The organism is Cystobacter fuscus DSM 2262 (assembly GCF_000335475.2).
Taxonomy (GTDB): Bacteria; Myxococcota; Myxococcia; order Myxococcales; family Myxococcaceae; genus Cystobacter; species Cystobacter fuscus.
Genome location: NZ_ANAH02000013.1, coordinates 230,686 through 317,348 on the forward strand (window position 1 = coordinate 230,686; position 86,663 = coordinate 317,348).

Sequence of the window (86,663 nt, forward strand, 5' to 3'; positions counted from 1 at the left end):
GGGGTCGGACCGCTTGCGTCGGCTGCTGACCGGACAGTGAGGGGGACTCCCCCTTCCCTCGGAGCGTCGGTCAGCGTAAGAGCGGGAGCAGACCTTTTGCCCGCCAAGGACGCGCATGCACATCTCCATCATTGGTTCAGGCTACGTGGGACTCGTCGCGGGGACGTGCTTCGCCGACTCGGGTAACGACGTCATCTGCGTGGACATCAACGCGGAGAAGATCGCCCAGTTGCAGCGAGGCGAGATTCCCATCTACGAGCCGGGCCTGGAGGAGCTCATCCGCAAGAACACGCGGGAGCGACGCCTGTCCTTCACCACGGAGCTGTCCACGGCGGTGGCGCGCTCGCAGGTGGTGTTCATCGCCGTGGGCACGCCCGAGGGCGAGAGCGGCGAGGCGGACCTCCAGTACGTCCTGTCCGCGGCGGAGCAGATCGGCCGGGCCATACAGCAGTACACGGTGGTGGTGGACAAGAGCACCGTGCCGGTGGGCACCGCGGACAAGGTGCGCGAGACCATCGCCCGGGTGACCCAGGTGGAGTTCGACGTCGTCTCCAACCCCGAGTTCCTCAAGGAGGGCGCCGCGCTGGACGACTTCCTCAAGCCGGACCGGGTGGTCATCGGCACCGAGTCCGAGCGGGCGCGCAAGGTGATGGGCCAGCTCTACGCGCCGTTCGTGCGCACGGAAAACCCCGTCCTCTACATGGACACGCGCTCGGCGGAGCTCACCAAGTACGCCGCCAACGCCATGCTCGCCACGCGCATCTCCTTCATGAACGACATGGCCGCGCTCTGCGAGAAGGTGGGCGCGGACGTGGACTTCGTGCGCAAGGGCATGGGCGCCGACAAGCGCATCGGCTATCCGTTCCTCTTTCCCGGCGTGGGCTACGGCGGCAGCTGCTTTCCCAAGGACGTGAAGGCGCTGGTGGCCAAGGGGCGCGAGCTGGGGCTGGAGCTGGATCTGCTCCGCGCGGTGGAGCGCACCAACGAGCGGCAGAAGCGCACGCTCGTGCAGAAGGCGCTCAAGCACTTCGGCTCGCTCGATGGGCGCACCTTCGCGGTGTGGGGCCTGGCCTTCAAGCCCAAGACGGACGACATGCGCGAGGCGCCCTCCATCGAGGTCATCGAGGGGCTGCTCGCCAAGGGCGCCCGGGTGGCGGCGCATGATCCGGTGGCCGAGCGCACCGCGCGCCGCGTCTTCGGCGATCGCATCCGCTACACCCAGCTGCCCTACGAGGCCCTGGAGGGCGTGGACGGGCTCTTCGTCGTCACCGAGTGGAACGAGTTCCGCCACCCGGACTTCGAGCGCATGAAGAAGCTGATGAAGACGCCCGTCATCCTCGACGGCCGCAACATCTACGACCCGGAGCGCATGCGCGAGCTGGGCTTCACGTACATGGGCCTCGGCCGCCGCTAGCCCTCACTCGAGCGGTCAGTCGGGGAAGGCGCACTCCACGGCGCCTCCCCGCCAGACTAGCGGGACAGTCCACAGGCCTGCTTGCCTTCGTCCGTCTGGAGGATGTCGCAGCTGGCGCGATCGTCCGCCTTGATGGTGCAGGTCTCCAGCCGCTGCTCGCACGCCGCGAGCTCCGCGTCGGTCGGCTCGACGTTGCGCTCGCGATTGGCCACCTCGATGACGCAGTCGGCGCGCTGATACTCATCGAGGCAGTCGCAGTAGCGCTCCGACAGCTCCCGGCACGGATTCTTGCAACCGGCGAGGGCGAGCAGAACGGAGAAGCTCAGACAGAGGACGGCGGATCGGCGCATGAGGGGGCCGAAGATGCCAGATGGGGCTCCGGATGCAAGCGGAGGCCACCCGGGCGCGGGGCGGGCTACTTCTGGAAGTCGTAGACGGGGCCCAGGTGCAACAGCCGCGTCAGCTCGTCGAGCGCCGTCATCGTCTCGCGCGCGAGCCGGGGATCCCTCAAGTCCTCCGCGCGCAGCTCCTCGCGGTAGTGCCGCGTCACCCAGTCGGCGAGCGAGGCGTGCAGCTCTGGCGTGTAGAAGACGTGGGCCTTCACCGCGGCGCGCTCGGCGTCGGTGAGCCACACGCGCTGGCGCAGACACGCCGGGCCGCCCCCGTTGTTCATCGACTGGCGCACGTCCAGGTAGTGCACCGCCTTCACCGGGTTGTCCCCGGCCACCACGCGCTCGAGGAAGCGCCGCGTGGTGGGCGTCTCCCGGCTCTCCTCCGGGGCCACGATGGCGAGCGAGCCGTCCGGCAGCGCGAGCACCTGGGAGTTGAACGGGTAGGCCTTCACCGCGTCGCGCACGGGCAGCTCGTCCTCGGTGGCGAGCGCGTAGGTGAAGCCCTCGCCGAGCCGCTCGCTCAGCGTACGCAGCAGCCCCGGCGCGTCCACGAAGGCCAGCTCGTGCAGCATGAGGAAGCCCCCGCTGCCCACCGCCAGCACGTCCGTGTGGAAGGCGCCCGCGTCGATGCCCTCGGGGGCTTGCTGGGGCAGGAGCACCTGGGCGGGGTCGAGCTGGTGCAACCGCGCCAGCGCCTCGCTGGCCTCCAGCGTCTGCCGGGCGGGAAAGCGGGTGGGGTGGCGCACGTCGCTCCGCCACGCGCTGCGGCCCCATGCGAGCAGGTGCACGGCGCGGTGGCCGGGCGTGACGAGCCGGGTGTGATTGGCCGCGCCCTCGTCCGCGAAGTGCCCGCCTCCGGGCAGCGGCGCGTGGACGGCGAAGTGGCGCTCGTCCGCGAAGATGGCGCGCAGCACCGCGTGCGTCGTCTCCGCCTCCAGGGCCCGGTGGAACATCTGCTGGAGGTTGGCCACCGTGAGGTGCATGCGCCCATCCGCGGTGTCCTCGCTCGGCGCCCCCGTGGCCGCGTTCGCCGTCCACATGGCGGCGCTGCTGGAGGTGAGCCGCAACAGGTGCTCCGCCTCGCGGGCCGCCCGGGTGATGAGCTCCTCGTCCGTGCCGGTGAAGCCCAGCGCGCGCAGCGTCTTGAGCGAGGGCCGGGGGTGGGGGGGCAATACCGCCTGGCCCACGCCCAGGCCCGCCACGAAGCGCATCTTCTCCAACCCCTGCAGCGCCGCCGCGCGGGGATGGCTCACCGTGCCGCCATGCTGGGCCGAGGCGAGGTTGCCGGGCGAGAGACCGCCGTAATTGTGGGTGGGACCGACGAGGCCGTCGAAGTTGTATTCGCGCATGAGGTATGGACACGCTCGTGGAGCGTCCTCCCCTAACAAAGCGCCTCAAGCGCTTCCTCCGCTACCTCCTCGTGCGCGCCGCCCTCGCCCTGGTGGGAGCCCTGCCGCTCGGTTTCGCCCGGTGGCTCGGCGCGGGCTTCGGCCGCCTCGCCTTCGCCCTGGCCGGGGGGGAGCGGCGCAAGGCCTTGAAGTCCCTCGCCCGCGCCTTCCCGGAGAAGTCCGACGCGGAGCGTCATTCGCTCGCCCGCGCCTCCTTCCGCCACCTGGGCATGGCCGCCTTCGAGGTGGGGGCCACTTCGTCCATGGATCGACAGTTGGATCGGCTGGTGCGCTGGGAGGACGCGGATCGGCGCGTGCTCGACGCGGCGCTCGCCCGGGGCAAGGGAGTGGTTTTCGTCTCGGGGCACGTGGGCAACTGGGAGCTGTTGGCGCGGCGGGTGTCGCGCGCGGGCTACCCGAGTCAGAGCATCGCCAAGGAGACGACGGACCCGCGTCTCACCGCGCTCGTCGGACGCTTCCGGGAACTGGGCGGGGTGCGCAGCATCTGGCGCGGCCAGGAGGGCGCGGCGCGCGCCATGCTGCGCGCGCTCAAGGCGGGGGAGATTCTCGGGCTGCTCATCGACCAGGACACGCGGGTGCAGTCGCTCTTCGTGCCCTTCTTCGGGGAGCTGGCGGCCACGCCCCGGGCGGCGGCGGACCTGGCGCTGCGCACGGGCGCGGCGGTGGTGGTGGGCTTCTGCCAGCGCGAGCGCGAGGGCTACCGCTTGTGGATGGAGGAGGTGGCGTGGCGGGCGGGGACGGACCGCGAGGCGGACGCCCTGGCGCTCACCGCGGCGCTCTCCGAGCGCATCGAGGCCGCCATCCGCCGTGCTCCCGAGCAATGGGTGTGGATGCACCAGCGCTGGAAGACCCGGCCTCCCCCGGCCTCCTGACTCACGCGCGCGCGAGCACCACCAGCACCAGCGCGATGGCCGCGGGCACCGTCTGCACGAAGAGGATGCGCCGGCTCACCGTGGCCGCGCCGTACAGGCCCGCCACCATCACGCACGCCAGGAAGAAGACCTTGGCCTGGAAGGCCACCGGCTCCGCGGCCACCAGGCCCCAGACGAGGCCCGCGGCGAGGAAGCCGTTGTACAGCCCCTGGTTGGCGGCGAGCGTCGCCGTCTGCGCGGCGTAGGCCGGCTCCGTCCTGAACACCTTCATCCCCCGGGGCTTCGTCCAGAGAAACATCTCCAGCACCACGATGTAGACATGGATGGCGGCGACCAGTCCCACGAACAGCACGGCGAGCAGACTCATTCGGCTTTCCTCGAGCGGCCCCGGTGCGTTCTCGGACGTCTCCCGGGGTCGGTTTGATTTTCCAACTGGGTGCACCCTAGCACGTGGGTTGGGATTTCCAACTGATTCGTTAGGATGGGGGCATGCCGAAGAAGGAGGCCGGTCCTCGGGTGTGCTCGATGGCCGATGCGCTGGAAGTGGTGGGAGAGAAGTGGTCGCTGCTGGTGGTGCGCGAGGTGTTCTACGGCGTGCGGCGCTTCGAGGGCATCGCCCAGAACACCGGGGCGCCGCGGGACGTGCTCACCGCGCGGCTGCGCAAGCTGTCGGAGGCGGGCGTGCTGCGCCGGGTGCAGTACTCGGAGCGGCCCGCGAGGAGCGAGTACCACCTCACCGAGGCCGGGTTGGATCTGGCGCCCACGCTGCTCAGCCTGCTGCAGTGGGGGCGGCGGTGGACGTCGGACGTGCCCGCCACGCCGGGTGCGCTCGTGCATGACTGCGGGGAGCCGCTGCACACGGTGTTGACGTGCCGCGCATGCGGGCGCCGCGTCACCGGGACGGACCTGAGCATCCATCAGATACCCATCCGTCCCGTGGAGCCGCGGTGATTCAGCAAGGCATTGGCGTCCACCCGGAGCATTCACTGGCCTCGATGATGTCTAGCAGTCCTTGAGCAGTCTTTGGGCGGAGCAGTCTTTGGGCGAGGGCCACGCACACCACGGCTTCTCCCATTATCGCAACGGGACCGGGTGGAGTTGCGGCCCCTGGCGTGAAGGGGTGGAGAAGCCGTTAGGATACGGGTGATCCGCCATGTCCCATCGCGACGAAGCCATGCCCCCACCCGTGCCGCACGGAGAGGAGAAGACCGAGACGGAGCCGATGCTGGCCTCCACCGGGGTTGCGCCCGTGGAGCAGGCTCCGCGAGAGCCGCTCCCCGCGAGGCCGCCGCGGCAGGTGGGCCGCTTCCTGCTGCTCAAGCAGTTGGGACAGGGCGGCATGGGCGTGGTGTACGCGGCGTATGATCCAGACCTGGATCGCAAGGTGGCCCTCAAGCTGTGGCTCGTGAAGGACGAGGGCACGGACCTGGAGGAGGGCAGGGCGCGGTTGGTGCACGAGGCCCAGGCCATGGCCCGTGTCTCCCATCCCCACGTCATCCCCGTCTTCGAGGTGGGCTCCTGGGAGGATCAGGTCTTCGTGGCCATGGAGCTGGTGGAGGGGGGCACGCTGCGCGAGTGGCTGCGCGAGCGGCCGCGCTCCTGGCGCGAGGTGTTGGAGAAGTACGTCGCGGCGGGCAAGGGCCTGGCGGCCGCGCACGCGGCGGGACTGGTCCACCGCGACTTCAAGCCCGCCAACGTCCTGGTGGGCCACAACGGCCGCGTCTACGTCACCGACTTCGGCCTGGCCCGGCGCGATGCCCGCTTCACTCCCTCGCGGGGACTGACCCAGGAGGCGCTGCCGCTGCCCAGGCCGGTGTCGGTGCTGCGGCGGTCGCTCACCCAGGAGGGCATGGTGCATGGGACGCCGCACTACATGTCACCGGAGCAGACGCGGGGGGACGCGGTGGACGCGCGCTCGGACCAGTTCAGCTTCTGCGCCGCGCTGTACCTGGCGCTGTACAACACACGCCCCTTCGATCCCGAGGAGATGGCCCGGGCCGCGGCGCACCGGGGGGCCTCGCCGTCCATCATCCAGGAGCCGCCGCGCGGGGTGAAGGTGCCCGTCTGGGTGCGGCGCGCGGTGATGCGAGGATTGTCGCTCGAGCCCGGTGCGCGCTTCGCCTCCATGGATGCGCTGCTGGGGGCGCTCTCCCAGGAGCGGCGGCTGACGCGGTGGCGCTGGCTGGGCGTGGGGGCCCTGATGGGACTGGCGCTCGTGGCGGTGGGGAGCGCGGCCGTCTGGCGCTCCCGGCTGTGCACGGGCGCCGAGCGGCAGATGGCGGAGGTGTGGGGCGCGCCGGAGCGTCAACGGGTGGAGGCCGCCTTCGAGAAGGCCGGGGGCCCCGCGGCGGGGCAGATGTTCCGCCGGGCCTCGGCGGTGCTCGATACGTACGCCGTGGCGTGGTCCCGGCAGAGCACCGAGGCCTGTGAGGCCACGCGCCTGCGCGATGAGCGCACGGAGCTCCTGTTGTCCCAGCAGGTGGTGTGCCTGGAGCTGCGGCGCGAGAGCCTGCGCGCGCTCGTGAAGGTGCTGGGAGAGGTGGACGCCCGGGGCGTGGAGAAGTCGCTGGACGCGGTGTACGCGCTGCCCGCTCCCTCGGATTGCGCGAACGTGGGGACGCTGTCCGAGCAGCAGCCCCGGCCCGTGGATCCCTCCCGGCGCGCGGATCTCGAGCGGTTGGAAACGCGGGTGGCCGAGCTCAAGGCCCTGCTCGACGTGAGCCGTTACCCGGCGGCGCTCGAGGAGGCCGAGGCGCTCGCACCGCGCGTGGTGGCCAGCGGCCATCTGCCCCTGCTGGCGGAGATGCGCTTGCATCAGGGTTGGCTCCTGGCGCTCATGGGCAGGACGCAGGAGGGCGCCTCGCTGCTGGAGCAGGCCGTGTATGACGCCGCGGCGGGAAGGGCGGACCGCCTGCAGGTGTCCATCCTCAACAAGCTGCTCTTCGTGACGGGGCAGTTGGAGCACTACGCGGACGCGGAGCGCTGGGGCCGGCTGGGCGAGGCGATGGTGCGACGGCTCGGCGGAGACACGCTCCTGGAGAGCGACTTGCTGATGAACCGCGCCCACCTGGCCCTCTGGCAGGAGAAGCCCCAGCAGGCGCGTGTCTTGTTGGAGCGGTCGCTGGCGCTGCTGGGAGGGCTGCCGCCCGGGCATCCGAAGCGGGCGCGCGTGACGTACACGCTCGGGCGGGCGCTGTTGGACCTGGGCGAGACGCGGCGGGCGGTGGACATGTTGGAGGAAGCGCTGCGGCAGATGGAAGCGGCGGTGGGCCCGCGGCACCTGGAGCTGGCGTGGTTTCACGGAGAGCTGTCGCGCGCGCTGCGCGAGAACGCGGAGCCGGCACGCGCCCTGGAGCACGCGCGTTTCGCGGCGGACCTCTACCGCTCCTCCTCGGTGGATCCGCTGTCGCTGGCCGATGCCCTGGATTCGCAGGGCATGTGCCTGCTGGCCCTGGAGCGCAACGAGGACGCCCTGCATGTCTTCCGCGAGGCGCTCGGACTCAAGCTCCAGAACCTGCCGCCCGAGGACGGCGAGTTGCAGTCCTCCTATGACGGAGTCGGCCAGGCGCTGCTGGCCCTGGGCCGCACGCGCGAGGCCATCGCCATCCTGCGGCGCGCCGGCACCTTCGAGAACGTGCCCGAGAAGGTCCTCGGTGGCACGGGGTTCGTCCTGGCCCAGGCGTTGTGGCGCGACGGCCGCGTCAAGGAGGCCCAGCTCGAGGCGGCCCGGGCCCTCGAGCGCTTCACCCGGGCGGGCAGTTCCCAGCGCGCGGCCGAGGTGAAGTCATGGATGGGGATGCTCGCGCGCTGAACCGCCGGGCCCGTCGCTCCAGCCCGTCTCCTTCTCGAAGCGACGTACCAGGAAGTCCACCCACGCGCGGACCTTCGGCGTGACGGTGCGTCCCGAGGCGTGAACGGCCCAGATGGTCAGACGCGGGAGCGTGTAGTCCTCGAGCACGGCAACCAGCCGGCCGCTGCTCAGCTCCTCGAAGACCACGAACAGGGGGAACTGGCCAATCCCGATGTTCGCGAGCACCGCGGCCTTGAGGGCCAGACTGCTGTTGGCCTGCAGCGGTCCTCCCACCGGGACGAGGAAGTCCTCCCCGTGGCCGCTCAGCCGCCATGTCGTTCCCGAGGCGAGATAGGTGTATTGCAGACACCGGTGCTGGCGCAATTCCTCGGGCTTGCGCGGCGTGCCGTGGCGCTTGAGGTACTCGGGCGTCGCGCACACCACGCGGCGGCTGCTGGCGATCTTCCTGGCGGTGAGGGACGAGTCCGGCAGCTCGGCGATCCGCACCGACATGTCGAAGCCCTGCTCGACGAGATCCACCACGCGGTCATCGAGCTGGAGATCGAACTCGATCTCCGGATGGCGGTTGAGGAACTCCGGTACGGCCGGGACGATATGCACCAGACCGAACGTCATGGGCACGCTCACGCGCAGCCGGCCCCGGGGCTTGCTGCGCAGGTTCATGGCCTCGGCCTCCGCCGCCTCCAGCTCCTCGGCCATGCGCCGGCAGCGCGCGTACAACGCCTCGCCCTCGGCCGTGGGGGACAGCTTGCGCGTCGTGCGGTGCAGCAGCCGCATGCCCAGCATGTTCTCCAGGTGCATCACCTGCTTGCTGACCGTTGCCTTGGTGACCCCAAGCACTCGGGCGGCGGCTGTGAAACTTCCGGTTCGCACGACCTCCGCGAAGGTGAAGTAACACCCCACGTCCTTCATTGGTCTTCTCCTGGAAACAATCCTTTTCCATTCCCCTCATTGTTTCTACCCCGGGGAAACAAATAAACGCTGTGGGAAAGGTGACCTCCCAGACACGCGCGCAGCCCGGCGGAGATGAAGATATGACCTCAAAGAGGTGGGTGTTCGCCGTCGTCGCGGCTCTGCTGCTTCCGCTGGCGGCCTGCACCTCGGCCACGCGCGAGCCCTCCGTCGAGCAGGAGTTCCCCTCCGCTCCCGCCACGCGGGGGGTCCTCCTGGAGACGGCCTTCCGCCTGGGCAGACGGCCGGGGCCGGCACCCGAGGTCAGTGACGCGCCGCCCGGAACCCCGCTCGCGCACCGGCAGCTCAGCCAGCAGTCCCCCAGGGACATGCAGGAGGCGCTCTTCGCCCGGGCCGCGGCCCTGGCGGATGTCGTGGTGGCACCCAGCGGAATCTCGGTCCCGGGCGCTCGTGCCTTCTGGCTCCGGCCCGAGGCGGTCCTCGGGCCCCGTGCGGCCTTCCAGGTGGGAACCGAGTTCGCTCACATCCACCCGGCGCACGATGGAAGCCTTCACATGAAGTTTCCTCCCGGCGTGGCGGAGAAGGTGTACCAGCAGGGCTGGGGCGCGCCTCATCCCCGCTCCGGGACTCCCATGGTCTTCGGGCCACGGGACGCGGCCGAGCTCGAGGTGGTGTGGCAACTGCTGTTGCGCTCCTACGTCTGGGCCCGTGAGGGTCAGGCCGTGGACGTCCAGGTCGATTGATTCAACAGACGTGAAAGAGGATGGACATGAAGATTCTGGTCACTGGAGCAACGGGTTACATCGGCTCGGCCGTCGCCGGAGCGCTCGCCAAGGCCGGCCATCAGGTCAAGGGACTCGCCCGCTCCGACGACGCGAAGCGCAAGCTCGAGTCGCTGGCCATCCAGCCCGTGCGGGGTGACCTCACGGATGCGGCGGGCCTGTCCGCCCTCGTGCAGGACTTCGACGCGATCGTCTGGACCGCCACCGCGAACAGCGAGGCCGTGGACGCGCCCGCGGTCGCGGCGGTGCTCGACAAGCTGGCGGGCACGGGCAAGACCTTCCTCTACACGAGCGGCGTCTGGGTGCATGGTGGCACGCGCGGCGGCGTGGCGGATGAGGACAGCCCGCTCAACGCGGCCGAGCTCGTCGCCTGGCGTCCGGCCGTGGAGAAGCGGGTGCTCGCCACGCAGGGCATCCGGGGCATCGTCATCCGCCCGGGCATCGTCTACGGACGCGGGGGCGGCATCCCCGGGATGCTCGGCTCGTCCGCGCGTGAGGGGGGCGCCGCGCGCTTCGTGGGCACCGGGGAGAACCACTGGCCGGTGGTCTTCATCGATGATCTCGCGGACCTGTACGTGCGCGCCGTCGAGCGGGCGTCCGCGGGCACCACCCTCCTGGCCGTCCAGGGCCCCTCCTTCAAGGTGAAGGAGATCGCCGCCGCGGCGAGCGAGGGCGCCGGGGCGGGAGGCAAGACGGTTGCCTGGCCCCTGGAGGAGGCCCGGACGCAGTTCGGCGCGTTCGCCGATGCGCTGGCGCTCGACCAGAAGTTCTCCGCCCGCCGGGCGGAGCAGTCCCTGGGCTGGGCGCCCCGTGGACCCAGCATCATCGAGGAGCTGCGCAGCGGCTCCTACGCCCAGCGCTGAAACGCTTTCCATTCCCGTCGTTCCCACTTGGAGCAAAACCCCATGAAGCAGTCCCTGAAGTCCGCCGTCGCCGCCCTGGTGCTCGCCTCCCCGTCGTTCGCCTTCGCCACCGAGTACGACATCGACGCGGCCCACTCGAGCGCCCAGTTCGCCGTGAAGCACATGATGGTGTCCAACGTGCGCGGCTCCTTCTCGAAGGTGACGGGCAGCGCCAACATCGACGAGAAGGACATCACCAAGTCCACCATCGAGGCGAGCATCGACGCCACGACCTTCAACACCAACGACACCGCCCGGGATGAGCACATGCGCGGCCCGGAGTTCTTCGACACCGCGAAGTATCCCGCCCTCACCTTCAAGTCGACGAAGGTGGAGAAGGCGGGCAAGAACCTGAAGGTGTCCGGCCAGCTCACCATGCACGGCGTGACCAAGCCGGTGGTGCTGGACGTGGAGGGCTTCACCACCGAGTCGAAGGATCCCTGGGGGAACTTCAAGCGCGGCGGCACGGCCACCACGAAGATCAACCGCAAGGACTTCGGCCTGAGCTGGAACAAGGTGCTGGAGACGGGCGGCGTGGCGGTGGGCGAGGAGGTCTCCATCACCATCGACCTGCAGCTCACGAAGAAGCAGGCGCCGGCCAAGGCGGCCACCGACACCAAGTAGTCCGCCGCGAGCGCCGTGGGTTGTCCGAAGGGGCCCGGTGACGGGCCCCTTTTTTTCCATGCGCGGCTCCCGTCCCGGGAACACCAGGACGGAGAGGGCCGTGCGGAAGACCCCCCCTTGCAGGCGCCTCCCTTGCAAGAGGGGATTGTTTCTTCTTGGAAATTGACTGTTTTCGTTTTCAGCCGAATTTTGGGTTGCGAAAGCCGGTACAGTGAATTCCGCTCGATAGGGGAGTTCGTTGAAATCCGGATTTCGTCCAGACCCGAGGCTGCGTCAGCTCGGCGATTCGCCGCTGTCGTTGCTGCTCGTCACGGGGGCGGTGCTCGGCAGCATGTTGCCGATGTCTCGCCTGGCCCGTGCCGCGGGCTGGTCGCCGTTGGCCTTCGCGTTCTGGCCCGCGCTCGGGAGTGGACTGCTCCTGGCCCTCGCGGGGCCGCGGGCCGGCGCCAGGGACAATGTGGGCACGCGCCTGACCTCATGGGTGTACACGTCGCCTCCGTTGTTCACCCCTGCGTTCGCCTGGGTCGAACGCTACCGGTCGTTGCGCCTGGCCGGAATCCTGCTCGGGACGGGCGTGATTTCCGGACTGCTGTTCTTCAACGAGCACCTGACGGTCCCGACGTGGGTGGCGATGGCCATCCTCCTGGCGGGGAGCTGGCTGGTCAATCCGCGACCCCAAGAGGCACGCACATGAGCGCCACCGCTGTTTCCCTTCCTCCTGAGTCGCGGCGGGTGATGCTGCGGCGCGCGCAGGACCGTGGACACGCCAATTTCGGCTGGCTCGACGCGCGCTTCAGCTTCTCGTTCGCCTCGTACCAGGATCCGGCGCATGAGAATTTTGGCCCACTGCGCGCGCTGAATGAGGATGTGATTCTTCCGGGCACCGGCTTTGGCCCTCATGGCCATAGCGACATGGAAATCGTGCTGTATCCGCTGTCCGGCGTCATCGAGCACCGTGACAGCCTGGGCACTCACGCCCTCGTACGCCCCGGCGACGTGCAGCGCATGAGTGCCGGCCATGGCATCATGCACAGCCAGATGAACGCATCACAGAGCAAGCTGGATCACCACCTGCAGATCTGGCTCCTTCCCTCCGTGAGCGGTCTGCCGCCCAGCGTCGAGCAGGCGCACTTCGACGACGCCGCCAAACACAATCGCTTCTGTCTGATCGCGTCGCCAGACCGTCAGGACGGCTCGGTCAAGCTGCATCAGGATGCGCGCATTTCCGCCGCGATCATGGAGCCCGGCATCCGTCTTTCCCGCGAACTGGCGGCGGGACGTGGTGGCTATCTGCACGTGGCCCGGGGTCGGCTGGAGGCTCGTCCCGAGGGAGAGCAGCCGGTGCTCTTGCGCGCGGGCGATGCGCTGAAGCTGGTGGAGACTCCCTCCGTGGAGCTCGTGGCGGAAGAGGTGACCGAGGTGCTGTTCTTCGATCTCCCCCTGTCGCCCCAGGGATGAGTCCGTATCCTCCCCCGGGGGAAGCACCTGCCACGAATTCCTGACGGAATCCACGGGACGCCGGCTTCGGGATGGCGCGGTCATGCTCGGGAGTCGCTGTCTGACTCCTGGAATGGCGTCACCACGAGTTCTGGCCATGGTGTCGTCGGTGAGAGGGGTTGCTCGTCGCCCGGCGTATGACGGCAGGGTCCCCATGGATTGGCGTCCTGGTGGAAGCGGTTGGCGGTTGTAGGAAAGCAGACATCCCCCGAATCAGGGCAATCAGTGGATTCCACGATGCCGCTCGTTGATGGGAGACCGCCATGAACACCATTGCCCTGACTCATGCCAGACAACCGGGGACGCGATTCCACGAATCACGGACCTCGATGCCGCGAGCTGGTTCGAGGCGTGTGGCTTTTCCATGTTCAAGGCACGTGCTCTCCGCCGTGACACGCCCCTTCATTCGCGGGACAGGTGCGTGTTCCGGCCGTACCACCGTTTCTTGTGTGTCAATTTCAAGAAATCCTCCTGGATGGGTCTGTTACAGTTTTTTAGGCTTTCAAGTTCTCTTAAAGAATGATATGTACGCCGCGAATCATCTAGGGACGACACGTCGCCGTATGTGTCACTCGGGCCGAGTTTCACGAGGGTTGTAAGAGGCACCTTTGCGAGTCTGGGGGTCCACGATGTCCCGCCTTGAGAACAGCTGCTGTGGAATGAGTGTCTGAGCGCGTGTCCGCGCCAGGGGCTGATCCGGTCATCCAATCATTTCAATAGAGTGCTTGCTGGATGGGGTGTCCCGTCCTGTCTTGTTGTGTCTGATCTGTCAACCATGGTCGCGCCGTGGCGCTGAGTGCTCACCAGCCTCGCGTCCCTGGCGCCGATGGAACATCTGCATTCGCGAGGAAGAGACATCTTATGTGTGGCTTCATTGGCGTCTATCAACGCAATCCCGCTGTCATTGATGAACACTCCCTGCTCAAGGCCTTGAGCAGCATCAACCACCGGGGTCCCGACGAGCGCAGTGTGTGGCATGACCCGTCGGGCCGCGCGGCGCTCGGACACGTCCGCTTGAGCATCATCGGGTTGAACAATGGTAGTCAGCCCATTGTCGCGGAGCAGGGAGATCTGACCCTGGTGGTCAATGGGGAGTTCTATGACCATGAGCGGATCCGCCGCGAGCTGGAGGCCGAGGGGTGTATCTTCAAGACCGCCTCGGACAGCGAGATCGCGCTGCATCTCTATCGCCGCTCCGGCGTGGCGGGGCTCAAGCAGTTGCGTGGCGAGTTCGCCATCGTGCTGTTCGACCGGAGGCGCCGGCTGATGATGGCGGTGCGCGACCGGATGGGCATCAAGCCGTTGTTCTATGCCCAGCACGGGGGCGCCTGGTATTTCGCGTCGGAAATCAAGGCGTTGCTGGCCGCCGGCATCCCCGCGGAGTGGGATGAGGATGCGTACGCGAGCCGTGCCTTCTATCTGCGCGATCACACCCTGTTCAAGGGCGTGCGCAGCGTGCAGCCGGGCTGCTGGGTGATGGTCGACAACGGCGGCCTGCACAATGGCCGCTACTGGGACATGGAGTTCGCCCGTCAGGACGCCGTCTATCCGGCCGACGAGAAGGGAATGATCGAGGCCGTGCGCGCGGCGGTGGAGGAGTCGGTGCGCCTGCGCCTGCGGGCGGATGTGCCCATGGGCGTCTATCTCAGCGGTGGCATCGACTCCTCGGCCATGCTGGGCATGGCCACGCACCTGTCCAGCCAGCCGCTGAACGCCTTCAACCTGTCCTTCACGGACATGGATGACTACGACGAGAACCGGTTCGCCCGGCTCGCCGCGGAGCACAACGGTGCGCGCTTCCACACCATCGCCGTCTCCCAGGACAACCTCGCCGATTTCTTCGAGCAGGCCCTGTGGCACAACGAGACGCCGTTCTTCAACGCGCACGGCGTGGCCAAGTACATCCTGAGCCAGCAGGTGCGTGAGGCCGGGATGAAGGTGGTGCTCACCGGCGAGGGCGCCGACGAGGTGTTCGCCGGCTACCCGCACTTCCGCCGGGACATGCTGCTGTACAACTCCGAGCAGCAGGATCCGGAGGTGGTCAACAAGCTGCGCCAGCGCATCCAGGAGAGCGAGCAGGGCTATGTGCAGCCGGACATGCCCCAGGACATCCACTGGATGATTCAGCAGCTGCGCCATGGCGTCTCCTGGCTGGACAACCAGGCCGGCTGGTTCAAGGCCCTGGAGTCGCTCTACCGCGCGGACTTCCACGACCGTTTCCAGGGCGTGGACCCCTACCGCCAGTTCTTCGATCGGCTGGATCACCGCAACCTCGAGGGCCGGGATCCGGTGCACAAGTCCATGTACTTGTGGGCCAAGTCCTACCTGCCCAACTTCGTGCTGACCACGCTGGGCGACCGCATGGAGATGGCCAACAGCATCGAGGGACGCGTGCCGTTGCTGGACCACCACGTGGTGGAGCTGGCCTGCCGGCTGCCGGTGTGGATGAAGGTGCGGGGCTCCACGGAGAAGTACGTGTTCCGTGAGGCGATGCGGCCGTACCTGCCGGACGCCTTGTACAAGCGCAAGAAGCACTACTTCCGCGCTCCGCCCGCGACCCTGCAGCAGCAGGGACGGCTGTACCAGCTGGTCCAGGACGTGCTCCGCGGTGGGGAACTGGACGCGCTGCCGTTCTTCGAGCCGGCGAAGGTCCGCTCGCTGCTGGAGAAGCTGCCGCGACTGTCGGCCCAGGAGCAGGGTCTGCTCGATCCGATGTTGATGGAGCTGACGAGTCTCTGCCTGTTGCAGCGCCGCTTCGCCATGGGGTCTTCCGGAGCTTCCGCTCACTGGAATTCGCGAGTCGCGGCATGAGAATCGCCATCATTGGCGCGGGCCTCAATGGCCTGGCCTGCGCCATCATGTTGAAGCGCTTCGGTCTGGAGTGCACCGTCTTCGAGCGCGGTCAGGGGCCCCGCGACTCGGGGACGGGGATCTATGTCTGGCCGCAAGCCATGCAGGTCCTGCGCTTCGTGTTGAAGAACCGGGACTTCCTCGGCCGCGGCCAGGCCATCGAGTTCCTGGACACCCATGACAAGCAGGGCCGGCTGATCCACAGCCAGCCGGTGCGTCCGGAGGGGCTCGGCATTCCGGCGCCGGCGATGATGTTCCTGCGCACGGAGCTGTTCCGTCTGCTGGCGGCCAGCCTGGAGGAGCGGGACATCCGCTACGGCATGGGCTGCGAGCGGCTGGAGGACCTGGGGGACCAGGTCCAGGTCACCTTCAGCAATGGGCAGGTGGAGGGCTTCGATCTGGTCATCGGTGCCGACGGCGTCTCCTCCACCGTGCGGAGCTTCGTCGACCCGGGCATGATCCCCTACGACACCGGGCTGGTGGCGAGCCGGGGCGTGGTGGCCTTCCGCTCGCCGCTGCTGCATTCCGACCGGTGCCAGATCTTCACCTCCACGCACTCCCGGGTGGTCACCTATCCGCTCAACGAGGCCACCTCGCTGCGCTACTGGTTCGCCGCCTACCAGCATCGCAATCAGCCGCTGCTCGACCGCGCGGGCCTGCTGGAGCTGTTCGCCGCCCTGCCGGAGGAGCTGCTGCGGATGATCGGGGCGACCGAGGAGAAGGAGATCCTCACCCACAAGCTCAAGGCCTTGACGGGTGAGGGCCACTGGTTCCGGGGACGGGTCGTGATGCTCGGCGACAGCATCCACGCGATGCTGCCGACGCTGGGCTATGGATTGACGCTCGGACTGGAGAACGGCTTCATGCTGGCCCAGGCGTTGGTCGGCCACTGCGACAAAAGCCTGGAGTCCGCCCTGAAACGCTACGAGCTGCGCGCGGCCCAGCGCTCGCGTGACATGCTGAAGGTGATGCGGGACATGACGGACCTGTATTACTTCGAGCGCGAAGGCGAGGTCAGCAAGGCGCGGCTCACCCCCATCGTCCAGCGCTTCCACCACCTCGCGCAGAGCACGGTGTTCTAGGCAAGGGCCATGACTGAACATCTTCGAGACGCGGTCCGCTCCTTCGTCAATGATTTCGTGAGGCCCCACGTGGCGGAGTGGGAGCGCGACGGGGCCTATCCGATGGAGTTGCACCGGCGGGCCGGCGAGGCCGGTCTGCTGGCATTGGGGCACTCGCCAGAGCGGCTTCCGGAGGATCCCGCGGCGCTGGCGGTGCTGGTGGAGCAACTGACCCTGGGAGGCTCGCAGGGCATCACCATGGGGCTGGCCTCGCATTTCGTCAGCCTGAAGGCGGTGCAGGGCGGCGATCCCCAGGTGGCGGCCCGTGTGGTTCCCGCCGTGCTCAAGGGGGAGCGGAGCATCGTCCTGGCGCTCACCGAGCCCCAGGCGGGCTCGGATCTCCGGGCGCTCCAGTGCCGGGCGGACTTCATCGACGGCGAGTACCGGCTCACGGGCGACAAGGCCTTCATCTGCAATGGCTCCCGCGCGGATTGGCTCCTGGTGGGCGCGCTCCTCGAGGGCAAGCTGGAGTTGTTCCTGGTGGACGGCGACGCGGCGGGGTCTCGCGGTACGCGTCAGGCCTGCCTCGGCTGGCGCTGCCTGCCCCTGGCGGATTTTCGCTTCGAGCGGACGGTCGCGCGTCGTCTGACCCAGGGCAATGGGGTGGGGCGGCTCTTGCAGCAATGCCTGCAACAGGAGCGGTTGAACCTGGCGGTGATGGCGATGGCCTCGGCGGAGCTGGCCCTGCGCGCGGCCATCGAGCACTGCCGCGGGCGCCAGGTGGGTGGAGAGGCGTTGCTGGACAAGTCCGTCATCCGTCAGCGGCTCGCGGAGCGGCACTCGGAGCTGAGTCTGGTGCGCGTGTATGTCGAGCAGGCGGTGCGCTGGCAGGCCGCCGGCGAGCTGAGCGCGACCCAGGCCGCCATCGCGAAGAACACGGCCGTGGACGTGCTCGAGCGCATTGCCCACGACGCCGTGCAGGTGCATGGCGCGCACGGCTGCGTGGAGCCCTCGGTGGTCGAGCGCATCTACCGCGATGCGCGGCTGCTCGGCATCGGTGGGGGCGCCCGGGAAGTCATGTTGGAAATCATTGGAAGGTCTTTGTGACGGGTCACACCATGACAATCATCAGTGAGCACGCCCAGGCACACTCGCGGGCGCTGCTGGAGCATGCGTACCAACGCTACTGCGGCCTGCGTCTGATCGAGCAGCGTCCCGGCTTCTGTCAGTGCCAGCTGCGGGTGACGGAGGCGATCGACAACCTCAGCCATACCCTGCATGGCGGGGTGCTGTATTCCATGCTCGACGTGGTGAGCATGCTGGCCACCTTGCCGATGCTCGGGCCGGACGAGTACGCGCTGACCAACAGCTTCAACAGCATGATGATGTCGGCCACGCCGCTGGGCACCGAGGTGCTGTTCGAAGCCGAGGTCGTGCGCTCCGGGCGCAACCTCATCTTCACGCACAGCCAGGCCTGGAAGCTCGTCGAGGACGGCAAGCGGGTCCAGGTCGCGTCCGCCCAGTTGAGCAAGTTCCGCATGCGCTACGACTGGAAGGCCGACGCGGCCAAGACGGGCTGACTCGTTGATGGCCTCGGGAGTCCGTGCCGGGCTCGTCCCTCAGGCGTCCTGGTTGCTGTTGACCGCCGCGAGGACGTAGGTGATGCCCGCGGTGATGGTCCTGTGGACGGCCCCAGACAGGATCCAGGGAGCAAGGCCTCCTGTGCTCCTTTGCTATCGTGACGGGGAGGAGAACACCCCATGTCACGCCTGATCTGCGTCTCGCGCGAGCCTGAAGGACTCATGGGGCTCGTGCTTCCCGAGGAGGAGGGCGCGAGCCGTCTGCTCCGGGTCCCGCTGGAGCAGCTCTCCGGACCCGGTGCCGCGGAGCGTGCGTCCCTGCGGGCGTCCTGGGAGCACCTGGGCCGGGCGCGTGGCGCGACCGTGGACACGCTCACCCATGTGCTCCGCGTGCTGCTGCACACCGTGGCCGGTGAGCCGGGCCCCGCGCCATCGCTGGCCCACCCCTGGTTGGAGTCTCCTCCCGCGCCGCACCGGAGGACCGCCGCCCACCCCCGGGGCTATCGGGGCACCATCCATCAGCCGCCCAAGCGCGCCTCTCCAGAGGTGCTCGACGTCCGTCCCTACCTGCTCCATCGCGCGACGGTCCGGGCCCTGCTCGAGTCCTTGCGCCCCCATGTGGACGAGGCGCTCCAACGCCTCGGGGACGAGGGTTTGTCGCTTGAGCGCCTGGCACTCGTGCGTCAGGCGTTGCTGGCTGCCGGGCGCGCCGAGGTGGCCCTGGCCTGGCGCCACGGAGTCCTCGAGGAGCGCGGCGCCGAGCTGCCCGCGTCCCTCGTCCGGCTGGGTTGTCTCCTGACTCCAGGCGTGCCGGCCGACTTCGGCCGACTGCTCGCGCTCCGGGGACGGCTGGCGCTCGACACGCATCCGGAGGTGATGATCCTCGCGGCGCGGTTGTTGGCCGAATGGGGACCGGAGAAGGGTTTGGGCTGGCTGGAAGTCGCGGCGTCGCTCGTGCCCGAGTCCCAGACGGCCCTGCTCGCGGCCCTCTTCCAGGCGAAGACGTCCCCGTTCGATGCCAGCCTTTATGACCCGCGCATCGAGGCGTTCGCGTCCCTCCGGGCCGATTGGCGGGTGGACTACCTGCGTGGGCTCGCGTCGGGTCTCTCCAGTGACTTCCTGCTGAGTGGCCTGCGTCTCTTGGATGCCCTCGGCATGTCCAGGGAGGGATTGCCCCGCGTGCTTCCCAGGTCGAGTGGTCCCGTCCCGGAAGAGTGCCTCCTGGACCTCTTCGACTTCGTGGCGTCGAAGCTGTCCGGCGCCTACCTCCCGGTTTGTTTGTGGGAGCTGTGTGGAGCGCTTCCGGGTTTCGCCGAGCTCCTCGTCGCCACACCGTGGAGGGCCCTGAGCGCGGAGGCCGCCTGGCATCTGGCGTATGAGCTCTCTTGTCTCTGGGACCCGGGTGAGGAGCGCCCTCGGGAGTGGGCGGCCATCCGTCGGTTGCATCCGCGGCTGTTGCGGTTGTTGGAGCGGATTCCGGCGAGTCACCAGCAGCGCGCCGTCGAGATGGTGTTCAAGGTGCTGGGAAGACGGGGCGCGAAGTGGTCGGGTCCCGACTGGCTGGAGTCCACCACGTTCCGCCTGGTCGAACGTCTCTGTGGGCCCTCGTTCGCGACAGTCGACCGCTTCGTCTCGGTGCTCGAGCCCCTGTTGCACCACTCCCTGCCCGAGGTGCGTGAGCGGCTCTCGCGTGTCTCTGACCGGAGCCTGCTGCGCTTCGAGGAGGGCTGTTCGCGCGGAGACCTCGTGGGCCTGGTGGGCGAGGGGATGCGGCTGCTGGTCGCCCGCCACGCGTCGCTGGTGCTCGATGCCTTGGAGTCCTGCACCGAGACCCTGGTGCGCACGGCGCAGCTGCTGGGCACGCCGCACAAGGAGGCCCAGGCCGCGCTGCTGGAAGACTTCGCCCGGCATCCATGGGTCCGAGAGGATCCCTTCCAGTGGCCACCCGGAGTGCTCGCCGCCAGCCTGCGTGAGCACTGCGTGGACGGGGTGGAGAGCCCCCTGCCCAGGAAGGCCCGGCTCGCGTGGGAGGCGGGTGAGGCGCTGACGCCGGTACAGACGGAGCGGGCCTTGCGCCTCGCCGCGACGCAACTGCCCCGGCTGCGGCTCCAGGTGCTGGCGCGCGGCGTGCTCGAGTTCCTGCGAGGCAACCTGGAGGCCGACGTGGGCGACACGCGCGTGCGGCATGCCCTGCAGATGGCGCGCCTCGTGGAGGGCGGCAACCGGCGGGGGCTGCGCAGGCTGTTGAACCACTACTTCGCGGGCGAGCGCGACTTCATCGTCCACCACCCCGAGTCCCGGTCCTGGTTCGCGCGCCATCCCCGGGTGAAGCCGGAGACCTGGCTCACCGGTCCGGTGCTGTGCCGGGAGGTGCCGGGCTTCGGGCGCGTCACCCTGGCCCTGGAGCGCGATGCGTTGGAGGTGCTCCGCATGGGCACCTACGTGGGGAGCTGCTTCGGCCTCAATGGCCTCTACGCGGAGTCCGCGGCCGCCGTGGCGCTCGACGTCAACAAGCGTGTCCTCTACGCCCGGGACTCGCGGGGAAGCGTCCTCGCGCGGCAACTCCTCGCCATCTCCAAGGACGACCTCCTGGTGCCGTTCTTCGTCTACCCGAAGAGCGCGGCCCCCGCGCTCCAGGCCCTCTTCCTCGACTATGATCTGGCCTTCGCCGAGGCGCTGGGGCTGCCCTTGAACGACGGGGACGGGGATCCAGAGGTGGAGTTCGTGCTGTCCTCGTCCTTCTGGCACGACGGCGCGTGGGACTTCACGACTCCCGACGACGAAATGGCTCCCCCGTCGAGCCCGGAGCCCGTTTCACATCCGTGACCCGCGTGGATCACTGCTAGGGTCGGGCGCGTGATGTCGTTCTTCTCGCGCTTCTTCCGCTTCCTGCGTTCCAGCTTCGTCGGCATCCTGGCCACGGTGGCCGACTTCGCCGTGCTGGAGATCTGCGTGCGGCTGCTGCACGTCGAGCCCTCCACCGCGAAGATCTTCTCCTTCCTGGTGGGGCTCTCGGTCCAGTTCTTCGGCAACCGCACGTTCGCCTTCCACGCCACCGGCGGCAGCCTGCGCCGCCAGGCCCTGTTGTTCTGCGCCGTCGAGTCGATCACCCTCACGCTCAACTGGCTGCTCTTCCGCTTCCTGATCAGGTCGCTGCACCTGCCCCTCGAGCTGGCCAACCTCATCGTGACGTTCGTCATCTACGTGGGCTTCAGCTACCCCGCGTGGCGGATCGTCTTCCGCGTGTCCAAGACCCATGGGCAGGAGCCGGGCGGGCCCGGGGCACCTTCCGGCGCCGCGTGAGGCCCGCCGGGCCGCCGCGTTCAGGACGCGCTGTCGGCCTGTGCGCGTCGTCGGGCGCGTGCCGGCTCGAGCATCAGGGACGTCTGGGGCTCGCGCCCCGTCAGCCGCTCCAGGAACGTGCCCAGTTGCGAGGCGCGCTCCATGTGGGTGGAGCGCAGGGTGCGCATGCGCTCGGGGCACACGCGCAGCAGCCGGGCCATGGCGGGCCCCGCTGGGCTGATGCCCGTGGCCTGCGCCAGCAGGTTGAGCATGGCGTCCGGGTCCGTCTCGTACACGCCGATCTCCTGCTCCTGGATGTAGGCGGGATGGGCGTCCTCGCTGCCCGGGATGATGTGGAAGAGCATGAACGGGCCGCAGCGCGTCTCCATCAGCTCGTGCATGGACGCGGGCGCCAGGCTGCCGAGCACGGGCACGTCCGCCAGCGCCATCAGCCGCGCCATCAGCGAGGCGTTGACGAAGCCGAAGAGCGCGACGCGCGGCTGGCCCTGGACCCGGGCCTTCAAGGCGTCATGGAAGCGCTCGTTGCGCCCACACACCACCATCACGTTGAGGCGCTCCATCAGCGCGGGCGTGCGCAGCAGCCGCTCCAGCACGGGCATCGTCTTGCTCGTCCAGGCGGAGCCCCCGAGGAACAGCAGCGTCGGGCGCGAGGGATCCACGCCCTCGAGCTGGGGGTGCTCGGCGCGCAGCGCTTCCAGCAGGGCGCGGCGGCGCGTCTCCGACAGCCGGCCCCGCGTGCCCATCTCCCGGCCCATCTCCAGGAAGGGGGCCTTGGGGATGAACCCGGACAGGTGCACGCGCGAGAGCGGATAGTGACCGCGCACCCGGAGCCGCTCGCGCACCTGGGGCACCATCACGATGAGGGCATCGAGCCGGTAGGCCTCCTGCGACGGGGCGAAGATCTCCGTCGGCTCGCCATAGTCCGGGATGGCGCTGACGATGGGCATGTCCAACCCCAGCTGGCGCCGGGCACGCACGAACATCGCCGACTGGAGGAAGTGCGTGGAGATCACGAGATCCGGCCGGTGCTGCTCCAGGGCCTGCCGGGCCTCGGCCTCCAACTGCGGATTGAGCAACACGGTCGGGGTCAGGGCGCCCCGGGCGTGGCCCAGGCTGAACAGGAGCGCCTGTATCCAGGGCGCCCGGTGGATGCAGAAGTCATAGAAGCCGCTGACCCGGGTGTCCTGGCTGTCGAAGCTGAGGAGTTCGTAGTCGCGGTTTCCGGGATCCAGGGAGGCCAGCGCCGTCCGCAGTGAGTCGCGTAGTGCGGTGTGGCCTCCTCCAACGGGCATGGTGGCGAGCAGGATGCGTTTCATAAGATCCAGAAGGAAGACCGGCCCTGGGGCTTCCGACCCGAGGTGCGGACGGGGGGCCGGCCGCGGTCGGAAAGCGCGCCGAGATGTGATGGACGGGGCAGCCAAATGTCCAGGGAGTTCGTGCACCCTCACCTGGATCATTCCTGAAGCGGACCTCCAGGCGAGCGCTCGGATGCCACAACCTTTTCTCATGGGGTGATAGAGAGGGAGTCGTGACACGTGCCGTCATTTTCCTAGGTTGCGTCTTCTCCCTTGGGTCGGCTTGTACTCCCCCCCAGGGGCAGGCGGATGCCTCCTCGCCGCCCGCGGTGGTGATGCATGGGGTTCGCCTGCGCTCGTTCGAGGGGAACACCCCCTCGCTGGAGGGCCAGGCGCGCAGCGCCACCTACGAGCGCAGCGGTGATCTCACCGCCTCCGAGGCCACGATCCGGGTGCCCGGCAAGACGCCCGGGGACGTCACGGTGGTGACCGCGCGGGAGCTGGAGGGCCACCTGGGCACCCGGCAGCTCGTGGCCACCGGGGACGTGGTCGTGCGCAACCCCTCCGGCATGGTGGCGCGCACCCCCCGGGTCGCCTATGACGCCGTCCAACAAACGGCGCGCGGCGCCGAGGGGGTCCAGGTCCAGGGCCCCGACTACCGCCTGAGCGCCGAGACGTTCCTGATTTCCCTGCCCGATGGGCAATTCACCTTCGAGGGCTCGGTGCACACCGTGCTGGAGGCCGCGGATGATTGAGTACCTCCTGACGGCTTTCTTCGTGGCCCAGCCCGTGCCGGTGGCCAGCGCCGCCCCGGGGGCCGCCCCCGCGCCCCGCAAGGAGGAGCCGCGGCTGAGGAATCCGGTGGAGATCACCTCCAAGCGGGTGAGGGGCTCGCGCGATCAGGCCGTCTTCTCCGGCGACGTGGTGGTCAAGCAGCGCACCATGGACCTGCGCTGTGACGAGATGACCGCCTCCTACACGGGCCCGCGCGAGGTGACGCGCGTGGAGTGCGCGGGGAACATGCGCCTGGTGGACGGGGAGCGCACCGCCCAGGGCGAGCGCGCCGTGCTCGACGTGCCCAGCGGCAGGCTCGTGGTGACGGGCAACCCCGAGGCGAGGGATCCCACCACGGCCCTGCGCGGCTCCGAGGTGCGCCTGCTCATGGGCGCGCGGGGCATGGAGTACGAGGTGGACGAGGCCGTCGTCACCCTCGAGGCGGCTCCGCTGCGCACGCCGCGCAAGGGCGGGGGCAAGGAGGGCGGCGCGCAGCGGTTCCCCGCGGAGATCACCGCCCGCCGGGTCGTCGGCTCGTCCACCCAGGCCGTCTTCACGGGAGACGTGGTGGTGAAGCACCGGACGTTGGATCTGCGGTGCGACAAGATGATCACCTACTTCAGCGCGACGCGGGAGGTGAGCCGGGCCGAGTGCGTGGGGCACGTGCGCGCCCAGGACGGGGCGCGGCAGGCGCGGGGCGAGCGGGCCGAGCTCAACGTCCCCACCGGGGTGCTGTGGCTGACGGGCAACCCCGAGGCGCGCGACGCCACCACCCACCTGCGTGGCTCGGAAGTGCGGATGACGATCGGCGACGCGAATTTCGAGGTGAAGGACGCCGTTGTGACCGTCGAGTCCGCGCCGTCCGCGCCTCGGGGCAAGGGGGCGGGCAAGGGGCCTCCAGGCAAGTCGCCTGACAACTCGCAGTCGGGGAGTACCAGGCAACCATGAGCGGCCGGTTGTTCGCGGAGGGTCTCCAGAAGACCTTCAACAAGCGTCAGGTGGTGCGGGGCGTGTCCTTCCAGGTCGCGCAGGGCGAGGTGGTGGGGTTGTTGGGCCCCAACGGCGCCGGCAAGACGACGAGCTTCAACATGGTGGTGGGCCTGGTGCGGCCCGATGCCGGCCGCGTGCGCATGGAGGGCGCGGATCTCACCGGGCTGCCCATGCACCGGCGCACCCTCCACGGCCTGGGCTACCTGCCCCAGGAGTCCTCCATCTTCCGCAAGCTCACCGTGCGGCAGAACTTCCTGTCCGTGCTCGAGCTGCAGAAGGGCCTGGACCGCGCCGCCCGCGAGCGCCGGGCCGAGCAACTGCTGGAGGAGTTCGACCTGCGCCACGTGGCCGAGGCCCCCGGCGAGGTGCTCTCCGGAGGCGAGCGCCGCCGCACGGAGATCGCCCGCTCGCTCATTCCCGAGCCGCGCTTCATCCTCTTCGACGAGCCCTTCGCCGGCGTGGACCCCATCAACGTGGGCGACATCCAGGCGCAGATCTCCCTGCTCAAGTCCCGCGGCCTGGGCGTGCTCATCACCGATCACAACGTCCAGGAGACCCTGGGCATCTGTGATCGGGCGTACATCATCGCACAGGGGCAGATCCTCGAAGAGGGGACGCCCGAACAGCTCGTCGCTTCACCCCGGGCGCGAGCGGTGTATCTCGGCGAGCGTTTCCGCCTGCAGTCCGGGTGAGGGCCCACCGTCCGCCCCCCCGAGGCCGTCGCTCCGCCCGTGCCCGCCTCGTCGCCTGGTGTCCACCCGTCCATTCCTGAACGTCTCCCGCGATTCGCGAGGTTGGCTAAACTCGCGGAATAAAAGGAGAAATTCACTCACTGCAAGGGATGCGCCGGACCCGGGGGCACTGGACGAAGTCAGGGGGCCTTGTTAGCTTGGCACGGTCCTTGATGGCGGGTCGCCGTCAAGTCGAGCATTGAAAAGGGCGGGAGACCCCAGAAATGGCGATGGAACTCAAGCAGAGCCTGAAGCTTTCGCAGCAGCTGGTGATGACGCCCCAGCTGCAGCAGGCCATCAAGCTGCTGCAACTCTCGCGCATGGAGTTGTTGGAGCAGGTCCGGGAGGAGATGGATCAGAATCCACTCCTGGAACAGCCGGACGAGACGCCCTTCGGCGACCTGTCCGACAAGGAGCCGGGCGAGGCTTCCCTGGAAGCCGCGAATACCGAGATTCCCAGGGACATGGAGGCACGCACCCCGGACACGGCGACGGAGTTCAAGGCCGACAAGGACGGCCCGCCGGAGATCGACTGGGAGGCGTACCTCAACAGCTACCAGTTCAACGAGCCGACCACGGCGTCCAACAAGGGCAACGTGGCCACGGACGACATGCCCTCCTTCGAAGCCAACATGGTGGAGAAGGAGGACCTGGTCGACCACCTGCAGGAGCAGCTGGGCACGCTGCGGCTCAACGAGGCCGAGCGCCGCGTGGGTATGCTCATCCTCGGCAACCTGGACCACGACGGCTACCTCAAGCTGGAGGAGGTGGAGGGAGACCCCCTCATCCGCCTGGCCAACGAGGCGGACGTGCCCATGAGCGTGGCCGAGCGCACCCTGCGCCGCATCCAGAACCTGGAGCCCAAGGGCTGCGCCGCGCGCGACTTGCAGGAGTGCCTGCTCATCCAGGTGGCCGCGCTCAAGGAGAAGCACGCACCGCTGCTCGGCCTCATCATCAAGCGCCACATGAAGTACCTGGAGAGCAAGAACCTCCCGGCGATCGCCAAGGACTTGAAGGTGTCGCTCGAGGAGGTGGTGGAGGCCTCCAAGCTCCTGCCGCGGTTGGATCCCAAGCCGGGCCGCAACTTCAGCGGCGACGACGCGCAGTTCATCACCCCGGACGTGTTCGTCTACAAGATGGAGGACGACTACACGGTGGTGCTCAACGACGACGGCCTGTCCAAGCTGCGCATCTCCGGCATGTACCGTAACGCGCTCAAGGCGGGCGGGGTGGGCCCCGGGCAGACCAAGGAGTTCATCCAGGAGAAGCTCCGGAGCGCCCAGTGGCTCATCCGCTCCATCCACCAGCGCCAGCGCACCATCTACAAGGTCACCGAGAGCATCGTGAAGTTCCAGCGCGAGTTCCTCGACCAGGGCATCGCGCACCTCAAGCCGCTCATCCTCCGGGACGTGGCCGAGGACATCGGCATGCACGAGTCCACCGTGTCGCGCGTGACGACGAACAAGTACGTGCACACGCCCCAGGGCATCTTCGAGCTGAAGTACTTCTTCAACTCGTCCATCGCCCGCGTGTCCGGCGACGACACCGCGAGCGAGGCCGTCAAGCACCACATCAAGCAGCTCGTCAGCCAGGAAGATCCGCGCAACCCCTACTCGGATCAGAAGATCGTCGAGCTGCTCAAGGCCCAGGGCACGGAGATCGCCCGGCGCACCGTGGCCAAGTACCGCGAGGTGCTCAACATCCTGCCGAGCAGCAAGCGCAAGCGCTACTTCTAGCCCCGCGCGCCCCCTCCCGGACAGGGCTTGTCCGGAAGGCCCGGAGGGGGCTCATGATGCGGCCCATGTCCGCCATGAGCCCCGAGTCCGGCCCCGTCCCCACGCGTGAACCCACGCCGCTCGTCGTCCCTCCGGTGACCCTGGAGGGCGAGCACGTGCGCCTCGAGCCGCTCGCCCTCTCGCATGTCCCCGGGCTCGCGGCGCTGCTCGAGCCAGAGATCTTCGAGCACTTCAACCTGGTGCTGCGCACGCCCGCGGACGTGGAGGCCTACGTCGCCGCCGCGCTGAAGGCCGCGGAGGCGGGGGTGGAGCGGCCCTTCGTCATCCTCGAGCGGGAGACGGGCACGCCGGTGGGCACCACGCGCTACCTGGACATCCAACGCACGCACCGCACGCTGGAGATTGGCAGCACGTGGCTGGCCCGGCGCGTCTGGCGCTCCCGGGTGAACACCGAGTGCAAGTTCCTCCTGCTGCGCCATGCCTTCGAGACGCTCGGGGTGATGCGCGTGCAGCTCAAGACCGACCGGCGCAACACCCGCTCGCGCACGGCCATCGAGCGGCTGGGCGCGCGCTTCGAGGGAGTCCTCCGCCACCACATGCTGGTGCGCGGCGGTCAGGTGCGCGACTCGGCCTACTACGGCATCGTCGATACCGAGTGGCCCGAGGTGAAGGCGGGCCTCGCGCGCAAGCTGGAGATCACTGGTCGCTGAGCCCGCCCGCTTCCCGGGCGTGGGGTCCTCGCGCGGTGGTTGCCAGTCACACCCGGCCTCCCCACCGTGGGCTGGGTACACCCAACCCGAGGATTTCCCACATGGCTCAGAAAGATCCGCGTTCCGCCGGCAACCCGCCCCCGCAGCCTCCGCAGGAGCAGTCGGCCCCGGCGCTCGAGTCCAAGATGACGCCCGAGCCCGATTACGGGCTGACCTCGTACAAGGGGCTTGGCCGGTTGAAGGGCCGCGTGGCGCTCGTCACTGGCGGCGACAGTGGCATCGGCCGCGCGGTGTGCCTGGCGTTCGCCCGCGAGGGCGCCGACGTGGCCTTCGGCTACCTCAACGAGGACCAGGACGCCGAGGTGACCCGGCGCGCCGTCGAGGAGTCCGGCCACCAGGTGGTGTCCTTCCGGGGAGATCTCACGGACGAGGCCGTGTGCCGCCGCCTCATCGAGGACACGGTGAAGCGCTTCGGCCGCATCGACATCCTCGTCAACAACGCCGCCTACCAGGGCAAGGCGGTGGAGAAGTTCGAGGAGATCTCCGCCGAGCGGCTCGAGCGCACCTTCCGCACCAACATCCTCGCGATGTTCCACCTGGTGCGCTACGCGCTGCCGCACATGAAGAAGGGCTCCACCATCATCAACACGGCCTCCATCCAGGCCTACCAGCCCACGCCCAGCATCCTCGACTACGCGTGCACCAAGGGCGCCATCGTCACCTTCACCAAGGGCCTGGCCCAGGAACTCATCGAGCGCGGCATCCGCGTCAACTGCGTGGCGCCCGGCCCCGTGTGGACGCCCATCATCCCCGCCTCCTTCGACGCGGAGAAGGTGAAGTCCTTCGGCGAGGACAACCCCACCGGCCGCGCCGGTCAGCCCGTCGAGCTGGCGCCCTCCTACGTGTTCCTCGCCTCCGACGAGTCCACCTACGTCAACGGCGAGGTGCTCGGCGTCACCGGCGGCAAGCTGCTCGCCTGAGTCGCCTCCGCCGCGCTGTCCTCCCCCGTCTCCGGGTCCGCGTAAGTCTTACCGGCTCGGAGACGGGTCATTCCTCGCTCGTAACCCAACCGCTTGAAATCCCAGGTCTTTCTGGCCGTGGACCCCTTGGCACGCGCGATGCTTTATCTCCGCTCACGCAGTGACGGGGATGGGTGGGCAGGTGGGGGGCGGGCAGGTCGGGTCGAGGGGCGTGGGGCAGGTGGGGGGCGGGGGGTCGAAGGGTCGTTGGAGGGGAGTGCCCTGTCAGGGGCGGTAGTGGGGGTTGTTCGTTGTTCATTGGGGAGGAGCCGCTGGGGGGCGGCTCCTCCCCAAACCTTTTGCGGGCTGGAGCGAGAGGTCCGGGGCAGGCTGCGCTTGCCTGAAGGACTTCCCCTCCACGCCACGAGGAGCCCCGCCATGAGCCCATCCGTCGAGAAGGGTGCCGCCATCGATGCCGACCGGCACAAGCGCGAGGCCGCCGAGCGCGCGGTGGAGTCCATCCAGCCGGGCATGGTGGTGGGGCTGGGCACGGGAAGCACCGCGGCCCACGTGGTGCACCGGCTGGCCGCCTTGCGGAGCGAGGGGAAGCTGCTGGACGTGAAGGGCGTGCCGACGTCGCGGCGGACGGAGGCCCTGGCGGAGTCGCTCGGCGTGCCCCTCACCACGCTGGAGGCGCACCCCGTGTTGGATCTCTGCATCGACGGCGCGGACGAGGTGGACCCGGCACTGCGGCTCATCAAGGGCGGGGGCGGCGCGCTGTTGCGCGAGAAGATCGTCGCCCAGGCGAGCCGCCGGCTGATCATCGTGGTGGACGAGGGCAAGTTGTCCCCCCGGTTGGGCACGCGCTGGGCGGTGCCGGTGGAGGTGGTGCCGTTTGGCTGGCGCTCGCAGGCGCTCTACCTGGAAGGACTGGGGGCACGCGTCACCCAGCGCCTGGGCCCCGAGGGCTCTCCCTTCGTGACGGATCAGGGCCACTTCATCCTCGACTGTGCCTGGGGTGCCCTGGAGGACCCGGAAGCGCTGGCCGCGCGGCTTCAGGCCCGGGCCGGGCTCGTGGAGCATGGCCTGTTCCTCGGGATGACGTCGGAGCTCATCGTGGCCGGTTCCCGGGGCGTGGAAGTTCGCCATCCCGGATGAAAGGTTCGTTGGAGGGCTCGCCCGCCCGGCCGCCCCTCCCATTGGGCCCCAGGGTGCTTACCTCTTCAGTCGTCACCAACTGGAGCTGGAGGGGTTCTCACATGGGTCTCGAAACACTGGTGCTCTGGCTGTTCATCGGTCTCATCGCGGGTTGGCTGGCCTCGGCGGTCGTGGGTGGGGGCTATGGCCTCGTGGGCGACATCGTCGTGGGCATCGTGGGCGCGTTCCTGGGCGGATGGCTCTTCCGCGCCATGGGGGTGGGCGCTCCGGGTAGCGGCATCGTCTCGACCATCATCGTGGCCTTCGTCGGCGCCGTCGTCCTGCTATTGATTCTGCGGGCCATCCATCGGACGACGTACAGGCGGGTGTGAGGCACCGGGTGCCTCGTGCACCCAACCCCCGGGGCGGGCCGGGTGCCATGCCCCGGGCCGGCCGCACCGTCCGTTGATTCCGGGCGGTGGGGCTCACCCGCGGCGTCTTCTTTCCTACCCGACCTGTCGCGGTGCTTGACGACAACAGGCGCTCCAGCGAGCGTGGCGAGGTGAGCGCGCCCCTTGCTTCACGCGTGCCCGGTTCTCATCCGGCGCCTGACTCCACTTCCGACACCCCGCGTCCTCCGTCGGACGAGCGCTTCGAGCTGTTGCTCGAGCACATGGCCGAGGCCTTCCTGTCCCTGGACGAGCGGGGCCGGGTGCTGCGGTGCAACACGCGCGCGGCGGCGCTCCTGGGCGTGGAGGCCGAGCGGCTTCGAGGCCAGGCGCCGTGGACGGCGGCGCCCGGGCTGATGGGCCGCACGTTGCACGAGCGGCTCGTGGCCGCCCTGGAGTCGCGCCAGCCCGCGCGCTTTCTCGCCTCGCTGCCCCCGCGCACCTGGTTGGAGGTGTCGGTGGTGCCGGTGGGCGAGGAGTTGTGGGTGCTCGCCACCGACATCACCCAGCGCGAGGAGGCCCAGGCGCTGGTGGAGCAGACGGAGAAGAGCTTCCGGCTGTTGGGCGAGCGCTTCCAGGTGGCGCTCGACTCCGCGCAGATGGCCGTCTGGGAGACGAACCTCGCCACCGGCCAGGTCTTCCGCTCCGAGGGGCATGATCGGCTCTACGGCTACCCCGAGCCCCTGGCCACGTGGACGCACGAGCGCTTCCTGGCGGCGCTGCATCCGGAGGACCGGCCCGAGGTGGAGGCGCAGGTCGCCACCGTCTTTTCCTCCCAGGAGGTGAAGGCCTATACCTCCACCTTCCGCGTCCGGGGCGTGGAGGGCTCGTGGCGCTGGCTCACCAGCCGGGCCCGGGTGCTGCGCGATGGGGACGGCCGGCCCGTGGTGGTTCGCGGCGCCATCCTCGACATCACCCAGTTGAAGGAGACGGAGCTGGCGCTGCAGGAGTCGGTGCGCGTGCGCGAGGACTTCCTGTCGCTCGCGGGCCATGAGCTCAAGACGCCCCTGACGGGCCTGAATCTGCAAGTGCAGATGTTGCGGCGGCTGGGCGAGGAGGACGTCTCCACCCTCCTGAGGGCGCCCCGCGTCCAGGCGCGTCTGGATGCCATCGACCGGGGCCTGCGGCGCCTGGGGACGCTGGGCGACAACCTGCTGGACGTCAGCCGCATCCGCCACGGCCAGCTCGACTTCATCTTCACCACCGGAGACCTGTCGGCGCTGGTGTCCGAGGTGGTGGCGCGCACCGAGGACGAGGCGCGCACGGCCGGCGTGTCCCTCATGAGCTTCATCGAGCCGCGCGTGGTGGGACGCTTCGATCGGCTGCGGGTGGAGCAGGTGCTCGTCAACCTGCTGTTCAATGCCCTGCGCCACGGTGGGGGACATCCGGTGGAGGTCCTGCTGGAGCGCTTCGCGGGGGGCGCGCGGCTGGTGGTGCGCGACGAGGGGCCCGGTGTGCCGGAGGCGGATCGCGAGCGCATCTTCGCGCGCTTCGAGCAGGTGCAGGGCGAGGCGCGCGCGGGAGGACTCGGCCTGGGACTCTTCGTCGTGCGCCAGTGCGTCGAGGGCCACCAGGGCCGTGTGTACGTGGAGCCCGGACCCGGCGGACGGGGCGCGGCCTTCTTCGTCGAGTTGCCCCTCTAGTCGCTCATCGCTCGCTTCTCCCTCGCTCCGACGCACGGTGGCCTCGCCCACACATCGCGTGTTGGAAATCCAGCCCAATTGGAAAGTCAGGACGACACTGCCTGTCGGGTGGTGTACGAGCAGCCATCCTGTGGAGTGGGTGGGTTGCATTCGATGCGGTGGAGCGTTTCTGATCGGGGCGCGGTCCCGGTTGTCTCTCTTGGGCCCCAACAAGGAGGCAGAAACGCATGCAGCTCAACATCACCTTCCGCCAGTTCGGTTCGTCCGATTCCCTCAAGGAGTACGCGAAGGAGAAGGTCGAGCGGGTGAACAAGTACCTGGATCGCGCCGGAGAGGCCCACGTGGTGTTGTCGCTCGAGCGGCACCTGCACCACGCGGACATCACCATCCACTCGGGCGCCTGGGTGCTGCGCGGCAGGGAGAAGAGCGAGGACATGTACGCGTCCATCGACAGCGCGATGGACAAGATCGAAGCGCAGCTGCGCAAGTACAAGGAGAAGATCAAGAACCACCACGGGCGCGAGCGCGTGCACCACCGGCACGAGCTGGTGAACAACTTCAAGGTGCGCCACAAGGTGTTCGAGCTGCCCGAGGAGGAGGCGTTCGCGGACGCCTCGGACACCGCCGAGGCCCTGCGCTCGGCCTCGCCCGCGGCCGCTCCGGCCCCCCAGTCCCCCGCGCAGCGCATCGTGCGCACCTCGGAAATCACCGTGAAGCCCATGTCGGTGGATGAGGCGGTGATGCAGATGAACCTGCTCAACCAGGACTTCTACGTCTTCCAGCACGCGACCACGCACGAGGTCTGCGTGGTGTACCGGCGCAAGGACGATGGGCAGTTCGGCCTCATCGGCGTGCACGCGCCGCCCAACGCCGGCTAACGCGGGCGGCCGCCTCCCGCCTCTCCCCGAGGGGCGGGTGGAGCGGCGGCCTGTTGACGGCGTGGCACCTCCAGGCCGTAGCCGAAGGTGAGCCGGCCCAGGTCCACGGGCAGCCGGCCCGGCGTGCCAATCTCCCCGAAGAGCGCGGCCGCGGCGGCCTCGGTGGCGGTGGGTTGGTACGAGTAGACGGCGAGCACCGCGCGGGCCGCGGTGGCTCGCTCGGCCAGGTAGGGCAGGCCCATGGACACGAGCACCACGGGGCGCCCGAGCGAGGCGGCCAGGGTGACGAGCTCCAGCTGGCGCGAGTTGATCATCCCCACCACCACCACGTCCGACTGGAGCGCGAGGGCGCGGGCCCGCTGCCGCATGCGCGCGCGCTGGGCCCGCGAGGGCCAGGCGGGCACGTCCAACACCCGGGCGCCCGGCATCCGCTCCCGGATGGCCTGCCCGAGCGAGTCCTCGGCGGTGAGGACGCCCAGGCGCACGCCGGAGGGCAGGGGGAAGTGCTCGCCGTCGGTGCGCAGCAGGGTGACGGCGGCGCGGGCGATGCGGTGGGCCACCTCCTCGTGCTCGGCCGAGCGCGGGGTAGCCAGACGCTCCTCCACGGGGAGGGGCGGGGTGAACAGCCCCCGGCGCACCTTGGTGGCGAGGATGTGACGCACCGCTTCATCCAGGCGGGCGGCGGACAGCTCGCCACTGCGCACCGCGGACAGGAGCGCCGCGTGCACCTCTCGCTTCTTCTCCGCGTGCCAGGGCACGAGCACCATGTCCGCGCCGGCGTTCACCGCCAGCACCGCCGCCTGACCCACGCCGTAGCGTCGGGCGATGGGCTCCATCTCCAATTCGTCGGTGAGGACCAGACCCTGGAAGTCGAGCCGCTCGCGCAAGAGGCCGCGCAGCACCTGGGGGTGGACGGTGGCGGGCGCGTCGTCTCCGGTGAGGGCGGGCACGGCGACGTGCGCGGTCATCAACCCGTCCAGCCCCTCGCGGATGACGGCCCGGAAGGGCTCCATCTGGGCGAGCACCTCCTCGCGCGACTCGAGCATGACGGGCAGCGCGTGGTGGCTGTCGGCGTCCGTGGCGCCATGGCCGGGGAAGTGCTTGGCCACGGTGACGAGCCCCGCGTCCTGCTGGCCGCGCACGAAGGCGCGCCCCAGCTCGGACACGAGGGGAATCGAGTCTCCATAGGAGCGGCTGCCGATGACGGGGTTGCGCGGGTTGAGGTTGACGTCCAGCACGGGGGCCAGGTTCATGTTGAAGCCCAGCCGCCGCAGGTCCTCCGCCTGGGCATGCCCCGCCGCGTAGGCGAGCCGCGCCGAGCGCGTGGCTCCCAGCGCCATGTTGCCCGGCAACACCACCACGTCGTCCTTCACCCGCACGACGTTGCCCCCCTCCTGGTCCAGCGCGAGGAAGGGGGGGATGCCATCGGAGAGCAGCTCGCGCAGGTCCTGGTTGAGCCGGGCCACCTGCTGGCCGTCCGAGATGTTGTGCTTGAAGAGGCAGACGCCCCCCACCCGGTGGCCGCGCACCAGCGCCTCCACGGCGCCATCCACCTCGCGCCCCCCGATGCCCACCATCATCACTTGTCCCACCTTGTCCTCGACGGAGAGGCGGGCGAGCAGCCGTTCCACCTCGTCGGCGAGCGCGTCCACCGGGACGGGGACGACGAGGGGGAGCGCGGGCGGCGGGGGAGGGGGGGCGGGGGCCCGGCGCGGGGCTGGCGCCACGGTACACGCCCCCAGCAGCAGGGCGAGGGGGAGCGCGAGGGCGTGCGGGGGCCGGAGGGACACGTTCCCATGGAGACTAGACGAGCCCTTCCACCCCCTCCATCTTCCGGCCGCCGAAGCACGGGAACACACGAAGACGGACAAGGAGTTGCGAAGGAGGGCATGCGACCCTTGCGCGAATGAAGGGCCAGGAGTAATTGCCCGCGCAGGGAGCGCCACCGCCGGGAGCGCCAGCTTGCGAATCTCCGAGTTCCTCAGCCCACCAGCCGTCGTCTCGGACCTCAAGGCCCGCGACAAGCAAGAGGTGTTGCGCGAATTGAGCGCGGCACTCTCCCATGCCCATCCGACCCTGAAGGCCGAGCGGCTGGTGGAGGTGCTGCGCGAGCGCGAGAAGCTCGGCTCCACCGGCATCGGCGAGGGCGTGGCCATTCCCCACGGCAAGCTGCCGGGGCTCGGCCAGCTCGTGGCCGCCTTCGGCGTGTCCCGTCAGGGCGTCGACTTCGAGGCCATCGACGGCAAGTCCACGCACCTCTTCTTCGCCCTGGTGGCCCCGGAGAACAGCGCGGGCGTGCACCTCAAGGCCCTCGCGCGGATCTCGCGTCTCTTCAAAAATCCGCGCTTCCGCGCCTCCATCCTCGAAGCGTCCAGCGTCGAGGCCATTCACGCCCTCATCGTGCAGGAAGACGCTCGGCCCTGAGGGGCCGTGGTAGGCTGGCGGGGATGGATCTGGTCCTTCGGCCGGTCAACGACCGCTTCTTCCATGAGCACGTGCTGTCCTTCTTGTCCCTCGCGATGAGTGACTCGGCCAGCGCATTGCAAACCCTGCTGGGGCAGCTCGACGACGGCGAATCGAGCCTCCTGGCGGGCAAGCTGCTCGCCTCGCACATCGGCGGCGGGCTCGGGGGCGTGGAGCAGACGTCCTGGGTGGCGCTGGTGGACAGGCTCACGCGGATGCAGTGGGCGCCTGGTTCCTCGGGCTGGCGGGTGCTCGGCGAGCACGCGGGCTATGTGGGGGACTGGGACGAGGCCCTGCACCTGGCGCTGATGTTGGAGGATCCCTCCTATCCCTACGCCCAGGCGCGCGCCTCGCATGGCCGGCGCGAGGGCTTCCGGCGCTACCCGGTGGCGGACCTGGGACTCGCGTCGTTGATTGGCGGCCAGTGGGAGCCCTTCCCCTCCTTCCCACCGGATCGCGTCTTCTCCACCCTGGGGCGGGGCGAGTACGCGTCGCGCCAGCAGTATGCCTTCGCGGACTGGGCGTGGCGGCCGGCGAGCACGGTGGCGCAATGGAGCGCGCAGCTGGAGTCCAAGCTGGAGCGACTGCTGGAGCGCGAGCACGAGCGGCTCGAGTCGGCGCGGCCTCCGGAGTGGGAGGCGGTGCGGGCCTGGTTGTTGGGCCACTCCACCGAGTGTCCGGCGCTGTCGGAGCCGCTGGCGGGGCCTCAGGGCGGCGCGTGGGTGGAGCGCATCGGCCTCTTGGCGGCGCTCGTGCGCGAGGCGGCCCGGGAGGAAGCGGGCCTGGTGGCGCACGTGATTCGCCCGCTCAACGAGGCGCCGGAAGGGGAGCCTTCGGAGGAGTCTCCAGCAGGATCGTGACGGGGCCGTCGTTGACGAGCGCCACCTTCATGTCCGCGGCGAAGACGCCGGTGCCCACGGTGAGGCCGCGGGCGCGCAGCACCTCGCACACGCGCTCGTAGAGCGCCTTGGCCCCCACCGGCTCCATGGCCTCGATGAAGCTGGGCCGGCGGCCCTTGCGCGCATCGCCATAGAGGGTGAACTGGCTGACGACGATGAGCTGGCGCGAGGTGTCCTCCAGCGACAGGTTCATCTTGCCCGCGGCGTCCTCGAAGATGCGCAGGGTGGCGAGCTTGTCCGCCATCCATGCCACCTCCGCCTCGCTGTCGCCCTGGCCCACGCCGAGCAGCACCAGCAGCCCCGGTCCCATCTGACTCACGCGCTCGCCCGCCACCGTGACGGAGGCCTCGAGCACCCGCTGCACCACTGCCTTCATCGTGCCTCTCCTTCCCTCGCGCGGCGCGGCTCAGCGCACCATGTCGACATGGGGGATGCCGTCCTCGTCGTAGACGTCGCTCATCACCCGGAAGCCGAAGTCCTCGTAGAAGGCGCGCAGGTGGTTCTGGGCGCCGATGCGGATGGGCACGCGCGGGTAGCGCGCCTCGATGAAGTCGATCCCCTTCTGCACCAGCACCCGGCCATGACCATGACTCCGCGCCTCGGGGGCGACCACCACCCGGCCCAGGCTCGCCTGCGGGTACTTCGTCTTGGGGGGCAGCACGCGCAGGTAGGCCGCGAGCCAGGGCGCCTCCGGCTGGTCCTCCATCCCGAGCAGGTGGTAGGCGCTCCGGTCATAGCCATCCGCGTCCAGATAGATGGAGCGCTGCTCCACCACGAACACCTGCTGGCGCAGCTCGAGCGCCAGGTACAGCTCGTCGGGCGTCAGCTCCGCGAAGTTCTTCCACTTCCACGTCAGCATGGCTCTCCTGTCATCGGCGTTCCGCATGCCGGGGATCTAACCTATCGCGCACCGCGTCGCCGAGCAGGTGAAAGCCGAGCACCGCGAGCGCCAGGGCGAGTCCGGGAAAGAGCGCGACATGGGGCGCCACGAGGAGGTACTGGGTGCCCTGATCCACCAGCGCTCCCCAGGAAGGTGTCCCCGGCGGCGCGCCGAGTCCGAGGAAGCTGAGCGAGGACTCGGCGAGGAGGGTGCCCGGCAGGGCGGAGGTGGCCTGGATGAGCAGTGGTCCCGCGGCATTGGGCAGCAGGTGGTACCAGAGGATGCGCGCGTCGCTGGCCCCGAGCGCACGCGCGGCCTGCACGTAGTCGCGCTCGCGCAGGGTGAGCACCTGGGCGCGCGCCAGCCGGGCGTAACCGGTCCACCCGGTGAGGCTCAAGGCGAGCACGACATGCGCGAGCGAGGGCCCGAGCACGGCGGTGAGGAAGAGCGCGAGCAGCAGGCCGGGAAAGGCGAGCAGCACGTCGGTCAGGCGCATGAGCACCTCGTCCACGAGCCCACCCACCCAGCCGGCGATCCCTCCGAGCACGGTGCCCACCGCGGCCGAGAGCGCCACGGTGAAGACGGCGACGGTGAGCGACAGGCGGGCGCCGTGGAGCACGTGGGTGAGCAGATCAATCCCATTCTCCCCCGCGCCCAGGGGGTGGCCAGGGCCGGGCGGGGACAGCTCGGCGGCCAGGTCGAGGGCCTCGGGCGACGAGGGACTGAGCACGGGGGCCAGCAGCGCGGCGAGCACGAGCGTGCCCGTGACGGCGAGGCCCAGGCGTCCTCCGGGGGACAGCCGCCTCATGCGCGCCTCCGCAGCCGGGGGTCGGCGAGCGTGTAGGCCATGTCGGTGAGCGCGTTGACGAGCAGGAAGCAGCCGGTGAAGACGAGCACGGTGGCGCGCACGGTGTTGTAGTCGCGCCGCTCGATGGCGGACAGCAGCAGGGTGCCCATGCCGGGCCAGGCGAACACCTTCTCGGTGACGATGGCCCCGCCCAGCAGGGCGCCGAGCTCGAGCCCCAGCACGGTGAGCAGCGGCAGGAGGGCATTGCGCAGGGCGTGGCGCCAGAGCACGCGCCGGGCGCTGAGTCCCTGGGCCCGGGCGACGGTGACGTAGTCCTCGCGCAGTGCTTCCAGGAGGCTCGCGCGCGTCATGCGCGCGAGGAAGGCGGCGAGCGCGGTGCCCAGCGTGAAGGCGGGCAGCACGAGGTGGCGCCAGGAGCCCGCGCCGGACACGGGCAGCCAGTCGAGTCTCAGGGAGAAGACGAGCAGCAGCACGGGCCCGAGCCAGAAGCGTGGGAGCGCCACGCCCGCCACCGCCGCGCTCATGGCCGCGGCATCCACCCACGTGCCCTGGCGCGACGCGGCGAGCACCCCGAGCGGAAGCGCCAGCACGACCGCCACGCCCAGCGCCGCGAGCGCGAGCACCAGGGTGAAGGGCAGGGCCGCGCCAATGGCGGGCATCACCTTCTTCTGGAAGGGGGGCAGCGAGGTGCGCAGCTCGCCGGTGAACAAGTCTCGCGTGAAGTGCCAGAGCTGCACGGGGATGGGCTCGTCGAGGCCCACCGCGCGGCGCAGCGCCTCGCGGTCCACCTGCGTGGCCTGCTCGCCGAGCATCACGTCGATGGGGTCTCCCGGCACGAGGTGGAGGAAGAGCGAGACGAGCAGCAGCGCGCCCACGCCCGAGAGCAGCGTGGAGAAGAGCCTCCTCATGGCCCCACCTGGCGGGCACGCGCGAGCGGGGTGAAGAAGCCATGGGGGCTCGGCTCGAAGTCCTGGAGGCGCCGGGAGACGACGGCCACCGAGTCCTCGTGCCACAAGGGCACCACGGGGACGAGTGTGTCCAGGCGCTCCTGGGCCCGGGCGTAGAGGCGCAGGCGCTCGGGGGTGGTGACGCGGCTGGCCTCGTCGAGCAGGGCGTCGAGCGCCGCGTCCTCCAGCGCGCCTCGGTTGAGCCCGCCGAAGTGGTTCTTCTCCGAGGGCACGTTGGCCGAGTGGTACGCGCCGCGCATCAGGTCCGGCTCGACGACGGAGGCCCACTTGAGGGTGAAGAGCTCGAAGTTGCCCCGGCGCACGTCGTTGAAGAAGGTGGCGAACTCGAGCGAGCGCACCTCCACGGCCACGCCGCCGAGGCCCAGTTGCTCGCGCAGCACGAGCGCGATGGAGCGGCGCAGCCGGTCGGTGCTCGTCTTGAGCTGGAGCGTGAGCCGGGGAGCGCCTCCGGGGCCGTCCGGATCCGGGTAGCCCGCCTCGTCGAGCAGCCGGGCCGCCTCCTCGGGGGCATGACGGCAGCCGGCGACGGGCGCCCAGGCCCAGTTGGTGCGCGGCAGCAGACCCTGGGCGGGTTGGGCGAGGCCGTGCAGCTTGTAGGTGACGAGCGGCTCCACGTCGATGAGCTGGCAGAGGGCGCGGCGCACGCGCGCGTCGGCGAGGGCCCCCTCGCGCAGGTTCATGCCCAGGTAGGCGAGGCCCGTGCCCGGCCGGGTGAGCACGCGCAGGGAAGGCTCGCGCTCCAGGGTGGGCAGGGTGGCGGGGGAGAGCGCGTTGAGCACGAGGTCCGCGCGGCCCTTGAGCAGCTCCAGCACGCGTGTCGTCTCGTCGCGCACCACGCGGAAGTGCAGCCGGGGGATGGCGGGCGCGCCCCGGAAGTAGCCCGCGAAGGGCACGAGCGTCAGGTGTTCCTCGTCCGGCTGGGACTCGAAGCGGAAGGGGCCGGCGCCCACCGGGGAAGCGTCCTGGGCCTGCTTGAAGGCGGCCGACGCGCGCCGGGCCGGGAGGATGCCCAGGGACAGGTCCGCCAGCAGGGGCGCGAAGGGCTGGCGCAGGTGGAAGCGCACCGTGCGCGCGTTCTTCACCTCCACCCACGCGAGCGCCGAGTAGCGCTCGGCCCGGGGGCTCGCGAGCGCGGGCTCCCTCACGCTGTCATAGGTGGCCTTCACGTCCCAGGCGGTGAGGGGGCCGCCGTCGTGGAAGGTGAGTCCCGGTCGCAGGGTGAACTCCACGAGCGTGGGGCTCAGCTCCTGGAAGGACTCGGCGAGGTCGGGCACGGGCCTGCCGCGGTCATCCACGGTGACGAGGCCAGGGGTGAGCAACTGGGACAGTCGCTGCCCCATCGCCGTGAGCGCGAGCCGGCTGTCGAGGCTGTCGGGTGGCGCCTCGATGAGCACGGTGATGCCCTCGGGGGCGGGCTCGGCGCGGCAGCCGCTCCCGAGCGCCATGACGAGTGCCATGACGAGCCCCAGGTGGGCGGATCGGAGTGGCGGGGGCATGCAAGGCGTGTTGTGACACAGAACACGTCGTGCGCGTGCCCCTACCCGTGCTTGCGTCCGTCATTACTTTTCCCTTCTCACCAGAGGAGTGGGTCCATGGACAAGGCAACGGGAGTGGCGCTCGTGACGGGCGGCAACCGGGGACTGGGGTTCGAGGTCTGCCGGCAGCTCGGTCAGCGGGGCATGCGGGTGTTGCTCTCGGCTCGGGACATCGCCGAGGGGGCCAAGGCCACCGCCGCGTTGCGTGAGGAGGGCCTCGAGGTGAGCTTCGAGCCCCTGGACGTCACCTCCGAGGAGAGCGTCGCCCAGCTCACGGATCGGCTCGCACGTCAGGAGCTGCGGCTCGCGGCGCTCGTCAACAACGCGGGCATCGCCCTGGAGGGCTTCAACGCGGATGTCGTCGAGCGCACGCTCGCGGTGAACTTCACGGGCGCGTTGCGCGTCACCGAACACCTGCTGCCGCTCATGCGCGAACACGGCCGCATCGTCATGGTGTCCAGTGGGATGGGCGCGCTGGAGGGCCTGCCACCCGCCCTGCGCCAGCGCATCGATCCTCCCCCCTCCAAGGACGCGCTGGTCGCCTGGGTGGACGAGTTCGCCGCCGAGGTGCGCGCCGGTCAGTTCGAGCAGAAGGGTTGGCCGGGCTCGGCCTACCGCGTCTCGAAGCTGGGCCTCAACGCGCTTACCCGGCTACTGGCCGAGGAGTTGAAACCCCGGCGCGTGCTCGTCAACGCCGTCTGTCCGGGCTGGGTGCGCACGCGCATGGGTGGAGCCCGGGCCACGCGGGATGTGGAGCAGGGGGCCGACACCCTCGTGTGGGCGGCGCTCCTCCCTCCCGAGGGCCCCACCGGACGGTTCTTCCGGGATCGCCAGCCCATCGCCTGGTAGCCGATTCCTTCTGCCCGGCGGTGGGCTCCTCACGTTGGGCAGCGATCAATTCCCGGCCCCGCGCGGGCATGCTTTGCCGCCTGGTGGAAGACCGGGCACCCCGGAGCTGGGGTGCTCGGGAGTGTCTCTCTTGCCGCCCCAGACTCCCCCTTTCATAATGCCCATCACCTTCCCCGGAGAGTGTGTGCAGGTCCCCCGAGCCAGAACCCTCTTGGCCGTGACGATTGCCTTTTTCGTCGCCCATCCGCGCGTGAGTGCCGCCGCGGATGACAAGAAGCGCGCCGAGCGCGAGGCCCTCAAGGCGTCGTTGTTGCAGGTGCTGCAGCGCGACCCCCTCAACGCCAGCCGTGTGGGCGTCCACATGATGAGCCTCGACGACGGCGGGGTGGTGTTCAGCCACAACGCGGACGAGCTGCTCAACCCCGCCTCCAACGTGAAGCTCGTCACCTCGGCGGCGGCGCTCTCCACGCTCGGGCCCGAGTTCCGTTTCGAGACCGAGTTCCTCGTGGAGACGGAGTCCGATGGCCTCAAGGCCAAGACGCTCTACGTGCGCGGCAAGGGCGACCCCTCCATCACCACCGAGCGGCTGTACGGCATGGTGGGCGACCTGTTCCACACGGGCCTGCGCGAGGTGCAGGACATCGTCGTGGACGAGGCGTGGTTCGACGACGAGCGCACCCCGCCGGGGTATGACCAGGAGGACTCGGACCGGGCCTACATGGCGCCCACGGGAGCGCTGAGCCTGAACTGGAACGCGGTGGGCGTCTTCCTGCGTCCCGGTGAGCGCCTGGGCGCCAAGGGCGTGGTGGAGGTCGAGCCGCCCAGCGACTACTTCGTGGTGGAGAACACGCTCACCACGGGCGACCGGAAGGCGCGTCGCTTCTCGGTGTCGTCGGACGCGGCGGGCGCGCAGCAGAAGATCATCGTGCGCGGCCAGGTGCCCGAGGCCGGCGGCGCCATGAGCGTGTACAAGAAGATCGACAACCCGCCGCTCTACTTCGGCCAGACGCTCAAGCAGATGCTGGTGGCGCGGGGCGTCAAGGTGAAGGGCAAGGTGAAGGCGGGGCTGACGCCGCAGCGCGCGAAGCTCGTGTTCGTGGCGCACTCGGACACCTTCGACGTCGTGCTCAAGCGGCTCAACAAGCTGTCGAGCAACTTCATCGCCGAGACGCTCCTCAAGACGATGGGCGCGGAGGCGCGGGGTGCTCCGGGCTCGTTCGCCAAGGGGCTGGACGTGGTGGAGGACTTCCTCGCGCGCGAGGTGGGCATCCCCCGCGGCACCTACGTGATGAAGAACGGCAGCGGGCTCAACGACGCCAACCGCTTCTCCGCCACGCAGCTCGACCGCATCCTCCGCTACATGTACGAGCGCTTCCCGCTCGCGCCCGAGTACCTGTCCTCGCTGGGCATCGCCGGCAAGGACGGCACGCTCCGCTACCGTTTCGACGGCACCGAGGCGGTGGGCCGGCTGCGCGCCAAGACGGGCACGCTGGAGAACGTGTCGGCGCTCAGCGGCTACGTGCAGGCGGCGGGCGGCGAGAAGTTCATCTTCTCCATGATGGTGAACGACTACCCGGGCCGCTCGGGCCCGGTGGTGCGGGGCCTGGACGCGCTGGGCTCGGCGGTGGCCTCGGTGGGCTCGACGATGGGCCCCGGGCGCGCGGTGGCCGAGCTCGCCAGCGGCGAGAAGTCCAGCAGCCCCATGGGCGAGATGAGCAGCCGGGTGAAGACGTACCTCGCGCTGAGCAGCCAGCATGACCCGCGCAACATCGGCTTCCTGCGCACGGCGTGGCGCAGCGAGCGAGACCCCGCGGTGCGCGCGGTGGTGGCCGAGGGCCTCTACCAGTCCAACCCCCAGGACTACCTCGGGGTGCGCACACTCCTGGACAGCTACTCGGCGGGCGCGGAGGTGTACGGCCGGCTGCGCACCGTGGCGCGGGAGCTGTCGGTGGAGGTGCCGGGCCTGGGCAGCCTCGTGGAGCTCGCCGCGAGCGGCAACGTCGAGGCGCTCTCGCGCGTCGCCGAGCTGGCCGGGGCCTCCGCGGGCGACAACCTCGCCGAGGGGGAGATGGCCGAGGGCCTGGGCGCCATCGCCCGCTCGGCGCCCGAGGATCTCGTGCTGGCGCTGCGCGCCGCGAGCGACAAGGATCGTGAGGCGGCCACCACGCTGCTCGCGCGGGGCCTCGTGCAGACGGGCGAGGCGGAGCACCCCTTCTGGAAGGCGCTGCGCAAGAGCCTGGGCGCGTCGGATCCGAAGGTGGCGGAGTTCTCCCGCTCGCTCGAGGGCCTGATGTCGCGCAAGGTCGCCGAGGCCAAGGCGCCCCGGGCCGAGCCGCCGCTGGGCACGCCCGTCCTGGCCTCTCCGCCCGTCATCGGTACGGGCCTCTCGGAGACCCGTCCCGGCGGGTGAGGGCCCGCCCGCTCGCCCTCCCTCCTTCCCTTCTTCCGACCGTCCGGGAAGGGTGGGGGCTGAAGCCCTGTTCAGGTGCTTGTCAGCCCCTTATGGTAGGGAAAGTAGCGTGAGCGGCATTCTCGCTCTTGGATGTAGGTAACTGGCCCGTGGTGGGCCGGTGCTCGAGAAAGGACGGCATCATGGCTGGAGGCGTCAACAAGGTCATCCTCATTGGCAACCTGGGGGCGGACCCGGAAGTGCGCTTCACCCCGGGCGGACAGGCGGTGGCCAACTTCCGCATCGCGACCAGCGACAACTGGACCGACAAGAGCGGCCAGAAGCAGGAGCGCACCGAGTGGCACCGCATCGTGGTGTGGGGAAAGCTCGCGGAGCTGTGCGGTGAGTATTTGAAGAAGGGCCGCCAGTGCTACATCGAGGGCCGTCTGCAGACGCGCGAGTGGACGGACAAGGAGAACCGCAAGAACTACACCACCGAGGTGGTGGCCAACGCGGTGACCTTCCTCGGCGGCCGTGACGGCGCGGGCATGAGCGGTGGGGGCGGCGGCGGTGGTGGCGGGGGCCGCGGTGGGGGCTACTCGCAGCAGCGCGGCGGTGGCGGCGGCCAGTCCCAGGGCGGCGGCTACGACGACTACGGCGCTCCTCCCATGGACGAGGGCGGTGGCCCCATGGGTGGCGGCCACGGCGGGGACGACGACATCCCGTTCTAGGGCCTGCCCCTGAAACACCAACGGCCGCTCCCGGGAGACCGGGGCGGCCGTTGTCGTTGCGGGCGCTCGGCGGGGAGCGCCCCGGGGCTTCAGTGCATGTCGCCCTGCGACTGGACGATGGCGTTGCGCGCGTCGATGACGGCCTGGGTGCCACCGGCCTGGTACATGGCGAAGAGCACGCCCCAGCCCATGGCGAGCAGCACGAGGAAGATGACGATGGACCACGGCTCGAAGCGGCGCATGGAGCGCTCACTGGCCAGCAGGCCCCAGCCCATGGCGAAGCCCTGGAGGCCGTTGGCCAGGTGGTACGCGGTGCCGAGGATGCCGAGCACGTAGACGACGATGGTGGGCGTGTGCCAGTGCATCTCGTAGGCGATGGCGGCGAAGGGCTCGGCCGCGCCGTGCACCAGCCGCGGCTGGAGGAAGGCCAGCCACATGTGGGCCCCGATGAAGCCAAGCACGCCCACGGCCGCGGCGCGCTGGAGGATGTACTTGAGGTTGCCGTAGTTGGGGTAGGCGCCCAGGTTGGGCCGGAAGCTGAACAGCCGCGCCACGCCCCACACGGTGTGGATGAGCAGGGGCAGCAGCACGATGATGAAGGTGAAGATCATCGAGTACGGGTGCTTGTACTCGGTCACTGCGGACTGCCAGGCCTGGGCGCCTTGGAAGGCGGCGAGGTTGTCCCACAGGTGGTTCACCACCCAGATGCTCAGCGGCACCACGGCGAGGAACGAGCCCAGACGGGACTGGATGAAGGGCGTCTTCTGGGGGAGGGCGTCGGCGGCAGCGGCTTGGGTGCTCATCGGAACTCCGGACGTCGCGCGGCCTGGGGGGTCGCGCCAGGAAGTCAGTCGGACGGGGCGTTATAGCCCGTCCTGGGGCCGGGGTAGGATTTTCCGCCATGGGAAGACACCTCCGGGGCACAGGGCGGTAACCGGGAGGTATCAGCGGGGGTGATGACTGGGTCCGGCTCCACTGTCCGGGTCCCTGGCGGGGGGGCCACCGGGGGAGCGCCCGGGTGCGCATTGTCATTGGCGAGCGCTTCCGGGGGAGGCAGGCTATTGCCCCCTCATGGCCGATGAACTCGTCAGTGGCTTGTTGAAGGAGACCGACCTGCGCGTGGTGCTCGTCACCACGAGCGACCTGGCCCGCCGGGCGCGCGAGCTGCACCGCTCGGCGTCGGCGTCGGCCTCGCTGATGGCGCAGGCCCTCACCGCCGGGGCCCTGCTCGGCTCGTTGCAGAAGAATGACTCACGCATCAACCTCCAGGTGGAGTGTGATGGCCCCTTGCGCGGCCTCTTCGTGGATGGGGATGGGGCGGGGGTGGTGCGGGGCTACGCCAAGAATCCCCTCGTGTCGCACGTGGGCGCCGAGGGCGAGTACCACTGGCGTCCGGCGCTCGGGAACAAGGGCTTCCTGTCCGTGCTGCGCGACCTGGGGGGCGGCGAGCAGTACCGCTCGGCGGTGGAGCTGGAGAGCTTCGACCTGGGGAGGGATCTGGAGCGCTACTTCCGCATCTCGGATCAGCTCCCCACACGTGTCTACCTCTCCGTGCAGCCGCTGTCCCAGGGCGAGCAGCCCGAGCCGCTGGGACTGGTGGCCGGCATGCTCTTGCAGCCGCTGCCGCAGGGGGACATGGAGGCCTTCCGGGAGCTGGGGGACCGGCTCGCCCGGGACTTCGAGTCCGCGGTGCGGGCGCACGCCGCCCTGGGCACGAGCGTGCTGCTCAAGGCGCTGGTGTCCCAGCCGGACCTGGAGGTGATGTCGCGCTACCCGGTGTCCTTCACGTGCAGTTGCAGCAAGGACCGGGTCAAGCGCGCGCTGACGACCCTGGGCCGGGCGGAGCTGGAGGACATCCTCGCCACGGAGGGCAAGGCCGAGGCGGACTGCCACTTCTGTACGATGCACTACGTCATCACCGGGGAGGAGATTCGCGGCCTGCTCGGGGAGATGGAGGCGTCCACGAGCTGAGCGAGGAGGCAGGCGGGGTTGCTACAGGGAGTGGCGGCAGCGCACGGCCCGGGGTATGACGCGGGCCCCGCCTCTCACACTGGAGTCCGCGCCGTGGCCACCAAGCGGGCAACACCCAAGGTCACCAAGGGCAAGCCCTCCCAGAAACAGGTGGAGAAACTCGTCTCCATTCCACCCGACGTGGTGCTCGCGCCCCAGGTGGAAGCCCCCCGTCATGCCACCGGACGCGACCAGTCGCGTGCCCGCACCCAGGTGCAGGAGCTGACGTGGGCGCAGTTCGATCGCGCCGTGCAGACGCTCGCGCTCGCCATCCGCCAGTCGTACTCGCCCGCGGCCGTGGTGGGCGTGGCGCATGGGGGCGTGTTCGTGGGCGGAGCACTGTCGAGCGCCCTGGGCGCCGAGTTCTTCCCGGTACGCATCAGCCGCCGCAGCCGGGACAAGGGCCAGGCCAAGCCGAAGCTGAGCGGGGAGATGCCTCGCGAACTCAAGGGCAAGCGGGTGCTCATCGTGGACGACGTGGCGTCCAGTGGTGACACGCTGGCGCTGGCCGTGGCGCTGGCGCGCAAGGTGGGCGCCCGGGAGGTGAACACCGCGGCGCTGGTGTCCCGGCCGGATGGCTTCGAGCCGGACTTCTGCGCGCTGTCCACCGACGCCCTGGTCGTCTTCCCGTGGGACTACGAGGACGTCGCCGAGGACGGGCGCTTCGACGTGGATCCGGACAAGGCGGGGGCGTGAAGGCCGCGGGGGGGCGCGGAGCGCGATGATCATCGGCACCGCGGGGCACATCGATCACGGCAAGACGTCCCTGGTCAAGGCGCTCACCGGGATCGACACGGATCGGCTGAAGGAGGAGAAGCGCCGGGGCATCACCCTGGAGCTGGGCTTCGCGCACCTGGCGCTCGGCGAGGGGCAGGTGGCGGGCGTGGTGGACGTGCCCGGCCATGAGCGCTTCGTGAAGGCGATGGCGGCGGGGGCCGGCGGGGTGGATCTGGCGGTGCTGGTGGTGGCGGCGGACGAGGGGGTGATGCCCCAGACGCGCGAGCACCTGGACATCTGCCGGCTGCTGGGCGTGAAGGCCGGCGTGGTGGCGCTCACCAAGGCGGACCTGCTTCCGGGGCTGGGCGCGGAGTGGCGCGCGCTGGTGGACGCGGACGTGGCCACGCTGGTGGCGGGCACCTTCCTCGAGGGCCGTCCCGTGGTGCCCGTCTCCTCGCGCACGGGCGAGGGGCTCGAGGCACTGCGGGCCGCGCTCGTCGAGGTCGCCCGGGACGTGCCCGCGCGCGGCGTGGACGGCCCCGCCTTCCTGCCGGTGGATCGGGCCTTCAGTCTGAAGGGCTTTGGCACGGTGGTGACGGGCACGCTCTTGTCGGGGGCCTTCGCGGCGGAGGACGCGGTTTCCCTGCTGCCGGGCCTCGCCGGACCCTGGCGCGTGCGCGGGGTGCAGCGGCATGGCGAGGGCGTGCCGCGGGTGGTGGCCGGGCAGCGGGCGGCGGTGAACCTGGTGGGCGTGGAGGCCGAGGCCATCGCGCGCGGCGCGGTGTTGGTGCACGCGGGCGAGGTGTCCGAGACGTCCATGTTGGACGTGGAGCTGAGCCTGTTGGCCGCGGCGCCCGAGGCGCTGCCCCGGCGCCGCAAGCTCCTCGTGCACCTGGGCACGACGCAGACGGAGGCCACGGTGGCGCTGTTGGACCTGGAGCGGTTGGAGCCGGGGGAGACGGGGCTCGCGCAGCTGCGGCTGGCGGCACCCGTGGCGGCGCTGCCCGGTCAGCGCTTCATCCTCCGGGGCTCGCGCGCGCTGCCGGGCCGGGGCGCCACGCTGGCCGGGGGGCGGGTGCTGTCCATCTCGCCTCCGCGTCGGCGCAAGGGCGGGGCCGGGGTGGTGGCTCCCCTGCTGGAGGCGGATCCGGGCACCCAGGTGGCATGGCTCTTGAGACAGGCGGGCTACCGGGGCCTCACCTGGAAGGAACTCTTCGCCCGCTCCGCCCTGGCGTCCCGGGTGCTGTCGCGGGCGCTGGAGACGCTCGGCGCGCGGGGCACGGCGCTGCTGGTGGACAAGGAGCGGCGGCTCTACCTTTCGGGCGAGGTGTTCGAGGGGATGCGGGCGCGGGCCCTGGCGCTGCTCGACGCCTTCCATGAGCGCGAGCCCTTGCGCGAGGGGCTGTCGAGGGAAGAGCTGCGCCAGCGCCTGTCGGGCGAGCTCGAGGCCCGGGTGTTCTCCCGGTTGGTGCAGACGTTGGTGGAGGCGGGCAATGTGGAGGTGGAGCGCGAGACGGTGAGGCGGGTGGGGCGGGGCCGCACGTTGTCCTTGGATGAGGACGCGGCGCGCACGCGACTGGTGGCGGACCTGGGGGCGGCGGGGCTCGCTCCGCCCACGCTCAACGAGCTGGCCGAGCGGCTGCGCCTGCCCGTGCCCCGGGTGAGGGAGTTGCTGCGGGTGGCGGTGGCGGAGGGCCGGGTGGTGGGGGTGAGCGAGGAGCTCTATTTCGACGTGGGCGCGCTGGCCGGTCTCAAGGAGAGGCTCGTTGCCTACCTGCGCGACAAGAGCGAGATTTCCACCCAGGCGTTCAAGGAGTTGGTGGGGCAGAGCCGGAAGTTCGTCATTCCCCTCTCGGAGTACTTCGACCGCGAGAAGGTCACGCTCCGTGTCGGAGAGAAACGGGTGCTGCGGCGCGCATGACGAGGAATCTCTACAACGAGGCGAGCCTGCGCAGCCTCATCGACAACTTCACCAATCCCATCTCCGTGGTCCAGGAGGGGCGGATCCGGATGGCCAACGACGCCTACCTGTCGATGCACGGGTTGTCGCGCGAGCAGGTCGAGGGCCGCTCCTTCTTCGACTTCCTCCACCCGGAGGACCTGGCGAGGCTGCGCACGCGCTACCGCCTGCGGGAGCAGGGGATGCTGGCGGAGAGCGATCCCCGACGCTACGTGCTCCCGGCGCGTCCGGGCGTGGGGCCGCGGGAGCTGGCGGTGCACGTGCAGGAGGTGGAGCTGGAGGGCAGTGGCTTCGCGCTGCTGTGCAACCACCTGGTGCTGGGCGACCGCCCGAACGAGCTGGAGATGGCCGAGCGCCTGGTGGAGACGTCCGCGAAGCTCGTCGCGGCGCGCTCCGAGGAGGCGGTGCGGCGCATCGCCCTGGAGGGCTTCCAGGGGGTGGGGCTCTCCGCGCGCTTCCTGGTGCGGGAGGGGGAGCGCTTCAGTCCCTTCGAGGGCCTCGAGGAGGCACTGGCCCAGCGGGCCTTGTCCGAGGGACGCCCCGTCTTCGGCCACTTCGAGACCGAGTCCACGGCCGTCTACCTCGCGCTGGGCACCCCGTCGTCGGAGGTGCTGTGGGTGGTGGGCTCGCAGGTGCGGCCCTCGTACGGTCCGGTGCTGGAGCTCTTCGCCAAGGTGGTGGGGGCGGCGCTCCTCGACGCGCGGCTGTTGGCGGACGTGGAGCGCAGCCGCTGGGAGCTGTCGTCCGTGGCCGAGGTGGCGCGCTTCGTCGCGCTGCCCGAGCCTCCCTCACCCGAGGACTTCCTCGCGCGGCTGTCGCTGCTGGTGGGCGCGGAGGCCGTGGTGTTGTACGGGGCGGACTCGCCGGAGGGGCCCTTCGGGCTCGTGGCGCAGGTGGGGCTGGAGCCGGCCCTGGTGGAGGCGCTCCCCATGCCGCGGGGGGAGTGGCTGTCGACGGAGATGTCGGCTCGGGACGTGGTGCTCTCCAGCGAGGCGGAGGAGCGCGAGTGGAGCGCGCGGTCCGCGGGCCGTCTGGTCCGCAGCGCGGCGGTGCCGCTGTTGCTGGGAGGTCAGCCCGGGGGGCTCTTGCAGGTGCTGCGCGGCGCGAACCCTCCCTTCAGCGCGGAGGAGCAGCGGCTGCTGGGCACGCTGGCCGAGCTGTTGATGATGTTGCTGGAGCAGCGCCGGCTGCGGGCCGAGTCCGCGCGCCAGCTGACCGACTCGCGCCTGCTGTTGGATCTGGCGCGCACCACCGCCGCCACGCTGGAGGTGGCGAGCATCCTGGACGTGGCCTCGGACTTCCTCGTCAAGCTGCTGGACGTCTCCAACTGCTTCATCCTGCTGCATGACGAGCAGGCGGGGGTGCTGCGGGGGGCCGCGGCCTCCGTCACCCATCGCGACTTCTTCCGGGGCCTGGTGGTGCCGGTGGATGACCCCGAGAGCCTCGCGGCGCGCGTGGCGCGTGAGCGCCGGTCCATCTCCGTGCCGGACCTGTCGAAGGTCGGGGCCATCGGGCGGCGCTCGCTCGTGCAGCAGCTCGGGCAGAAGGCGATGCTGGCGCTGCCGCTCACCTCGCGCGAGCAGCTCATCGGCGTGGTGTTGCTGGACGACATCCGCCGGCCCCGGCTCTTCCCCACGGCGTTCATCGAACTGGCCGAGGCCACGTGCGGGCAGATCGCCCTGGCGATCACCAACGCGCGTCTGTACGAGTCGCTGTGGGCGTCCTACGCGGAGCTGGCCGCCGCGCGCGCGGAGATGGTCAAGCGCGAGCGCCTGGCGGCCCTGGGCGAGCTGTCGGCCATCGTGGCCCACGAGGTGCGCAATCCCCTGGGCGCCATCTTCAACGCCGTGGCCTCGTTGCGCCACCTGCTCAAGCCGGATGGCGACACGGCCATGCTCCTGGACATCCTCGCGGAGGAGAGTGACCGGTTGGACCGGATGGTGAGCGATCTGCTCGACTACACGCGGCCGCGCGAGCCCATGCGCCAGCTCGAGGACGTGTCGCGCATGCTGCAGGACGCGGTGGAGGCGGCGTGGAAGCAGCAGGGCAGCCCGAGCCACATCACGCCCACCATCGAAGTGGAGCCGCAGCTGCCCCGGGTGCCGTTGGATCGGCGCCACATCCGCCAGGTGCTCATCAACATGCTGGTCAACGCCATGCAGGCGATGCCCCAGGGCGGCGGGGTGCGGGTGCTCGCCCGCCGCGAGCTGCATGAGGACCGGGAGCTCTTGCGCATCGACGTGGTGGACCAGGGGTGCGGCATTCCCACCGAGCTCATCCACCGCGTCTTCGAGCCCTTCTTCACCACCAAGGCCCAAGGCACCGGATTGGGGCTCGCGGTGGTCAAACGCATCATCGAGGAGCACCACGGGGAGCTCTCCCTGGAGAGCACTCTGGGCCGTGGCACGACCTTCTCCATCCGTCTCCCCCTCAACCAGCCGACGAGTCCGCCGTGACAGACCCATCGACGACTACCCTTCCCCGTGGCCGCATCCTGGTGGTGGATGACCAGCGCAACATGCGCGCCACCACCGCGCTGCTCCTGCGCTCCGAGGGCTACTTCGTGCTCGAGGCCGCCACGGGCGAGGAGGCACTGCAGATCCTGTCGGGCGGCCGCGTGGAGCTGATGCTGACCGACCTGAAGATGGAGCCCATGGATGGGCTCACCCTGCTCAAGAAGGCGCTGGAGGTGTCGCCTCGCCTGCAGGTCATCATGATGACGGCGTTCGGCTCCATCGAGAGCGCCGTGGAGGCCATGCGCCAGGGGGCGTTCGACTACGTCACCAAGCCCTTCAAGGAAGGGGAGCTGCGCTACCGGGTGGAGCGGGCGCAGGAGCGGGCGCGGTTGCAGGCCACGGTGGACATGCTGGCCGGCGAGTTCAACGAGCGTCACGGCTTGAGCGCGCTGGTGGGCCGCAGTCCGGCGATGCTCGAGCTGACGTCGAGGCTGATGCGCGTGGCGCAGAGTGACGCCACGGTGCTGGTGCAGGGCGAGAGCGGCACGGGCAAGGAGCTCGTCGCGCGCGCGGTGCACGCGCACAGCCGGCGCAAGGCCCTGCCCTTCGTGCCCGTCAACTGCGCCGCCATTTCCGAGTCGCTGTTGGAGAGCGAGCTGTTCGGCCACGCCAAGGGCGCCTTCACGGGCGCGGTGCGGGCCCGCCGGGGTCTGGTGGAGGAGGCGGACGGGGGCACGCTCTTCATCGACGAGGTGACGGAGACGACGCCCGCCTTCCAGTCCAAGCTGCTGCGCACGCTGCAGGACGGCGAGGTGCGGCGCGTGGGCGAGTCCACCGCGGTGAAGGTGGACGTGCGCATCGTCGCCGCCACCAACCGGGACATCGAGTTGGAGGTGCAGGAGAAGCGCTTCCGGCAGGATCTCTACTACCGGCTCAACGTGGTGACCCTGCGGGTGCCTCCGCTGCGCGAGCGGCTGGAGGACGTGCCCGCGCTGGCCGAGCACTTCCTCAAGCGCGCCAATGCGCGCAGCCCCAACCCCAAGCGCCTGTCGGCGACGGCGGTGGAGCACCTGATGGGCCACAGCTTCCCGGGCAACGTCCGGGAGCTGGAGAACCTGGTGGAGCAGGCGGCGGCGCTGTCCGAGGGCGAGGAGCTGCTCCCGGAGGACTTTCCCCTGCGCCCCAATGCCCGAGTGGGTGGGGCCCTGGGGGCGCCGCCCGCGCCGCTCACCACGGACGCGAGTTCCCGCGTGCCCACGCTGGCCGAGGCGGTGGAGGAGGCCGAGCGGCGGGCGATCGCCCAGGCCTTGGAGCGCTACGCGATGGATCTGGGCCGCGTGGCCGAGGAGCTGGCCGTCTCCTCCACCACGCTGTGGCGGAAGATGAAGCGCCTCAACCTCCGTCCACCTGGAGGAGAACATCGGGAGTGACAGCGGAGCTGCAAGGGCCGTTCAATGATGAAAACTGGAACCCCCCGGGATGACAGCGGATTTGCAGCGCTGAAAACGGATTGCAGCCGTGCAATGCCGGAAGGAGCCCCTCGGGGAGGCGAGTGCCGCTCAAGTCCTTGAAATGACGGGGCTTTGAGGCGGCGGGGAGGGCTGGCATGCAGCGTGCTAGAGGTTGGAGTCAGAACGCGCTGATGTGGCGCTGAAGAGGTTCCCCCCCACCGCTTCAGTGTCTCCGGTGTGCTTCCTTTAGAAGAACCCGCGGCCCGGTACCCTCTTCGAGGGTTCCGGGCCGTCTTCTTTTTGGGCCTCGGGCGCTGATCCAACCCCGCCTCCCGGGAGGGAAGGACTGGGGGCTTTTCACATGTGAAAGGCGATTGCAGGGCTGCAATGCAGAGCTGAAAGCGGCCCGGCTCCCATGCCTCCGCCCTGGAGGCCAAGTCCTCGGAATCCCTTGGGTTTTATGTGGAAGGGAGGGGTGGCATGGGGCGTGCTAAAGCATAGACCCGGAGCACGTCGGAGCTGGTCGAAGGAGGTTCCCCCCCACCGCCTTCAGCCCTCCAGATGGCTTCTGAGAAGAACCCGCGGCCCGGTAGCCCTTTCTGAGGGCTCCGGGCCGTCTTCTTTTCATCGCTCCTGGGTCTGCCGTGGAGGGCTCCTTCACCCACACGCTGCTCCGGCCCTTCCTGGTGCTCGAGGCGAGGCCGCTGGCGGGTCTGCCCGCGGTGGACACCTTTCGTCGGATTGGCGCCAAGCTGGATCGATTCCCCTCGCGTCCGTTCACGCCCTCACTGTGGCGTCTGCCGGCTCCGAGAGGTCCGGGCGGTGCGGAACGGGGAGTGCGTCCGGCGGGGCGCTCGAGTGCCGGAACGAAAACGCCCGGGCGTGAGCCGCCCGGGCGTGGGTGAAACGAAGGCCGCGCGACTTCAGCGGTTGAGCAGGCTGCCGGCCTGGGCGATCCACTCGGTGAGGGGCCCGGGCAGGATGCCCAGCAGCACCACGGCGGCGGTGGAGATGATGAGCGCCAGCTCCGTCATCCAGGCCCGCTCCAGCGGGTGGGCGCCTTCGGGGACCGGGCGCATGTACATGTAGACGACCACGCGCAGGTAGTAATAGGCGCCGGCCGCGCTGGAGAGCACCGCGACGATGGTGAGCCCGACGAGGCCCACGTCCACCGCGGCGCGGAAGAGCAGGAGCTTGCCGAGGAAGCCGACGGTGGGCGGAATGCCGGCGAGCGACAGCATGAAGGCGGCCATGGCGAAGGCCCAACCCGGCCGGCGCTGGGCCAGTCCGCTCAGGCGCTCCAGGTCCCACGCGGTGCCCCGCTCCTCGTCCTCGCGGCGCTCCAGGAGGGAGACGATGCCGAAGGCCCCGATCGCCGTGACGGCGTAGGCGAGCAGGTAGAAGAGGATGCCGCGCAGGGCCTCCACGCGTGCGGTGGCCTCGACACTGGCGCCGGTGAGCGACGTGGGTCCGAGCAGCTGGAACTGCTGGCCGGGCTGCACGACGAAGAGGGCGGCCACGCCCAGCAGCAGATAGCCGGCGTGGGCGATGGAGGAGTAGGCCAGCATGCGCTTGACGTTGCGCTGCGGGATGGCGAGCAGGTTGCCGCCCACCATGGTGAGCAACGCCAGGGTGGAGAACAGGGCGAAGGGCAGCTTGCCGTTGATGCCGCTGCCCACGGTGACGAACACGCGCACGAGCGCCACGAAGGCGGCGGCCTTCACGCCCGCGCTCATGAGCGCGGTGACGGGAGTGGGCGCGCCCTCGTAGACGTCCGGCGTCCACATGTGGAAGGGCACCGCGGCCACCTTGAAGGCGAAGCCCGCGGCCACCAGCACCGCGCCCGTGTAGACGAGCGCCGCGTGGCTCTCCATCGCGTCGCGCAGCGGCTGCGCCATGTTCGACAGCAGCGTGGTGCCCGTGGCGCCGTACAAGAGCGCCGCGCCGTAGAGCAGCACCGCTGAGGAGAAGGCGCCGAGGATGAAGTACTTGAAGCCCGCCTCGCTCGGCCGCGTGCCACGCCGCAGGAAGCTCGTGAGCGCGTACGTGGAGATGGACAGCACCTCGATGTTGATGAAGACGGTGATGAGCTCGTTGGACATACCCAACAGGCTCATGCCCGCGCCCGCGAAGAGCATCAGCGCGTAGAACTCACCGCGCTCGGCGCCCCGGCGGCGCAGGAAGCCCGCCGAGGTGAGCGTGGCCAGCGCCAGCGACACACAGACGATGAAGGTCAGGAAGCTGGAGAAGGGATCCAACGCGCCGAAGCCGAGGAACACCTCGCGCGCGGGCTCGACCAGCAACTGCAGCGACACGCCGCCGGCGATGACGGCCGTGAGGCTGGCCAGCACCGCCTGGTAGCCGCGGGTGGAGCCCGCGGAGAGGAACACCTCCGAGAGCAGCAGGATGCACGCGCCCAGCACCAGGATGAACGCGGGAATCAGGGGAAGGAAGTCTGCCGAGGTGAGGGTGGGCAGGTTCATGATGGAAGGCTTTCGGCTAACGCCGGTCGGCGAGCGGACCCGCCGGCTGGGCATGAGGGGCGGCGGCCTCGCCGGAGGGGGGCAGGCCCATCACGTTGATGCGCACGTCGGCGGGCTGGACCTGGCTGCCGGGCGCGCCCAGGCTGGCGCGGCTGACGAAGCGCTCGGTGGCGGGGTTGATGCGATCGAGGAAGGGCTGGGGCTTGAGGCCCATGACGACCACGAGCACCACGAAGGGCAGCACCGTGACGAGCTCGCGCGCGTTGAGGTCCGTCAGGTTCTGGTTGTCGCGGTGGGTGAGGGGCCCGAAGAAGACCTTCTGCACCATCCACAGCATGTACGCCGCGCCCAGGATGACGCCCAGCGTGGCGAAGACGCCGAAGCCCAGGCTCAGGTTGCTCTTGAAGGTCCCCAGCAGCACGAGGAACTCGCCCACGAAGCTGTTGGTGCCCGGCACCGCCACGGACGAGAACGTCATGATGAGGAAGGCCGTCGTGTACACCGGCACCACCTTGGCGATGCCACCGTAGTCGGACATCAGCCGCGTCTGCCGCCGCTCGTGCAGCAGGCCGAACAGGAGGAAGAGCGCGCCGGTGGCCACTCCGTGGTTGAGCATCTGGTAGGCGCTTCCACTGGCGCCCTCGCTGGTGAGCGCCACGAGGCCCAGCATGCAGTAGCCCAGGTGGCTCACCGACGAGTAGGCGATGAGCTTCTTGATATCGCGCTGCGCCAGGCACATGAGCGCGCCGTAGACGATTCCCACCACCGCGAGCGCCGCCAGCACGGGCCGCACCTGGTGCATCGCCGCGGGGAAGAAGGGGATGGCGTAGCGCCAGAAGCCATAGACGCCGATCTTCGCCATGACGGCGGACAGGAGGATGGTGCCTCCGGTGGGCGCCTGCACGTAGGCATCCGGCAGCCAGGTGTGCAGCGGCCACATGGGCACCTTGATGGCGAACGCCAGCGCGAAGGCCGCGAACATCCAGGGGCCCCAGCGGTACAGCGCGCCCGCCATGCCGGTGAGCCGCCCACAGTCCTCGCCGCACGTGGCGAGCTGCCGGTTGGCCTCCACCAGGCTGTTGTAGATCGCGGCGTAGTCGAAGGAGCGCGTGCCGGCCGTGCCGCTGATGAAGTACAGGGCGACGATGGCCACCAGCATCAGCAGCGAGCCCGCCAGCGTGTAGAGGAAGAACTTCACCGCCGCCGCCTGGCGATCCTCGCCCCCCCACACCCCCACCAGCAGGTACATGGGGATGAGCATGGCCTCCCAGAAGACGTAGAAGAGCAGCACGTCCAGCGACACCAGCGCGCCCATCATCGCCACCTGCAAGAGCAGCAGGGCGATGTGGAACTCCTTCACACGCTCGGTGATGGCCGTGCGCGACGCCAGCACCACCAGGGGCCCGATGAACACGGTGAGCAGCACGAGGCTGATGGACAGTCCGTCCACGCCGACGTGGTAGCTCACGCCCAGTTGCTCCAGCCACCGCACGCGGTACTCGAGCTGGAACTCGGGGCCGGCGGGCTCGAAGCGCAGGTAGGCCCAGGCGCCGAGCGCCAGGTCCACCAACATGCCGATGAGAGTGATCGCGCGCACCTGTCCGCGCTCGCCCGCGGGCAGCAGGCACAGGAGCGCCACGAAGAGCAGCGGCAGGTAGACGACGATGTTGAGCAGATGGGTGTCGAAGAGGCTCACTGCAGCACCTGGATGATCGCGTAAACCGCACCGCCGAGCAGGGCCAGGGCCATCACCGCGGCATAGGCCTGGGCATCTCCCGTCTGCGCGTAGCGCAGCGCGCCGCCCACGCGGGCCGTGACCCACGCCGTGCCGCGCACCAACACTGTGTCGATGAGCATGGTGTCCACCAGCTTGAACAGCAGGACACCGAGGTTCTTCACCGGCCGGATGATCAGGAAGGTGTAGACCTCATCCACATAGAACTTGTTCTGCGTGAAGCGGCGCACCTCGCGGGCGAACGCCGGCGCCGGCTGACCCACCCGGCTCGGGTAGTACTTCAGGTAGGCGAACGCCGCCGCTCCGCCGCCCACCAGCGCCACGACCCAGGCGATGAGGTAGTCGGCCATGGTGGGCAGGCTGTGGTCCAGCGTCACCAGCGCGCCGCGCGAGGCGATGCGCTCGGCGCTGGCGAACACCGGGCCGAGGAAGTTCTCCATCACCGGCTGCGGGCCGTTGCGGCTGGGCATGAGGGGCAGCGCGTACGCGAGCGACACCACGCTCAGGATGGCCAGGATGACCAGGGGCACCGTCATGTACCCGGAGCTCTCGTGGGCGTGCTCGGTCTTCGCCTCGGCCGAGCGCTTGCCCTCGAAGGTGAGCACGTACAGGCGGGTCATGTAGAAGGCCGTGCACGCCGCGATGACGAGCCCCACCGCGTAGAGCAGCGTGGAGGCCGACTCGAAGCCGTGCAGGTGGTTGTGGTGCACGCCGTGCAGCAGGGCGTCCTTGGAGAAGAAGCCGGAGAAGGGCGCGATGCCGGTGATGGCCAGGGTGGCGATGAGGAAGGTGGACCACGTCCACGTCATCTCGTGGCGCAGCCCGCCCAGCTTCTTGATGTCCGTCTCGTCGCCGTTGCCGTGCATCACGCTGCCGGCGCCCAGGAAGAGGCAGGCCTTGAAGAAGGCGTGGGTGACCAGGTGCAGCACCGCCGCCCAGAAGATGCCCATGCCCACGCCCATGAACATCAGGCCCAGCTGCGACACCGTGGAGTAGGCGAGCACCTTCTTGATGTCGTCCTGCGCGAACGCGATGAGCGCCGCGAGGAGGGCGGTGAAGGCGCCGATGATGGCCACCACCAGCATGGCCGTGGGGCTGAGCACCAGCAGGTAGCTCATGCGGCAGAACAGGTAGACGCCCGCGGTCACCATCGTCGCCGCGTGGATGAGGGCGGAGACGGGCGTGGGGCCGGCCATGGCGTCCGGCAGCCACACGTACAGCGGGAACTGGGCGCTCTTGCCCGCCGCGCCCAGGAGGAACAAGAGCAGCGCCGCCGTCAGCACGCCGCCAAAGGTGCGGCCCGCCAGCGGACCCGCCTGGATGGACGTCTGCAGGGTGAGCGCGTTGGGCGCCTTGTCGCTCGAGGCGGGCACCGAGTTGGCCATCACCTCCAGCCCCTGGAAGGCCAGGGGGCCCTTCATCGCCAGGCCCTCGCGGAAGCGCGTCTGGGCGGCCTCGGGGTTGATGCCCACCGGGGCGAAGTTGCTCGTGCCCGCCTGGTTGTTGAACGCCCCCACCAGCAACACGATGAGGAAGGAGCCGATGAGGAAGGCGAAGTCGCCGATGCGGTTGGCGATGAACGCCTTGCGGCCCGCCCACGCCTTGGCCGCGTCGGTGTACCAGAAGCCGATGAGCAGGTAGCTGGCGAGGCCCACGCCCTCCCAGCCCACGAACAGCAGGACGAGGTTGTCGGCGAGCACCAGCGTGAGCATCGCCGCGATGAAGAGGTTGAGGTAGGCGAAGTAGCGCCAGGGGCTCTCGTCGTGCTCCATGTAGCTCGTGGAGTACACGTGGATGAGGAAGCCCACGCCGGTGATGACCAGCAGCATGATGCCCGACAGGTGGTCCACCACCAGGCCGAGGTTCACCCGGAAGTCACCGGCGGCGAACCAGATGCCATAGTCGTACCCGAGCGCGTAGCGGATGGCGCTGGCGGAGAAGGCGCTCTCCATGGCCACCGGCGTGCCGCCCGACGGCGCGTGGTTGACGCACCAGAAGGCCAGCACGGACAGCGCGAAGGAGCCGGCCACCATCGCGCACGCGATGAGGTTCACGTTGGCGCGGCCCAGCTTCTTGCCGAACACGCCGCACACGAACGCGCCCAGCAGCGGCAGTGCGATGATGAGCCACAACGACTGCGCGAAGACGGCGGGCTCCACCGGCGCGGTCATGAAGAATGACTTGAGGGCATCCATTGCTCTGAGGGCTCTCGTAGGGCGGAAAAGAGGGGAGGGGGACCGTCAGTGCTTCATGGTCCGGATTTCTTCGATGTTGACGGTGCCGCGGCTGCGGAACACGGCGATGACGATGGCCAGTCCGATGGAGGCCTCCGCCGCCGCGACGGCGATCACGAAGAAGGCGGACACGTGGCCCGTGGCGTCCCCGTTCTGCCGCGCGAAGGCGAGGAACGTCAGGTTCGCCGCGTTGAGCATCAGCTCCACGCACATGAACACCACCAGGGCGTTGCGGCGCACCAGCACGCCGAACATGCCCAGGCAGAACAGGACGGCGGCGAGGACGAGGTAGTACTTGATGTCGACGGAGTGGACCATGACGCCGGGGGAAGGAGGGCGGACGCGGGCCCGCCTTCTAGCAGAGGGTTGAAGGGGACGCGCTCAAATCCGCGACTTGGCCACCACCACCGCGCCCACCATGCCCACCAGCAGCAGCAGGCTGACGGCCTCGAAGGGCAGCAGCCACCGGGTGTAGATGGTCTGGCCGATGACCGCCAGCGTGCCGAAGCCCTGGCTCATCGCCTGGCTGCCCGTGAACGTGCTGGCCGACGGGATGCGCCAGATGGCCGTCACCAGCACCGCCAGCAGTCCCGCCGCCGCCACGCCTCCGGCCACGCGCGCCAGCGTCACCCGGGGGCCCGTCGTGGTCGCCTCGCCCAGGTTGAGCAGCATGATGACGAAGAGGAAGAGCACCATGATGGCGCCCGTGTAGACGAGCACCTGCAGCACCGCCACGGTGTGCGCCCACAAGAGCACGTAGATGCCGGCCAGGAAGAAGAAGGTGGCCACCAGCGACATGGCGGAGCTGATGGGGCTCTTGGCGACGATGACCATCACCGCCGACACCACCGTCAGCAGGGCGAAGACTCCGAAGAGGACGTGCTCGATGCTCAAGACCAGTCTCCGAACGCGCCCCAGGGCTTGTCGCCGAACGGGCAGCGGTGCTCGCGGATGTGCGCCTCGAACTCGTCGCGGAAGCGCATGAGGAAGGAATGCGTCGGCAGCGCCGCGGCATCGCCCAGCGCGCAGATGGTGTTGCCCAGGCCGATGGGCGGGTAGGGTGCGATGGACGAGGCCACGTTGCTCAGCTGCTCCACGTCGCCCGGCTCGCCCCGGCCCTCCTCGATCTTGCGCAGGATGCGCGCCTGCCACGGCGTGCCCTCGCGGCACGGCGTGCACTGGCCGCACGACTCCTCGGCGTAGAAGCGCGCCACGCGCCACAGGCTGCGCACCATGCAGGTGGTGTCGTCCATGACGATGACGCCGCCGGAGCCCGCCATGCTCTGCTTCACCTTGAGCGCCTCGAACTCCATGGCGATGTCCAGCTCGTCCGGGCTGAGGATGGGCGCCGAGGAGCCTCCGGGAATCACCGCCTTCACCTTGCGCCCCGCGGGCAGGCCCTGGCCGTACTTGTCGTCGAAGATGAGCTGGTTGAAGGTCGTCTCCAGCGGCACCTCGTACACGCCCGGCCGGTTCACCGTGCCCGACAGGCACATGATGCGCGTGCCGCCCGACTTGTCCGTGCCCAGGCCCGCGTACCAGGCCGAGCCCCGGGTGAAGATGTGCGGCACGCTCGCGAGCGTCTCCACGTTGTTGACCACCGTGGGGCTGCCGAACAGGCCCACCACCGCGGGGAAGGGCGGCTTGAGCCGCGGCCAGCCCTTCTTTCCCTCGAGGCTCTCCAGGAGCGCCGTCTCCTCGCCGCAGATGTAGGCGCCCGCGCCGCGCACCAGATAGCAGTCCAGCGCGTAGTCCTTGCCCATCAGGCTCTTGCCGAAGATGCCCGCGGCGTACGCCTCCTTGATGGCCTGGCTGAGCCGCTGCGCCGGGAACTTGAACTCGCCGCGCAGGTACACGTAGCAGGTGTGCACGTTGAGCGCGTAGGCCGCGATGGCAATGCCCTCGAGCAGCATGTGCGGATCATGCGAGAGGATGTTGCGGTCCTTGAACGTCCCCGGCTCGGACTCGTCGCCGTTGACCGCGAGGTACTTCGGCTTGGGGTTGTCCTTGGGGACGAAGCTCCACTTGAGTCCGGTGGGAAAGCCCGCCCCGCCGCGCCCGCGCAGGTTGGACTTCTTCACCTCGTCGATGATCTGCGCGGGCGTCAGCTCCAGCGCCTTGGTCAGACCCTGGTAGCCCCCGCGCTTCTTGTACGCGTCCATCGTCCAGGACTGGGGCGTGCCCCAGGCGGTCGAGATGACGGGTTCGAATGCCGTTGTCGCCATGAAATCAGGTTCCTTGATGGAGCGGGTCAGGAGAGCTTGTCGATCAACTCGTCGAGCTTGGCCCTCGAGAGGCTCTCGTGGTGGTCCTCATTGATTTGCAGGCACGGCGCGGTTCCGCACGAGGCCAGGCACTCCGTCTCGCGGAGGGTGAAGCGCTCGTTCGTCTCTCCGGCCTTCAGCCCGAGCTTGTTCTCCAGGTGGGCGAGCATCTTCTCGGCTCCCCGGAGCGCGCAGGGCAGGTTGGTGCACACGTCGATGACGTACTTGCCGGGCTTCTTCAGGTGGTACATCACGTAGAAGCTGGCGACCTCGTAGGCGCGCTCCGGCGTGACACCGAGGACCTGCGCGACGAGCTTGATGCCCTCGGGCGGCAGCCACCCCTTGATGTCTTGCATCAACCGCAGCGCGGGAAGCATCGCGGCGCTCTTCCGGTCCGCGGGATAGTGCGACAGGATCTCCGCGATCTCCGTGTCGAACTTCTTCTGCTCTTCGGGGGTGAACAGGGACTCCGCCATGGCGGGGGGTTCGTAAGTCTCTGACGCCCGCGTTGTCAACATAAACCCTCGGCGCTACACTGCGTCGGCACCAGCAAATTTCCGAGCGATTTCAACCCCTTGTTATGAATCGGGGATCAGACGACCAGCGTGATGGGCCCCGAGTGCCGCTCGTGTTACGCGTGCGCTTTCCGGACCAGGCACGGATGACGGAGGTGACGGAGAACCTGTCACGAGGAGGAATCTTCGTGCAGACCGACCGTTCCTTCACCGTGGGTGAGTCCGTGGGGTTGGCACTTTCTTTCCCGGGGCTTCTGGATCCGGTAGAAGTCGTGGGAACGGTGGCGTGGGTCCGGCCCGTGTCGCCCGAAGCACCCGGGGGTGTCGGCATCCGGGTGCTCCAAGCGGAGGACCGGCAGCGATTGGGTGACATCTTGAGTGCGCCAGGACAGACCCGCGCGTCGGACCGGACGGCCGCCCCCGCGGAGGGCTATCGTGTCCTCATCGTCGAGGACAACCCCCACATCATCGAGATGTACAGCTACGTGCTCAAGAAGCTGGCGAGCGGCGAGCTGGCGGGACGGGTGCCCCTGGAGGTGCACTTCTCTCCCGACGGGCATCACGCGTTGCAGGCGCTGCGCTCCAGCCGCTTCAGCCTGGTGATGACGGACCTGTACATGCCGGTGATGGACGGCTTCGCGCTCATCGAGCGCATCCGCGCCGAGGAGGCGCTCAAGTCCATTCCCGTGGTGGCCATCTCCGCGGGAGGCCCGGAGGCGCGCGAGCGCGCCATGCAGCTCGGGGTGGACATCTACCTGCGCAAGCCCGTGCGCTTCCAGGAAGTGTTGGAGACGGTGAAGCAGCTGCTCCACATCCCTTGAAGTCCTCTTCGCTCGTTGGTCCCGGTGGCGCGAGCGCGTAGAGTCGCGCCCACATGCCCACGCCCGTCATCCACCGCGACACCATCTGCGGCGAGGCGCTGTTCATCCTCCAGAGCCTGAGGGAGAACGGCCGTCTGGGACGCTCGAACAAGCTGGCCGATGTGAAGGCCTCGCTCGAGCCGTCCGTCTCGCTGGAGTTCGACAGCTACTACCTCTTCCTGCGCAAGTACCACTACATCGCCCTGGATCCGCGTGAGGCGCAGCTGCGCCTGAGCGACATGGGCGAGCGCGTGGTGGACACCGGGATGCAGGACCAGTTCATCGCCGAGGTGGGGGAGTTCTTCGCCGAGCAACTGGGACTGGAGTCGCTCACCACCGAGGACACGGTCGCCCAGGCCCAGGCGCTCAAGCCGCCACCCCCTCCCGAGGAGGAGTCGGAACTCGCCTCCTCCGAGGCGCGGCCGTCCGCGGAGCCGCCCGCCCTGCCTCGCGCGCGTCCCGCCCAGGTCTCCACCGCGAGTGCATCCCCCGCGGGGGAGCCTCCGGTTCCGGCCTCGCCTCCCGCGGCCAGCCCACGCAACGACGCCGTGCCGCTGCCTCCTCCCGCCTCGGCGCCTGCCTCCAAGGCCGTGGAGGTGCTGGACCAGCGCTACCAGAAGCAGGAGGCCCTGGGCTCCGGTCCGCTGGGCATCGCGAGCAAGGGCCGCTTCAACGCGCTCGGGCTGGACGTCTGCATCAAGGAGCTCAAGGACATCTTCGGCTACTTCTCCTTCCTGCAGCGGGGCGAGGTGCTCAAGCGGCTCAAGCGCGAGCTGTGTGCCCAGGCCCAGGTGCGCCATCCGGGCATCGTCCAGGTGCTCGACCAGAACGTGGAGGCGGCGCGCCCCTACTACGTGCTCGAGCTCTTGCAGGGCAACCTCAAGTCCATGCTGGAGGAGAGTGGGGGCAAGGGCGTGCCGGTGTCCTTCGCGCTGCGCTGCTTCCTGCAACTGGCCTACGCGCTGCGCGCCGCGCACGCCGTGGGCCTCTCCCACCACAACCTCAAGCCGGAGAATGTCCTCTTCGACATCCATGGCAACGCGAAGCTCGGCGACTTCGGGCTGAGCCGCGTGGTGGAGCAGGATGCCTCCAAGGGTCTGCCCCAGGTCTTCGTGGGCGCCGGCGGAATGGTGTACCTGGCGCCGGAGCTCCTCCAGCCGCAGCGCGCGAAGGACGCGGGCCCCGCCTCCGATGTCTACGGGCTGGGCATCCTCCTCTACGAGATGCTCACCGGGCAGATTCCCGGCCGCCGCTCGCCCCTGCCCTCCGAGGTCAATCCCGAGGCGCCCTCCGGGCTGGATGCGCTCTTCGACAAGATGACCCAGGACCGCGTGGACCAGCGCTACCCGGACCTCGACGCCATGCTGGAGGACTTCTACAAGTCCTTCCCCGAGGCGCCGTTCCTCGCCAAGGGCGATCTCATCCTCTCCTCGGAGCCGCGGTAGCACTCCCCGGCCGTGACACCATGACCTCCTCCTCCGCTTCGCACCAGTCCCTTCTCCTCACCCTCACTGGCAGGGACCATCCCGGGATCGCCTCCCGGCTGACGGGCCTGCTCGCCGACGCGGGCGCGGTGCTGCTCGACATCGAGCAGGTGGTGGTGCAGGGGCAGCTCACCCTGTGCCTGCTCGTGCGCGTGCCCGAGGGGCGGGACGTTCTCCAGGAACTGCGCTCCGCGGTCCAGGCGCTGGGCGTGTCCCTGGAATCCCGAGCGGTGGGCGACTCAGGAGCCCAGGCCGCCGCGTCTCCCAGTCGTCATGTCGTCACCGTGGTGGGCCGTTCCCTCGGCGCGCGCGAACTGCACGCGGTGACGGAGTGCCTGGCCCGGCACGAGGCCAACATCGAGCGCATCCACCGCCTGTCCGACGTGGAGCCCGGTTCGTTCGAGCTCCACCTCGCCTTGCCGGCGAGCAAGGAGCCCGGGGAACTCCAGCGCTCGTTGCTGGAGCTGGCCATGGCCACGAGCGCCTTCGACGTGGCCTTGCAGCGCGAGAGTCTCTACCGGCGCGCCAAGCGCCTGGTGGTGATGGACATGGACTCCACGCTCATCCGCATCGAGGTCATCGACGAGCTGGCGCGGGCCCATGGTGTGGGCGAGCAGGTGTCGCGCATCACCGAGCGCGCCATGCACGGCGAGATGGACTACGACGAGTCGCTGCGTCAGCGCGTGGCGCTGCTCAAGGGGCTGGACGCGCGGGTGTTGCACGAACTCGCCGCCCGTCTTCCCCTCACCGAGGGCGCGGAGACCCTCATCCGCGTGCTCAAGCGCCTGGGCTACCGCACCGCCATCATCAGCGGAGGCTTCTCCGTGGCGGCCGAGGCGCTCAAGGCCCGTCTGGGCATCGACTACGCCCACTCCAACCTGTTGGAGGAGGCGGACGGCAAGCTCACCGGCCGCACCCTGGGCGCCATCGTCAACGCGCGCCGCAAGGCGGAGCTGTTGGAGGACATCGCCCGGGCGGAGGGCATCCTGCTCGACCAGGTCATCGCCGTGGGCGATGGCGCCAATGACTTGTTGATGCTGGAGCGCGCGGGGCTGGGCATCGCCTTTCGCGCCAAGCCCAAGCTGCGCCAGGCGGCCGACACCTCCATCTCCGCGGGCGGCCTGGACACCATCCTCTACTTCCTGGGGCTCACGGCCCGCGAGCTGCGGGAAGTGGGGGAGTAGGGCGGTTCAGGGCGCGCGCATGCGGGCCGCCAGCTCCCGCTGCTGGATGTGTCCCTTCTCCAGCAGCAGCTCGAGCAGGGCGCGCAGGATCTTCGAGCTCTTCTCCTGGTTCACCTGCACGGCCTGCAACCGCTGCATCTCCTCGGCGGAGAACGTCTCGGCGGGAGAGGCGTTGAGGATTTCATCGAGCAGATCCGCGGCGCTCGAGCCGATGCTCGGACGCGGCGGCATGGGGGCGGCGTTCTGCCGGGCCGCGTTCTCGCGCGCCAGGTTCGGCGCGATGTCGGCGATGGACTTCCTCACCGTCTTGCCCGTCATGTCGACGATCTTGAACTCGTCCTCGTCCCCGGGCGTGCCCGGGCGCCCGGTGGGCGCGGTGCGGGCGGTGGGGGCGACGGTGGGTTCCTGGTTGCGGTAGTGCCGCTGGATGGCGTTCTGGATTTCCTGGTCGCCCGCTACCATCGGGATGACGCGGGTGCGGCTCAGTGCGGCCACCTGATCAATGGTCGCCAGGTCCGAGGGGTCCGCCATGGCCAGCACGAGCGTCTTGCCGTTGTCGCGCAGGGACACGGGGAAGATGCCCTTCTGCTCGGCCAGGTGGACGTCCAGCCGGGCGAGCGCGCCGGCATCCCTGGCGGTGCCCAACTGGACGCGCTGCATGCCGAAGCCCTCGGCGATCGCCTGGGTGAGGGTTTCCTCCGAGGCAATCCCCATGTCGCTGATGATGCGCGAGAGGCGCCCACCCCATTGATCATGCTGGGCGAGTGCGCTGCGCAGCTGCATCTCGTCGAGGACACGGGCCTTGACGAGGATTTCTCCAATCCGGTTGCGAGGTGCGGCCATGATTTCCAGTCTACGAAGGAAGGAGCCTGGAGTCGCGTTTCGATGCCTCGTGCGTTCGCTACCTGTCTGGGGGAGGGGATGACGCTCTTCAACGAGGGCGCCTTCCACGCGGCCCATGAGGCGTGGGAGGAAGCCTGGCGGCACGAGCACGGCCCGCGTCGGCTGTTGCTTCAGGGACTCATCCTCGCCGCGGCGGGCTGGCTCAAGCGTGACGTGGGCAACACTCGGGGCGCGTGGACACTCTTCTCGCGGGCCCTCGAGCGGCTGGAGTCCTTGGCTCCCCTGTGTGAGGGCGTGGATGTGGACCAGTTGAGGCGGGACATCACCCGGTGGCGAGCGGGCGAGGGAGCCGACAGACCCCTGCTCGTCTGGCCGCTGGACGCCTCGGGAGGAGAGCGCTGATGCAGCCCTTCGCCGATGACTCGTTGCAGCTCTGCCCCTACTGCGGGGAGCAGGTAGAGGTGGCCGCCGATGCACTGGGGGCCTCCTCGGAGACGTACGTGGAAGACTGCCCGGTGTGCTGCCGGCCGTGGGTCGTGCGCGTCACCCGTGAGGACGACGAGGTCTTCGTTTCCCTCGGGCGCGAGGACGACTGAGGCGGCGGTCCGGGGGCGCGCGGCGCGCTTCCTTGACACGCTCCAAAGCATGGTTCTCTTGGAGTTGTGAGAGGCGCGGCGCCCCCGAGAGCGGGGGCGCCGCGCACGAGCAAACCAACCCTTTTTGTTTCACCACAACCACGCGCCGTGGCTCCGCGAGGAGTCTGGCGCGCACAGGAGACGTCCATGCAAAGCCGTTGGAACCCGTTGATGAGCAATGGTGCCGTGGCGCTGGGCCCCCTGGTCATGAGGGAGTTCGACCAGCTCTTCCGCGACCTGCCCGTGCGTCCGTCCGGCTCGCGTGAGTTCGCCCCCGCAGCGGACATCTACGAGACCGCCGAGGGAATCACCCTGCAGGTGGACCTGCCGGGCCATGATGCGAAGTCCATCGAGGTGAAGGTGGAGAACGACACGCTCACCCTGAAGTCCGAGCGCAAGCGTCCGGAGTCGCAGAAGGACGAGGGCACCCGGCGTCTGGAGCGCAACTTCGGTGTGTTCACCCGCTCCTTCGTGCTGCCGCGCACGGTGGACGCGTCCCGGGTGGAGGCGCGCTACGAGAATGGCGTGCTGACGCTGTCGCTGCCCCGGCGTGAGGAGACCAAGCCGCGCGTCATCGAAGTGAAGGTGAATGGCTGAAGCACGAGCGACGCACCCGGTGGGCGCGGGCCCCGAGAGCGGGGGTCCGATTCATCCACCCGGGCGCGCCGGGAGTGACATGGGGGGCGGGGCGCGTACGGGCTCCGCCCTTCGTGGCGTCTAGCGCTTGACGGCGGCGGGGGTGGTGCCCCCGAGCGCCAGCGGCACGCGGAACAAGTCGAGCACCTGCTGCACGTCCAGCGGCTTGGGCAGGCACGCCACGGCGCCCGCCTGCTTGGACTGCTCCACCACCTCGGGCGAGTGGGCGGACGTCATGGTGATGAGCCGCACGCCCTCCATCTGCTTGCGAGCGCGGATGCGGCGGCACACCTCGATACCGTCGATGTCCGGCATGTTCAGGTCGATGAGCATGCCGTGGGGCTTCTGCTCGGACACCAGCAGCAGCGCCTCGACGCCGCTGGTGGTCGTCTGCAGCTCCACCTGGTTGGCGTAGGGCTTGAACGCGCGCTTGATGGCGTCGAGCACCTGACGCTCGTCGTCCACCACGAGCAGGCGCACGGTGCTGCTGCCCAACTCCTCGGGCACCGGCATCTGGTGCGTGATGAGGAACGTGCGCAGGTCCGCCGAGCGCACCCGCCGGTGGCCGCCTGGCGTCCGGAACGCCATGAGGATGCCGCGGTCGATCCACTTGCTCACCGTGGACGGGTCCACCTGGAGCAACCGGCTGATGTCGTGGGTCGTGTAGAGCTGATCCGTCATCGAACTTTCCTCATCTCTGCCCTGCTTCATTCCGGCACTCATAGGATAGGACACCTAACCGGGAAGCGAAAATTCTTTGCTTTCACAACTTGACAGCCTGTAGGGCCTCGGCGGCTTTCATCTGTCGGACGGTGGCTTCCCAATGCCCCGCCGCCCGCAAGCACAGTTCCACCAGTTCGCGCGCCGCGCCGTGACCTCCCCGGTTGCGTGCGATGTAATGCACTTCCTGCCGAACTTCGAGCGCCGCGTCGGCCGGACAGGCCGACAGGCCCACCCGGCTCAGGGGACCCAGGTCGTTGAGGTCATCCCCCATATAGGCGCACTCCTCGGGGGTCGCCCCCAGTTGGGAGAGCAGCTCGTCGAGGCCCGCGGACTTGTCCTTGCGTCCCTGGAAGATGGCGGAGAGGCCCAGTTCGCGGCCCCGCACCTCCACGATGGAGGAGGAGCGCGCGGTGAGGATGGCGGTGCGCAGGCCGGCGAGCCGGGCCATCACCAGGCCGTGGCCGTCCTTCACGTCGAAGCGCTTCATCACCTCGCCGCCATCGCCGTAATACAGGCCGCCGTCCGTGAGGACCCCATCCACGTCGAAGACGAGCAGGCGCACCCGCGCGGCGCGCTCCGTCAGCTCGTCCCGGCTGGGCTTTGGCGGCAGGTCCGTCATGTCGTGTCCCTCGGATTCCCTCCCCGCGACTTCGATTCTCTCATGACGGCTCGTGCCCCAGCGCACGTCGGATGGCGAGCACCTGACGTATCACGTCCTCGAACATCTGGGGGGAGAGCGAACACGGACCGTCGCACAGGGCACGGTCCGGGTCTTCATGCACTTCCGTGAAAAGCGCGTCTATCCCGGCGGCGGCGGCCGAGCGCGCCAGGAGGGAGACGAACTTGCGCTCCCCGCCCGTCTGCCCATCCCCAGAGGAGGGCAGTTGCACGGAGTGGGTGGCGTCGAAGCACACGACGAGCCCCGCCTCGCGCATCTGGGCGAAGCCGCGCATGTCCACCACCAGGTTGTTGTAGCCGAAGGTGGCGCCGCGCTCGGTGACGAGCACGTTGGGGTTGCCCGTCTCCACGGCCTTGCGCGCCGAGTGGACGATGTCCTTGGGCGCCACGAACTGGCCCTTCTTGAGGTTGACGCCCTTGCCGGTACGCGCCACGGCCTCCACCAGGTCCGTCTGGCGGCAGAGGAAGGCGGGAATCTGGATGATGTCCACCACCTCGGCGGCGGGGCCCACGTGGCTCGTCTCGTGGACGTCGGTGAGGATGGGCACGCCCACCTCGCGCTTGACGCGCTCGAGGATGCGCAGGCCCTCCTTCAGGCCCGGGCCCCGGAAGGACTTGCCGCTCGTGCGGTTGGCCTTGTCGTAGGAGCACTTGAAGGCATAGGGCACGCCCAGCCGCGACGTCATCTCCTTGAGCATCCGCGCGTGGCGCAGCGCCATGTCCTCGGACTCGATGCTGTCCGGGCCGGCGATGACGAAGAGCTTGTGGCCCTCACCCACGGTATGACCGCACAGTTGGATGGTGCTCACGCCTGGGTCCTCCCCGCCTCGCGCTGCGCGAGCGCCGCCCGGATGAAGCCCGAGAAGAGCGGATGGGGCGCGAAGGGCTTGCTCTTGAACTCGGGGTGGAACTGGCAGCCGATGAAGTGCGGGTGGTCCGGCAGCTCGATCATCTCCACGAGGTTGAGTTCCGGATTGTGTCCGGACACCACGAGCCCCGCCTCCTGCATGCGCGCGCGGTAGGTGTTGTTCACCTCGTAGCGGTGGCGGTGGCGCTCCTGGATGGAGTCCTCGCCATACAGCTTGTGGGCGAGCGAGCCCGGCTTGAGCGCGCAGGCATAGGTGCCCAGACGCATGGTGCCTCCCTTGTCCTGGACCTTCACCTGACTCTCCATGAGCGTCACCACCGGGTGGGGCGTGTGCTCATTGAACTCCAGGGAGTTGGCTCCACTCAAGCCCAGCACGTTGCGGCTGAACTCCACCACCGCCATCTGCAGGCCCAGGCAGATGCCGAAGAAGGGCACCCGCTTCTCCCGGGCATAACGCACCGCGGAGATCTTCCCCTCGGTGCCCCGCACCCCGAAGCCGCCCGGCACGAGGATGGCGTCCGCTCCAGAGAGGATGGCCTCCGCGCCCTTGTCCTCCACCTCCTGCGAGTCCACGAAGCGCAGGTTCACCCGCACGTCGTTGGCGATGCCGCCGTGCATCAAGGCCTCGTTGAGGCTCTTGTAGCTCTCCTTCAGGTCCACGTACTTGCCGACCATGGCCACCGTCACCTCGCCCCGGCTCGGCGAGTACACCTTGCGGACGATGTCCTCCCAGCGCTCCAGCCGCGGCGCCCGGCTCCAGATGTTGAGCGCCTCGGTCAGCCGCTCGTCCAGGCCCTGGCGGTGCAGCTCCAGGGGCAGCTCGTAGATGCTCCCCACGTCCGGCGAGGTGAACACGTTGCCCGTGTCCACGTTGCAGAACATGGCGATCTTGTCCTTGAGCTCGCGGCTGATCTCCCGGTCCGTGCGGCACAGCAGGAAGTCCGGCTGGATGCCGATCTCCCGCAGCTTCATCACCGAGTGCTGGGTGGGCTTGGTCTTCACCTCGCCCGCCGCGCCGATGTAGGGCAGCAGCGTGAGGTGCACGTAGGTCGTGTTGCCCGCCCCCACGTCGTAGCGCATCTGGCGGATGGCCTCGAGGAAGGGCAGGGACTCGATGTCACCCACGGTGCCGCCCACTTCCACGATGACCACGTCCACGCCTTGCGCCGCCTGGCGGATGCAGGACTTGATTTCATCGGTGATGTGCGGAATCACCTGCACCGTCTTGCCCAGGTACTCGCCCCGCCGCTCCTTCTGGATGACGGAGTGGTAGATGCGACCGGTGGTGAAGTTGTTGAGCCGCGACATCCGAGCGTTCGTGAAGCGCTCGTAGTGACCCAGGTCCATGTCGGTCTCGCCCCCGTCGTCGGTGACGAAGACCTCGCCATGTTGGAACGGGCTCATCGTGCCCGGGTCGATGTTGATGTAGGGGTCCAGCTTGAGCAGCGTGATTTCCAGCCCGCGATTCTCGAGCAGGGTACCGATGGAAGCCGAAGCAAGCCCCTTGCCCAGCGAGCTCACCACGCCGCCGGTCACGAAGATGTACTTGGTCTTCTTGGAGCGCATGGCCCTTCCTGCCAAGAGAGGCCGGGTGCGTCAATGTTTCTGTCGGTTCCCCGGCCCCCGTCGAGGCCCTGACTCACGGTGAGTCCGGGACTGTCAGTCCTGGCCCTGACTGCGGGGACGGCTCTCGGCGTAGTCGCGCGCCTGGGGAACGCTCCCCCGGTGCTCGCGCAGCGGACAGTGCCGACACGTCCACCCGTCCCAGCCCCGCTTCACCGCGAGGTGCAGACAGGCGTCGTAGTTGGCGCAGAACAGGTTGCGTTGAACCTCCACCACCGACTCGTCTCGCAGGGCGCAAGGGAGCGGACTCGGGCAGGGTGTGATGGACAAGGTCGGGCCTCCAGCGAATCAAACGAGCCTTCCCCCCTCGGCGGGCTGCAACAGGGTCCGCCCGCTCGCATTCCCGGAGGGAAGATAAAAAAAGGCCCGCCCGGTCCACGGCCCCGTCGAATGGTGGGGTGCGTGAGCCCGGGCGGGCCAGTCTACCTTCGGCGTCAACATCTCCGCCGGACGGTGGCTTTATCAGCGCGCCGTGCCGACGGAGGTGGACGCCTGACTCTTGCTATCAGTCAAGGCATCACCTCCTTTCGTCTGCGGAGCCTTTTCTAATCACCCTTCTTTCCCCGCGCCACTCGTCGGGAGGTGTGGGGCGAGGCCGTACCCTGGGCAGACGAGAGGGCGGGAGCGGCTCAGGCGGCGACGAATTGGCGTTCCACCAGGCGACGGTAGAGGCCCTCCTGGCCCATGAGGGTGGAGTGGTCGCCGCTCTGCACCACCTGGCCCCCCTCCATCACCACCACGCGGTCGGCCCCCATCACCGTGGACAGGCGGTGGGCGATGATGAGCGTGGTGCGCCCGCGCATCAGCCGCTCGAGGGCCTCCTTCACCAGGTGCTCGCTCTCGGCGTCCAGGGCGCTGGTGGCCTCGTCGAGCACCAGCAGGCGCGGATCCTTGAGCACCGCGCGGGCAATGGCGATGCGCTGCTTCTGCCCGCCGGACAGCTGCACGCCGCGCTCGCCCACCATCGTCTGGTAGCCCTCGGGGAAGCGGGAGATGAACTCGTGGGCGTTGGCGGTGCGCGCGGCGGCTTCCACCTCGGCGTCCGTGGCGTCCTTGCGGCCATAGCGGATGTTGTCCGCGATGGAGGTGGCGAACAGCATGGGCTCCTGCGCCACCGTGCCCACCTGCTGGCGCAGCCACTCGGTGTCCAGCGTGCTCAGCTCCCGCCCGTCCAGCAGCACCCGGCCCTCCTGCGGGTCATACATGCGCGCGAGCAGCGCGGCGAGCGTGGACTTGCCCGCGCCCGAGGGGCCGACGATGGCCACCACCTCGCCCGGCGCGAGTGCCAGGTGGATGCCCTTGAGCACCGGCACGTCCCGCCGCGTGGGATAGGCGAAGCGCACGTCCTGGAACTCGACCCGGCCCTGCACCGCCGCCAGGCGCTCGCCCCCCGAGGACGGAATGGCGGGCACGCGGTCGATGAGTTCGAAGACGCGCTCGGCGGCACCCGAGGCGCGCATGAAGTCCGCCCACAGGTCCGCGAGCGCTCCCAGCGCGAAGGCCACCATGAGCGAGTAGATGAGGAAGGAGGTGAGGTTGCCCACCGTCATCCTCCCGTCGAGCACCATCCGCCCGCCGTACCAGAGCACCACCGCCGAGGAGAGGTAGCCCGCGGACGAGGCGCCCGCGAGGAAGAACGAGGACTGTTTGGCCCGGCGGCGCGCGACGTCGTAGGCGTGCTCGGTGGCGCTCTGGTAGCGCTCCACCTCGTGGCGCTCGGCGGCGAAGGAGCGCACGGTGCGGATGCCCGACAGGCTCTCCTCGGCCACCTCGTTGGCTACCGCGAGCGCGTCCTGCGACTCCTTGGAGAGGCCGCGCACCTTGCGCCCATACGACACCGCCCCCACCGCCACCGCGGGCACGATGGTGAGCATCAGCGCGGTGAGCACCGGCGAGGTGTAGAAGAGCAGGCCAATTCCGCCGAACGCCTGGGCCGCGTTGCGCAGCGCCATGGAGATGTTCACGCTCACCGCGTTCTGCAGCACCGTGGTGTCCGAGGACAGCCGGTTGGTGAGCTCTCCCGTCTTGCGCTCGTCGAAGAAGCCCACCTCCTGGGACATGAGGCTCGCGAACAGGTTCTGCCGCAGCCGCGTCACCACGCGCTCGCCCGCGGTGGTGAAGAGGTAGTAGCGCAGCGCCATCGCCACGCCCTGGAAGAGGAAGACGACCACCATGGCCAGGGCCACCCGGTCGATGTGCTCCCGGTTCCCCGACTTGAGGCTCTGGTCGATGATGTCCCCGATGATCTTCGGGTACACCAGACCCAGGGCGCTCGCGAGCACGAGGAAGAAGGTTCCGGCGATGATCCGGCGGGCCTGCGGGCGCGCCAGCCCCATCAGGCGGCTGAACGTCGCCCGGGAGAACCGGGGCTTCTTGGAGGCGTCGGGTTTGTTCTTGGCGTCGGACACGCGCCCAGCCTACCTCGCGACGGGGCGCCCGGCCCGTACTCTCTCGCCCCGCTTCCGTCCGCCCGCCCGGCAGGCGGGTTCAGCCGCCGCGCAACACCGCCTCCACCCGCGCCACGTCCCCGGGCACGTCCACCGCCACCGTGTGTCCCGCCACCTGGCCACAGCGGATGCGCACCCCATGCTCCAGGGCTCGTAGCTGCTCCAATTTCTCCGCCCCTTCCAGCGGGGTGGGGCTCAGCCCGGCGAGGCGCAGCAGCGTCGCGCGCCGGTAGCCATACAGGCCCAGGTGCGCCCAGTGCCGCACCGCGCCGGCCTCGCCCGGCTCGCGCACGAAGGGCAGCAGGGCGCGGCTGAAGTACAGCGCGTCCCCATTGAGCGCCAGCACCGCCTTCACCACGTGGGGACTGGCCTGCTCGGCCGCCTCCAGGGGCCGCACCAGGGTGCCCATCTCCACCGCCGGGTCGGCGAACAGGCCCGCGAGCACCCTCAGGGTGTCCGGATCCACCAGCGGCTCGTCCCCCTGCACGTTCACCCAGACGTCCACGTCCGCACGCGTCCGGGCCACCTCCGCCACCCGGTCCGTTCCCGTGGCGCACTCGGGCGAGGTCATCACCGCCGTGCCCCCAAAGCCCTCCACCGCCTCCTGGATGCGCACATCGTCGGTGGCCACCAGCACCTCGCCGAAGACGAGCGCCTCCTGGCAGCGGCGCCAGACGTGTTCGATCATCGGCCGGCCGGCGATGGACGCCAGGGGTTTGCCAGGAAAGCGCGTGCTCGCGTAGCGCGCGGGGATGACGGCGACGGGACGGGGGGCGGACATGGCGGCGCTGTCTATCAGATTCACGACGCTGCGAGGCCCCCCGGGCCAGGGACCCCCTGGCCGATGCGGGGCGGGTGCCTAGCTTCGACCCCCATATGAAGAAGGTTCTCCATATCGTCGGGGCGCGTCCCAACTTCATGAAGGTCGCGCCCATCCACCGGGCCATCCGCGAGCGCGGCGTGCTCGCCCAGACCCTCGTCCACACCGGGCAGCACTACGACGTGAAGATGAGCGATGTCTTCTTCACCGACCTGGGCATGCCCGCCCCCGACGTCCACCTCGGCATCGGCTCGGGCAGCCACACCGAGCAGACCGCCCGGGTGATGATCGAGCTGGAGAAGGTCTTCACCCAGGAGAAGCCCGACCTCGTGTCCGTGGTGGGCGACGTCAACAGCACCCTGGCCGGGGCGCTCGTGGCGGTGAAGATGGGCATCAAGCTCGCCCACGTGGAGGCGGGGTTGCGCAGCGGCGACCGCACCATGCCCGAGGAGATCAACCGGCTGCTCGTGGACCGCATCTCGGACCTGCTGCTCACGCCCTCGGCCGACGCGGACGCCAACCTGCTGCGCGAGGGCATCGAGCCCGAGCGCATCCGCATGGTGGGCAACGTGATGATCGACTCGCTCCTGTCGGCGCGCGAGCAGGCCCTGCGCCTGCCCACCCTCAAGGACATGGGCTTCACCCCGCGCGGCTACGCGGTGTGCACCCTGCACCGCGCCTCCAACGTGGATGACGAGGGCACGCTGCGCGGACTGCTCTCCGCGCTCGGCCACGTGGCCAGCCGCCTGCCCGTCGTCTTCCCCGTCCACCCGCGCACCCGCAAGCGCATCGCGGACCTGGGCCTCGGGCCCACCCTGGAGCGCACCCCGGGCCTGCGCCTCGTGGATCCGCTCGGCTACCTGGAGTTCCTCGCGCTCACCTCCCAGGCCCGGCTCGTCTTCACCGACTCGGGCGGCCTCCAGGAGGAGACCACCGTGCTCGGCATTCCCTGCCTCACCGTGCGCGAGAACACCGAGCGGCCCATCACCGTGGACGTGGGCACCAACCTCGTCGTGGGCACCGACCCCGCCCACATCCAGAGGGAAGCGGACCGCATCCTCGACGGGCACGAGAAGAAGGGCCGGGTGCCCGATGGCTGGGACGGCCACAGTGGCGAGCGCATCGCCCAGCTCTACGAGGAGACGCTCGGCGCCGTCGCCGCCCCCCGACGCGCGGCCGTCTAGCCGCCTCGCGCGCCGTGTTATGCCAGGGGCCTCATGAGTGAGACCCCCGAGGGCTTCGTCGACATCTCCTTCGTCGTCGAGCCGAACTACGCCGGCTGGAGGCTCGAGCGCTACCTCGCCCAGAAGCTCCGCCGGCTGCCTCGCGAGCGGCTGCTCGGCGTCATCCAGCGCGGAGTCCTCTGCGAGGAGCGCCGGCTCAAGCCCTCCACGCCCGTCTACCCGGGCCTGTCCTTCCGCATCCGCCGGCCCGCGAGCGCCGAGCCCGACACGCCCACCGAAGTGCCCGTCGTCTTCGAGGACGACTGGCTGCTCGTGCTCGACAAGCCCGCCGGGCTGCCGCTGCACCCCACCGCCCGCTACCACAAGGGCACGCTCGTCTCCTTGCTGCGCGAGCGCTTGGGCCATGCCTCCGCCGAGCCCGCGCACCGCTTGGACCGGGAGACCAGTGGCCTGGTCGTCTGCGGACGCACCACCGAGGCCTGCCGGGTGCTCGGCCGGCTTTTCATCTCGCGCGAGGTGCACAAGGAGTACCTCGCCATCTGCGAGGGCCATCCTCCCGAGGACTCCTTCCGCGTGGATGCCCCCATCGCCGAGGGGACCGAGCTCATCCGCATCGCGGTACGCATCGACCCCATCCTGGGCAAGGAAAGCCACACGCGCTTCGAGGTGCTCAGCCGCTTCACCCTCGAGGGCGAGCCCTTCGCCCTCTTGCGCTGCCACCCCGAGACCGGACGCCAGCATCAGATCCGCGTCCACTTGCGCGAGGCGGGCTTTCCGCTCGTGGGCGACAAGATGTACGGGCCGGACCCCGGCTACTTCGATCGGTTCAGCAAACGCTGCCTCGAGCCCGAGGCGTGGGTGCGCTTGCGCCTTCCCCGCCACGCCCTCCACGCCGCGCGCCTGTCCTTCCCCCACCCGGCCACCGGCCAGCGCGTCACGTTCGAGTCCCCGCTCCCCGGAGACCTCCAGGACTTCATCGCCAACCGGACTCCGGCCGGGCTGATCTTCCCTGGCGCGGACGGTGCATAACTTTCGCGCATGAGTGAAGCCCCCTCCTCTCCCGAGGATGCCCTCGGACAGGCACCGTCGCGCGAACGGATGGAACTCGAGGAGGAACTGCCCTTCGACATCCCGCTCCAGTTGTTTCCCGACGGGGCGTTCGTGCTCGACGAGCAGTGGCGCATCGTGGCGCTCAACCCAGTGGCGGCGCGCTTGCTCGGTCACTCGCGCGAGGAGCTGCTCGGCGAGGTGCTGTGGACGCTCTTCCCCACGCTGCTCGACACCGCTTTCGGCACGGCCTACCTGCGCGCCCGGGCGGAGGGGGTGACCACCACCGCGGAGTGGATTGCCCCCCTGGGGGAGACCTCCTACGAGGCGTGCGCCGTCCCATATGGCTCCCAGTTGATCATCTTCCTGCGCGACGTGACGTCGCGCCGGGAAGCGGAAGTGGCCAGGGAGAAGAGCGTCGGGCGGCTCGCCCTGTTGCAGGAGATGACGACGAAGTTGTGCGCGGTGGCTTCCGCCGCCGAGGTCGTGGAGGTCATCGCGCGCGGCGCCCTGGAGGCGATGGATGCCCGGCGGCTGTCCGTGGCACTGCCCGAGATGGATGGCCGCTCGCTCCGGGTGCTCAGCCGCGAGAGCATGTCCGGCGGTCCCGGCTACCGGCTGTCCCAGGTGCCCATGGAGTCGAACCTGCCCATCACCCGGGTCTTCCGCTCGGGCCGGCCCGAGTGGTCCGGCGCCCTGGCCTGTCTGCCCATGCTCGCCAAGGGCTCGCCCATGGCGGTGCTGTCCCTCACCTTCGCGCCCCTGCACGTCTTCGACTCGGCGGACCGGGACTTCCTGCTGTCGCTCGCCCACCAGGGCGCACTCGCGCTCGAGCGTGCCCGGCTCTTCGACAAGGAGCAGGCCGCGCGCGCCGAGGCCGAGTTCCAACGCACCCGTCTGCAAGCCGTGGTGATGCAGGCGCCCCTGGCGGTCTGCCTCATGCGCGGCCCCGAGCACGTCATCGAGCTGGACAACCCCCTGCACCAGGCCCACCAGGGCGACAGTGGCCTCGTGGGCCAGAAGATGCGTGACGCCCTGCCCCACCACATGCGCCAGGGCATGCTCGACGTGCTCGACCGTGTCTACATGTGGGGGGAGCGCTTCGTCGCGCGCGAATACCGGGTGGCGGAGGATCCGCGCACGGGGGCGCCCCGCGACGAGCGCTTCTTCAACTTCTCCTACGAGCCGCTGCGCGACACCGCGGGCCACGTGGATGGGGTGGCCTTCTTCTCCTACGACGTGACGGACCACGTGCGCGCGCGGCGCGAGGTGGAGGCGCTCGCCGAGCGGCAGCACTTCCTGTACGAGGCCAGCACGCTCCTGGGCAGCTCGCTCGACTCCGTGTCCACGATGGAGCGCTTGATGGAGCTGGTGGTGCCCCGCTTCGCCGACTGCTGCGCGGTGCACGTGCTCACCGAGGAGGGACGGGTGGAGCAGCTCGCGGGGCTGCACCGGGATCCGGAACGGGCCCGGGTGGCGCTCCAGGTGCTTCGGCTCCAGCCCGTCGAGTTGTCCGCCGACCATGGCGTCGGCAAGGTGCTGCGCACGGGCGAGTCGGAGTGGATCCCCGAGTTCTCCGAGGGCCAGCTCGCCCAGATGGCGCGCAGCTCCGAGGCCGAGGCGCCGCTGAACGCGCTCCAGCTCTGTTCCTATATCTGCGTGCCCCTGGTGGCGCGGGGTCGGACGCTCGGCACGCTCATGCTGGCGCAGGGCGACAGCGGCCGTCATTACTCGCGCGCGGACCTGACGCTGGCCGAGGAGCTGGCGCGCCGGGCCGCCCTGTGTCTGGACAACGCGCGGCTGTACCGTGATGCCCAGGACGCCATCCGGCTGCGCGACGAGTTCCTCTCCATCGCGAGCCATGAGCTCAAGACACCGCTCACCGTGCTGCGGCTCCAGTTGTCCTCCCTGGAGCGTCACCTGCCTCCGGAGGCGAGCGAGCGGATGCGCACGAAGCTGGACGAGGCCCAACGCCAGGCGCGGCGGCTCTCGCAGCTCATCACGTTGCTGCTCGACGTGGGCCGCATCGTCACCGGCCGCGTGTCCCTGGATCGCGCCGAGATGGATCTCACCCGGCTCATCCAGGAGGTGATGGAGCGGCTGCGCGACGTGTTCACCCGCGCGGGCTGCGAGGTGACGCTCCATGCGCCCGCGCCCGTGGTGGGTTGCTGGGACGCGCTCCGCCTGGAGCAGGTCATCGTCAACCTGCTCACCAACGCGGCCCGCTACGGCGCGGGCAAGCCCATCACCCTCCGGCTGGAGTCGGACGGCGTGCACGCCCGGTTCATCGTGCGCGATGAGGGGGTGGGCATCTCCCCCGAGGACCTGCCGCGCATCTTCAGCCGCTTCGAGCGCGCCGTCACGGTGCGGCACTACGGGGGCCTGGGCCTGGGGCTCTACATCAGCCGGGAAATCGTCGAGTCCCACGGCGGACACCTGACCGTGGACAGCCAGCCGGGGCAGGGCGCCACCTTCACGCTGGAGCTGCCCTACCAAATCCCCGGGGAGTGAGGGCCGCCGGCGGTGCCTCGGTTCTTCAAGTCCCCTCGCCCAGCCGCTTGAGGAAGGTGGGGTAGGAGAGGCCGAGCACCTTGGCCGCCTCCATGCGCCGCCCACCCATCTGCTCCAGCACCCAGCGGGTATAGGCGCGCTCCACCTCCTCCAGGGCGCGTGGCGGTCCGGAGAGCACGAAGGCGTTGGGCTCGGGGGGGCTCGCCGCCGGGGCTCCGGCCGGCACGGGCCTGGTGCCCGCGAGCACGTCCAGCTCCAGCTCGGGCCCGGGCTCCATCACCAGGGCGCGCTCGAGGACGTTGCGCAGCTCGCGCACGTTGCCGGGGAAGGCGTAGGCGGTGAGCCGGGTGCGGGCGTGGGGCCCGAGCGAGACGTCCCGACGCCCCAGCTCCCGGCGCAGCTCGGCGAGGATGCCCTCGGCGAGCGGGAGGATGTCCTCGGGGCGCTCGCGCAGGGGCGGGATGTCGATGCGGAAGACGCCCAGGCGGAACCACAGGTCCTCCCGGAACTCGCCGCGCGCCATGAGGCCCGGCAGGTCGCGGTGCGTGGCGGCCACGATGCGCGCGCTGCTGGAGTGCTCCGTGGTGCCGCCCAGGCGCCGGAAGCGGCCCGAGTCGAGGAAGGTGAGCAGCTTGGCCTGCAGGCCCAGGGGCAGCTCGCCCACCTCGTCGAGGAAGAGCGTGCCCCCGTGCGCCACCTCCACCAGCCCCCGGCGCGCGGTGCGCGCGTCGGTGAAGGCGCCCTTCTCGTGGCCGAACAGCTCGCTCTCCACCGTCTGCTCGGGCAGGGCCGCGCAGTTGACGTGGACGAAGGGCGCGTCGTCGCCCCGGGAGGACAAGGCGTGCAGGTGGCGCGCGAGCATCTCCTTGCCCGTGCCCGTCTCCCCCAACAGCATCACCGCGCCGCGGGGCGAGGTGGCGATGCGCTCGAGCGCCGCGAACACCCGCTGCATGGCCGCCGACGCGGGGGGCACGAGCCGGCGCCGCCCGGACAGCTCGGCCTCGGCCGCGGCCAGCCGGTCCTTCAACCGGCCCGTGTCCAGGGCCCGGCGCGCGCGCAGCACCAGGTCCGCCAGCTCCACCGGCTTGGCCACGTAGTCCGCCGCGCCCGCGCGCACCGCGTCCACCGCGCTGGCGATGTCGCCGTGCGCCGTCACCATCACCACGGCCGCGCCGGGCGCCTGGGCCTTGAGCTCGGGCAGGAAGGTGAGTCCGTCTCCATCCGGCAGCCTCCGGTCGAGCACCACCAGCGCGGGCGTGAGGCGCGCGAGCGCGGCGCGGGCCTCGTGCAGCGAGCGCGCCAGGGTGACGGCGTAGCCCTCGCGCTGCAGCGCCGCCGCGCCCAGCGACGAGAAGGCCCGGTCATCATCGATGAAGAGCAGGGGGACGCTCATGGGGCGGCTCCTGGGAATCGGACGAGGCGGTGGAGTCGGGTGGGGGCAGCGTCACGGTGAAGCGGCTGCCGCCGGGAAGGCGCGTGAAGCCGACGCGGCCTCCCTGCTGCTCCACCGCGCGTCGGGTCATGGACAGCCCGAGCCCCACGCCCTTGGGCTTGGAGGTGACGAAGGGCTCGAAGAGCCGCGCCTCGAAGCCTTCCGGTGGGCCGCCCGCGTTGTCCTCCACGTCCACCACGGCGTGGCCCTCCTCCTGGCGCACGCGCACGCTCACCTCGGGCGTGGCCACCCGTCCGAGGTCCTTGGCGGCCACGGCCGCCTCCATGGCGTTGCGCACCAGGTTGTCCAGCGCGGTGGCCAGCAAGAGGGGGTCTCCCTGGAGCTCGAGCGCCTCGGGCAGGTGGGCGGTGAGGCGCACCTCCTCGGCCTCGGGCAGCACGCGCAGTCCCTCGAGCACCTCGCGCACCAGGTGCGGCAGGTCCACGGGGATGCGCTGCACGCGCGGGGGTTTGCCGAAGTGCAGCAGCGAGGTGGCCAGGTGCGCGAGTCGATCAATCTGCCCACGCAGGGCGCGCACCGCGAGGGCCTGCTCCTCTCCGGGCGAGAGCAGGCCGGTGGCCACCTTGAGGCCGTTGAGCGAGTTCTTCACCTCGTGGGCGATGAGGCCCGAGGCCGAGCCGAGCGCCGCCATCGTCTCCTTCTCCGCCGCGCGCCGCTCCATCTCCAGGAAGAGGCGGTAGACGCGCCGCCAGTGCAGGCTGAAGAGCAGCAGGGTGCCCACCTGGAGCCCCGCGAGCACGAGCAGTTGCGCGAGCAGCCGTTGACGAATGGTGGCCACGGTGGCCGTCTCGTCCGCGGCCATCACCAGCCGCAGCCGCGTGCCCGGCACCACCGTGGCCCAGGCGAACAGCTCTTCCCCGTCCGCGCTGTCCACCTCCTGGCCTTCCCGGGCCAGCAGTTGCTCCACCTTCGCGGCGAAGCCGGGCAGGGTGGCCCACGAGGGCGGTGGCGAGGGCAGGAGGATGTCGCCGCCGCGGTTGAGCACCACCAGCTTCAGGTGCTTGCTCATGGGCCGCGAGCCGGGCAGCTCCATGCGGGCGTCGATCAACCCGACGAGCATCCCCAGGACACGGTGCTCGCCCCTCACCGGCACGGCGACGACGAAGGTGGAGGAGCCCGGATCGAGCGCGTCCACGACGGGCGCTTGTTGCTGGAGGACGTGCTGGAACCACGCGCGTGCGCGCACCACGTCGCTCGGGGTGCGCACGAGCGGCTCGCTCCAACGCACGTTGCCCGTGGTGTCGAGCAGGAGGATGCCCTGGCGGAACAGGCCGAGGTCGGGCGCGGTGAGGTCCTGCATGTCCTCGATGGCCCGTCCCTCCAGCAGCTCGGGCCCCACGCCCAGGGCCACGCGGGACAGCTCCGACTCGAGCAGCTGGATGTGCAGGCCGAGCGCCTCGGCGTATACCCGGCCCTCGCGCTCCAGCCGCGAGCGGAACTGGTCGTGCATCTCGTGCACGTCCCCGCGGTAGGACAGCAGCGGCCCCACCACGGCGACGAGGCCCAGCAGGCACAGCCCCGCGAGCACCGAGCGGGTGAACTGCCGCTCGGCGTCTCTCAGGTCGGGATGGGAGGGGCTCGCCATGTCCCGGGGGCGCGGGGGGGCGCGCGCCTCAGGCGCTGACGAGCTTGGGCCCGGGCTTCTTCTCCTCGTCGGAGGAGGCCGGACCGAAGTTGCCGGTGAGGTACTTGCCGGAGAAGCAGGCGGTGCAGAAGGTGTTGCGCTCGCGGTCTCCCACCGCGGTGCCCAGGCCCTCCAGGGAGATGTAGCCGAGCGAGTCCGCCGTCACGTAGCGGGCGATCTCCTCCACGGAGTGGCTGGAGGCGATGAGCTCCTGGCGGCTGGGCGTGTCGATGCCGTAGTAGCAGGGCCACTGGGTGGGGGGCGAGGAGATGCGCAGGTGCACCTCCGTGGCGCCCGCGGCCTTGAGCATCTTCACGATCTTCCGGCTCGTCGTGCCGCGCACGATGGAGTCATCCACCACCACCACGCGCTTGCCCTTGAGCACCTGGCGCACCGCGGACAGCTTGAGCTTCACGCCGAAGTGGCGGATGGACTGCTGGGGCTCGATGAAGGTGCGGCCCACGTAGTGGCTGCGGATGAGGCCCACGTCATAGGGGATGCCGCTGGCCTGCGAGTAGCCGATGGCCGCGGGCACGCCCGAGTCCGGCACCGCGATGACCAGGTCCGCCCCCGGCACGGGCTGCTCGCGCGCGAGCTGCCGGCCCATCTCCTTGCGCGTCTCGTACACGCTGGCGCCGAAGAGGACCGAGTCGGGCTTGGCGAAGTACACGTGCTCGAAGATGCACCGGCCCAGGCGCGTGGGCGGGAAGGGGTTGCTGGTGCGCAGGCCCTCCTCGTCGATGACGACCATCTCCCCGGCCTCGAGCTCGCGGATGAACTCCGCCTCGATCAAGTCGAGCGCCGTCGTCTCGCTGGTGAGCACCCAGCTGTTCTTGAGCCGGCCGAGCACCAGCGGGCGGAAGCCGAAGGGATCCCTCACCGCCACGAGCTTCTTCTCGGCGAGGAAGAGCAGGCTGTAGGCGCCCTTCACGCGCGAGAGCGCCTCGACGACCTTGTCCTCGAAGGTGGCCTTCTTGGAGCGGGCGATGAGGTGGATGACGACCTCGGTGTCCGCGTCCGACTGGAAGATGGCGCCATCGGCCTCGAGCGACTTGCGCAGCTCGTCGGCGTTGACGAAGTTGCCGTTATGGGCGACCGACATCTGGCCGCCCACGTACTCCACGCTCAGGGGCTGGGCGTTCTTCAACCGGCTGCCGCCCGCGGTGGAGTAGCGCACGTGCCCGATGGCGGCTCCTCCCGGCAGCGACTCGATGACCGGCACGGTGAAGATGTCCGCCACGTGCCCCATGGACAGGTGCGCGCGCAGCCGCTCCCCATCCGAGGCGACAATGCCCGCGGACTCCTGCCCCCGGTGCTGCAATGCATGCAGACCCAGGTACGCCAGGTTGGAAGCCTCTGGGTGACCGACGATTCCGAAGATTCCACACATGCGGCGTGCCTTATCCCCTTCGGGAGCTGAACGGAACGGAGAACGGTTGCCTAACGGTTGCCTCCTTCGGGGGTATTCCTCGAAGTGACGCCGAAATCCATGGGGATGAAGAGGATCCCCGGGAATTTTCCGGTTCCGGATAGGCTCTTGCGTCACATGTCCGTCTCGTGGCGACAACGGCTGCGTGCCCTGGTTCCGCTGACCCTGTTGACCCTGGGGTGTGCCTATGCGCTCGCGTCCTGGAACTGGTGTGGACGCTGGGGCCAGGGGGCACCCACGCTGCTGGGCCAGGCGCGCGCCGGGAGTCCCTTGAGGGCCGGGGCGGCCAGGGTGGCCCTGGCTCCCCCCTATCCGGTGGTGGTGGCCGGCTACGGGCTGCTGCTCCCCGAGGCGGCTGGGGCGAGCTTGCCTCCGCAGGCTCGCGCGGTGGTGCTGGCCGCGGGCGACATGAAGGTGGGGCTGGTGTCGCTGGAGTTGCTGCTGGTGCCCGATGCGCTCGTGGCCAGGGTGCGCGAGCGGACCACGAGCCTGGGGCTCGGCGCGGTGGTGGTGGTGGCCTCGCACACACACTCCTCCTTTGGAGGGTATGACGCCCGGCTGGTCGCTCAGATGGGAGGGACGGGGCGCTTTCGTGGGGAGTCGCTCGAGGCCGCGGTCGAGGGGGCGAGCGAGGCCCTGCGTCAGGCGGCCTCCCAGCTCGCCGACGTCGCCCTGGAGGTGGGGCAGGCGCGCGAGCCTGGACTGGTGCGCTCGCGCTCGGGGGGCGAGTCCCCGGATGGGAACCTGACGCGCGCGGTGCTGCGCGGCGAGCGGGGGCCGGTGGCGGAGCTGCTGCTGTTCGCCTCGCACCCCACGCTGGTGCCGCGCAAGCGCGACGTGGTGGATCCAGACTGGCCCGGACGCGTGAGTCAGCTGCGCGAGGCGGAGGGTGGGGTGACGCTCGTCCTCCAGGGCGCGAGTGGCAACGCCTCGGCGGTGTGGGAGGGGGGCGGGGGACTGGAGACCGTGGAGGGGTACGCGCGGGCCGTGGCGGAGCTGGCGGCGCGGGCGACGCCGGTGCCGGTGGAGCACCCGGAGCTGGGCTTCGCGCGGGTGGAGGTGGCGCTGCCGAGGCCGGACTCCTCGCGGCTGGTGCCCTGGTATGCCCGGGCGGCGGGAGACAACTTCCTGTGTGCCTCGTCCGCGCGCCGCGCCGAGGTGGGGGCGCTGCGGCTGGGGCCGCTCGAGTGGCTGCTGGTGCCGGGCGAGCCCACGGTGGCGGCGGGCTCGTCCCTGGCCGGGCGCACGGGTGCCCGCGACGTGCTGGGGTTGGCGGACGGGTACGTGGGCTACGTGGAGACACCCGAGGCCGTGCGGGCACGCGAGGGCGAGGCGCGCCGCCAGTACTTCGGCGCCACGTTGTTGGAGCAACTGGGCGCCGGGGCGGAGCTGGCGGCCCGGGCGGCGGGCTTCACCCCGTGAGGGGGCGCTAGAGCTTGTCGAACTTCGAGTCCTCGTCCCGCTTCTTGAAGAGCAGCACGGTGCGGCCCAGCAGCTGGGCGAGCTCGGCGCCGGTGCCCTGGGCGAGCTTCTCGGCGGCCTCGTGGCGCTCCTCCGGGCCCTCGTTGATCTTCACCTTGATGAGTTCGTGATCGTGGAGCGCCTGGGCCACGGCGGCGATGACGCCCTCGCTGACGCCCGCCTGGCCCACGATGACCACGGGTTCGAGGTGATGTCCCAGCGCGCGCAGCTGGCGGCGCTGCTTTCCGGTCAACGGCAAGATGCTTCTCCTTCAAGTGGGGAGGCGCGCGGTGGCGCTCCCGGGGTGGCGCACCCTACTTCTTTTGCGCGGCCATGCGCAGCTCGCGCTGGGCCTCGATGTGGTTGGGTTGCAGCTCCACGGTCTTCTGGAAGTGCTTGAGCGCACCGCTCATGTCCCCGCACAGCTTGGCGATGACGCCCAGGAAGTAGTGCCCGGCGGCGACCTTGTCGTTCTTCTTCAGGCACAGCTGGATGTCTTTGTAGGCCTCGTTGAAGCCCGCCTTCTTGTCCTCGAAGGTGAAGAAGCGGGCGTAGCCGCGCCAGGCGTAGAACTCGGCCTCCTGGTCGTTGAGCTGGATGGCCTCGTCGAGCAGCTTGACGGCCTCGGCGAACTTGCGGCCCTTGAGGTAGACGCCCGCCTTGCGGAACAGCTCCTCGCTCTTGAGGATGGCCACCACGTCGACCTCGGCCTCCTTGTTGCCGCCGCTCTTGAGCTCCTCGATGTACGCGGCGCGGCTCTTCTCGTCCGCGAGCGTGCGATGGGCCTCGCCGATGTAGGCGAAGATGTCGGCCTTGAGCTTCTCCATCTCGGGAGGCGCGCCGGGAGGAATCGTGTCCGGGTGGTACAGCTTGGCCAGCTTGAAGTAGGCGATGCGCACCGCCGGGCCGTTGGTGTCCGCGCCGACGCCCAGGCGTTCGAAGTGGTTCTGCTCCTTCATCTTCTGGGCGAGCTCCTGGAGCGCGGCGATGTCGCTCGCGCCGGGCGCCGGGGCGGATGGGGCCGCGGGAGCGGGAGCCTCGGGTTTGGCCGCGGGCGCGGCGGTGGGCGCCGGAGCCGAGGGAGCGGCGGGCTTG

At 69.7% G+C, this 86,663-nt stretch carries 78 protein-coding genes (1 of these 78 running past the window's edge); 46 read left to right on the forward strand and 32 right to left on the reverse strand.

The annotated features are described in order from the left end of the window. Together D187_RS23535 and D187_RS23540 are read left to right on the forward strand one after the other, a co-directional pair. Positions 1 to 40 carry the end of a nucleotidyltransferase family protein gene (locus D187_RS23535; RefSeq protein ID WP_002628127.1) on the forward strand. Its footprint begins 932 nt before the window's first position, so only the last 40 of its 972 coding nucleotides appear in the window; its start codon lies beyond the left edge, outside the window; its stop codon occupies positions 38 to 40. Positions 41 to 115: 75 nt separating this feature from the next. Next, on the forward strand, positions 116 to 1,414 hold the full coding sequence (locus tag D187_RS23540; RefSeq protein WP_002628129.1) for a UDP-glucose dehydrogenase family protein: 1,299 nt from the start codon (positions 116 to 118) through the stop codon (positions 1,412 to 1,414). A gap of 56 nt (positions 1,415 to 1,470) precedes the next feature. Here D187_RS23540 and D187_RS23545 read toward each other — a convergent pair whose 3' ends face one another. Both D187_RS23545 and astB read right to left on the reverse strand, forming a co-directional pair. Next, complete coding sequence (locus D187_RS23545) at positions 1,471 to 1,764, reverse strand: hypothetical protein (RefSeq protein WP_002628131.1); 294 nt, start codon at positions 1,762 to 1,764, stop codon at positions 1,471 to 1,473. Positions 1,765 to 1,829: 65 nt separating this feature from the next. Beyond that, entirely contained in the window at positions 1,830 to 3,155 is a 1,326-nt protein-coding gene (gene astB / locus D187_RS23550) for an N-succinylarginine dihydrolase (protein WP_002628133.1), read from the reverse strand. 5 nt (positions 3,156 to 3,160) lie between these two features. Between astB and D187_RS23555 the strand changes: the two genes are divergently transcribed. Next, positions 3,161 to 4,087: a lysophospholipid acyltransferase family protein gene (locus tag D187_RS23555; protein WP_002628134.1), complete on the forward strand. Its 927-nt coding sequence runs from the start codon at positions 3,161 to 3,163 to the stop codon at positions 4,085 to 4,087. A 1-nt stretch (position 4,088) separates the two neighbouring features. On the opposite strand, the gene D187_RS23560 is transcribed toward D187_RS23555, so the two are convergent. Further along, the gene (locus D187_RS23560) at positions 4,089 to 4,454 is read right to left on the reverse strand and encodes a DUF1304 domain-containing protein (RefSeq protein ID WP_002628136.1); all 366 of its coding nucleotides are present in this window, start codon (positions 4,452 to 4,454) and stop codon (positions 4,089 to 4,091) included. 122 nt (positions 4,455 to 4,576) lie between these two features. Between D187_RS23560 and D187_RS23565 the strand changes: the two genes are divergently transcribed. Then, positions 4,577 to 5,038: a winged helix-turn-helix transcriptional regulator gene (locus D187_RS23565; protein ID WP_002628138.1), complete on the forward strand. Its 462-nt coding sequence runs from the start codon at positions 4,577 to 4,579 to the stop codon at positions 5,036 to 5,038. A gap of 202 nt (positions 5,039 to 5,240) precedes the next feature. Beyond that, positions 5,241 to 7,898: a serine/threonine-protein kinase gene (locus tag D187_RS23570; RefSeq protein WP_002628140.1), complete on the forward strand. Its 2,658-nt coding sequence runs from the start codon at positions 5,241 to 5,243 to the stop codon at positions 7,896 to 7,898. Here the strand turns inward: D187_RS23570 and D187_RS23575 are convergent. Beyond that, complete coding sequence (locus D187_RS23575; RefSeq protein WP_002628141.1) at positions 7,872 to 8,810, reverse strand: LysR family transcriptional regulator; 939 nt, start codon at positions 8,808 to 8,810, stop codon at positions 7,872 to 7,874. The two genes, D187_RS23570 and D187_RS23575, sit on opposite strands and share 27 nt — an antisense overlap. 122 nt (positions 8,811 to 8,932) lie before the next feature. On the opposite strand from D187_RS23575, the gene D187_RS23580 reads away from it, so the two are divergent. From D187_RS23580 to D187_RS23630, 11 genes are all read left to right on the forward strand, one after another. Next, positions 8,933 to 9,553, forward strand: coding sequence for a luciferase domain-containing protein (locus D187_RS23580; protein ID WP_002628142.1), 621 nt, complete (start codon positions 8,933 to 8,935; stop codon positions 9,551 to 9,553). 26 nt (positions 9,554 to 9,579) lie between these two features. Further along, the gene (locus D187_RS23585) at positions 9,580 to 10,455 is read left to right on the forward strand and encodes an NAD-dependent epimerase/dehydratase family protein (RefSeq protein ID WP_020918224.1); all 876 of its coding nucleotides are present in this window, start codon (positions 9,580 to 9,582) and stop codon (positions 10,453 to 10,455) included. A 42-nt stretch (positions 10,456 to 10,497) separates the two neighbouring features. Next, positions 10,498 to 11,118 (forward strand): YceI family protein, encoded by a 621-nt coding sequence (locus tag D187_RS23590; RefSeq protein ID WP_002628144.1) that lies wholly within the window; start codon positions 10,498 to 10,500, stop codon positions 11,116 to 11,118. A gap of 238 nt (positions 11,119 to 11,356) precedes the next feature. Beyond that, positions 11,357 to 11,812, forward strand: a complete 456-nt coding sequence (locus D187_RS23595; protein WP_002628145.1) for a hypothetical protein — start codon at positions 11,357 to 11,359, stop codon at positions 11,810 to 11,812. Then, on the forward strand, positions 11,809 to 12,576 hold the full coding sequence (locus tag D187_RS23600) for a pirin family protein (protein ID WP_002628146.1): 768 nt from the start codon (positions 11,809 to 11,811) through the stop codon (positions 12,574 to 12,576). The genes D187_RS23595 and D187_RS23600 overlap by 4 nt, the downstream gene beginning before the upstream one ends. Before the next feature lie 900 nt (positions 12,577 to 13,476). After that, a complete protein-coding gene (gene asnB / locus D187_RS23605) occupies positions 13,477 to 15,426 on the forward strand; it encodes an asparagine synthase (glutamine-hydrolyzing) (RefSeq protein ID WP_002628148.1) in 1,950 nt (649 codons plus the stop codon). Beyond that, entirely contained in the window at positions 15,423 to 16,547 is a 1,125-nt protein-coding gene (locus D187_RS23610; protein ID WP_002628149.1) for an FAD-dependent monooxygenase, read from the forward strand. The genes asnB and D187_RS23610 overlap by 4 nt, the downstream gene beginning before the upstream one ends. Before the next feature lie 9 nt (positions 16,548 to 16,556). Then, a complete protein-coding gene (locus D187_RS23615; RefSeq protein WP_002628150.1) occupies positions 16,557 to 17,633 on the forward strand; it encodes an acyl-CoA dehydrogenase family protein in 1,077 nt (358 codons plus the stop codon). Between the two features lie 11 nt (positions 17,634 to 17,644). Further along, the gene (locus tag D187_RS23620; protein ID WP_043431311.1) at positions 17,645 to 18,106 is read left to right on the forward strand and encodes a PaaI family thioesterase; all 462 of its coding nucleotides are present in this window, start codon (positions 17,645 to 17,647) and stop codon (positions 18,104 to 18,106) included. A gap of 180 nt (positions 18,107 to 18,286) precedes the next feature. Further along, positions 18,287 to 20,932: a hypothetical protein gene (locus D187_RS23625; RefSeq protein WP_002628152.1), complete on the forward strand. Its 2,646-nt coding sequence runs from the start codon at positions 18,287 to 18,289 to the stop codon at positions 20,930 to 20,932. Positions 20,933 to 20,965: 33 nt separating this feature from the next. After that, complete coding sequence (locus tag D187_RS23630; protein ID WP_002628153.1) at positions 20,966 to 21,409, forward strand: GtrA family protein; 444 nt, start codon at positions 20,966 to 20,968, stop codon at positions 21,407 to 21,409. Positions 21,410 to 21,429: 20 nt separating this feature from the next. Here D187_RS23630 and D187_RS23635 read toward each other — a convergent pair whose 3' ends face one another. After that, entirely contained in the window at positions 21,430 to 22,725 is a 1,296-nt protein-coding gene (locus D187_RS23635) for a UDP-N-acetylglucosamine--LPS N-acetylglucosamine transferase (protein ID WP_002628154.1), read from the reverse strand. A 314-nt stretch (positions 22,726 to 23,039) separates the two neighbouring features. On the opposite strand from D187_RS23635, the gene D187_RS23640 reads away from it, so the two are divergent. From D187_RS23640 to hpf, 10 genes are all read left to right on the forward strand, one after another. Further along, positions 23,040 to 23,459, forward strand: coding sequence for an LptA/OstA family protein (locus D187_RS23640; protein ID WP_002628155.1), 420 nt, complete (start codon positions 23,040 to 23,042; stop codon positions 23,457 to 23,459). Beyond that, on the forward strand, positions 23,452 to 24,426 hold the full coding sequence (locus D187_RS55420; protein ID WP_002628156.1) for an LptA/OstA family protein: 975 nt from the start codon (positions 23,452 to 23,454) through the stop codon (positions 24,424 to 24,426). The genes D187_RS23640 and D187_RS55420 overlap by 8 nt, the downstream gene beginning before the upstream one ends. Continuing rightward, positions 24,423 to 25,160, forward strand: a complete 738-nt coding sequence (gene lptB, locus D187_RS23655; protein ID WP_002628157.1) for an LPS export ABC transporter ATP-binding protein — start codon at positions 24,423 to 24,425, stop codon at positions 25,158 to 25,160. Before D187_RS55420 ends, lptB begins: the two co-directional genes overlap by 4 nt. Before the next feature lie 263 nt (positions 25,161 to 25,423). Next, positions 25,424 to 26,935, forward strand: a complete 1,512-nt coding sequence (gene rpoN, locus D187_RS23660) for an RNA polymerase factor sigma-54 (RefSeq protein WP_002628158.1) — start codon at positions 25,424 to 25,426, stop codon at positions 26,933 to 26,935. A 53-nt stretch (positions 26,936 to 26,988) separates the two neighbouring features. Next, entirely contained in the window at positions 26,989 to 27,645 is a 657-nt protein-coding gene (locus D187_RS23665) for a GNAT family N-acetyltransferase (RefSeq protein WP_002628159.1), read from the forward strand. 101 nt (positions 27,646 to 27,746) lie between these two features. Further along, entirely contained in the window at positions 27,747 to 28,625 is an 879-nt protein-coding gene (locus D187_RS23670) for an SDR family oxidoreductase (protein WP_002628160.1), read from the forward strand. Positions 28,626 to 29,042: 417 nt separating this feature from the next. After that, entirely contained in the window at positions 29,043 to 29,762 is a 720-nt protein-coding gene (rpiA, locus tag D187_RS23675; RefSeq protein ID WP_002628161.1) for a ribose-5-phosphate isomerase RpiA, read from the forward strand. Between the two features lie 101 nt (positions 29,763 to 29,863). Further along, complete coding sequence (locus D187_RS23680; RefSeq protein ID WP_002628162.1) at positions 29,864 to 30,133, forward strand: GlsB/YeaQ/YmgE family stress response membrane protein; 270 nt, start codon at positions 29,864 to 29,866, stop codon at positions 30,131 to 30,133. A gap of 170 nt (positions 30,134 to 30,303) precedes the next feature. Next, positions 30,304 to 31,833, forward strand: a complete 1,530-nt coding sequence (locus tag D187_RS23685; RefSeq protein ID WP_002628163.1) for a sensor histidine kinase — start codon at positions 30,304 to 30,306, stop codon at positions 31,831 to 31,833. 227 nt (positions 31,834 to 32,060) lie between these two features. Continuing rightward, positions 32,061 to 32,711, forward strand: coding sequence for a ribosome hibernation-promoting factor, HPF/YfiA family (gene hpf, locus D187_RS23690; RefSeq protein ID WP_002628164.1), 651 nt, complete (start codon positions 32,061 to 32,063; stop codon positions 32,709 to 32,711). On the opposite strand, the gene nagZ is transcribed toward hpf, so the two are convergent. After that, on the reverse strand, positions 32,708 to 34,501 hold the full coding sequence (nagZ, locus tag D187_RS23695) for a beta-N-acetylhexosaminidase (RefSeq protein ID WP_245591798.1): 1,794 nt from the start codon (positions 34,499 to 34,501) through the stop codon (positions 32,708 to 32,710). The genes hpf and nagZ overlap by 4 nt on opposite strands. Before the next feature lie 172 nt (positions 34,502 to 34,673). Here nagZ and D187_RS23700 point away from each other — a divergent pair, with 172 nt between their 5' ends. Both D187_RS23700 and D187_RS23705 read left to right on the forward strand, forming a co-directional pair. Beyond that, a complete protein-coding gene (locus D187_RS23700) occupies positions 34,674 to 35,135 on the forward strand; it encodes a PTS sugar transporter subunit IIA (RefSeq protein ID WP_002628167.1) in 462 nt (153 codons plus the stop codon). 23 nt (positions 35,136 to 35,158) lie between these two features. Then, positions 35,159 to 36,034, forward strand: a complete 876-nt coding sequence (locus D187_RS23705) for a lysozyme inhibitor LprI family protein (RefSeq protein WP_002628168.1) — start codon at positions 35,159 to 35,161, stop codon at positions 36,032 to 36,034. Here D187_RS23705 and dtd read toward each other — a convergent pair. From dtd to D187_RS23730, 5 genes are read right to left on the reverse strand one after another with little or no spacing between them, the layout of a single operon-like run. Then, positions 35,982 to 36,449: a D-aminoacyl-tRNA deacylase gene (gene dtd, locus D187_RS23710; RefSeq protein WP_043431270.1), complete on the reverse strand. Its 468-nt coding sequence runs from the start codon at positions 36,447 to 36,449 to the stop codon at positions 35,982 to 35,984. The genes D187_RS23705 and dtd overlap by 53 nt on opposite strands. 30 nt (positions 36,450 to 36,479) lie before the next feature. Further along, entirely contained in the window at positions 36,480 to 36,932 is a 453-nt protein-coding gene (locus D187_RS23715) for a GNAT family N-acetyltransferase (RefSeq protein WP_002628169.1), read from the reverse strand. Positions 36,933 to 36,942: 10 nt separating this feature from the next. Further along, entirely contained in the window at positions 36,943 to 37,761 is an 819-nt protein-coding gene (locus tag D187_RS23720; protein WP_002628170.1) for an ABC transporter permease, read from the reverse strand. Next, the gene (locus D187_RS23725; protein WP_002628171.1) at positions 37,758 to 38,669 is read right to left on the reverse strand and encodes an ABC transporter permease; all 912 of its coding nucleotides are present in this window, start codon (positions 38,667 to 38,669) and stop codon (positions 37,758 to 37,760) included. Before D187_RS23725 ends, D187_RS23720 begins: the two co-directional genes overlap by 4 nt. Next, positions 38,666 to 40,186, reverse strand: a complete 1,521-nt coding sequence (locus tag D187_RS23730; protein ID WP_020918225.1) for an ABC transporter substrate-binding protein — start codon at positions 40,184 to 40,186, stop codon at positions 38,666 to 38,668. The genes D187_RS23725 and D187_RS23730 overlap by 4 nt, the downstream gene beginning before the upstream one ends. A gap of 135 nt (positions 40,187 to 40,321) precedes the next feature. Between D187_RS23730 and D187_RS23735 the strand changes: the two genes are divergently transcribed. From D187_RS23735 to D187_RS23745, 3 genes are all read left to right on the forward strand, one after another. Next, the gene (locus tag D187_RS23735) at positions 40,322 to 41,113 is read left to right on the forward strand and encodes an SDR family oxidoreductase (RefSeq protein WP_002628173.1); all 792 of its coding nucleotides are present in this window, start codon (positions 40,322 to 40,324) and stop codon (positions 41,111 to 41,113) included. Positions 41,114 to 41,297: 184 nt separating this feature from the next. Then, complete coding sequence (gene dacB, locus D187_RS23740; RefSeq protein ID WP_043431317.1) at positions 41,298 to 43,523, forward strand: D-alanyl-D-alanine carboxypeptidase/D-alanyl-D-alanine endopeptidase; 2,226 nt, start codon at positions 41,298 to 41,300, stop codon at positions 43,521 to 43,523. A 182-nt stretch (positions 43,524 to 43,705) separates the two neighbouring features. Then, the gene (locus tag D187_RS23745) at positions 43,706 to 44,233 is read left to right on the forward strand and encodes a single-stranded DNA-binding protein (protein ID WP_002628175.1); all 528 of its coding nucleotides are present in this window, start codon (positions 43,706 to 43,708) and stop codon (positions 44,231 to 44,233) included. Positions 44,234 to 44,322: 89 nt separating this feature from the next. Here the strand turns inward: D187_RS23745 and D187_RS23750 are convergent, their stop codons facing one another. Next, positions 44,323 to 45,036, reverse strand: coding sequence for a succinate dehydrogenase/fumarate reductase transmembrane subunit (locus tag D187_RS23750; RefSeq protein ID WP_002628176.1), 714 nt, complete (start codon positions 45,034 to 45,036; stop codon positions 44,323 to 44,325). 268 nt (positions 45,037 to 45,304) lie between these two features. On the opposite strand from D187_RS23750, the gene hslO reads away from it, so the two are divergent. From hslO to D187_RS23775, 5 genes are all read left to right on the forward strand, one after another. Then, positions 45,305 to 46,204 (forward strand): Hsp33 family molecular chaperone HslO, encoded by a 900-nt coding sequence (hslO, locus tag D187_RS23755; protein WP_002628177.1) that lies wholly within the window; start codon positions 45,305 to 45,307, stop codon positions 46,202 to 46,204. Positions 46,205 to 46,297: 93 nt separating this feature from the next. Next, positions 46,298 to 46,939 carry a phosphoribosyltransferase gene (locus D187_RS23760; RefSeq protein ID WP_002628178.1) on the forward strand — a complete coding sequence of 214 codons (642 nt, stop codon included), beginning with the start codon at positions 46,298 to 46,300 and terminating at the stop codon, positions 46,937 to 46,939. Positions 46,940 to 46,964: 25 nt separating this feature from the next. Then, positions 46,965 to 48,881 carry a selenocysteine-specific translation elongation factor gene (gene selB / locus D187_RS23765; protein ID WP_002628179.1) on the forward strand — a complete coding sequence of 639 codons (1,917 nt, stop codon included), beginning with the start codon at positions 46,965 to 46,967 and terminating at the stop codon, positions 48,879 to 48,881. Beyond that, entirely contained in the window at positions 48,878 to 51,376 is a 2,499-nt protein-coding gene (locus D187_RS23770; RefSeq protein ID WP_002628180.1) for an ATP-binding protein, read from the forward strand. The genes selB and D187_RS23770 overlap by 4 nt, the downstream gene beginning before the upstream one ends. 44 nt (positions 51,377 to 51,420) lie before the next feature. Continuing rightward, a complete protein-coding gene (locus D187_RS23775; RefSeq protein ID WP_043431319.1) occupies positions 51,421 to 52,806 on the forward strand; it encodes a sigma-54-dependent transcriptional regulator in 1,386 nt (461 codons plus the stop codon). Between the two features lie 944 nt (positions 52,807 to 53,750). Here the strand turns inward: D187_RS23775 and D187_RS23780 are convergent. From D187_RS23780 to D187_RS23810, 7 genes are all read right to left on the reverse strand, one after another. Continuing rightward, positions 53,751 to 55,310 carry an NADH-quinone oxidoreductase subunit N gene (locus D187_RS23780; protein WP_002630696.1) on the reverse strand — a complete coding sequence of 520 codons (1,560 nt, stop codon included), beginning with the start codon at positions 55,308 to 55,310 and terminating at the stop codon, positions 53,751 to 53,753. Between the two features lie 16 nt (positions 55,311 to 55,326). Beyond that, the gene (locus D187_RS23785; RefSeq protein ID WP_002630697.1) at positions 55,327 to 57,006 is read right to left on the reverse strand and encodes a complex I subunit 4 family protein; all 1,680 of its coding nucleotides are present in this window, start codon (positions 57,004 to 57,006) and stop codon (positions 55,327 to 55,329) included. Further along, the gene (nuoL, locus tag D187_RS23790) at positions 57,003 to 59,240 is read right to left on the reverse strand and encodes an NADH-quinone oxidoreductase subunit L (RefSeq protein WP_002630698.1); all 2,238 of its coding nucleotides are present in this window, start codon (positions 59,238 to 59,240) and stop codon (positions 57,003 to 57,005) included. Before nuoL ends, D187_RS23785 begins: the two co-directional genes overlap by 4 nt. A 45-nt stretch (positions 59,241 to 59,285) precedes the next feature. Continuing rightward, entirely contained in the window at positions 59,286 to 59,597 is a 312-nt protein-coding gene (nuoK, locus tag D187_RS23795) for an NADH-quinone oxidoreductase subunit NuoK (RefSeq protein ID WP_002630699.1), read from the reverse strand. 63 nt (positions 59,598 to 59,660) lie between these two features. Continuing rightward, positions 59,661 to 60,173, reverse strand: a complete 513-nt coding sequence (locus D187_RS23800; protein WP_002630700.1) for an NADH-quinone oxidoreductase subunit J — start codon at positions 60,171 to 60,173, stop codon at positions 59,661 to 59,663. Beyond that, on the reverse strand, positions 60,170 to 61,504 hold the full coding sequence (gene nuoF / locus D187_RS23805) for an NADH-quinone oxidoreductase subunit NuoF (RefSeq protein WP_002630701.1): 1,335 nt from the start codon (positions 61,502 to 61,504) through the stop codon (positions 60,170 to 60,172). The genes D187_RS23800 and nuoF overlap by 4 nt, the downstream gene beginning before the upstream one ends. A gap of 26 nt (positions 61,505 to 61,530) precedes the next feature. Then, complete coding sequence (locus D187_RS23810; RefSeq protein WP_002630702.1) at positions 61,531 to 62,019, reverse strand: NADH-quinone oxidoreductase subunit NuoE family protein; 489 nt, start codon at positions 62,017 to 62,019, stop codon at positions 61,531 to 61,533. A gap of 104 nt (positions 62,020 to 62,123) precedes the next feature. Here D187_RS23810 and D187_RS23815 point away from each other — a divergent pair, with 104 nt between their 5' ends. The 3 genes from D187_RS23815 to serB are packed head-to-tail and all read left to right on the forward strand — an operon-like array spanning position 62,124 to position 65,586. Next, positions 62,124 to 62,879 (forward strand): TIGR02266 family protein, encoded by a 756-nt coding sequence (locus D187_RS23815; RefSeq protein WP_043431272.1) that lies wholly within the window; start codon positions 62,124 to 62,126, stop codon positions 62,877 to 62,879. Between the two features lie 53 nt (positions 62,880 to 62,932). Further along, positions 62,933 to 64,363 (forward strand): serine/threonine-protein kinase, encoded by a 1,431-nt coding sequence (locus tag D187_RS23820; RefSeq protein ID WP_002630704.1) that lies wholly within the window; start codon positions 62,933 to 62,935, stop codon positions 64,361 to 64,363. 20 nt (positions 64,364 to 64,383) lie between these two features. Continuing rightward, positions 64,384 to 65,586 (forward strand): phosphoserine phosphatase SerB, encoded by a 1,203-nt coding sequence (gene serB / locus D187_RS23825; protein ID WP_002630705.1) that lies wholly within the window; start codon positions 64,384 to 64,386, stop codon positions 65,584 to 65,586. A 6-nt stretch (positions 65,587 to 65,592) separates the two neighbouring features. Here the strand turns inward: serB and D187_RS23830 are convergent, their stop codons facing one another. Further along, the gene (locus D187_RS23830) at positions 65,593 to 66,429 is read right to left on the reverse strand and encodes a GspE/PulE/PilB domain-containing protein (protein WP_002630706.1); all 837 of its coding nucleotides are present in this window, start codon (positions 66,427 to 66,429) and stop codon (positions 65,593 to 65,595) included. 42 nt (positions 66,430 to 66,471) lie between these two features. Here D187_RS23830 and D187_RS23835 point away from each other — a divergent pair, with 42 nt between their 5' ends. The 3 genes from D187_RS23835 to D187_RS23845 all read left to right on the forward strand — a co-directional run bounded on the left by D187_RS23835 (position 66,472) and on the right by D187_RS23845 (position 67,661). Then, positions 66,472 to 66,831 (forward strand): DUF309 domain-containing protein, encoded by a 360-nt coding sequence (locus D187_RS23835; RefSeq protein ID WP_020918228.1) that lies wholly within the window; start codon positions 66,472 to 66,474, stop codon positions 66,829 to 66,831. Continuing rightward, entirely contained in the window at positions 66,831 to 67,025 is a 195-nt protein-coding gene (locus D187_RS23840; RefSeq protein WP_002630708.1) for a CPXCG motif-containing cysteine-rich protein, read from the forward strand. Before D187_RS23835 ends, D187_RS23840 begins: the two co-directional genes overlap by 1 nt. A gap of 186 nt (positions 67,026 to 67,211) precedes the next feature. After that, entirely contained in the window at positions 67,212 to 67,661 is a 450-nt protein-coding gene (locus tag D187_RS23845) for an Hsp20/alpha crystallin family protein (RefSeq protein ID WP_002630709.1), read from the forward strand. 120 nt (positions 67,662 to 67,781) lie between these two features. Here D187_RS23845 and D187_RS23850 read toward each other — a convergent pair whose 3' ends face one another. From D187_RS23850 to kdsB, 7 genes are all read right to left on the reverse strand, one after another. Beyond that, positions 67,782 to 68,381 (reverse strand): response regulator, encoded by a 600-nt coding sequence (locus tag D187_RS23850; RefSeq protein ID WP_232537418.1) that lies wholly within the window; start codon positions 68,379 to 68,381, stop codon positions 67,782 to 67,784. Between the two features lie 82 nt (positions 68,382 to 68,463). Continuing rightward, a complete protein-coding gene (locus D187_RS23855) occupies positions 68,464 to 69,042 on the reverse strand; it encodes a KdsC family phosphatase (RefSeq protein ID WP_043431274.1) in 579 nt (192 codons plus the stop codon). Between the two features lie 40 nt (positions 69,043 to 69,082). Continuing rightward, complete coding sequence (gene kdsA, locus D187_RS23860) at positions 69,083 to 69,910, reverse strand: 3-deoxy-8-phosphooctulonate synthase (RefSeq protein WP_002630712.1); 828 nt, start codon at positions 69,908 to 69,910, stop codon at positions 69,083 to 69,085. Then, the gene (gene pyrG, locus D187_RS23865) at positions 69,907 to 71,535 is read right to left on the reverse strand and encodes a CTP synthase (RefSeq protein ID WP_002630713.1); all 1,629 of its coding nucleotides are present in this window, start codon (positions 71,533 to 71,535) and stop codon (positions 69,907 to 69,909) included. The genes kdsA and pyrG overlap by 4 nt, the downstream gene beginning before the upstream one ends. Positions 71,536 to 71,628: 93 nt before the next feature. Next, positions 71,629 to 71,862, reverse strand: a complete 234-nt coding sequence (locus D187_RS23870; protein WP_051256490.1) for a hypothetical protein — start codon at positions 71,860 to 71,862, stop codon at positions 71,629 to 71,631. A gap of 359 nt (positions 71,863 to 72,221) precedes the next feature. Continuing rightward, the gene (locus D187_RS23875; protein WP_051256496.1) at positions 72,222 to 73,928 is read right to left on the reverse strand and encodes an ABC transporter ATP-binding protein; all 1,707 of its coding nucleotides are present in this window, start codon (positions 73,926 to 73,928) and stop codon (positions 72,222 to 72,224) included. Positions 73,929 to 74,079: 151 nt separating this feature from the next. Then, positions 74,080 to 74,820, reverse strand: coding sequence for a 3-deoxy-manno-octulosonate cytidylyltransferase (kdsB, locus tag D187_RS23880; protein WP_002630716.1), 741 nt, complete (start codon positions 74,818 to 74,820; stop codon positions 74,080 to 74,082). Between the two features lie 95 nt (positions 74,821 to 74,915). On the opposite strand from kdsB, the gene wecB reads away from it, so the two are divergent. The 3 genes from wecB to D187_RS23895 are packed head-to-tail and all read left to right on the forward strand — an operon-like array spanning position 74,916 to position 79,601. After that, positions 74,916 to 76,043 (forward strand): non-hydrolyzing UDP-N-acetylglucosamine 2-epimerase, encoded by a 1,128-nt coding sequence (gene wecB / locus D187_RS23885; RefSeq protein ID WP_002630717.1) that lies wholly within the window; start codon positions 74,916 to 74,918, stop codon positions 76,041 to 76,043. Between the two features lie 33 nt (positions 76,044 to 76,076). After that, entirely contained in the window at positions 76,077 to 77,072 is a 996-nt protein-coding gene (locus D187_RS23890) for an RluA family pseudouridine synthase (protein WP_002630718.1), read from the forward strand. 9 nt (positions 77,073 to 77,081) lie between these two features. Beyond that, entirely contained in the window at positions 77,082 to 79,601 is a 2,520-nt protein-coding gene (locus tag D187_RS23895) for an ATP-binding protein (protein WP_002630719.1), read from the forward strand. Positions 79,602 to 79,626: 25 nt separating this feature from the next. On the opposite strand, the gene D187_RS23900 is transcribed toward D187_RS23895, so the two are convergent. The 3 genes from D187_RS23900 to purF are packed head-to-tail and all read right to left on the reverse strand — an operon-like array spanning position 79,627 to position 84,068. Continuing rightward, positions 79,627 to 80,994, reverse strand: coding sequence for a sigma-54-dependent transcriptional regulator (locus D187_RS23900; protein ID WP_002630720.1), 1,368 nt, complete (start codon positions 80,992 to 80,994; stop codon positions 79,627 to 79,629). Next, entirely contained in the window at positions 80,966 to 82,639 is a 1,674-nt protein-coding gene (locus D187_RS23905) for a sensor histidine kinase (protein WP_002630721.1), read from the reverse strand. Before D187_RS23905 ends, D187_RS23900 begins: the two co-directional genes overlap by 29 nt. Before the next feature lie 28 nt (positions 82,640 to 82,667). Next, a complete protein-coding gene (purF, locus tag D187_RS23910; protein ID WP_002630722.1) occupies positions 82,668 to 84,068 on the reverse strand; it encodes an amidophosphoribosyltransferase in 1,401 nt (466 codons plus the stop codon). 156 nt (positions 84,069 to 84,224) lie between these two features. Here purF and D187_RS23915 point away from each other — a divergent pair, with 156 nt between their 5' ends. Then, positions 84,225 to 85,529 (forward strand): neutral/alkaline non-lysosomal ceramidase N-terminal domain-containing protein, encoded by a 1,305-nt coding sequence (locus tag D187_RS23915; protein ID WP_002630723.1) that lies wholly within the window; start codon positions 84,225 to 84,227, stop codon positions 85,527 to 85,529. A 7-nt stretch (positions 85,530 to 85,536) separates the two neighbouring features. Here the strand turns inward: D187_RS23915 and yhbY are convergent, their stop codons facing one another. Then, on the reverse strand, positions 85,537 to 85,827 hold the full coding sequence (yhbY, locus tag D187_RS23920) for a ribosome assembly RNA-binding protein YhbY (RefSeq protein ID WP_002630724.1): 291 nt from the start codon (positions 85,825 to 85,827) through the stop codon (positions 85,537 to 85,539). A 55-nt stretch (positions 85,828 to 85,882) separates the two neighbouring features. Continuing rightward, positions 85,883 to 86,663: J domain-containing protein (locus tag D187_RS23925; RefSeq protein WP_043431275.1), on the reverse strand; the 781-nt coding region annotated here is incomplete at its 5' end.

Excerpts from the sequence above, each read along its gene's own strand:
- D187_RS23540 (WP_002628129.1), top strand. The coding sequence starts at position 116 with ATGCACATCTCCATCATTGGTTCAGGCTACGTGGGACTCGTCGCGGGG.
- D187_RS23545 (WP_002628131.1), bottom strand. The coding sequence starts at position 1,764 with ATGCGCCGATCCGCCGTCCTCTGTCTGAGCTTCTCCGTTCTGCTCGCC.
- astB (WP_002628133.1), bottom strand. The coding sequence starts at position 3,155 with ATGCGCGAATACAACTTCGACGGCCTCGTCGGTCCCACCCACAATTAC.
- D187_RS23555 (WP_002628134.1), top strand. The coding sequence starts at position 3,161 with ATGGACACGCTCGTGGAGCGTCCTCCCCTAACAAAGCGCCTCAAGCGC.
- D187_RS23560 (WP_002628136.1), bottom strand. The coding sequence starts at position 4,454 with ATGAGTCTGCTCGCCGTGCTGTTCGTGGGACTGGTCGCCGCCATCCAT.
- D187_RS23565 (WP_002628138.1), top strand. The coding sequence starts at position 4,577 with ATGCCGAAGAAGGAGGCCGGTCCTCGGGTGTGCTCGATGGCCGATGCG.
- D187_RS23570 (WP_002628140.1), top strand. The coding sequence starts at position 5,241 with ATGTCCCATCGCGACGAAGCCATGCCCCCACCCGTGCCGCACGGAGAG.
- D187_RS23575 (WP_002628141.1), bottom strand. The coding sequence starts at position 8,810 with ATGAAGGACGTGGGGTGTTACTTCACCTTCGCGGAGGTCGTGCGAACC.
- D187_RS23580 (WP_002628142.1), top strand. The coding sequence starts at position 8,933 with ATGACCTCAAAGAGGTGGGTGTTCGCCGTCGTCGCGGCTCTGCTGCTT.
- D187_RS23585 (WP_020918224.1), top strand. The coding sequence starts at position 9,580 with ATGAAGATTCTGGTCACTGGAGCAACGGGTTACATCGGCTCGGCCGTC.
- D187_RS23590 (WP_002628144.1), top strand. The coding sequence starts at position 10,498 with ATGAAGCAGTCCCTGAAGTCCGCCGTCGCCGCCCTGGTGCTCGCCTCC.
- D187_RS23600 (WP_002628146.1), top strand. The coding sequence starts at position 11,809 with ATGAGCGCCACCGCTGTTTCCCTTCCTCCTGAGTCGCGGCGGGTGATG.
- asnB (WP_002628148.1), top strand. The coding sequence starts at position 13,477 with ATGTGTGGCTTCATTGGCGTCTATCAACGCAATCCCGCTGTCATTGAT.
- D187_RS23610 (WP_002628149.1), top strand. The coding sequence starts at position 15,423 with ATGAGAATCGCCATCATTGGCGCGGGCCTCAATGGCCTGGCCTGCGCC.
- D187_RS23615 (WP_002628150.1), top strand. The coding sequence starts at position 16,557 with ATGACTGAACATCTTCGAGACGCGGTCCGCTCCTTCGTCAATGATTTC.
- D187_RS23620 (WP_043431311.1), top strand. The coding sequence starts at position 17,645 with ATGACAATCATCAGTGAGCACGCCCAGGCACACTCGCGGGCGCTGCTG.
- D187_RS23625 (WP_002628152.1), top strand. The coding sequence starts at position 18,287 with ATGTCACGCCTGATCTGCGTCTCGCGCGAGCCTGAAGGACTCATGGGG.
- D187_RS23630 (WP_002628153.1), top strand. The coding sequence starts at position 20,966 with ATGTCGTTCTTCTCGCGCTTCTTCCGCTTCCTGCGTTCCAGCTTCGTC.
- D187_RS23635 (WP_002628154.1), bottom strand. The coding sequence starts at position 22,725 with ATGAAACGCATCCTGCTCGCCACCATGCCCGTTGGAGGAGGCCACACC.
- D187_RS23640 (WP_002628155.1), top strand. The coding sequence starts at position 23,040 with ATGCATGGGGTTCGCCTGCGCTCGTTCGAGGGGAACACCCCCTCGCTG.
- D187_RS55420 (WP_002628156.1), top strand. The coding sequence starts at position 23,452 with ATGATTGAGTACCTCCTGACGGCTTTCTTCGTGGCCCAGCCCGTGCCG.
- lptB (WP_002628157.1), top strand. The coding sequence starts at position 24,423 with ATGAGCGGCCGGTTGTTCGCGGAGGGTCTCCAGAAGACCTTCAACAAG.
- rpoN (WP_002628158.1), top strand. The coding sequence starts at position 25,424 with ATGGCGATGGAACTCAAGCAGAGCCTGAAGCTTTCGCAGCAGCTGGTG.
- D187_RS23665 (WP_002628159.1), top strand. The coding sequence starts at position 26,989 with ATGATGCGGCCCATGTCCGCCATGAGCCCCGAGTCCGGCCCCGTCCCC.
- D187_RS23670 (WP_002628160.1), top strand. The coding sequence starts at position 27,747 with ATGGCTCAGAAAGATCCGCGTTCCGCCGGCAACCCGCCCCCGCAGCCT.
- rpiA (WP_002628161.1), top strand. The coding sequence starts at position 29,043 with ATGAGCCCATCCGTCGAGAAGGGTGCCGCCATCGATGCCGACCGGCAC.
- D187_RS23680 (WP_002628162.1), top strand. The coding sequence starts at position 29,864 with ATGGGTCTCGAAACACTGGTGCTCTGGCTGTTCATCGGTCTCATCGCG.
- hpf (WP_002628164.1), top strand. The coding sequence starts at position 32,061 with ATGCAGCTCAACATCACCTTCCGCCAGTTCGGTTCGTCCGATTCCCTC.
- D187_RS23705 (WP_002628168.1), top strand. The coding sequence starts at position 35,159 with ATGGATCTGGTCCTTCGGCCGGTCAACGACCGCTTCTTCCATGAGCAC.
- dtd (WP_043431270.1), bottom strand. The coding sequence starts at position 36,449 with ATGAAGGCAGTGGTGCAGCGGGTGCTCGAGGCCTCCGTCACGGTGGCG.
- D187_RS23715 (WP_002628169.1), bottom strand. The coding sequence starts at position 36,932 with ATGCTGACGTGGAAGTGGAAGAACTTCGCGGAGCTGACGCCCGACGAG.
- D187_RS23720 (WP_002628170.1), bottom strand. The coding sequence starts at position 37,761 with ATGAGGCGGCTGTCCCCCGGAGGACGCCTGGGCCTCGCCGTCACGGGC.
- D187_RS23725 (WP_002628171.1), bottom strand. The coding sequence starts at position 38,669 with ATGAGGAGGCTCTTCTCCACGCTGCTCTCGGGCGTGGGCGCGCTGCTG.
- D187_RS23730 (WP_020918225.1), bottom strand. The coding sequence starts at position 40,186 with ATGGCACTCGTCATGGCGCTCGGGAGCGGCTGCCGCGCCGAGCCCGCC.
- D187_RS23735 (WP_002628173.1), top strand. The coding sequence starts at position 40,322 with ATGGACAAGGCAACGGGAGTGGCGCTCGTGACGGGCGGCAACCGGGGA.
- D187_RS23745 (WP_002628175.1), top strand. The coding sequence starts at position 43,706 with ATGGCTGGAGGCGTCAACAAGGTCATCCTCATTGGCAACCTGGGGGCG.
- D187_RS23750 (WP_002628176.1), bottom strand. The coding sequence starts at position 45,036 with ATGAGCACCCAAGCCGCTGCCGCCGACGCCCTCCCCCAGAAGACGCCC.
- hslO (WP_002628177.1), top strand. The coding sequence starts at position 45,305 with ATGGCCGATGAACTCGTCAGTGGCTTGTTGAAGGAGACCGACCTGCGC.
- selB (WP_002628179.1), top strand. The coding sequence starts at position 46,965 with ATGATCATCGGCACCGCGGGGCACATCGATCACGGCAAGACGTCCCTG.
- D187_RS23770 (WP_002628180.1), top strand. The coding sequence starts at position 48,878 with ATGACGAGGAATCTCTACAACGAGGCGAGCCTGCGCAGCCTCATCGAC.
- D187_RS23780 (WP_002630696.1), bottom strand. The coding sequence starts at position 55,310 with ATGAACCTGCCCACCCTCACCTCGGCAGACTTCCTTCCCCTGATTCCC.
- nuoL (WP_002630698.1), bottom strand. The coding sequence starts at position 59,240 with ATGGATGCCCTCAAGTCATTCTTCATGACCGCGCCGGTGGAGCCCGCC.
- nuoK (WP_002630699.1), bottom strand. The coding sequence starts at position 59,597 with ATGGTCCACTCCGTCGACATCAAGTACTACCTCGTCCTCGCCGCCGTC.
- nuoF (WP_002630701.1), bottom strand. The coding sequence starts at position 61,504 with ATGGCGACAACGGCATTCGAACCCGTCATCTCGACCGCCTGGGGCACG.
- D187_RS23810 (WP_002630702.1), bottom strand. The coding sequence starts at position 62,019 with ATGGCGGAGTCCCTGTTCACCCCCGAAGAGCAGAAGAAGTTCGACACG.
- D187_RS23815 (WP_043431272.1), top strand. The coding sequence starts at position 62,124 with ATGAATCGGGGATCAGACGACCAGCGTGATGGGCCCCGAGTGCCGCTC.
- D187_RS23820 (WP_002630704.1), top strand. The coding sequence starts at position 62,933 with ATGCCCACGCCCGTCATCCACCGCGACACCATCTGCGGCGAGGCGCTG.
- serB (WP_002630705.1), top strand. The coding sequence starts at position 64,384 with ATGACCTCCTCCTCCGCTTCGCACCAGTCCCTTCTCCTCACCCTCACT.
- D187_RS23830 (WP_002630706.1), bottom strand. The coding sequence starts at position 66,429 with ATGGCCGCACCTCGCAACCGGATTGGAGAAATCCTCGTCAAGGCCCGT.
- D187_RS23835 (WP_020918228.1), top strand. The coding sequence starts at position 66,472 with ATGCCTCGTGCGTTCGCTACCTGTCTGGGGGAGGGGATGACGCTCTTC.
- D187_RS23840 (WP_002630708.1), top strand. The coding sequence starts at position 66,831 with ATGCAGCCCTTCGCCGATGACTCGTTGCAGCTCTGCCCCTACTGCGGG.
- D187_RS23845 (WP_002630709.1), top strand. The coding sequence starts at position 67,212 with ATGCAAAGCCGTTGGAACCCGTTGATGAGCAATGGTGCCGTGGCGCTG.
- D187_RS23850 (WP_232537418.1), bottom strand. The coding sequence starts at position 68,381 with ATGACGGATCAGCTCTACACGACCCACGACATCAGCCGGTTGCTCCAG.
- D187_RS23855 (WP_043431274.1), bottom strand. The coding sequence starts at position 69,042 with ATGACGGACCTGCCGCCAAAGCCCAGCCGGGACGAGCTGACGGAGCGC.
- pyrG (WP_002630713.1), bottom strand. The coding sequence starts at position 71,535 with ATGCGCTCCAAGAAGACCAAGTACATCTTCGTGACCGGCGGCGTGGTG.
- D187_RS23875 (WP_051256496.1), bottom strand. The coding sequence starts at position 73,928 with ATGGGGCTGGCGCGCCCGCAGGCCCGCCGGATCATCGCCGGAACCTTC.
- kdsB (WP_002630716.1), bottom strand. The coding sequence starts at position 74,820 with ATGTCCGCCCCCCGTCCCGTCGCCGTCATCCCCGCGCGCTACGCGAGC.
- wecB (WP_002630717.1), top strand. The coding sequence starts at position 74,916 with ATGAAGAAGGTTCTCCATATCGTCGGGGCGCGTCCCAACTTCATGAAG.
- D187_RS23890 (WP_002630718.1), top strand. The coding sequence starts at position 76,077 with ATGAGTGAGACCCCCGAGGGCTTCGTCGACATCTCCTTCGTCGTCGAG.
- D187_RS23895 (WP_002630719.1), top strand. The coding sequence starts at position 77,082 with ATGAGTGAAGCCCCCTCCTCTCCCGAGGATGCCCTCGGACAGGCACCG.
- D187_RS23900 (WP_002630720.1), bottom strand. The coding sequence starts at position 80,994 with ATGAGCGTCCCCCTGCTCTTCATCGATGATGACCGGGCCTTCTCGTCG.
- D187_RS23905 (WP_002630721.1), bottom strand. The coding sequence starts at position 82,639 with ATGGCGAGCCCCTCCCATCCCGACCTGAGAGACGCCGAGCGGCAGTTC.
- purF (WP_002630722.1), bottom strand. The coding sequence starts at position 84,068 with ATGTGTGGAATCTTCGGAATCGTCGGTCACCCAGAGGCTTCCAACCTG.
- D187_RS23915 (WP_002630723.1), top strand. The coding sequence starts at position 84,225 with ATGTCCGTCTCGTGGCGACAACGGCTGCGTGCCCTGGTTCCGCTGACC.